Genomic DNA, 115343 nt, shown 5'->3' with positions numbered 1-115343 from the left:
ACCTGCCGGGTCATGTCGATGTCTGAGCGTGACGGGCTGGGGTCGCCCGAGGGGTGATTGTGGACGAGGATGATCGCGCTGGCGTTCAGTTCAAGCGCGCGTTTTGCAACCTCGCGCGGATAGACCGGGACATGATCGACCGTGCCTTTCGCCTGTTCCTCATCCGCGATGAGGATGTTCTTTCGGTCTAGGTAGAGCACGCGAAACTGCTCCATCTCCAGATGGGCCATGGTGGTGTGGCAATAGTCCAGCAGAGCGTCCCAAGAGGACACGATATGCCGCTGTAGCACCTTCGCCCGGGCCAGCCGCTGGGCCGCAGCCTCAACGATCTTGAGCTCGACAATCACCGCTTCGCCAACACCTTTGATATCGCGCAGGCGGGTGGCTGGGGCTGTGATGACGCGGTTAAAGTCACCGAACCGGTCCAGAAGTTCACGCGCCAGCGGTTTGACATCACGGCGGGGGATGGCGCGGAAAAGGACAAGCTCCAGCATCTCATAATCCGGGATGGCGGCGGCGCCCCCATGGACAAAACGGCTGCGGAGGCGCTGGCGGTGGTCTGCAATATAAGAGGGTTGTTTGCCCGTATTGGACGGCGGTCTGCGCGCTTCATCCATCAGGAAGGGAAGGGGCTGATCAGCCAAGGTTCTCGGGGCACGGGTCATGACCAGAGTCTTGCGCGAAGGTGGTTAGGATTCGGTTAACAGGGTTTTGACGTCCTATTTACCTTGTGCACCTAGGGGTGCGGGTGAGGCGCGCGATACGCCTCACCCGGCCAAATTTAACCCTTCATCGAATCCCAGAAGGATTTGACGGAAGAGAAGAAATTGCTGCTTTCCGGGTTGTTGTTCTGGGCTTCGCCCTCAAACTCCCGCAGCAGTTCTTTCTGTCTGTTGGTCAGGTTCACCGGGGTTTCCACCGCCAGTTCGATGATCATGTCACCGACGCCACCGCCTCGCAGCGGGGGCATGCCCTTGCCACGCAGACGCATCTGGCGACCCGATTGGCTGCCTGCAGGGATCTGCACGCGGCCACGACCCCCGTCGATGGTGGGCACTTCGATATTGCCACCCAAGGCGGCCGTGCTCATCGACACGGGAACGCGGCAGAAAAGGTTCGGCCCGTCACGCTCAAAGAGCTCATGTTCGGCCACCTCGATAAAGATATAGAGATCACCCGACGGCCCCCCGCGCATGCCCGCTTCGCCCTCACCGGCCAACCGGATACGGGTGCCAGTTTCAACACCAGCGGGGATGTTGACCGAGAGCGTGCGCTCTTTCTCAACACGGCCCGCGCCGCGGCATTTCTTGCAAGGATTCTTGACGATCTGACCCATGCCAGAACAGGTGGGGCAGGTACGCTCAACAGTGAAGAAACCCTGCTGTGCACGCACCTTGCCCATGCCCGAACAGGTGGGACAGGTCGAAGGCTCTGCGCCGCCCTCGGCACCGCTGCCATCACAAGAGTCGCACTGGACAGAGGCCGGAACGGTGATCGACTTTTGCATGCCCGAGAAGGCATCTTCGAGCGAGATGCGCAGGTTGTAGCGCAAGTCGGCCCCGCGCGCGGCGCGACGGCCACCGCCGCCACCCCCACGCTGACCCATAAAGTCACCGAAGAGATCGTCGAATACATCGGAAAAAGCCGAAGAGAAATCGCCCTGACCGCCGCCCATGCCGCCGCCGGGACGACCGCCACCCATGCCACCTTCAAAGGCGGCGTGGCCGTAGCGATCATAGGCCGCTTTCTTGTCGTCGCTTTTCAGCACGTCATAAGCTTCGCCCACTTCTTTAAACTGGGCTTCGGCGTTTGGGTTGTCTTTGTTGCGGTCGGGGTGAAGGTCTTTGACCTTGCTGCGGTAGGCCTTCTTGATCTCGTCGGCAGAGGCCCCTTTGGCAACGCCAAGCACCTCGTAGTAGTCACGTTTTGCCATGGGTTATCATGCTCCTGCGCTGGAACGTGATGGGCCGGCCCGTCTGACGGACCGGCCCTTTCACAGGTTCCGTTTCACGCTTACGCGCGCTTGTCGTCGTCCAGATCTTCGAACTCGGCGTCGAGGATGTCATCGTCGCCACCCTGCGATTGCTGAGCATCCGAAGGCTGCGCCGTATCGTCGTTGCCTTCTTCCTGAGCGTTCTTATAGATAGCTTCGCCCAGTTTCATGGCCGATTCAGTGACGTTCTGGATGCCGGATTTGATCTTGTCGGCGTTGTCGGTTTCCAGTTCGTCTTTCAACGCGGCAATGGCCAGTTCGATCGCTTCGACGGTGGTCGGGTCAACCTTGTCGGAATGCTCTTCCAGCGACTTTTCGGTCGAGTGGATCAGCGATTCCGCTTGGTTTTTCGCTTCGATCAGCTCGCGGCGGGATTTGTCCGCCTCGGCATTTTCTTCGGCGTCTTTCACCATCTTGTCGATATCCGCATCCGACAGACCACCCGAGGCTTGGATCGTGATCTTCTGCTCTTTGCCGGTGCCTTTGTCGAGCGCGCCAACCGACACGATGCCGTTGGCGTCGATGTCAAAGGTCACTTCGATCTGCGGCATGCCGCGTGGGGCAGGCGGGATGTTCTCAAGGTTGAAGGCACCGAGCATCTTGTTGTCGGCAGCCATCTCACGCTCACCTTGGAAAACCCGAATGGTCACAGCGTTCTGGTTGTCTTCGGCGGTCGAGAAGACCTGAGACTTTTTCGTCGGGATCGTGGTGTTGCGGTCGATCAGACGGGTGAAGACACCACCCAGCGTTTCGATACCCAGCGACAGCGGTGTCACGTCGAGCAGAACCACGTCTTTCACGTCGCCTTGCAGAACACCGGCCTGAATGGCGGCACCAAGGGCCACAACCTCGTCAGGGTTCACACCCTTGTGCGGCTCTTTACCGAAGAACTTGGTCACTTCTTCTGCGACTTTCGGCATCCGGGTCATACCACCGACCAGCACGACTTCGTCGATGTCGGAAGCCGAGAGACCGGCATCCTTCAGCGCGGCGGCGCAGGGCTTCATCGACGCTTTGATCAGGTCACCCACAAGGCTTTCCAGCTTGGCGCGGGTCAGCTTCATCACCATGTGCAGCGGCGAGCCGTCTTTGCCCATCGAGATGAAGGGCTGGTTGATCTCGGTCTGGCTGGAGGAAGACAGTTCGATCTTCGCTTTCTCGGCAGCTTCTTTCAGACGCTGCAGGGCCATCTTGTCTTGCGTCAGGTCAACGCCGTTGGCCTTTTTGAACTCATCCGCAAGGTAGTTGACGATGCGCATGTCAAAGTCTTCACCGCCGAGGAACGTGTCGCCGTTGGTGGATTTCACTTCGAACAGGCCGTCGTCGATCTCAAGGATGGTCACATCGAATGTACCGCCGCCAAGGTCATAGACCGCGATGGTTTGCGTGTTCTCTTTGTCGAGACCGTAGGCCAGCGCGGCAGCTGTCGGCTCGTTGATGATCCGCAGCACTTCGAGACCGGCGATCTTGCCGGCGTCTTTGGTGGCCTGACGCTGGGCGTCGTTGAAGTATGCGGGCACGGTGATAACGGCCTGCGTGACTTCCTCACCCAGATAGCTCTCTGCGGTTTCTTTCATCTTACCAAGGATGAAGGCTGAGATTTGGCTTGGGGAGTATTTCTCACCACGGGCTTCGACCCATGCGTCGCCGTTGCCGCCATCAATGACGTTGAACGGCATGTTCTTTTTGTCTTTGGCCAGATCCGCATCGTCGTTGCGGCGGCCGATCAGGCGCTTAACGCCAAAGACAGTGTTTTCTGGGTTGGTGACCGCCTGGCGTTTCGCCGGCTGGCCGACAAGGCGCTCATCGTCGGTGAAGGCGACGATCGACGGCGTTGTGCGCGCGCCTTCGGCGTTTTCGATTACGCGCGGCTGGCTGCCATCCATGATGGCGATACAGCTGTTGGTGGTGCCAAGGTCAATACCGATTACTTTGGACATGTTTCGATCCCTCTTTGAATCTAAGGCGATGACACGAGGCGCGGACCCGTTTCGGCATCCTGCCCCGATCTGTTGACATCGAAGACCACGTGCCTTCGACGGTTCGGAGCGTATATAGGGAGGGTATTTGCACCCTGCAACCATTGGCTGGTCAGGATGGTCGCGATTCCGTGATGTTTTTGCCAAACGAGTGAGGAAGAAAGAAAAATGACTGCTTTGCGCCTGCGGGGCTTCGATATCCACAAAGAATTTCTGGGAAGAGCGGCCCAGCAGGAGGTGCTGGACGCGGTGCGCGGTGTGGTGCGCGAGGCGCCATTCTTTCGCCCCGAAGTGCCGCGCGGCGGGCGCATGTCGGTCCGGATGAGCGCCGCGGGGCGCTATGGTTGGTTCTCGGACCGGCGCGGCTATCGTTACGTCACCGAACATCCCGATGGCCAGCCATGGCCCGAGATCCCCGCACCGATTCTGGCGATCTGGGACAAGTTGACGGGGTTGGAGCGTCGTCCCGAATGCTGCTTGATCAATTACTACGATGCCGATGCGCGCATGGGGCTGCATCAGGACCGGGATGAGGCGGACTTTCAGTGGCCCGTGGTCTCGGTCTCCTTGGGGGATGACGGGTTGTTTCGGATCGGCAACCTGACCCGAGGCGGCAAGACGGAATCGATCTGGCTGCAGTCAGGCGATGTGGTGGTGATGGGCGGAGAGGCACGGTTGACCTACCACGGGGTGGACCGGATCAAGCCCGGCACCTCGACCCTGCTGCCCAAGGGGGGGCGGATCAATTTGACGCTTCGGGTGGTGGAGTAACGTTTTCTTTTGAAGAAAACGGCGACGGACTTTTTTGAAAAGTCCGTCGTTTCAGCGGCTGAGGGAACAACACCCTGTCTGATGTTGCCAGCCATCATTTCCATGCAAAAGAAGGTCGACCGCAAGCCCATAGGCGCGGTCAGACATGCCATCGCTACAGGCACGCGCCGTAAGCGCGGCAATGGCCGCGCCCTGCGGCCCCTCGGCGATCATGTGAAAACTGTCGCGCCGCCCCTGCGCCGGGCCAGACTGCGTGATGCGGTAATCGCGTGCGCCGCCCGCCATGGCATCATAGCTCAGCGTCTCGCCGGTCACCTCAAAAGACCAAAACGGCTCCGTCCCGCCGCAATGGGCCACGGGTGGCATCGCACCGGCCCATTGGCCCGGTTGCCGGGTGAGGAAACGCAGAGAGACCCAGCCGCCCCCTTCGCCCGTATTGATCAAGCCCCAGCCGTGATGGTCGTCGGGGCGGATCACTTCGATGTTCTGCGCATCAGGCTCAAAACTGCCGATGATCGGGGCGCTGGCGCTCGGGGCTTGGCGAATGTTCAACACGTCATGCGCCGCGACACCGCTGACGTCATGCAGGGCGGGCCATGCCTCCTGCGTCGCCCAAACAGGCAGCGTCCAGAGGCAGAGAAGGATCGCCAGCAGTCTCACCGCCGGGCATTCCAACTGATCGACGCATGGCGGCGGGTATAGAATTCGCCCATCAGCCCGATCATCAAAAGCACCAGACCAACCCAGAGTGGGTATTCCCAACTGCTGTAGCGCGGGTTGTAATTGATGAAGGCAAAGCCGCGCGCCTGATCGATGCTGTGAAACAGTGGGTTCCAATCAAACATCGCCAGCATATAGCCGGGCAGAGAGTTGGCGAGGAACATCTTGCCCGAGGCGATCATATTGGCACGTTGATAGACGGTCGAAAAAATCGTCACGAAGGACGGAAACCACGGCTTGATCGCCAGCATCACCAGCCCAAGCGCACAGCCGGTAAACCACGCGGTGAGCATCATCCCGAAAGCGGCAAAGGGCTGATCGATGGAGATCGGGGTCACCGCCACATGGTAAATAAACAAGATCACAAAGAGCGACAGCACCTGAATATAGAGCGACCCGACCGCCGCCGAAGCGATGGCGATGATCGTATTCATCGGGGCGTGCTGCATCATCGGGCTTGCCGGCCCCTCTGACCCGGCGACCGCGCCCAATGCCTTCACATGGGTGAGGTAGAGAAAGATGCCAGACATCAGATAGACAAGAAAATCACCGCGTACGGCTGACCCGCGCATCCCGAGGATTGAGAACATCACATAGAAGGCCAGCACGAACATCACCGTTTGCAGCATGTTCATCGCGATGGCGATGAAGGCGTTGTTGTGCTGTTTGCGCACGTTGCGCACCACGGAATGGTAAACCAACTCTGCAATGGAGAGAGCCGAGCCGAAGCCGGATTTCGGCTTTCTGGAGGATTGGAACATGCGCGTGTCCTTGACGAAGCCCTAACGTGGCACGGAATTCTTGCTGTTCCGTTAGCTGCACAGCATAAGGGAAACGGTTAATTGAAGCAACGACAGCCCGCAGGGCCGGAGGCAAAATGGATTACGAGAAATTGGTCGCAGAAATGCGGCGGCTGGCATTGGAAGCCGGGGATAAGATCATGGCGATCTATGGTCAGGATGATTTCGAGGTGAAATCGAAATCCGACGACAGCCCCGTCACCGCCGCCGACGAAGCCGCCGATGCGATCATTTCCGAAGGGCTTCGCGCTGCCTTTCCCGATGTCATGCTGGTCACTGAAGAACAGGCCGCAACCCATACCGCCAAGGGCGATACATTTCTCATCGTTGACCCGCTTGATGGCACCAAGGAATTCGTCCACCGCCGCGGGGATTTCACGGTGAACATCGCGCTGGTCGAAGGCGGCGTGCCGACGCGCGGCGTGGTCTATGCCCCTGCCAAATCCCGGATGTTCTTTACCCAAGCCGACGGTCAATCGGTCGAGGAGACGGGCGCATTTGCCAAAGGGCAGCTTGGCGAAACCAAGGCGATTTCAGTCTCTAATCCAGACAACACGGCCCTGATGGTCGTCGCCTCCAAATCACACCGCGATCAGGCGACTGACGATTACATCGGCAAATACGGCGTGCGGGACATGACCTCAGCAGGGTCGTCGCTAAAGTTCTGTCTGGTCGCGACCGGAGAGGCCGATCTCTACCCGCGTTTGGGCCGCACGATGGAATGGGACACCGCCGCAGGCCATGCGGTGCTAAACGGGGCAGGCGGCGCAGTGGTGCGTTTCGATGACCTCACTCCGCTGGCCTACGGCAAGGAAGATTTCGCCAACCCCTTCTTCATCGCCCATGCACCGGGTGTTGAGCTGAAGGCGGGCTGATGTCTGTTCTGATCGTCATCCCCGCCCGCTATGCCTCCACCCGCTATCCCGGCAAACCGCTTGTGGCCCTCACCGGAGCTACGGGGCAAAAACAGTCCCTGATTGAACGCAGTTGGCGGGCCGCCAGCGCGGTTTCGGGCGTCGATCGTGTGGTGGTGGCTACCGACGACGACCGCATTCGGGAGGCCGCAGAAGGTTTCGGCGCCGAGGTCGTGATGACTTCGGAAGCCTGTGCCAACGGCACCGAACGCTGCGCCGAAGCTCATGCCGCGCTGGGCGGGGGCTATGACATCGTGGTCAACCTGCAAGGCGACGCACCGCTAACGCCGCATTGGTTCGTCGAAGGGCTGGTGCAGGGGTTGAAAGACAATCCCGATGCCGAGATCGCTACCCCGGTGCTGCGTTGCGACGGTGCCACGCTGAACAGTCTTTTGGGCGACCGCAAAGCAGGCCGGGTCGGCGGCACGACGGCGGTTTTCCGGGCCGATAATCAGGCGCTCTATTTCTCGAAAGAGGTCGTTCCCTATACCGGAAAGCCCTACGCAGAGACTGATATGACCCCGGTTTTCCATCATGTCGGTGTCTATGCCTACCGGCCCGACGCGCTGGCGCGCTACCCCAGCTGGCCTGTCGGCCCCTTGGAGCAGTTGGAGGGGCTGGAACAGCTTCGTTTCCTTGAGAATGGGCGCCCGGTGCTCTGCGCCGAGGTTGAGGCCAAGGGGCGCGAGTTCTGGGAATTGAACAACCCCGAGGACGTGCCGAAGCTCGAAGCCATGATGGCGAAAATGGGTCTGGAATGACCACCACCCCCGTCAGTGCCACGCTGGAAAGCGGCGTGCCTGTCAGCATCGTGATCGTCAGCCGGAACCGGCCCGAGGCATTGCGGCGCTGTCTGACGGGGATGGGGCAGCTTCAATACGCCCCTTTCGAAGTCATCGTCGTGGCCGATCCCGCAGGGATCACCGTGGCCCGCGACATGGTCTTTGCCGAGGCCCTAAAGCTGGTCACTTATGACAGGCCGAACATCTCTGCCGCGCGCAACCTTGGGATCGCCGAGGCCGCGGGGGAGGTCGTGGCCTTTATCGATGATGATGCCGTGCCAGAGCCGCTGTGGCTGCGCCACCTGCTGGAACCTGCGCAACGGCCCGGCGTCGCGGCGATGACCGGTTTCGTCCGGGGGCGAAACGGCATCTCGTTCCAATACCGCGCGCGCCAACTGAACGCTTTGGGAGAGCCGGAAAACCTTGATGTAGACCCCGAAACGCCCAGCATTCTGCACCCTCCGCCCGGGGGGGCAATCAAAACCGAAGGCACCAATATGGCCTTTCGGCGCGATGTCTTGGTGGAGGTGGGCGGTTTTGACCCGGCCTTTCATTACTATCTCGATGAAACCGACCTGAACATGCGGCTGGCGCGGGCGGGCCATGCCACCGCAATCGTGCCGCTGGCAGAGGTCCATCACGGTTTCGCCGCCAATGCGATGCGCAGCGCCAACCGCGTGCCGCGTGATCTTTTCGATATCGGGGCAAGCTGGGCCGTGTTCCATCGCAAACATCTGGCCCCGCAGGACCGTGCCGCGCAATGGGCGTACCTTCGCGCGGCAGAGCGCCGCCGGTTGCTGCGCCATCTGATAAGCGGCGGGTTAGAGCCAAGCGATGTTCCCCGTCTGCTGCGCAGACTGGATGAAGGCCACGCCGAGGGGCTAAAGCGCCCCATCGTCAGCACCACCGTACCGCGCACAACCAACAGCCCCTTTTGCCCCTTTCCCGCCCGCCCGCGGCGCAGCGTGGCGATCTTCACCCGGCCTATAAAACTGGCACGAGACCGGGCAAAAGCTGCAAAACAGGCGCAAGCCGGAGAGATCGTTACCCTGATCAGCCTTTCGCCAACGGCGCTCTACCATCGCGTTGCCTTTGATCCGACCCACGCTATTTGGCTGCAAACAGGTGGAATATTCGGAAAATCCGCCCGGGATGACGCGGTTTTTCGCTTAAGGCGGCGGTGTGATCGGCTGAAAAGAGAAGTTAAGCGAGTTGCCAGACAGCGCGGTTTCAGCGATGATCGTAGCCGTTAAAAAGACGCAGGTGGATTTACCGTGGCGTTCTGTATTTTTCGAATAAGTTGTAAGGATTAACATGCGCAAGAAGGTAACAAAGGCGGTTTTCCCTGTCGCAGGTATGGGGACACGCTTTCTGCCCGCCACCAAATCGGTGCCCAAAGAGATTATGACCCTCGTTGACCGCCCCTTGGTTCAATACGCAATCGATGAGGCGCGGGCGGCCGGGATCAAAGAGTTCATCTTCGTGACCTCGCGCGGCAAAGGCGCGTTGGAGGATTATTTCGACCACGCCCCGCAGCTTGAGCAGGAGTTGCGTAAAAAGGGCAAGACAGAGCTTCTTGAGACGCTTCAAAGCACCAATATGGACAGCGGTGCGATTGCTTACATCCGCCAGCATAAGGCGCTTGGGCTTGGCCATGCGGTCTGGTGCGCCCGCCGTTTGATCGGCAATGAACCTTTTGCTGTCATGCTGCCTGATGACGTGATCGCGGCGGAAAAGCCCTGCCTCAAGCAGATGGTCGAAGCCTATGAGGAAACCGGCGGCAGCATGGTCGCCGCGATGGAGGTCGAGCCATCCCGTGCGTCTTCCTACGGCATTCTCGATACCAGCGAAGAGCGCGGCGATATGGTGAAGGTCAAAGCGATGGTAGAGAAACCCGCCGTCGACGAAGCGCCGTCGAACCTTGCGGTGATCGGGCGTTATATCCTCTCGCCGAACGTTTTGAAGAACCTCAACAAACTGAAATCCGGCTCGGGTGGTGAGATTCAGCTGACCGATGCGATCGCCCAAGAGATCGAGCAAGGCCGTGATGTCTATGGTTTCCGGTTCCGCGGGCAGCGTTTCGATTGCGGCTCCAAAGCGGGCTTTCTTCAAGCGACCGTGGCCTTTGGTCTCGCCCGTGAGGAATTGCGCGACGATCTTTCGGCCTATCTGCAAAGTATTTCCCAAATCGACCGGGCCGCGCAGTAAGGTCGGGAAAACGCAAAATGGAAAAGGTATTGGTAACGGGCGGAGCGGGCTATATCGGCTCGCACGCTTGTAAGGCATTGAAAGCGGCGGGCTTTATCCCCGTCACATTCGATAATCTGGTGACAGGCTGGCGCGATGCCGTGAAATTCGGCCCCTTTGAGCAAGGCGATCTGCTAGACCGCGCGCGGCTGGATGAGGTCTTTGCGAAACATCAGCCCATTGCGGTGATGCATTTCGCCGCCCTCAGCCAAGTGGGGGAGAGCATGGCGGAGCCGGGGCTTTACTGGCGCAACAACGTCAACGGGTCTCTCACGCTGATCGAGGCGGCAGTCGCCGCAGGCTGCAAAGGCTTCGTCTTTTCGTCGACCTGTGCGACCTATGGCGATCAGGATAACGTCGTGCTGGATGAGAACAGTGCGCAATATCCGATCAACGCCTACGGCGCATCGAAACGCGCGATCGAAGACATCCTGCGCGACTTTGAGGCGGCCTATGGGCTGCAGCATGTGATCTTTCGCTATTTCAACGTGGCCGGGGCGGACCCCGAAGGCGAAGTGGGCGAGTTCCATCAGCCAGAGACGCATCTGATCCCCCTGATGCTGGATGCGATTGCCGGAAAACGCGCGGCGCTGACTGTTTTCGGGGATGACTATGACACCCCCGACGGCACCTGTATTCGGGACTATGTGCATGTCTGCGATCTGGTCGATGCCCATGTTTTGGGTCTGAAATGGCTTCAGGACGGGAAGGGCAGCCGCGTGTTCAACCTTGGCACCGGCAGTGGCTTTTCGGTGCGTGAAGTGCTCGACCATAGCCGCGCTGTGACCAATCAAACGGTGCCCCATGAGATCGGCGCGCGCCGTCCGGGGGATTGTACCAAACTTGTGTCAGGCTCTTCCCGCGCGGAAGAGGAGTTGGGTTGGGCGCCCAAGCGCTCGACCTTGGACAAGATGATTGCAGACGCTTGGAAGTGGCACCAGACCGGCCACTACGATGGCTGAACCCGCCGCGCAACTCTTGGACCTGACGCGCAGTTTGCGTCGGGTCGGGCGGGGCGCGACGGGGGTTGATCGGGTCGAACTGGCCTATCTCTCACATCTTCTGACAGGTGACGCACCGCTCTTTGGAGTGGCGCGCACGGCTTTGGGCTATGTCTTGCTGGACCGCGACGGGATGCGGGGCTTTCATGATCGGCTTGAAGGTCGCGTCCCTTGGGGGCGGGCAGACCTTCTGTCGCGCTTGCCACGGGGACGTAGTGTGGCTCTAACACAGGCGGAAAGTGACCTGAGGCGCTTGGCGAGGGGGCGGTGTCTGCCTGCCGGGTTGCCGTCACTGCTCGCGCGGCATCTGCCACCGGGCTTTGCCTATCTCAATGTCGGCCACAGCAACTTGACGGACCGGGTTCTGGGCGGCGTGAAAAAGGCGCAGGGCCGGATTGCGGTTCTTATCCATGACGTGATTCCGCTAGACCATCCCGCCTACCAGCGTCTCGGCACGGTCGCGCCGTTTCGGGCCAAGATTGACCGGGTGTCTGCGCAGGCCGATCTGGTGATCTACAACTCGCAAGACACGCGCCAGCGCAGCGAGGCGCAGATGCGGGGGCGGATTCCCCCTGCCGTTGTCGCGCATCTGGGTCTCGACCTGCCCGGCCCCGATGGCGGTGAACTGCCTGCGGGCCTGCCGCCAGAGCTTCCCTATTTCGTCGTTGTAGGCACCATCGAGCCGCGCAAGAACCATGGTTTCTTGCTGGACCTATGGCAGCAGATGGGCCCTAACGCGCCGCTGCTACTGATCTGCGGCGCTCGGGGGTGGAACAACAGCGCGGTCTTTGACCGTCTTGATCGGCTGCCTCCGGGCGGCTCTGTGCGCGAGTTCTCAAGCCTCAGCGACGCCGGATTGGCCGCATTGGTGCAGGGCGCGGCGGGGATGCTCTTTCCCAGCCACGCAGAGGGGTTCGGCCTGCCGCCCGCCGAGGCGCTGAGCCTTGGATCGCGTGTTTTATGCAACGATTTACCAGTCTTGCACGAGGTCTTGGGCGACAAAGCCGTTTACGCGGCCCTGAGCGAGCCCTATTCATGGATCAGAACAATCGAAGAATGGGCCGCATCTGTGCCAGACCCGCGCCCCGCGACGACTTTTATCGCGCCAACATGGGCCGAACACTTCAAGACCGTGTTAAAGTCGACGTGATAGCGCGGTAGAGAAGCGGTCAGATCCGATAGGTAAGGGGCGGTTTGGGCTTAATTCAGTCATATCGATTGCGGCTGCAACGCAAGCGCTGGCGCATCCGCGCCTTCCGCAAACGGCGCGAGTTGACCCGCGTGGCGAACCGCACCGCCCAGATCAAACGCGACGATATCCTTGTGTTCTGCACGCAGCGCAACGAACGCATCCGGCTGCCCTATTTCCTGAAATACTACCGCGAGATGGGCGTCGGGCATTTCTTTTTTGTCGATAACGACAGCACCGATGGCTCGCTCGACTATCTTGCCGAGCAACCTGATGTGTCGGTCTGGAGCGCCAAGGCCAGCTACAAGCGCGCGCGCTTCGGCGTCGACTGGCTGAACTGGCTGCAGATGAAATACGCTCATGGCCATTGGGCGCTGACGGTCGATCCCGATGAATTTCTGGTCTATCCCTTTTGCGACACGCGGCCCCTGCGGGCGCTGACCGATTGGCTTGATGCGTCGTCGATCAAAAGCTTTTCCGCGATGCTGCTGGATATGTATCCCAAAGGGCGGCTTGACGAAGAACCATACCAAGCGGGCCAAAATCCGATTGAGATTGCGTCGTGGTTCGACAGCGGCAACTACACCATTTCGCGCAATCGGCGGTTTGGAAACCTCTGGATTCAGGGCGGGCCACGGGCGCGGGTGTTCTTCCCCGACGCACCCGCAAAGGCGCCGGCGTTGAACAAGGTGCCGCTGGTCAAATGGGACCGGCGCTATGCCTATGTCAGCTCAACCCATATGCTGCTGCCGCGCGGGCTTAATCAGGTCTATGACGAATGGGGCGGAGAGAAAGCCTCGGGCGTGCTGCTTCATGCCAAGTTCCTCGACACCTTCGGCGCCAAGGCGGCGGAGGAGTTGCAGCGCAGCGAGCATTACGCGGCTTCGGTGGAATACAAAGCCTATGCCGCGCAGCTAAAGGACGACCCGCAGCTATGGTGCAAATGGTCGGAGCGTTACATCAATTGGCGGCAGCTTGAGATTCTCGGCCTGATGTCCAAGGGGAACTGGGCATGAGCGTCGGGATCGTCATGCTGGTGCACAACGCCTTTGACCGGGCCGAGCAGGTCGCGCGCCATTGGGCCGCTGCGGGCTGCCCGGTGGTGATCCACATCGACAAGGCCGTGCCCCGGCGGGCGCACGATGCTTTCATGGCGGCACTCTCTGACCTGAAGGATGTGCATTTCAGCCCCCGCAAACGCTGCGAATGGGGCACTTGGGGGATCGTTGCGGCCTCTCAGGGGGCGGCGGAATTGATGCTGTCGCGCTTTCCCAAGGTGCGCCATGTCTATCTGGCCTCGGGTTCCTGCCTGCCGCTGCGCCCGGTGCAGGAATTGATCGACTATCTTGAGGACCGCCCGCAGACGGATTTCATCGAAAGCGCCACCACGGCGGATGTGCCCTGGACGGTGGGCGGGCTGGACGAAGAGCGGTTTACCCTGCGTTTCCCCTTCTCTTGGCGGCGCAACCGCTATCTGTTTGACCGCGCGGTCGAGATGCAGCGCCTGCTGGGGTTAAAGCGTCGGATGCCGCGCGGGATCGTGCCGCATATGGGCTCGCAATGGTGGTGCCTGACCCGGCGCACGCTCTCGGCGATCCTGCAAGACCCGGACCGGCCCAGCTATGACAAGTTCTTTCGCCATGTCTGGATCCCGGACGAAAGCTATTTCCAGACCCTAACGCGGCTCTATTCCAGCAAGATCGAGAGCCGGTCGCTGACCCTGTCGAAGTTCGATTTTCAGGGCAAGCCGCATATTTTTTACGACGACCACCTGCAGCTATTGCGCCGTTCGGATTGCTTTGTCGCACGCAAGATTTGGCCCCATGCAGACAGGCTCTATCAAGCGTTTTTGACGGATTCGGCCGGTGCGCTGAAAAAGACCGAACCGAACCCCGGCAAGATCGACCGCATCTTTGCCAAGGCCGTGGAGCGACGGACCCGCGGGCGCGCGGGGCTCTATATGCAAAGCCGCTTTCCCAATGAGGATTGGGAGAATGGCGTCACCGCTGCGCCCTATTCTGTGTTTCAGGGCTTTGCCGAGATTTTTGAGGATTTCGAACATTGGCTGAGCCGTGCCAGCGGGGGGCGCGTGCATGGGCATCTCTTTGCGCCCGACCGGGTTCATTTCGCCGACGGGCAGGCCACGCTGAACGGTGCCTTGTCGGACAATCCGGTGCTGCGCGATCACAATGCCAGTGCGTTTTTGACCAACCTGATCTGGAACACCCGTGGCGAACGTCAGTGTTTTCAGTTCGGCCCGATGGACAACCAAGACATCAATTGGCGCGTCGCCAAAGACCCTAACGCGCATATTTCGGTCATCACCGGCGCTTGGGCGGTGCCGCTGTTCCGCTCGAACCTCGATTTCGCCGATATACGCCGTCTGGCGGCCAAGCTGCAAAAGACGGAAAGCACGCATATGGACATGCTGCACTCGCCCTATACCAAGGCGCGCGTGCGGGTCTGGACGATGGCGGATTTCATCGAAGCGCCGATGGAGCCGCTGCAAGAGATCCTTGATGAAATCGGCCGCCCCCGCCTGCGCCGCCTGTCAGAGGCGCCGCGCATGGTTGATCTGGACGGTTTCGGCCAGTTCCTGCAGAACCTCAAGAACCAAGGCATGCACCCCTATCTTGTCGGCGATTTCCCTGTCGCCCGCGGTGGCAGTGCCGATGCCAAACCCTCTCCCAAACCCTATCTGGTGAAATAACCCATGCGCGACAAATTCGACAGTTTCGTGGTCTTCGCCGAGATGCGGACCGGGTCAAATTTTCTGGAGGCGAACCTAAACGCTTTCGCGGGGATCGCCTGTCATGGAGAGGCCTTTAACCCTTTCTTCATGGGCTATCCCAAAAGCGAGCCGATCCTAGGTATCGATCAGGCCACGCGGGACGAAAACCCTAAAAAGTTGCTTTCCGCCATCCGGGGTCAACAGGATGCCTTGGGCGGCTTTCGCTATTTCCACGATCATGATCCGCGCGTATTCGAGACCATCCTCAAGGATCACCGCTGCGCGAAAATCGTGCTGACCCGCAATCCGGTCGACAGCTACGTCAGTTGGAAGATCGCGCAGGCGACCGGGCAGTGGAAACTGACGGATATGAAGGCGCAGAAGGTGGCGCAGGCGGTCTTTGACGCCGATGAGTTCAGCACCCATTTGGACGCCTTGCAGCGCTTTCAGATCACGCTGCTGAACCGCTTGCAGACTTCGGCCCAAACGGCGTTTTACGTGGCATACGAAGACCTGCAAAGCGTTGAGGTGATGAACGGTCTTGCGCGCTATCTTGGCGTGGATGAGCAGTTGGAGGCGCTGGACAAGAACCTCAAGAAGCAGAACCCCAGCCCGATCTCGGCCAAGGTCAGTAACTATGACGAGATGCTAGAGGCGCTGGCGCGGTTGGACCGTTTCGATCTGACCCGCACCCCCAATTTCGAGCCGCGGCGCGGGCCGAATGTGCCCTCCTACGTGGCGGCGGCGACCAGCGGGTTGATCTATCTGCCGATCAAATCCGGGCCGCAGGATCAGGTGTTGGATTGGCTGGCCGCCCTTGATGGTGTCCCGCGCGAGGCGCTGCGCGATAAGATGTCGCAAAAAGAACTGCGTCAGTGGAAGCGCAAAACGCCGGGGCATCGTGGCTTCACCGTGCTGCGCCATCCCGCCCGACGGGCGCATGATGCTTTTTGCCGCCACATCCTGACCACGGGCGAGGGCAGCTATCGTCAATTGCGCAACACGCTGATGCGCCGCTACAAGATGCCGCTGCCGAAAGATGGCCCCGATGTTGGCTTTGACCGGGATGCGCATCGCACCGCCTTTGTCGCCTTTCTGAAATTTCTCAAAGGCAATTTGGCCGGTCAGACGTCGATCCGGGTGGATGCGGCATGGTGCTCTCAGGCCCAAGCCATCGCGGGGTTCGGAGAGTTCTGCCTGCCGGATCGCATCATCCGCGAAGAGGATCTGGCCAGTGAACTGCCCGCTTTGGCCGCGGGCCAAGGCCATGTGACCACCCCCGCCGTGCCTGCGTCGGCGGAACCCGGTCCTTTCACGCTTGCCGATATCTATGACGATGAGATCGAGACGCTGACGGCGGATGCCTATCAAAAAGATTACATGACTTTCGGCTTCACCCGCTGGCGCTGAGTTGGCGCTGGATTGACCTTGCCGGGTTTGGCGTAAACTGGAACAAGGATGCATCCTGAATGCATCGCCAAAGGTCGCGCCGCCCGTGAGTTTCCTGTCAGTCACCTCTGTCCCGACATTGCGCTGGAGTTCGCCCAAGGCGTTCACCCTCAAGCCGCCTTTTGCCTCGATGGTGTTTCTGATCCTCGGGCTGGTCATGTTCGGCTTGGGCGAGGCGCTTTTGGTCAATGCAGGCGTCGGTGTCAGCCCTTGGACCGTCTTTGCCGAAGGGGTGACCAACATCACGGGTTGGAGTCTTGGGCTTGCCACGTTCCTTATCAGCGCCACGGTGCTGCTGCTTTGGATCCCGCTGCGCCAGACGCCGGGCATCGGCACCATTCTGAACGCGGTGATCGTAGCACTGGTGTTGGAATATGCGTTGCCGATCCTGCCGCGGTTTGACAGCTATCTGGCCAATGTAATGCTGGCGCTGACCGGCGTCTTCGTGACCGGCTTTGGCGGCGCGATCTATCTTGTGGCCAACCTCGGCCCCGGCCCGCGCGATGGGCTGATGACGGGGCTGCAGCGGGTGACGGGCAAACCCATCGCCCTTGTCCGCATGAGCATCGAATTATCGGTCGTGGCGATTGGCTGGGCCTTGGGCGGGACGCTGGGCCTTGGCACGCTGCTTTTCGCGGTCGGCATCGGTCCGGCCATGGCCATCGGGATGCAGATTCTGCAAACGCGCAGCGTGACCCGCTGAGACTCAGGCGCGGGATCCGGGGGGATGCGCTCCATCGAAGCATGCCGAAAGGCTGAAATCCGCTAGTTCCGCATATTTTCCCGAAACGACCCTACCGCATACTGCGGTATACCGTCGACCTTCGCCGCCTCTTCCGCTATCAGGGCACCAAATGCAGCAATTTGGAGCAATCATGTCCGATATCATCTACACCAAAGTTGACGAAGCGCCGGAGCTGGCCTCTGCGTCGCTGTTGCCGATCATCAAGAAATTCGCCGAAGCCGCTGGTGTGAGCGTCGGCACGAAAGACATCAGCCTTGCGGGCCGCATCCTCGCGACCTTCCCCGAGCATCTGACCGAGGAACAGCGTCAGTCCGACGATCTGGCGGAATTGGGCCGTCTGGTGAAGACGCCCGAGGCCAATGTCATCAAGCTGCCGAACATCTCTGCCTCCGTGCCGCAGTTGGTCGCGGCGATCAAAGAGCTTCAGGCCCAAGGCTATGCGCTGCCCGACTACCCAGAAGAACCCAGCACGAACGAAGAAAAGGCCGTGCGCGCCAAATATGATGGCATCAAAGGGTCGGCTGTGAACCCGGTCCTGCGCGAAGGCAACTCTGACCGCCGCGCGGCCAAGGCCGTCAAAAGCTTTGCCCAGTCCAACCCGCACCGCATGGGCGACTGGCAGTCGGACAGCAAGACGCATGTATCGTCGATGTCCGGCAATGATTTCTTCTCCAACGAAGTTTCCGCCACGCTCGATGCCGCGAGCGGCGCAAAGATCGTGCTGGAAACCGCGGATGGTGAGACGGTTCTGAAAGACGGGCTTGAGTATCCTGCGGGCACCGTGGTCGATGCGACCTTCATGAGCGCCGCGGCACTCAAGGACTTCCTCAACACCCAGATCGAGAAAACCAAAGAAGACGGCATTCTCTTCTCGCTGCACCTCAAGGCCACGATGATGAAGGTCTCTGACCCGATCCTGTTCGGCCACGCGGTCAAAGCCTACCTTGCACCGGTGTTTGAAAAGCATGGGCAAAAGCTCAAGGAACTGGGTGTGAACCCCAACTCCGGCCTTGGCGACCTGCTGGAGCGCGTGAAAGGCGAGACGGAGATCATGGCCGACATCGACGCCTGCATGGACGACCGTCCGCCGATGTATATGGTCGATTCCGACAAGGGCATCACCAACCTGCATGTGTCGTCGGATGTGATTATCGACGCCTCGATGCCCGCGCTGATCCGCGCTGGCGGCAAAGGCTGGGGCCCGGACGGCAAGGAACACGACGCCAACTGCGTGATCCCCGACAACTCCTATGCGCCGGTTTACGACGAGGCGATCAACTTCTTCAAAGAGAACGGCAAGCTTGATCCGGCAACCGCAGGCACGGTGCAGAACATCGGCCTGATGGCGCAAAAGGCCGAGGAATACGGCTCTCACCCCACCACGTTTGAACTGGCCGAGGCAGGCACCGTCAAGATGATCCTCGACGATGGCACTGTGCTGCACCAGCACAAGGTCGACGCTGGTGATATTTGGCGCTCTTCCTCCGCGCGCAAGGCACCGATTGAGGATTGGGTGAACCTCGCCATCTCGCGTCAAAAGGCCGAAGGCTGCCGGGCGATCTTCTGGCTGGACGAAAGCCGCGCCCATGACGCCGAACTGATCTCCTACGTGAAGCCCATCCTTGAGGCCCAAGGCGTGGCCGATAAGTTCGAGATCATGGCCCCCCGCGAAGCCACCCGCGCCTCGCTTGAGACGATCACCAAAGGCGAGAACACGATTGCCATCACCGGCAACGTGCTGCGCGATTACCTGACCGATCTCTTCCCAATCTTGGAATTGGCGACCTCTGCCAAGATGCTGTCGATCGTGAAGCTGATGAACGGCGGCGGTTTGTTTGAAACCGGCGCGGGCGGTTCGGCCCCCAAACACGTGCAGCAGTTGGTTGAGGAAAATCACCTGCGGTGGGATAGCCTTGGCGAGTTCTGCGCGCTTGGTGAAAGCCTGATGTTCCTCGCCGACGCACGCGGCAACGAGAAGGCGCGCGTGTTGGGCAAAGCGGTCGAGACCGCGACGCAGGGCATCCTCGACCACGGTCGTTCTCCTTCGCGCAAGGTGGGTGAGCCCGACAACCGCGACAGCCACTATTGGTTCGCGCGCTATTGGGCCGAAGCGGTGGCCGCGCAGGGTGATGACGCAGGGCTCGCCGCAGAGTTCGCCCCCATCGCCAAAGAGCTTGCCGCTAAGGAAGCCGAAATCCTCTCTGAGCTTGCGGCGGCCCAAGGTGCTGCTGTCGATCTTGGTGGTTACTATCACACCGACGCGAACAAAACTGCCCGCGTGATGCGCCCCTCCGAGACGCTGAATGGCATCATCGGGTAATTAGCCTGATATAAACAAATCCGCCGCGTAGCTGTCTGAGCTACGCGGCGGATATCCGTTTCAAGAATTTGAGCAGAGCGAAAGCGCGTCTTTGCGCCTGCCTACTTCCCCCCTTTAAAAATCCAGGTTCTCCACGCTCAGTGCGTTCTGCTGAATGAACTCGCGCCGTGGCTCGACCACATCCCCCATCAGCTTGGTAAAGAGATCATCCGCCTCGGCCATGTCCTCTACGCGGACCTGCAGCAGCGTGCGTGCATCGGGGTCTAGGGTGGTTTCCCACAGCTGATCCGGGTTCATCTCGCCCAGACCCTTGTAGCGCTGCAACGACAGGCCCTTTTCGCCTTCGGCGAGGATCGCTCCGAGCAGGTCCATGGGGCCATAGATCATCTGGCTGCGGTCCTTGCGGATCAGCTTGGCGGGCTGGTCATAGACATCTTGTAGGTGCTGGGTGAAGCTGCCGGATTTCTTCGCCTCGCCCGACCGCATCATGCGGCCATCAAGCGTGCGTACCTCCTCTACGCCGCGCAGGATGCGGGCGAGGCGGATGCCGTGATCTTGGGTGATGCGGCCCTGCCAGCCACGCTCGTATTCCAGCGCGATCAGGTTCAGACGGTCGGCGACCTTGTCGGCCACGCCTTGCAGGTCGCTGTCCACCGCGCCATCGACAAAGGCCCCGGCGATGGCGGCCTGTTCAAGGATATGGCGCGGGTAATGGGTTGGGAAGGCTTCCAGCACGCGCTTGAGTTGGCGCGCCATGTCGACCACGCGGGTGAGGTCTTGGCCGGTGATCTCTTCGCCGTTGCCTTGGCGCAGCATGGCACCGTCGACGCCCTGCTGGATCAGATATTCCTCCATTGCGGCCTCATCCTTGAGATAGACCTCGGACTTGCCGCGCGACACTTTGTAGAGCGGCGGCTGCGCGATGTAGAGGTGTCCGTTCTCGATGAGTTCGGGCATCTGGCGGTAGAAGAAGGTCAGCAGGAGCGTGCGGATATGCGCCCCGTCGACGTCGGCGTCGGTCATGATGACAATCTTGTGGTAGCGCAGTTTGGAGAGGTTGAACTCATCCCGCCCGATGCCAGTGCCGAGCGCCATGACAAGGTTGCCGATCTCTTGGCTGCCCAGCATCCGGTCAAACCGGGCGCGTTCAACGTTGAGGATTTTACCTTTGAGCGGCAGGATCGCTTGAGTCTGACGGTCGCGTCCGGTCTGGGCAGAGCCGCCGGCGCTGTCCCCCTCGACGAGGAAAACTTCGGTCTTGGAGGGGTCTTTCTCCGAGCAGTCCTTGAGCTTGCCCGCGAGGAAGTTTACATCCATCGCCGTCTTGCGACGTGTCAACTCGCGCGCCTTGCGGGCGGCTTCACGGGCCTGCGCGGCCTCGACGATTTTGCCGACGATCTGCTTTGCCTCGTTGGGGTTCTCTTCGAACCACTCGGCGAGCTTTTCGTTCATCAGCCCTTCGACCGCGGGGCGCACTTCGGACGACACCAGCTTGTCTTTGGTCTGGGAGGAGAACTTAGGATCCGGCACTTTGACCGAGAGCACGCAGGTCAGACCCTCACGCGCGTCGTCGCCGGTGAAGTTGATCTTTTCCTTTTTGGCGATGCCGCTGGTTTGAGCGTAGCCGTTGATCGTGCGTGTCAGCGCGCCGCGAAAGCCCGCCATATGGGTGCCGCCATCGCGCTGCGGGATGTTGTTGGTAAAGGGCAGCACATTCTCGTGGTAGCTGTCGTTCCACCACATCGCCACTTCGATGCCGATGTCGTCCCGCTCCCCGGTGATGAAGATCGGCTCGGGCATGACGGAGGTCTTGTGCCGGTCAAGGTATTTGACGAATTCCTTCACGCCGCCTTCGTAGAACAGTTCTGTGCGCAGCGGCTCGACGGGGCGTTCGTCGTTCAGGATGATCCGCACGCCGGAGTTCAGGAAGGCCAGTTCGCGCAGGCGTTTTTCCAGCGTTTCGAAGCTGTATTCGAGGTTCGAGAAAGTCTCGGTCGAGGCCATGAAGCGGACCTCGGTGCCGGTGCGGTCCGTCTCGCCCACGACTTCGAGGTGCTTGGTGGTGAAACCACCCTCAAACCGTGCGACATGTTCCTTGCCCTCGCGCCAAATGCGCAGTTCCAGCCAGTCCGACAGGGCGTTTACAACCGAAACGCCAACCCCGTGCAGACCGCCCGAAACCTTGTAGGAGTTGCTGTCGAATTTCCCGCCCGCGTGCAGCTGGGTCATGATGACCTCGGCGGCGGAAACGCCTTCTTCTTCGTGGATGCCCACCGGAATCCCGCGCCCGTTGTCGCTGACCGAGACGCTGGAATCCTCGTGGATTGTGACTGTTACCGCGTCGGCATGACCGGCCAGCGCCTCATCGATGCCGTTGTCCACGACCTCATAGACCATGTGGTGCAGGCCCGAGCCGTCATCGGTGTCCCCGATATACATGCCGGGGCGTTTGCGAACAGCCTCCAACCCTTTGAGAACCTTAATGGAATCGGCGCCGTATTCCTGTGGTGTCTGCGCGGTATCGGACATGCGGAAATAACCCTTCTCGTTTGCCCGATTTATAGTGTTTTCGCCCGGCATTGTCACGCGAATGACACAAGATTTTGTGTCAGGCGAAGGGGATGATCAGCCCCACGAAAATGAGCATCCCGCCCGAGATCAGATTGATCCGCCGCAGGGTGCGCGGGGCGGTCAGAAAACCGCGCAGGCGGCCCACCAGCAGCGCGATCACAAGGTTGCCGATAAGCGGCACGATGACCGAGGCGGCGAGGATTAGCCCGATGTCGGGGCCGGTGACTTGGCGCAGATCAAAGAAGCCGGGCAGCACGCCCATGTAGAACAGGACCGCCTTGGGATTGCCGAGGATCGCCACCAGCCCCGCAACGAAACCCGACCACATCCCGGGGCGGGTGAGGCGGCTGTCGGTACTGATCTGCGTACCCGCCTGACGGATCAGGCCAATCCCCATGGCGATGAACACCAGCGCCGCAGTCCAGCGCAGCACCTCCATCACCGTGTCAAAGGCCGAGACGATCCATGTGATCCCCAGCACCGCCACCAGCGGCCAAAGCATGTCACCAATCGCCACGCCGAGCGCCAGCGGCCATGCCGCCTGAAACCCGCCCGAAAGGGCACGGGCCATCATTGCCAGCCAAACCGGGCCGGGGGTGAGGAACAGGATCAAGAGCGCGCCGCAGTAAAGCAGCAGATCGGCGGGGGTGAGGGTCACGGTTGCCGCTCCACCTGCGAAAGGCCGTCCTCTTCGGTGACCTCAACATATTGCGCCCGCGCGCCAAGGCTTTCGAACAGTTCAGGCCCGGTGCCGGTCATCCACGCCTGCGCGCCAAGCGCGGTGATCTCGTCGTAAAGCGCCGCGCGGCGGCTCGCGTCGAGATGGGCGGCGACCTCGTCCAGCAGCAGCAGCGGCGGCGCGCCGAAGTCGGCGGCGATGGCGCGGGCATTGGCAAGGATGAGCGAGACCAGCAGCGCCTTCTGCTCTCCGGTGGAGCAGTCCCGCGCGGCGATGCCCTTGGCGGCATAGGTGCCCTCCAGATCGGCGCGGTGCGGGCCGATGAGCGTGCGCCCGGCGGCAAGGTCGCGCATGCGGTTGTCCGAGAGCGCAGCGCGCAGGGCATCGGCGCTCTCGGGCATGTCGTTCAGCAGCGACAGCGTCGCGATGGGGAAAGCAGTCTGGGCCTCTGCCTGCGCCGCCTCAAGGGCTGCCAGCGCCTGTAGGCGGTTGGCGTGAATCTGCGCCCCGGTTTCAGCCATGCGGGTCTCAAGCGCTGTGTACCACGCAGGCTCGCGCACCATGTCCTTGAGCAGCCGGTTGCGCTCGCGCATGGCTTTCTCGTAGCTCAGTGACAGGTCCGCATGATCGGGCAGCATCGAAAGCGTCACCCGGTCTAGAAAGCGCCGCCGTCCCTCGGCGCCTTCGATCCAAAGCCGGTCCATGGCGGGGATCAGCCAGAGCACGCGGGCAATGCGACCAAGCGCCGTTTGTGCGGACGCCTTGCCGTCGATCTTGGTCTGCCGTGCAGCGCCCGCTTCGGACCAGATGTCGATCTCATGCAGCACCGTGGGGCCGTGCAGCAGCCCGGTCACCTTCCAGCCCAAAGCCTCGGGCCGCCGTGCCATATCTTGCGCGCTGGTGCGGCGCAGCCCGCGACCCGGCGACAGCAGCGAGATCGCTTCGATGACATTGGTCTTGCCCGCGCCATTGGGGCCATAGAGCGCGACGGGGCGCGCATCCACGTCGATCACCGCCCGGCGGTGCGAGCGGAAATGCGAGAGGCCGAGGTTGGAAAGATACAGTTGCGCCATTCAGACCCCGTTTTCTTTGAAAGAAAACGGCGCGGGAATTTCAAAAATTCCCGCCCAACTCACACGCGCATCGGCATGACGACGTAAACCGCCGAAGTGTCATTGCCTTCGCGCATCAGGGTCGGGTCGCCAGAGGAGTTGAACAGGAAGACGGCGTTCTCGCGGTCCACTTGGCTTGCGATCTCAAGCAGGTATTTGGCGTTGAAACCAATCTCCAGCCGCTCGTCGGCATAGGCCACGGCCAGCTCTTCTTCGGCGGCGCCGCTGTCAGGCGCGTTGACGGACAGCACCAGACGGTCTTCGTCCAGTTGCAGTTTTACGGCGCGCGAACGCTCGGAACTCACGGTCGCCACACGGTCCACCGCACGGGCGAAATCCGCGGCGTCGACTTCCATCTTGCGGGTGTTTCCCTGTGGGATCACGCGGGTGTAATCGGGGAAGGTGCCGTCGATGACCTTGGAGGTCAGGGTGATGGCGGGGGTGGCGAAACGGATCTTGGTCTCCGACACGGACACCGCGATTTCCATCTCGTCATCATCCAGCAGCTTGCGCAATTCGCCCACGGTTTTGCGCGGCACGATGACGCCGGGCATCTCAGCCGCACCCTCGGGCATCTCGGCGTCGATCCGGGCGAGGCGGTGACCATCGGTCGCCACGCAGCGCAGGGCCTTGCCGCCTTCGGCATCCGCGATATGCAGGTAAACACCGTTCAGGTAATAGCGCGTCTCTTCGGTGGAGATGGCAAATTTCGACTTGTCGAACAGGCGGCGCAGCACCGGGGCAGGGGCCGCGAAGTTCGAGGCATATTCCGAGGACGCCATCACGGGGAAGTCCTCACGCGGCAGGGTCGCCAGCGAGAAATTCGAGCGGCCCGCTTCGACAGTCAGGCGGCCAGCGGCGGTATCGGCGGTCAGGCTGATCAACGCGCCATCGGGCAGTTTGCGCACGATTTCATGCAGCAGCGTGGCCGAAACGGTGGTGGCGCCAGCGCGCTCAACCTGCGCGGCGACCTTGTCGACCACTTCGATATCCAGATCGGTGGCGCGGAAGGAAACATCGCTGCCCTCGGCCTCGATCAGCACGTTGGCGAGGATCGGAATGGTGTTGCGGCGCTCGACCACGGATTGGGCTTGCGAAACGGCCTTGAGCAGTGCCGCGCGTTCGATGCTGAATTTCATATGCCTTCTCCCATACCGATTGCCGGGAGAGGCAAACTACCCGGTTCCCACGCTTACACAAGAACTTTTGTGGCTTTGTTTAAGTGAATGCAAGAGGGGCGCAAGCTGCGCCCCCGATCGCTGTTTAACCGTGTCCTGAGGACAACCCCTCAGGCCGCTCAGCTTAGGATTCGAGCGCCCGGCGCAGCAGTTCCAGATCCTCGGCGATCTGCCCGTCCGAGACCTTGAGCTCTTCGATGCGGCGCACCCCGTGCATGACGGTGGTGTGGTCGCGCCCGCCAAAGCGGCGGCCGATTTCGGGCAGGGAGCGGCTGGTCATCTGCTTGCACAGATACATCGCCACCTGACGCGGGCGGGCATAGCTGCGCAGACGCTTGGGGCCGATCATGTCGCTCAGGCGGATGTTGTAGTGATCCGAGACCTTGCGCTGGATTTCCTCGACCGAGATCTTGCGCTCGGAGGCGCGCAGCACATCGGCCAGACAGTCCTGCGTCAGACCCATGTCGATCTCACGGCCCACGAGCGAGGCGAAGGCAAAGAGCCGGGTCAGCGCGCCTTCGAGAACACGCACGTTCGAGGTGATGCGATGCGCGAGGAATTCCAGCACGCCATCGGCCACTTCGAGGTCCGGATAGGTCTTGCGCTGCACTTCGACCTTGCTTTGCAGGATGCCGAGGCGGAGTTCATAGTCCGTCGGGTGCAGGTCAACGATCAGGCCGCATTGCAGACGCGATTTGACGCGGTCTTCGAGGTCTTTGATCTCCCCCGGTGCGCGGTCGGCAGAGATGATGATCTGTTTGTGCTGGTCCACAAGCGCGTTGAACGTGTGAAAGAACTCTTCTTGGGTGGAATCTTTGCCCGCGATGAACTGCACGTCATCGACCATCAGCACGTCGACCGAACGGAAGATCTCTTTGAAGTCCATCATCTTGCGGTCGCGCAGCGCCTGAACGAAACGGTACATGAACTGCTCAGCCGAGAGGTAGAGTACATTCATCTCAGGCTTACGCGCGTGCAATTCGCGCGCGATGGCGTGCATAAGGTGCGTTTTACCCAAACCAACGCCGCCATAAAGGAACAGCGGATTGAAGGTGACTGGGCCGCCTTCGGCGACGCGGCGGGCGGCGGCGTGGGCCAGTTCGTTGGGCTTGCCGACGACGAAATTGTCAAAGCTGAAGCGCGGGTCAAGCGGGGCGGTGCTCAGCTGGGTGTTGGCGGCGGGTTTCACGGCAGCCGTGGTCTGACGCGCAGCCGGGGCAGGCTTTTCGGCGGCAGGGCTGGGTTGCTGATTCAAGGCAAAGTTCAAACGGGTGGCATCGGTGCCCGCCGTGTTGATCTCATGCAGGATCAGATCCGAGAAGTTCTGGCTGACGTAGTTCCCAAAGAAATTTGTCGGCACTTTGAGTGTCACGATTCCGTCTTCAACAGCGCCGGGCACAAGCGGTTCAATCCAGGTGGTGTAGTTGTTCTGCCCCACCGTCTTTAGAAGCCGCTCTTTAATCTCGCCCCAGTGATCTAATGTCATCGTGCCTTACGTCCCGCTTTGCTTTTCGCACAGAGGCCGAGTGGATCCCGGCCCTCAATATTGTTTCACCCGGCAACAGGTCATCCACCCGGTCCCACGCGGATGACCGACCTGTGTCCTTCGGACTTTAAAAGAATGGCAAGCCCATAAGCCTGATGCGCCGTAAACCGGCGCAAGAGGCGCTGAACGAACCGTTCGTGTTCTCATCGACAGGGTAAACGTGCTGGCAGCAGCATTCACGACAGTGCGCGGGGCCGTTTTTACACGGTCACTTGCACCCCCCTGAACTTGGCATTCTGCCAGTCGGCTGACACCTTGTTCAGGGCCTGTCCCCCCAAGCGAAATGAATCGCTGGACCTTTGGTAGCAAGTGTTTCCGGTCCGCTTCAACATATCTTCCATCTTGACTCAGAGATTGCCTGAAAAGAATCTCTGGCGTGTTTTTTTCGCTGCACCCGCACGAAAAAAGGCGCCGCAATGCGGCGCCTCTTGTCTTTCAAAGGGTTGGCTGTGGAGCCGTATTAACCCAGTGCTTTGACCCGTGCGGACAGACGCGACATTTTGCGCGAAGCGGTGTTTTTGTGGAAAACGCCTTTGGTGACGCCGCGCATCAGCTCGGGCTGGGCGACTTTCAAAGCGGCGGTTGCGGCTTCTTTATCACCGGAGGTGATCGCCTCTTCGACTTTGCGCAGGTAGGTGCGGATGCGCGAACGACGGGCTTTATTGATCGCAAAACGTTTCTCGTTTTGACGTGCGCGCTTTGCGGATTGTGTTGTGTTTGCCATGAGTATCAGCCTTCGGGTTCATTTTGTTGCGTAGCAATGCGTGACGCCAACCCTACCGGAAATCCGGGCCCCAAAAGGGCAGGTGATTCTAGCCAGAGCGGGCTGCACGCGCATGTATTGGGGCTGCCTATAAGACAGCAGGCGCGGCAATGCAAGCCGCGCCCATAGAATCGCTTATTTGTCGCGGAACTGCGCTTCGCGCTTTTCAAGAAAGGCCGACATGCCTTCTTTCTGGTCTTCGGTGTTGAACAGCGAATGGAACATGCGGCGCTCGAACAAAAGGCCTTCGCTCAGCGGCACCTCATAGGCGCGGTTCACGCATTCCTTGACCACGGTGGCCGAGATCATGGATTTTTCGGCAATCTTGCCAGCGGCGGCCATGGCCTCTTCCATCAGCTTTTTGACTGGCACAACGCGGGACACGAGGCCCGAGCGTTCAGCTTCTTCGGCATCCATGAAACGGCCCGTCAGGTTCATGTCCATCGCTTTGGACTTGCCCACAAGGCGCGTCAGACGCTGGGTGCCGCCGATGCCTGCCACGACACCAAGGTTGATCTCAGGCTGGCCGAACTTGGCGCTTTCCGAACAGATGATGAAATCGCACATCATCGCCAATTCGCAGCCACCGCCCAAGGCATAGCCCGACACGGCTGCGATGATCGGCTTGCGCACGCGCAGGATTTGATCGGTCTCGGGCGTGAAGAGATCACCCATGAAGACGTCAACAAAGCTTTGATCGCGCATCATCGCGATGTCGGCCCCGGCAGCGAATGCCTTTTCCGACCCGGTGATGACGATGCAACGCACCTTGTCGTTTTCCTGTGCGCCTTTCAGCGCTTTGGCCAATTCACCCAGCAACGCGTCGTTGAGCGCGTTCAGCGCATCCGGGCGGTTGAGGGTGATCAGGGCCACATGGTTGTCCACGTCCACGGTGATCGTTTCGTAAGCCATCAAGAATGCTCTTTGTTGTTGCGCTCAGGGGAATGTGCATACCACGGCACCCCCATGTTTCAAGTTATCTTTGGCAGCGCGGACAATAGAAGGAAGACCGCCCGCTTTGTACGATGCGCCCGATGGTGCCGTCGCAGCCCGGTCGGCGGCAGGGTTGCCCCTCTCGCCCGTAGACATCGAAGCTGTGCTGGAAATAGCCCAGTTCGCCGTCCGCCTGCCGGAAGTCCTTGAGCGAGGATCCCCCCGCCGTGATGGCATCGGCCAGCACCTCGCGGATGATCGGCACCAGCCCGGCGATCCGCGTGGCCGAGATGCGCCCGGCCTTGCGGGCGGGGTGAATCCCTGCGCGGTAAAGTGCTTCGCAGACGTAGATATTTCCCAAACCCGCCACGATCCGCTGATCCAGCAGGGCGGATTTGATCGGTGTGTTGCGCCCTTTCAGCGCGGCCACCAGATGCGCTTCGTGAAAGTCATTGCCTAAGGGTTCCGGCCCGAGCGAGGCCAGCAGTTTATGCGTTTCGGCCCCCGCCGTGGGCATCAGATCCATCGCGCCAAAACGGCGCGGGTCGTTAAAGGTGATCCGCGCACCGTTACCCATATGCAACACGACGTGGTCATGTTTCTCTGGGGCGGGGTGGTTGTGCTGAAACTGTCCCAGCGGGTCACCCGAGACGAGCATCCGCCCGGACATGCCCAAATGCACCAACAGCGATTCCCCACCCTCCAGATCGGCGAGGATGTATTTCGACCGTCGTCGCAGCAGCCCGACTCGCTGCCCAGTCAGCCGCTCTGCCATCCGTTCGGGGAAGGGCCAGCGCAGATCGGGGCGGTTGACCTCGGCCCGGGCGATCACTTGCCCCTCCATCGCGGGGGCCAGCCCCCGGCGGACGGTTTCGACCTCTGGCAGTTCCGGCATCTCGGTTTCCCCTCTGGCTTGCCTGTGACAAAAGGCACGCATTGTCCCCAGCCTACGGCACCCTATAACAAGGGACTGAACCAGAGGATCGCAAGAGCAGATGACCCAGGACGCCGACAAAACCACCCATTTCGGGTTCGAGACCGTACCCGAGCATGAAAAAGCAGGTCGCGTGCAGGGTGTGTTCAACTCCGTCGCCAGTAAATACGACATCATGAACGATGTGATGAGCATGGGCATCCACCGCGTTTGGAAAGAAGCGATGATGGATTGGCTCGCCCCGCGCCCCGGTCAGAAGTTGCTGGATGTGGCGGGTGGCACGGGCGATGTGTCGTTCAAGTTTCTGGGCCGCGCGGGCCACGGACATGCGACGGTGCTCGACCTCACCGAGCCGATGTTGGTCGAAGGCCGCAAACGCGCCGAGGCCGACAGCCTGACCGGCAGCCTTGATTGGGTGGTGGGCGATGCCATGGCGCTGCCGTTTCCCGACAACACCTTTGATGTCTACACGATCAGCTTTGGCATCCGGAACGTGACCCGCCCCCAAGAGGCGCTGAACGAAGCGTACCGCGTGCTGCGCCCCGGTGGCCGCCTGATGGTGTTGGAGTTCAGCCAGTTGCCCAACCCGGCGATGCAAAAAGCCTATGACCTCTACAGTTTCAACGTGATCCCGCGCATGGGGCAAGCCATCGCGGGCGACCGCGACAGCTATCAGTATCTGGTCGAATCGATCCGCAATTTCCCCGATCAGGAAACGTTTCTGTCGATGGTACGCACGGCCGGTTTCGGGCAGGCCAAATACCGCAACCTGAGCATGGGCATCGCGGCGCTGCATTCGGGCTGGAAACTCTGATGCGCGGACCTCACAACATTTGGCGGCTGATCCGCACCGGCGCGACGTTGGAACGCGCGGGCGCGATGAATGTGGTGCTGGATGCTTTCGATGCTTCCCCGGCGCTGCGTTTCGTGGCCCGCGCGCTTGGCCTGCCGTTCAAATGGCTGGGCTACAAAGGCGACCCGACGATGCCGCCGGCCACCCGCGCGCTCACGGCGCTTGGCCCCGCCTACATCAAATTCGGTCAGGTACTCTCGACCCGGCCCGACGTGGTTGGGGATGATCTGGCTGTGCAACTGCGTGTCTTGCAAGACAAGCTGCCGCCTTTTGACACGGCGCTGGCCCGCAGGGCGGTCGAGCAGGAGTTGGGTGAGCCGGTCAGCGCGATTTTCTCTGAGTTCAGCGAACCCGTCGCTGCGGCCTCTATCGCGCAGGTCCACCATGCACGACTGGCCGAGACCGGCGAAGAGGTCGCCGTCAAAGTCCTGCGCCCCGGCATCGAAAAAGCCTTCCGCAAGGACATCGACGCTTTCTATCTTGCCGCCCGCATGGCCGAAATCTTCTCTCCCGGATCGCGCCGATTGCGCCCGATGGAGGTGATCGAGCATTTCGACGGCGTCGTGCGGGGGGAGTTGGACCTGCGGCTGGAAAGCTCTGCCGCGTCGGAGTTTGCCGCCAACACCAAAGATGACACCGGATTTCAACTGCCTGAGATCAAGTGGAATTATTCGGGCCGCCGCGTGATGACGCTGGGCTGGGCCGATGGTCTGCCGCTGGGCGACAACGCCGCGCTGGATGCGGCGGGTCACGACCGGGTAGCGCTGTCGGAACGGGTGCTGCAACTCTTTTTGCAACACGCCCTGCGCGACGGTTATTTCCACGCCGACATGCACCAAGGCAACCTCAAGGTCGCGGCCAATGGCGATATCATCGCCTATGACTTCGGCATCATGGGTCATATCGACAGCTATACCCGCCGCGTCTATGCCGAGATCCTCTATGGCTTTATCCGCCGCGATTACCTGCGCGTGGCCAAGGTGCATTTTGAGGCGGGTTACGTGCCTGCCGACAAGGATGTCGATGAATTCGCCCGCGCCCTGCGCGCGGTGGGCGAGCCGATTTTCGGCATGGATGCCACCCGCATCTCCATGGCGCGGCTGCTGACCTACCTCTTTGAAGTGACCGAGCGTTTCGGCATGGAAACCCGGACCGAGCTGATCTTGCTGCAACGCACGATGGTCGTGGTCGAGGGCGTGGCCCGCTCGCTCAACCCGCATATCAACATCTGGGAAGTCGCGAGCCCGATTGTGACCGATTACATCACCAAGTCGCTAGGGCCGCGCGCGATCGTTTCTGATCTGCGCGACACGGCGATGGTCATGGCCCGCTTTGGTCCGCGTTTGCCGGGGCTGGTCGAACAGGCGCTGAACCGTCAGGCCGAGGAGCAGCCAGAGCGCCGCCCGCGGTTCTGGCGCTACATCGCGGCGACTGCGGTGATGTCCGGCATTGCCGGCGCCACCACAATCGCCCTGATCGGCGCGCTGCTTTAGGGCAGGGGGCCGCGGAGGCCCCCCCGCATTCAGGCGATACGTTCGATGGCCATGGCGATGCCTTGCCCCCCGCCGATGCACATGGTGATCAACGCGCGCTTGCCGCCAATCCGCTCCAACTCATAAAGCGCCTTCACGGTGATGATCGCCCCGGTCGCGCCGACCGGGTGACCAAGGGCGATGGCCCCGCCGTTGGGGTTCACTTTTGCCGGGTCGAATCCCAACTCCTTGCTCACCGCCAGCGCTTGGCTGGCGAAGGCCTCGTTGCTTTCGATCACATCGAAATCATCGGCCTTCAGGCCGGTGCGCTCCAGCAGGCGGCGGACGGCGGGAACCGGGCCGATGCCCATGACTTCGGGGCGCACACCGGCATGGGCGTAGCCAAGGATGCGCGCACGGGGCGTGAGCCCGGCGGCCTCGGCTGCCCCGGCGCGGGCCAGCACCAGCGCCGCGGCACCGTCGTTGATACCGCTGGCATTGCCCGCTGTGACGCGCCCGTCCTTCTGGAATACGGGGCGCAGCCCGGCCAGCGCCTCGGCCGTGGTGGCCTTGGGGTGTTCATCGGTGTCAAAGGGCACCATGTCGCGCTTGACCTTTACGTCGACCGGCACGATCTGATCCTTGAAATGCCCCGCCGCGATGGCCGCCGCTGCGCGTTCTTGGCTTTGCAGGGCAAAGGCGTCCATCTCCTCGCGGGTGATGGTATGTTCATCCGCGACATTCTCGGCCGTGACCCCCATGTGGCCGGTGCCGAAGGGGCAGTTCAGCGTGCCCAAAAGCATGTCGAGGCTGCGAACATCGCCCATTTTCTGGCCCCAGCGGGCATCGGGCAGAATGTAAGGTGCGCGCGACATGCTCTCGGCTCCGCCAGCAAGGGCGAAATCCGCATCGCCCAGCATCAGGCTTTGGGTCGCCGAGACCAGCGCCTGCACGCCCGAACCGCACAGGCGGTTCACGTTCATCGCGGGCACTTCATCCGGCACGCCCGCATCGCGCGCGGCGACGCGGCTGAGGTACATGTCGCGCGGCTCGGTGTTGATGACGGTGCCAAAAACCACATGGCCGATCTGGTCAGGGCTGACGCCCGCACGCTCCATCGCCGCTGCCGCGACGGTGCTGCCAAGCTTGGTGGGTGGGGTGCCGGCAAGGCTGCCGCCGAAAGTGCCGATGGCGCTGCGCGCACCGCTCAGGATGACGATATCGTCTGACATGAAACTCTCCTTTGGTCGTTGCCAGCACTATGGGCCGGGGGCGGGGCAAAGTCAGTGGAAACGTCCCGTCAAAGCGCGGCTTGACAGGGGCGGGGCGCCGCGCGACATATCCGTCATGACGGACAACACAGACAAGATCCTGACACAGCTGCCCGCCCGCTTGAAAGCGGCGCGACAGGGGCAGGGGCTTTCGCTTGATGCGGTGGCCAAGCTTTCGGGCGTGTCGCGCTCCATGGTGAGCCAGATTGAGCGCGGCGAATCGAGCCCTACGATCGCCACGCTGTGGAACCTTACGCGCGCCTTGCAGGTGGATTTCGCCGGGCTTTTGGATGGTGCGCCGACAGAGGCTCAGATCGAAGTGCTGCGCAGCGCCGCCGTGCCGACGATCAGCAACCTTGGGTCAGGCTGCCGGATCCGCATCTTGTCCCCGCCCGAAGAGGCCGGGCATCACGAGGTTTACGAACTGCTCATCGCCGAAGGTGGCATGCTCGACAGTGCGCCGCATACCCGCGGCGCGCGCGAGCATCTGAGCGTTTTCGAGGGGGCAGTCGAAGTGACCAGCGGTGTGGGGACAGAGCAGTTGCAGGCCGGAGACACGGCCCGCTATGCCGCCGACGTGCCCCATGCGATCCGCGCGACCGCTGGGCCGGTGCGTGCCTTTTTGGTGGTGCAAGACGCCTGATCTCCGGTATATCGGAATAAATCCGCCATTTCGGAAATCCTCTATTTCGGAACGGCCTCCGTTATGGTAGATGCTCCCTGAAAAGGATAGCCTCATGACCCAAGCATTTCTATCCCATGTCACCGACACCCTAGCCGAGATCGACGCCGAGGGCATGATGAAGCGCGAGCGGCTCATCACCACCCCGCAGGGCGGTGAGATCGCGGTGGGTGACCGCGAGGTCATCAACCTCTGCGCCAACAACTATCTCGGCCTCGCCGATCATCCCGAGTTGATCGCCACCGCCAAAGAGGCGATGGACGAGAAAGGATTCGGCATGGCCTCGGTCCGCTTTATCTGCGGCACGCAGGACATCCACCGCGAGTTGGAGCAGAAGCTGGCGGGCTTTCTCGGGCATGACGATTCGATCCTCTTCGCCGCCTGTTTCGACGCCAACGGCGGGCTGTTCGAGCCGCTGCTGGGGCCGGAGGACGCGGTGATTTCAGACGCGCTGAACCATGCCTCGATCATCGACGGCATTCGTCTGTGCAAGGCGAAACGCTACCGCTATGCCAACAGCGACATGGCGGATCTTGAGGCCAAGCTGAAGCAGGCCCGCGAGGATGGCGCGCGGTTCATCATGATCGCGACCGACGGGGTCTTCTCCATGGACGGCTATCTGGCGAACCTGCCCGAGATCACCGCACTGGCCGAGAAATATGAGGCGCTGGTGATGGTCGATGACTGCCATTCCACCGGCTTCATGGGGCCGAAGGGTGCAGGCACGCCCGCGCATCACGGGGTCAAGGTCGACATCGTGACCGGCACGCTGGGCAAGGCGCTTGGTGGGGCCATCGGCGGCTATATCGCAGGGCCGCAGCCGGTGATCGACCTACTGCGCCAGCGCGCGCGGCCCTATCTGTTTTCCAACTCCCTGCCGTCGTCGATCGTGCGCGCCGGCATCCGGGCGCTGGAACTGGTCGAAGACGGCGATGATCTGCGTGCACGCCTTTTCGAGAATACGAAATACTGGCGCGCGGGGCTGGAGAAGTTGGGCTTTGACCTGCTGCCCGGTGAGCACCCCATCGTGCCCGTCATGCTGGGCGAGGCGCAGTTGGCGCAGGACATGGCCGCACGGCTTTTCGAGGAGGGGGTCTATGTCTCGGGCTTCTTCTTCCCGGTGGTGCCGCGCGGTCAGGCGCGCATCCGCACGCAGATGAACGCGGCACTGACCCGCGAGCAACTTGACCGCGCGTTGACGGCATTCGAAGTCGCGGGCAAAGCCTGTGGGGTGATCGAATGACCACGAATGAAATGAAAGCGCTGGCCAAGCTGCACCCCCGCGAGGGGCTGTGGATGACCCATGCGCCAGTGCCCGAGATCGGCCCCGAGGACGTGCTGATCAAGATCAACAAGACCGGCATCTGTGGCACCGATATCCACATCTGGAACTGGGACGATTGGGCTGCCGGGACGGTGCCGGTGGGGCTGATCACGGGCCATGAGTTCGCGGGCGAGATCGTCGAGTTGGGCCGCAACGTCGAAGGGCTTGAGATCGGGCAGCGCTGTTCGGGCGAGGGGCATCTGATCGGCAAACAGTCACGCCAAAGCCGTGCGGGGAAGTTCCACCTTGATCCCGCGACGCGGGGCATCGGGGTAAACGAACAGGGGGCCTTTGCGCAATATCTGCGGCTGCCCGCCTTTAACGTGGTGCCGCTGCCGGATGAGATTTCAGACGACATCGGCGCGATCCTCGATCCTTTGGGCAATGCGGTGCACACCGCGCTGAGTTTCGATCTGGTGGGTGAGGATGTGTTGATCACTGGCGCGGGGCCCATCGGCATCATGGCGGCGGCGGTGGCGCGGCATGTCGGCGCGCGGCATGTGGTGGTCACGGATGTGAACCCCGACAGGCTGGCGCTGGCGGAAAAGGTCGCCGATGTGGTGACAGTGAACGTGGCCGAAGAGGATTTGGCCGACGTGATCCCCCGGCTGAAGATGAAACAGGGCTTTGACGTGGGCCTTGAAATGTCGGGCAACCAGCAGGCGCTGGATCAGATGGTTGAGGCCATGACCATGGGCGGGCGCATCGCCATGCTGGGCATCCCGCCGGGGAAATCGCCGGTGGATTGGAGCCGTATCGTTTTCAAGGCGATCACCATCAAAGGCGTCTATGGCCGCGAGATTTTCGAGACCTGGTACAAGATGATCGCCATGTTGGAGAACGGGCTCGATGTCTCTGCGATCATCACCCATCGCTTCGAGGTCGATGATTTCGAGCAGGGCTTTGCCGCGATGAAATCGGGCCAGTCGGGCAAGGTGGTGCTCGATTGGAGCTAAGCCACTTAGGGGCGCAGACGGTTGCGCCCCTGCTGGGTCAGCACCCAAACCTCATCCCCCTCGAACACCGCCGCACAAAGCGGTTTGCCGTAGCCCGCGCCGGTGTCGAGGTTCACCCGGTTGCCGTAATGCATGGCGCTGTCCACCGGCGTGTGGCCGTGGACGACCAGCTTGGGATGGGGCGCGGTGTATTCGTGAAACTCCTTGCGGATCCACAGCAGATCATCCTCGCGCTGCGCGTCCAGCGGCACTTCGGGGCGGATGCCCGCATGGGCAAAGAACAGGTCGGGTGTCTGATGCGACAGGGCGAGGGTTTTCAGGAAGTCCACATGCGCCTGCGGCACCGCTTCGCGGGCTTTCTCGTGTACCTCTGACATCCGGTCGCGCCCGCTGACCGAAACCCCGTAGGATCCGAGCGTCGTATCCCCGCCCAAACGCGGGTTCAGCCAGTTAAGTTCAACGAGCAAGAGTGGATCATGGCGGGGGAAATCCTCCATGAACCAGCGGAACATGCGGTCATGATTGCCCATGAGGAAGGTCCAGCTGCGCCCCTCGGCCTTGCCCTGCGCCAGCCGTTCGATCACCGCTTTGCTGTCGGGGCCACGGTCGGTGTAATCGCCAAGGAAGACGATGCGCGCGTCCGGCCCGCCGTCTTCTTCGATCAAGGTTAACACGCGCTCAAGCTCGGCGGCGTAACCGTGGATGTCTCCGATGGCGTAGATGGGGTTGGGCATATTCGTTCCTATCCTTCTGCACCCCCTCGTGATGCCGCAAAGCCACCGCGAAGGAAAGGCTCAGTCAAAGGATGCGCCCGAAAGCAAAAGCGCCCCGCGAGGGGGCGCTTTAAGTTTGTGCAGGGGGAGGTCTCAGGCCACGTCGAATTGCAGCGGCTTGATCTGCCGGAACATGCCGGTGTCGCGCAGCTTGCCGATCACGGTTTCTGGCACCTGATCGTCGACATAGAGCAGGGCAATCGCCTCGCCCTTGGCGGTGTGGCGGCCCAAGGTGAAGTTGGCGATGTTCACGCCGTTTTCGCCCATGGTCTGGCCCAAGGTGCCGATAATGCCCGGCACGTCTTCGTTGGTTGTGTAGAGCATGTGCTCCCCGATCTCGGCGTCGATGGTGATGCCTTTGATCTGAATAAAGCGCGGCTTGCCGTCCGAGAACACGGTGCCCGCGATGGAGCGCTCGCGCTTTTCGGTCACCACGGTCACTTTGACATAGCCGTCGAAGACGCCGGATTTGTCTTGGTTGGTGGTGCTGATCTGAATGCCCTTTTCGCGGGCGACCACGGGGGCGGAAACCATGTTCACATCCGGGTTGGCGCGTTTCATGATGCCCGCCACGACGCCGCAGTTCAGTGCCTTGAGGTTCATCTGTGCGACGGAGCCGTCATAAAGGATGTTGATCGCCTTGATCGGCTCGTCGGTCATCTGGCCGATGAACGCGCCGAGGTGACCGGCCAGTTTGACCCATGGGCCCATGACCTTGGCTTCTTCGGCGGTGACCGATGGCATGTTCAGCGCGTTGGTCACGGCGCCGGTCAGCAGGTAGTCCGACATCTGCTCGGCCACTTGCAGGGCCACGTTTTCCTGCGCTTCGGTGGTCGCGGCACCAAGGTGCGGCGTGCAGACCACGTTGGGCAGGTTGAACAGCGGGTTCTCCTTGGCTGGTTCCTCGGCGAAGACATCGAAACCCGCGCCCGCCACATGGCCGGATTTCAGCAGGTCGGCGAGTGCTTCTTCGTCAACCAGACCGCCGCGGGCACAGTTGATGATACGCACGCCGGGCTTGGTCTTTCCAAGGTTCTCGCGGCTGAGGATATTCGCCGTCTGCTCGGTGAAGGGAACATGGAGGGTGATGAAATCGGCGCGAGTCAGCAGCTCGTCCAACTCGACCTTTTCGACACCCATCTTCTCGGCCTTTTCCTCGCCCAAGAAGGGGTCATAGGCCACGACTTTCATCTTGAGGCCCCGCGCGCGGTCGCAAACGATGCCGCCGATGTTGCCCGCGCCGATGACACCCAGCGTCTTGCCGGTGAGCTCGACGCCCATGAACTTAGACTTTTCCCATTTGCCCGCGTGGGTAGAGGCCGACGCTTCGGGGATTTGACGTGCCACGGCGAACATCATCGCGATGGCATGTTCAGCAGTGGTGATCATGTTGCCGAAGGGCGTGTTCATCACGATCACACCCTGTTTCGACGCGGCTTCTTTGTCGATGTTGTCGGTGCCGATGCCCGCGCGGCCGACCACTTTGAGGTTCGGCGCATTGGCGAGGATCTTTTCCGTCACCTTGGTGGCGGAGCGGATCGCGAGGCCGTCATAGTTGCCGATAACTTCGGCCAGTTTGTCTTTGTCCTTGCCCAGATCGGGCTGGAAATCAACGTCGATGCCACGGTCGCGAAAGATTTGAACGGCGGCTTCCGACAGGCTGTCGGAGATGAGTACTTTGGGAGCCATTTTTGTGGTCCTTTTCAAAAATATGGGGGCAGGGGCGGCGCGTGGGATCACGCGCCCGCCGGAATGCTTTAGGCGTTGATTTCGGCTTCAAAGGCCCATTCGAGCCACGGCAGCATCGCTTCGATATCAGCCGTTTCAACCGTGCCGCCGCACCAGATACGCAGGCCCGGAGGGGCATCGCGGTAGGCGCCAATGTCGAGCGCTGCGCCTTCGGCTTCCAACCGCTTGGCCACGGCCTTGGCAAAGGCTGCACCGTCCTGAATGCGGTCATCGGTGAACTTGAGGCAGACCGAGGTGTTGGACCGTGTCGCCGGATCGGTGGCGAGGAAGTCGATCCAGTCATGCGCCTCCACGAATTCGGCGATGGCCACCGTATTGGCATCGGCCCGTGCGATCAGCCCCTTGAGGCCGCCCACGGATTTCGCCCAATCAAGCGCCAGCAGGTAATCTTCGACGCAGAGCATCGACGGCGTGTTGATCGTCTCACCCTTAAAGATGCCCTCGTTCAGCTTGCCGCCTTTGGTCAGGCGGAAGATTTTCGGCAGGGGCCATGCGGGGGTGTAGCTTTCCAGCCGCTCAACTGCGCGAGGGCTGAGGATCAGCATGCCATGCGCCGCTTCGCCGCCCAGCACCTTCTGCCAAGAGAAGGTCGTCACATCCAGCTTGTCCCAGGGCAGGTCCATCGCGAAGGCCGCCGAGGTGGCATCGCAGAGCGTCAGACCCGCGCGGTCCGCAGGGATCGCGTCGCCGTTCGCCATGCGCACGCCGGAGGTGGTGCCGTTCCATGTGAAGCAGACGTCGTTGTCATAGTTCAGCGCGGCCATGTCGACGATCTCGCCGTATTCGGCGGTGTGAACCTGCGCTTCGATTTTCAGCTGCTTGACGACATCGGTAACCCAGCCTGCGCCGAAGGACTCCCATGCCACCATCTCAGCCGGGCGTTCGCCCAAGAGCGACCACATGGCCATCTCGAATGCGCCGGTGTCAGACGCGGGCACGATGCCGATGCGGTAATCCGCAGGCACGCCGAGCACTTCGCGGGTGGTTTCGATCGCCTCTAGCAGCTTAGCCTTGCCGGGAGCGGCACGGTGGCTGCGGCCCAGCGGTGCGTCCGCGAGCTTGGTCAGGTCGAATGTGGGGATTTTGGCGCAGGGGCCGGAAGAGAAACGCGGATTTGCCGGTACGGCAACAGGTTTCGTGTCCGGGCGCGATGCCGGTTGTGTAATAGCCATTTATGCTACCCTCTCAGATAATCGCCCTTCGTTGGGGAAGGGTGTCCCACTTGTCGGCATACGCGGGGAGGCCGGGCTGGCGCAAGTCGCAAAATGGCGCTAGGACGCCGGTCATGTCGCTTTGCGCGGCGCGAATGATGCGGATCGGAAACTTATGTTCACGGCAATCTTGTTGACCTCCCCCTCCAACCCCTCCCTCGATGCGGCGCTGGTCGAAAGCCTGCGCAACGCTTGGGGCGGGGGCGACGCGCTTTGGCTGGCCCCGGATGAGGCGGCGGAGTTCTCGCTGGCCCAGACGCCGGAAAACCGTTGGGATGTTTGGGAAAGCTGCCAGTCCATGGGCGTCGATCTGGTGATCGTGCCCAGCGAAGGCCGCCGCAAGAAGATGCTGCTGGCCGATATGGACAGCACGATGATCCAGCAGGAATGCATCGACGAATTGGCCGAAGAAGCAGGCGTTGGCGCGCATGTGAAAGAGATCACCGCCCGCGCCATGAACGGTGAGTTGGACTTCGACGGCGCGCTGCGCGAACGTGTCGGTCTGTTGAAAGGGCTGGAGGCCGCTGTCATCGACAAGGTTTTGGCCGAGCGGATCACCCTGATGCCCGGCGGCGGTGCCTTGGTGGGCACGATGAAGGCCAACGGCGGCTATGCCGCATTGGTTTCGGGCGGGTTCACTGCCTTCACTGCCAAAGTGGCCGAGATGCTGGGCTTTGATGAGAACCGCGCCAATACGCTGCTGGTCGATGGGGCCGCGCTGACCGGCGATGTGGGCCTGCCGATCTTGGGGCGCGAGGCCAAAGTCGCCGCGCTGGAAGAGATCACCGCGAAGCTGGGGATTACTGAGGATCAGGTCATCGCCGTGGGCGACGGGGCCAATGATCTGGGCATGTTGGGGCGGGCTGGCATGGGCGTAGCGCTGCACGCAAAGCCATCTGTCGCTGCGGAATGTGACATCCGCATCAATTTTGGCGATTTGACCGCGCTGCTGTTCGTACAGGGCTATGCGCGCACCGAATTCGCAGGCTGAGACTGCCCGCATGGCACTGCCGCTTCGTCAGAGCAAAGTGGCAGTGCGATAGTCTTACAGCAGTTCCGCCGCTGGTTTCAGCATCCCGGTTTCTAGCCCACGCCAGTTGGTGATCGGCGTGTTCATCCGCTTGATCGCCGCCGGGTGACTGGCGTCCAGCGCCCCCAATTTGACCAACAGCGCGGTGATCGCGCATTCGGCGGCGCGGGTGGTGCCGCAGGCGGCTTTGAGCGCGATGCCCAACTTGCGCTCGGGCCAGATCGCGATGAAGAAGCCTTCGGCCCCAGTTTTCAGTGCTACCTTGCCGTCCATCGCCCGCATCAGTTCCGTGCAGGCACGGCCTTCGCCGGCGACCAGTTCGGGGTGCAGGCGCATGGCTTGGTGCAGGCGCGCCTCGGCAGAGCCTTCGGGAGCGGCGGCGAAATGGGCCATCGCGCGGGCCATGCCGTGCAGGGTGCAGGCCGGGTTGGGGGCCGAACAGCCGTCGATGCCATAGCCGGGCGAGGTTTCTTGGGTGACCGTTTCAAACGCTTCAAGGCAGGCTTTTTGCACCGCGTGATCGGGCTTTTCGTAATCCGCCCCCCCGCCGAGGTGCTTGTTCAGCGTGAGGAATCCCGCGTGTTTGCCTGAGCAGTTGTTGTGGATCTGGCAGGGTTTCTCATGCGCGCGGATCAGCCCCTCCATCGCGTCGCGGTCATTGGGTTCTTGCGCGCCGCAGCGGAAGTCGTCGTCACTCAGCCCCAGCGTGTCGAGCCATACGCCCACCCGGTCGGTGTGGATGGCGGCACCTTGGTGCGAGGCACAGGCGAGGGCCAGCTGTTCGGTGCTCAGTCCCGCTTTGTCGGCCGCGCCGGAATTGATCAGCGGCAGCGCTTGGATCATCTTGGAAGACGAACGCGGCAGGATCACCTTTTCCGGATCGCCCCATGCTTCGACGATCTGGCCGCTCGCATCGCAGATCACGGCATGACCGGAATGAACGCTTTCCAGAAAGGGTCCGCGCCAGATTTCCGCAAATGGGGCTGCTTTGGTCATGAGGTTCATCCTGTTTCTGGGCGAAATCCTGCCAATCAGGGTTTCGTCGGTCGCGCGTTTGCCGTTATTGTGGTTGGTGTCGAACAGATAGCAGACACCCGCAAGAGAGCAACCCGCCCAAGGTTGCCCGGACGGGGTCTGTGGACGTGTTGAGGTCAAGGACGGCTGGAGGCTGGACAGATGGGAATGATGAAGACATGTGGTCTTGCACTTGGGGCGCTCGCCCTTGTGGCAAGCGGCGCTGTGGCGCAGGAGCAGAGCACCAACCGGGTGGCTGCCAAGACCGACTGGAGCGTCTTTGTAGAAGATAACCCGACAGAATGCTGGGGCGTTTCAACGCCCAAGGAAGTCGTCAACACGCGCGATGGGCGTGTGGTGGCGGTGAACCGGGGTCAGACATTGCTGATGGTATTCTACCGCCCCTCGGCTGAGGCCAAGGGTCAGGTCGCCTTCACCGGCGGGTATCCTTTTGCCTCGGGATCGACGGTCAATATGAACATTTCCGGCAATGAGTTCGAGCTGTTCACCGAAGGCGAGTGGGCCTGGCCGGCAACCACGGCGGATGATGCTAAGATCATCGCGGCAATGAAGCGCGGCGCGGATGCGACGCTGACAGCGCGGTCCTCGCGCGGGACGCAGACCAAGGACACATTCTCGCTGCTGGGCTTTACCGCGGCGGTCGAAGATGCGGCGAAGCGCTGCGGCGGTTGATAACCGCCAGAATGTTTTTAAGAACGGCCTCGCAATTGCGGGGCCGTTTTCGTTTGCGGGTCTAGGTTGCCACCCGGGCCTGGGATAGCCGCTGGCGCCGGGCCATCGCCTGCCCGCCCGTCACGCCAAAGGCGTGCCAGAATTTGATGGGCGCACCTCTGGTGCGACCGGGTAGCGATTTAGTGAGGCTGGGTGTGACTTCGCGGGCGCACATCATGGTTGAGCTACAAAGTGGTATCGAAAGTATGTTGGATCGCCGACCCGCAGGCAGGCGATGGCCCTCACATGAAAAAGCCGCGGCCTCCTTTCGGAAGCCGCGGCTCATAGTGCATCAGCTATGTCAGCGTCAGGCCGCCCGCGAAAGCGGTGTCGCAGCCTCTTCTTCGATGAACGCGCCGTGCAGCGCTTTGATCACCGGCTGCAGGCTCTCGCGCTCGACGATGAACTGCACGTCGACGTTGCGCGGCCCTTGGCTCGCACCGATTGCCGTCTGACCGGCCTCGGCAATGGCCACCAGACCGCGTTGCAACACCGACAGCCCGTTCAGGTCACGCCCGATGACCGAGGCCATCGACAGCGTTTTCGTCGTGATCTCGGCAGCGGGATAGATCTGTGCCAGATCCTTCTCCACCCGGCGCATCGTCTTGAGCGACGCATCAAGGTAGTGCGTGATCGTATTGGCGTTCGACACCTTCGAGACGATTCGTACATTGTGCCGTGTCAGCACGTCGAGAATCGCGGTGTCGTAGCCTTTCACGCCGACCATGTCCTGTTCGAACAGCTCAAACGCGACAATGTCCAAACCCGTGACGATCTCCACCGCAGGCGTCTCTGCCTTACGGTCGTCGATCAGCGTGCCGGGGTCTTCGGGCTCGAAGGCGTTGGTCACGCGCAGCGGCACATCGGCCTGACGCAAAGTCTTGGCCGCTTTGGGGTGGATTGCTTCCATCCCCATGTTCGACAGCTGATCCGCCACGTCATAGTTCGTGCGCCCGATCTTCTTGACGGCATGTTCGCCGACCAGTTTCGGATCGCAAGACGACAGGTGGAATTCCTTGTGAATGATCGCCTCGCGCGCACCTGTTAGGGCCGCCAGCTTGGAGAAGGTCACTTCGGAATAACCGCGGTCAAACTCACGCATCAGCCCTTCGGCGCATTGCGCATAGCCAGTGACGATGGGCATTTCCGTATGCGGGTCGATGCCGTCCATCGCCTGCTCAATGCGCTCGTCCAGCGTGACATTGCCCTCATCGCGCCAACCCGACAGGTCAACGAAACGGGCATTCACACCAGCGCGTTGCAGCATGATCGTGGTGACGAAAGCGGAATGCGCCTCGCCCAGACCGGACAGCAGCTCGCGGATCTGCAACATGTGTTCCGACAGGCGGAAGTGGCCGTAGGCGCACAGACGCTGCAGGTCGATCAGGCAGTTGCGGGCACCATGGGTGCGCTCGGACACAAAGGCGTCGGCCTGCTCGATGTCACCGGGATGCTCCAGCACTTCGCGGTGCACGCGCTGCATCTCGGCAGACACACGGGTCAGCGCCTCGTGCCAGCCGTGATCGTTGCTGGCGTTGGCAAGATGGGCGTAAACGCCCGGCTCGCCGGATTTTTTATGCTCCAGCAGCAGGTTGGTGATCCCGCCAAAGGCGGAGACCACGAAGACGCGCCCGTAGATGTCCGCGCCCTCACGGGCACCGACAAAGAGCGTATCCTTGAGCTGGTTCACGCGGGACATGGACGTCCCGCCGATTTTTTCGACAGTGTGGGACGGTTGGGTCATATGAATTACGCTACCTCCTCGGCAGGCGCATAGGAGCCGTCTTCACGGTGTACTTCCTTGCCCGTGACAGGCGGGTTGAAGCAGCACGCCATGTGCAGTTCTTCCTCTGCGCGCAGGATGTGTTTGTCGTTCAGGTTCAGCGCATACATCACGCCGGGGGTGATCTCATGAGTCTCGCCAGTAGCGAGGTCGGTGATCGAGCCCTTACCCTTCATGCAATAGACGCTTTCGAAGTGATGCTTGTAATGGAACGTATGCTCAGAGCCCGCTTCCAGCACGGTGATGTGGAAGGAAAAGCCCATCCCATCATCGGCCAGCAGCAGCCGGGTCGAGGTCCATTTTGCATCACCAACGTGGCGGTCGGTGTTCTGAAGTTTATTAAAATCGCGTACAATCATGTCAGTTACTCCGCTGCCATTTTCAGGTTTCCAGCCACGTCACGGGTGGCCTGCAAAAGGATATCAAATCCTTCGCGCATAACCTCCTGCGACGTGGTGAGCGGGGCAAGATATTTAACGATTTCGTCGTTCGCGCCCGATGTTTCGATCACGAGGCCCAATTCATAGGCACGCGCACAAATTGCACCGGCCAGTTCACCAGAACCAACGTCGACACCCTGCATCAGGCCGCGGCCTTTCAGCGTGGCACCTTCGACCAGATCAGCGACATCCTTGAGCGCGGTGGTCAGAACCACGGCTTTCTCGGCCAACGACTTTTCGAACTTGTCGTCGGACCAGAATTTCTCAATCGCGACGCGGGCGGTGACAAAGGCGTGGGTGTTGCCACGGAAGGTGCCGTTGTGCTCGGCTGGCTTCCAGATGTCATGCTCAGGCGCGATCAGCAGGGCTGCGAAGGGCAAACCGAAACCGGAAAGCGATTTCGCTTGGGTCACCATGTCGGGCTTGATGCCGGACGCCTCAAACGAGAAGAAGCTGCCCGAACGGCCACAACCGGCTTGAATGTCATCAACGATCAGCAGAGCACCATGTTTGCGGGCGATCTTTTCCACGCCCTGCATCCATGCGTCAGACGCGGCGTTCAGGCCACCTTCGCCCTGGATCGGTTCAAAGATAAAGGCCGCGGGCGCGTCGATGCCCGAGGACGGGTTCGACAGCATCGCGTCGATCATCTCAAGCGAATCCACGTTGTCGCCAAGCGCACCTTCGAACGGCATATGCGTCACGTCGGCCAGTGAGCCACCGCCTGCACCGCCGCGTTTGCCTTTGTTGCCGGTCAGCGCCAGCGCGCCCATGGTCATGCCGTGGAAACCGTTGGTGAAGGAGATCACGTTCGTGCGGCCTGTCACTTTGCGCGCGAGCTTGATCGCGGCCTCAACAGCATTAGTGCCTGTCGGGCCGGTCATCATGATTTTATAATCCATGCCGCGCGGCTTGAGGATGTTCTCCTCATAGGCGGTCAGGAAGGCGGCTTTGGTGTCGCTGTGGAAGTCGAGACCATGAGCGATGCCGTCCGCCGTGATGTGATCCACCAGCGCGGCTTTCATATCGGGATCGTTGTGGCCGTAGTTCAGCGAGGAACAACCCGCCAGAAAGTCGATATAGCGGTTGCCGTCTACGTCGAACATCTCCGACCCGCTGGCGCGGGTGAAAACGGCGTTCATGCCACGGCAATAGGAGCGTGCTTCGCTCTCGCGGCGGGTAAAGATCGTTGTGTTCTGTGCCATGTCTTTGGGCATAGGAATATCCTTTCTCTTCAAGAGAATCTGTCGTGTGAATTGTCAGCTGCGGTTTACGCGGCGCGTTTAAGCGGCGCAGTCTCGGGCAGCGTGATCGTCACCATATGTTCGGTGTCGTGCGCGCCATCGAAATGGGCGTCTTTGGTAAAGTGGGGCGCATCCGAAAGGTCGCCGCCGACGTGGTTCGCAAAGCTGCGGAACAGCCCCCAGGAGGCGTCATTGTCCCGGGTGATCGTAGTCTTGAGGGTCTTGGCGTCCTCAGTTTCATCGCGGTTCACGAGTTCCATCAGCATGGTCTTACCCAGACCAAGGCCACGGGCCTTGGGGCTAACGGCAACCTGCCAGACAAAGAAGGCGTCTTGTGCAGGGATCATATGGCCGGAGATCCATCCAACGATGTCACCGTCCATCTCAGCCACAACACAAGTGTCGCGGAAGTGGTCGGCCTGGATCAGGTTCGCGTAAAGCGAGTTCTCGTCGAGCGGCTTGCAGTCGCGAATCAACTGCCAAATGGCAGCTCCGTCCTCGGCATTGGGCTTGCGCAGTTTGGGTGTGCGGGCTTTTTTCATGTCGAGTTCATTCTGCATCCGTTCGGGGCTCCCTTATTGTTTCGATAAGCTAAGTAGGGCATGTGCGGTCATACTTCAACATTCAAAGCAAAATACCTCAAAATACGCTTATAGCGTTGTTTCAGGGCCATGCTCATGTGCATATTTGTTTCGTAAGGCTAACGAAATTGAGGCGTTTCGCTTAGCTATACTAAGCGTTCAGGGCAGTTGAGAGCGATTGCTGAAATCGTCCCCATTGTGCAATGATGCACCATGACGCAAAAACATCCCGACCGGGTCGACGAGAGTCTGATCGCTTTACGCCGCATTTTGCGCGCTACCGAACTCTATGCCCGCGATTTGGCGCAGGCCGCAGGGGTAACCCCGGCGCAACTGCGGGTTTTGCAGATCGTCGGAGAGAAGAAAGACCCCACAGCCAAGACCCTCGCCAATCAGATGGGCGTGAGCCAAGCGACCGTAACCGCGTTGGTCGATAAGTTGGTGGCGCGCAGTTTGGTCTCGCGGCAGCCCTCGGCGCAGGACCGTCGGCAAACCAACATCACCCTGACCACCCAAGGTGAGGATGTGTTGGAGGAAGCCCCCGATGCGTTGCAACAGCGCTACGTCCGCGCCTTTGCCGATCTCGCCGATTGGGAGCAGGCGCAGTTGGTGTCTTCGTTGGAGCGTGTGGCGGCGATGCTGAATGTAGACAGTCTGGATGCCGCGCCGGTTCTGGCGACCGGTGAATTGCGGATGAGCAAGAAGACCTATTAAGGTTGACCTTAAAAGCGCGGGCAGCCAAACCCTTTTGCAAATCGCGTCATTCCCTATATAGAGACCCATCCCTAGCCTGTGAGTCTTTGCAATGTCCGCTTCCGCGCCCATCACCCAAGACGTGATGACCCTTCCCCGCAAGTTGCCCGAGGGGCCGATTAACCTTGTCGGTCTGACCCGTGACGCCATGCGTGACGTGTTGATCGCAAACGGCACGCCTGAGAAACAGGCAAAGATGCGTGTGGGGCAAATCTGGCAGTGGATTTATCAGTGGGGTGTGCGTGATTTCGACTCCATGACCAACCTCTCCAAAGGCTACCGCGCTGAACTGGCAGAGAAATTTGTGATCGAAGTGCCTGAGGTTGTGACCCGGCAGGAAAGCGAAGACGGCACGCGAAAGTATCTGGTGCGGATCGCAGGCGGTCATGAAGTTGAGGTGGTCTATATCCCTGAAGAGGGCCGCGGCACGCTTTGTGTGTCCAGCCAAGTGGGCTGCACGCTGACCTGTTCCTTCTGCCACACGGGCACGCAGAAACTGGTGCGTAATCTTACCGCCGCTGAGATTATCGGTCAGGTCATGGTGGCGCGCGATGATCTGGATGAATGGCCCGAGACTGGCACTCGGACCGAAGAGGCCCGTCTTTTAAGCAATATCGTGCTGATGGGTATGGGCGAGCCGCTGTACAATTTTGAGAACGTGCGCGACGCGATGAAGATCGCGATGGACCCTGAGGGCATTCAGCTTTCGCGCCGCCGCATTACGCTCTCGACCTCCGGCGTTGTGCCCGAGATCCACCGCACCGCCGCCGAAATCGGCTGCCAATTGGCCGTGTCCTTTCACGCCACCACCGACGAGGTGCGCAACAAGCTGGTGCCGATCAACAAGCGTTGGAACATCGAAGCGCTGCTGGAAGCGCTCAAGGCCTATCCCAAGGTCAGCAATTCCGAGCGGATCACCTTTGAATATGTGATGCTGAAGGGCGTGAACGACAGCGACGAAGACGCGCATCGCTTGGTCGAGTTGATTAAGGGCATCCCGGCCAAAATCAACCTCATTCCCTTCAACGAATGGCCCGGTTCGCCCTATGAGCGGTCGTCCAACAATCGCATCCGCGCCTTTGCCGATATCGTCTATAACGCGGGCTATGCCTCGCCCGTGCGCAAGCCCCGTGGCGAAGACATTATGGCGGCCTGTGGTCAGTTGAAATCGGCCACCGAACGCGCACGCAAGTCGCGCAAGCAGATCGAAGCTGACGCCGGGATGGGCGGCTAAGCCAGCCCCGGACGCCTGCGTGCAAGCGCCTTTGCAGTGACACCCTCGGCGGCAATGTCGCCGGGGATGTCTTCTCCCCGCAGCAAAGCGGCGGCAAGGCGCGCCAGCGCCGGCGCGGTCTGGATGCCATAGCCACCTTGGCCCGCTAGCCAGAAGAACCCCTCTCCCTCGGGATCAAATCCGGCCACCGGATCACCGTCGGGCAGGAAACTGCGCAGCCCGGCCCAGCGGCTTTCAATGCGGGGGCGGTGAAGGTCGAATGCGGTTTCGATCCGGTCGATACAGATCGCGATATCCAATTCCTCGGGCTGGGCGTCACAAGGGGGCGAGGGCGTGGCGTCCGCAGGTGAAATCAGCAGCTTGCCCGCATCGGCCTTGAGGTAGAACTGCTCATCGATATCCACCACCATCGGCCAACGGTCCGGTTCCATGCCATCGGGCGGTGCCACCGTCAGCGCGGTGCGGCGTTTCGGGGTGAGACCCGCAGGCGCAAGCCCTGCCAGCGTGGCGATCTCATCGGCCCAAGCCCCTGCGGCATTGACGATGACCGGCGCGTGGAAGGTGCCTTGGTTCGTGTCGACCTGCCAGCCCCCTTCTTTGCGAAGCGCCCGCACCTCGGCCTTGGTTTGCAAGACACCGCCCGCGGCGCGGAAGGTCTTGAGGTAATGCTGATGCAGCCCGTTCACGTCGATATCGGCCGCCGAAGCATCGCGCAGCCCGGCGCTGGCATAGCCCTTGCGCAGCAGCGGCACGAGTGTCTCGATTTCGGCCCCGGTCAGCGGGGTGACATGGGGCCCCAGTTCCTCGGCGGTGCGCGCCAGCGCCGCCTTCTGATCCTGCCGCGCGACGAACACCGCGCCGCGTGGTTCCAGCAGCGGATGCTCCAGATGGGGGCTGGCGGGGGTGTGAAAGAAAGCGGCAGAAGCGCGGGAAAGGGCGCGGATCACCTCCGGCCCATAGGTCACGGTAAACAGGGCGGCAGAGCGGCCCGTGGTGTGATAGCCCGGCTGGCTTTCTCGTTCCAACAGCAGCACCCGGCGGTCGCTGGACAGTTCAGCAGCGACAGAAGCGCCCGCGATGCCCGCGCCAATGACAATGCAATCGAAACCTGCCGTAGAAATATCCATAATCTGCCCTCTCTGCGCGGAGGCTAGCACCGACGACTGCCGCACAAAAGGGCCGATCCCCCGGTCCCTTTCCGCTGTCGAGGCCACTCGGTAAAATCCGCCATATTATTGCAATTGCATGAAGTTTTCTTGTTTTGCGCCAAAGCCGTTGACCGAACGCCCCCGCCCGGCGCAATCTGTCGCAAAGGGGCGCACGGCAGGGCCGAACACGCCCCTCCCCACAGGAGTGCTGTCCCATGTCTCATTTGCCCCTTACCAAAACCCTTCCCGCGCTGACGCTGGCCTTTGGCCTGATGGCCTCAGCCTCTGCCGCCGCCGAGCTTGTCATCGGCATGCAGCAGGAGCCCACGTCGCTTGACCCGACGGCGGATGCGACCGCCTCCATCGACAGCATGATGACGCAAAACGTCTTTGAATCGCTGACCACCGTGGCGGAAAACGGCGAGGTGCAGCCCAACCTCGCGGCCTCTTGGGAGGTGTCTGAAGACGGGCTGACCTATACGTTCACCTTGGCCGAAGGCGTGACCTTCCACGATGGCAGCACGCTCGACGCCGAGGATGTGGTCTATTCCTTCGAGCGGGCCATGGGGGAAGACAGCGTGAATCCCTCCAAGGACATCTTCGAGCCGATCGAGAGCGTCAAAGCGGTCAACTCGCAGACGGTCGAGATCACGCTTTCGGGCAAAGACGCCTTTTTCCTCTTCAACATGGGGCAGGGCGACAGCGCCATCGTGGCCGCCGAAAGCGCCGAGGGCAACAACGCCAACCCGGTCGGCTCCGGCCCCTTCAAGTTCGACAGTTGGACTCGCGGCGACCGCCTGACGCTAATCAAGAACCCCGATCACCGCGATGCGGCGGATGTGGCGCTGGACAAGGTGGTGTTCCGTTTCATCTCCGACCCCGCCGCGGCGACAGCGGCGATGATGGCCGAAGAGCTTGACGCCTTCCCCGGATTCCCCGCGCCGGAACTGCTGCCGCAGTTCGAAGCCGATCCGCGCTTCCGCGTCAACGTCGGCTCGACCGAGGGCGAAGTGATCCTCGCCATGAACAACGCGAAACCACCCTTCGACAATGTCGAGGTGCGCCGCGCCGTGGCCACCGCCATCGACCGCGCCGAGATCATTGAGGGCGCGATGTATGGCCAAGCCGTGCCTATTGGCAGTTTCTACCCGCCCCACGGCACCGCCTATGTCGATCTGACGGACGCCTATCCGCATGACAGCGCCAAGGCCGAGGAAATGTTTGAGGCGGCAGGCGTGGCCGGCGCCACCATGACCCTGCGCGTGCCGCCCTTCCCCTACGCGACCCGCTCGGCCGAGATCATCCAGAACCAACTTTCCGAGGCTGGGATCGATGCCAAAGTTGAGAATGTCGAATGGGGCTTCTGGATCGATGAGGTCTACAAGAAAAAGAACTATGACATGACGATCATCGCCCACACCAGCCCCAATGACATGGGCAATTTCGCCCGCGGGCCTGACTATTTCTACGGCTACGACAATGCCGAGATGACCGCCCTGTGGGAAAAGATCACGACTGAGGTCGATGCCGAGGCCCGCGACGAATTGCTCAAGCAGGGCCAGGAGATGCTGTCCGACCAATCGGTGCATGGCTTCCTGTTCCAGCTGCCGCTGCTGGGCGTCTTCCGGCAGGAGGTCGAAGGCTACTGGGCTTCCTCGCCTGTGCTCTACATGCCGCTGAAGAACGTGCGCGTCGCCAACTAACTTGAAACGGCCGCGGCGCCCCTTGTGCCGCGGCCTTTGGACCTGACTGCGTGGCCTATTTCCTCTTTCGCCGCACGCTTGGTTTCGTGCTAACCTTGCTCGCCGTCTCACTCGTGGTCTTTGCCGTGATGAACGTGCTGCCGGGCGATCCGGCGCTGACCATCCTTGGCATGGACGCCAGCGAAGACGCTTTGGCGGCGCTGCGCGCGCAGTTGGGGCTGAATGACCCCCTGACAACGCGCTATTTCAGTTGGGTCTGGAACGCGCTGCAGGGGGATTTCGGGATCAGCCATTCCTTCCGCGTGCCGGTCTCTGACCTGATCGCCGAGCGGCTGCCGATGACGATATCCCTCGCCGTGGCGGGGATGCTGGTGACGCTGGTGCTGGCGCTGGGCCTTGGCATCACGGCGGCGGCGCAGCATGGGCGGGCGGGTGACTGGGGGGTGATGTTTCTCAGCCAGCTCGGCATTGCGGTGCCCGCCTTCTGGCTGTCGATCCTGCTGGTGATGCTCTTTGCCGTGAAGCTGCGCTGGCTGCCGCCCGGGGGCTTTGCGGGCTGGGACGATCCGGGCGCGGCGCTGCGGTCGCTCATCCTGCCCACGGTGGCGCTGGCGCTGGTGCAATCGGCGGTGCTGGCGCGGGTCACGCGGTCTTCGGCGCTGGAGGTGATGCGGCTGGATTTCGTGCGCACCGCGCGGGCCAGTGGGTTGTCGCGGCGGCGGGTGCTTTGGCGGCATGTGCTGCCCAATGCGCTGGTGCCGATCGTGACCATCGTGGGCATGCAATTCGCCGCGTTGGTCACCGGCACCATCGTGATTGAGAACGTCTTTTACCTGCCGGGGCTGGGGCGGCTGATTTTTCAGTCCATCGCCAACCGTGACCTGCCCACGGTGCAGGCGCTGGTGATGCTTTTTGCCGCCATCGTGGTCACGGCGAATTTCGTGGTCGACCTACTTTACGTGGTCATCGACCCCCGGCTGAAGGCCCGAGCATGAGGCAGCTTCCGGCGAATTTTCTGCTGGGCGCGGTGCTGGTCAGCCTCGTGGTTGGGGTGGCGGCTCTGTCGCTGATCTGGACCCCGCATGACCCGCAGACGATGTCGATCTCGACCAAATTCGCGCCGCCTTCGGCAGAGCATTGGCTGGGCACCGATCAGTTGGGCCGCGACGTGGTGGCGCAACTGATGGCGGCGGCGCGTAATTCGATGACCGTGGCGCTGGTGGCGGTGCTGCTGGGCGGCAGCATCGGTGTGGTGCTTGGCCTGCTCGCCTCGGCACTCGGCGGCTGGGTCGAGGATGCGGTGATGCGGCTGGCCGATCTGGGCTTCGCCTTTCCCGCGCTGCTCTTTGCGATCATGCTGGCGGCGGTCTTTGGGCCGTCGCTGACCAATGCGGTGCTGGCGATCTCATTTATCAACATCCCCATCTTCGCCCGCGTCACCCGTGCCTCTGCCAACCAAATCTGGACGCGCGATTATGTCGCCGCAGCACGCGCGGCGGGGCGGGGGCGCTTTGCGATCAGCCGCGATCACATCCTGCCCAATATCGCGGCGGCCATCATCGTGCAGGCCACCATCGAATTTGCCGTGGCAATCCTCGCCGAAGCGGCGCTGAGCTATCTTGGCCTCGGCGCGCAGCCGCCTGCGTCGAGCTGGGGGCGGATGTTGTCGGAGGCGCAGACGTTGATGTATCTCGCACCGCAACTGGCAATCTATCCCGGCCTTTGCATCGTCGTGGCGGTGCTGGGGTTCGGCCTTCTGGGCGACGGGCTGCGTGATATCACCGACCCAAGACTGGTGCGGGCGCGATGATCGATCTTAGCAATCTCTCGGTCCATTTCGGCCATGCGGCGGCGCTGCGTGATGCCAATCTGGTGATCGAGCGCGGCGACCGCTTGGGTGTCGTGGGTGAAAGCGGTTCGGGCAAGACGCTTCTGGCCCTGTGCCTGATGGGCATGGCCCCCGACAGCGCGCGCCTGACCGGACAGCTTCGCATCGACGGGCAGGATATGGCCCGCGCGGCCGAGCGGGACTGGCAGAGGCTGCGCAGCCGCCGCGTCGCGATGGTGTTTCAGGAGCCGATGGCGGCGCTCAACCCGCTGCGGCGGGTGGGCGATACGGTGATGGAGCCGATGCTGCTGCACGACGGGCTGACGCGCCGCGCGGCCCGCGCCCGCGCGCTGAGCCTGTTCGATGAGGTGGGCATTCCCGACCCAGATCGACGCCTGAGGCAATTCCCGCATGAGATGTCGGGCGGGCAACGGCAAAGGGTGCTGATCGCGCTGGCCTTGGCCTGCAATCCGATGCTGCTGATCGCGGATGAGCCAACCACGGCGCTGGATGCCAATGTAGCGCTGCGGATCACCGACCTGCTGCAACGGCTCGCACGGGAGCGGCAAATGGCGCTGGTTTTCATCAGCCATGACCTTGCCGCCGTGGCGCGCGCCACCGAAAACATCGTGGTGATGTATGCGGGCGATATGGTTGAGCGGGGCCGCACGGCAGAGGTGCTTGGCGCGCCCGCGCATCCCTATACCAAGGGGCTGTTGGGCGCGCGGCCCGATGCTGGTGTGGCAGGGCGGGATGCCCAAGGAAAGCGCCGCAGGCTGCCGACCATTCCCGGCACCGTGCCGCCGCTGCATGCGCTGCCGTTGGGCTGCCGTTTCTCGGGGCGCTGCCCGGCTGAGCTGCCTCATTGTGCCGCGCAGCGCCCGGCCTTTGCGCAGACTGAAACGGGGCGCGGCGCCGCCTGTCATTTGCTGACGGAGCCGCGCCATGACTGACGCGCCGCTCTTGCAGGTCCGCAACCTGACCCGCCGCTACAAGCTGCCGCGTCAAAGCCTGCTGCGCGCCCCGCCGGTGCTGACCGCGCTGGAGGGGGCGGCGTTTTCGCTGCACGCGGGCGAGACCTTGGGCGTGGTCGGCGAAAGCGGTTCGGGCAAATCGACATTGGCGCGGCTCATCATGGCGTTTGAGCGTCCGGACGCGGGGGAGGTGCTGTTTCAAGGGCGCGATCTGCATGAGCTTCGGGGCGAAGAGTTGCGCCGGCTGCGGCGCGGTTTTCAGATGGTGTTTCAAGACCCTTTCGGCTCGCTTAACCCGCGCCGCCGCGTTGGCTGGTCCATCGCCGAGCCGCTGCGCGCCAATGGCGAGACGGAGAATATCAGCCACCATGTCGCCGAAGCCTTGGCGCAGGTCGGGCTGCATCCAGCCGACGCAGGCAAATATCCGCATGAATTCTCGGGCGGGCAGCGCCAGCGCATCGCCATCGCCCGCGCCATCATCACCCGCCCCGCGCTTTTGGTCGCGGATGAGGCGGTCTCGGCCCTTGATGTCTCGGTTCAGGCGCAAATCCTTAATCTTCTGATGGACCTGCAAGATGATCTGGGCCTCGGGATGGTGTTCATCAGCCATGACCTCGCGGTGGTGGGGGCGGTCTGTGACCGGGTGCTGGTGCTGCAGCACGGTAAAACGCTTGAGAGCGGTGCGGCCGCTGATGTGTTGCGCGCGCCCAAGCACCCTTATACGAAAACCCTGCTGACAGCCGCAGGAGTACGCCCATGACCCGTTTCGTCCACCTGACCGACCTGCATATCTCGCACCCCGATTTGGCCGACCCGCATCTGCAAAGCGACACGCCCGCCACCCTGCGCCGCGTGGTTGAGGTGATCAACGCGATGGACCCGCAGCCCGACTTTGTCGTGGCCAGCGGCGATCTGACCAATCAGGGCGACCGGGAAAGCTATGCGCTGGTGCACGAGATCACGGCCCCGCTGAAAGCGCCGCTGGTGATGGCCCTTGGCAACCACGACAAACGCGCCGGTTTTAACGCGGTCTTTGCGCCGGGGCTGGCTGATGCGCCCTATTTCCACGACGCGCCGCAGGGTGATCTGCATGTTATTGCGCTGGACAGCAGTGTACCGGGCAAGGTGGCCGGGGCGCTGGATGACGCGCAGTTCGAGTTTCTACAGGCGGCGCTGCAGCGTCACCCCGAACTGGCGAAACTCTTGGTCATTCACCACCCGCCGCGCATTGATCCTGAAGCGCTGGCGTGGGGCAGTTTGGATGAGGCCAGCAGCGCGCGTTTGGCTGAAATGCTGAAGGGCCAGCATGTGGCGGGGATCCTTTCGGGCCATGTGCATGTGAACCGGGTGAGCCATTGGAACGGCATCCCGGTGGTGATCTCCAACGGGCTGCATTCTACCATCGATCTGACCGAAACCCGCGATTTGCGCATCGTTGAGGGCACCGGATTCGGGATCTGCGAATGGCATCCCAGCGGGCTGAGTGTTTCTTTCGCGCCGCTTGACCCGACGGCGCGTGAATTGGCGCGGATTGATCGTGAGCAGCTAAAATCCTTTGAATAGAACGACATCCGCCGCGCACAGTCGTCGCCATGAGCCCCATGCTGCGCCGCAGTAAAAAAATTTTTGTTGACCCTCAACTTTTTTAATCTCACACAACGGGAGACGAAAAGGCTGCGCCCGGCGCAAGATCGGGCCGCTGTTCACGGGGAGGGTGAATTTGCCAACTGCTAATGGCGATAGTGTATCCACGCTTGGCGCACGTATGCGCAAGCAACGTCATCGTTTGTCCCTGACCTTGCAGCAGTTGGGCGAAGCTTCGGGCGTGTCGGTCGGTTATCTGAGCCAAGTTGAGCGGGGTCGGGCCACGCCGTCGCTGGGCACCCTGTCGCAGATTGCCGTCGCGCTTCAGGTCGAAGTCAGCTTTTTCATCCATACCCCCAAGACCCAAGACAGCCTGACCCGCGCGGATGAGCGTCCACGCTTTGCCGTGTCGGGGTCTTCCATCGAATACGAGAAAATCGGCGCGGATTTTCCCGGCCATGAGCTGTCATCCTATATCATGAACGTGCCACCGGGCTATGCCTCGGAAGAGGTCGTGCATGAGGGCGAAGAGGTGATCTATATCCTTGAGGGTGAGATCGCGCAGGTCGTCGATGGGGGGGAGCATATCATGCGGCCCGGCGACAGCCTGCATTACCTCGGCAGCAGCCCGCATTCTTGGTCCAACAAAACCGACAAGCCCGCCCGCGTCCTTTGGGTGGGCCGGATGCAATACGAACAGGCCGCTGGCGCCAATAGAATACGTCCGAATGAAGGGGCATTAGCCACCGCATTCGCGTCGTCTCGCCCGTAAGGGCGTATCACCTGCGGCGGACAAACCGCTGCCAAAAAACAAACCAATCAGGAGAGTGAATATTATGTCTTTTACAACGAAATTGGCCACCGGCGCCATGCTGGCGGCACTGGGTGCCACAGCCGCATCGGCCCAAGCGCTGGTCTATTGCTCCGAAGGCTCGCCCGAGGGTTTTGACCCCGCGCTTTACACCGCTGGCACCACCTTCGACGCCTCTAGCCACCCGATCTACAACCGTCTGGCCGAGTTCAAAGTCGGCACGACCGAAGTCATCCCCGCGCTGGCTGAAAGCTGGGAAGTCAGCGAAGACGGCATGAAGGTGACCTTCAAGCTGCGCGAAGGGGTGAAGTTCCACTCCAACGACCAGTTCACGCCAAGCCGCGATTTCAACGCCGACGACGTGGTCTTTAGCTTTGACCGTCAGGGCAACGAAGAAAATCCCTATCACACCGTTTCCGGCGGCACGTGGGAATACTACGGCGGCATGTCCATGCCCGACCTGATCGAGAGCATCGAAAAGGTCGACGATTACACCGTCGTCTTCAACCTGACCCGCCCCGAAGCGCCTTTCATCGCCAACATGGCAATGGATTTCGCCTCGATCGTGTCCAAGGAATATGCCGACGCAATGATGGAAGCTGGCACGCCCGAAATGGTGAACCAAGCGCCCATCGGCACAGGCCCGTTCCAGTTCCAAGCCTACCAGAAAGACGCGGTCATCCGTTACCTGCGTAACGACGAATACTGGGGTGACCCGGCCAAAGTCGAAAGCCTGATCTTCGCGATCACGCCTGACGCCTCGGTCCGCTACCAGAAGGTGCAGGCGGGTGAGTGCCACGTGACGGCATATCCGAACCCTGCCGATGTTCAGGCGATGAAAGACGCCGAAGACATCGTCGTGATGGAGCAAGAAGGTCTGAACGTCGGCTATCTGGCTTACAACACGCAGGTCGCGCCCTTCGACAACGCCGATGTCCGCAAGGCGCTGAACATGGCGATCGACAAGCAGGCGATCATCGACGTGGTGTTCCAGGGCTCCGGCGAAATCGCCAAGAACCCGCTGCCGCCGACCATGTGGTCCTACAACGACGCCATCGAAGACGACAACTATGACCCCGAGGCCGCCAAGGCGATGCTCGAGGAAGCAGGCGTCACCGACCTGTCCATGAAGATCTGGGCGATGCCGGTTCAGCGTCCCTACAACCCCAACGCCCGCCGTATGGCCGAGCTGATGCAAGAAGACTTCTCCAAAGTTGGCGTCGATGTCGAAATCGTCTCCTACGAATGGGGTGAGTACCTTGAGCGCTCCAAGTCGAAAGACCGTGATGGCGCGGTGCTGCTGGGTTGGACCGGTGACAACGGCGATCCAGACAACTTCCTCGCGGTGCTGCTGGGCTGTGACGGTGTCGAGAAATCCAACCGCGCCCAGTGGTGCAACGAGGAATTCGACGCGCTGATCCAGAAAGCCAAGGTTCTGCCGACCCAAGAAGAGCGTGCGCCGCTGTACGAAGAAGCGCAGCAGATCTTCAAGGATCAAGCACCTTGGGCCACCATCGCGCACTCGGTCGTCTACATGACCATGCGCCCCGAAGTTGAAAACTATGTCGTTCACCCGCTGGGTGGCCACATCTTCAACCAAGTTGGCCTGAAGCAGTAACCCTGCCGCTACGACCAAAGGGGGCGGCATTCGTGCCGTCCCCATTTTATTAACCTCTACCGCCGGGAAGCCTTACCTTGTCCAATTCACTGAATGATCGCCTGTCGGCCTATGCCGATATCGCCGCCGACCTATCGGTGGACGCCGTGGCGCTGGTGCCCGGCCCGAATTTCACCCGCGCTGTCGACCATGCCTTCATGAGCCACGAGCGCCCCTTTGTTCTGGTGATCCCGGCCCGCGGCCCCGCCGCCGCTTTGGTGCCGAACCTTGAACTGGGCAGTTGGGAATTGGTTGGCTTTGACGGTGCCGTTTTCGATTGGCGCGATCAAACAGGCTATGACGATGCCTTTGCCGCGCTGACCGAGCATCTGAACATCACCTCGCTGGCCGTTGAGGGCCAAGTGATGCGCGTCTTTGTGCATCACGCGCTAAAGAAAGCGCAGCCCGACCTGCGGATCATCGACGCCGAGCGTGAAATTTCCGCCCCGCGCATGATCAAGACCGAGGCTGAGGTCGCCGCCCTGCAAGAGGCCATCGACATTTCCGAACGCGCCCTGCGGGCCACGCTCGACTCTGTGAAGCTCGGCCAGACCGAGAAAGAGATCGAACAGAAACTTGTGCAGATGGTCTTTGCCGAGGGCGCAGATGATCTGTCCTTTGCGCCGATCGTCGCTGCGGGGGACGGCTCGGCCCGCCCCCATGCCAAAGCGCGCGAAGATTACCGCGTCAAAGCAGGCGATGCGCTGCTGATTGATTTCGGCGCGCGCAAGAACGGCTTTGCCGCTGACATCACCCGCACCGTTTTCCTCGGCCATGTCAGCGACGAGGGGCGCGATGTCTATGAGACCGTGCTGCGCGCCAATCTGGCCGGGCTCGACGCCACCCGCGCCGGTGTCACCGCGCATGAGATCGACGATGTGGTGATTTCGGTCCTCGAAGCCTCGCCCTATGCCGACCGCATCCGCACCAAGACCGGCCACGGCCTTGGCCGCGATGTGCATGAAGCGCCATACATCATGCGCGGCAACCATATGACTTTACCCGCCGGAACGGTGTACACCAATGAACCCGGCCTCTATGAGATCGGCAACTTTGGCGTGCGCATCGAAGATGACGTGCTGATCACCGAAGATGGCTACAAATCCCTGACCAACTTTCCGAAGGAACTGATGGTGCTCCCGTGCTGAAATATGTCTTGTCGCGCCTTGCGACCTTCATCCCGACCTTTATCGGCGTCACGCTGATTTCATTTGCCTTCATCCGCATGCTGCCGGGCGACCCGATCGTCGTCATGGCGGGCGAACGGGGCATTTCCGAAGAACGCTACTTGGAACTGCAGCAGCAGTTCGGCTTTGACAGGCCGATCTATGTGCAGTTCTGGGACTACTTCACCGGCGTTCTACAAGGCGATCTGGGCAACTCTTTCGTGACCAAACGGCCTGTCTGGGATGAGTTCTTCTCGCTCTTCCCGGCGACGTTGGAACTGTCGGTCTGCGCGATGATCTTTGCCGTGGCCTTGGGCCTGCCGGCGGGGGTGATTGCTGCGGTGAACCGGGGCAAGTTCTTTGACCGGGCGCTGATGTCGACCGCACTTGTGGGCTATTCGATGCCGATTTTCTGGTGGGCGCTGCTGCTGATCATCGTGTTCTCGGGCAACTTGGGCTGGACGCCAGTCTCGGGCCGGATTGATCTGCTATACTACTTCCCCAATGCCACGGGCTTCATGCTGATCGACAGTATTGCCTCGGGGCAGGACGGGGCGTTTACCTCGGCGCTGCGGCACCTGCTGCTGCCGACCATCGTGCTGGGCACCATCCCACTGGCGGTGATCGCACGGCAGACCCGTTCGGCGATGCTCGAAGTGCTGGGCGAAGACTACATCCGCACCGCGCGGGCCAAGGGCATGTCCCCGGGCCGGATCAATGGTATCCACGCCCTGCGCAACGCGCTTATTCCCGTCATCACCGTGATCGGCCTGTCGGTCGGCACGCTGCTGGCGGGCGCCATTCTGACCGAAACGATCTTTAGCTGGCCGGGCATCGGCAAGTGGATGGTCGACAGCATTTTCCGCCGCGACTACCCGGTGGTGCAGGGTGGCCTGCTGCTGATCGCCGTCATGGTCATGGTCGTGAACCTCACCGTTGACATGCTCTATGGCATCATCAACCCCAAGATCAGGAAACGCTAATGGACGACGCACTCTCTGCCGAAGCCGAAATGGTCCACGCGCGCCCCGGCCGCCTGCGCGAATTCTGGTTCTATTTCCGCGAAAACCGTGGGGCCGTGATCGGCCTGTGGATCTTTGCTGTCTTTGCCTTTCTGGCGCTGTTCGGCCCGTGGATCGCACCGCATGACGCAACGCAACAGTTCCGCGCCGCGACGTTGCAGCCGCCTGTCTGGCAAGATGGCGGCACGTGGAGCCACATCCTTGGCACCGACCCGCTCGGTCGCGATATGCTGTCGCGTCTGATTGTTGGTGCGCGCTACTCCTTCTTCGTTGGCATCGTCGTGGTGTCTATCGCCGCTTCTGGCGGGATCATCATCGGGTTGATCTCGGGCTTCGCGCCCAAGTGGCTCGACACGATCATCATGCGGATCATGGACATCATTCTGGCCTTCCCGTCGCTGCTGCTGGCGCTGGTGCTCGTGGCCATCCTTGGGCCGTCGCTGACCAATGCGATGATCGCCATCGCGATTGTGTTGCAGCCGCATTACGTGCGTCTGACACGGGCGAGCGTGCTGTCTGAGCGGCAGAAAGACTACGTGACCTCGGCCCGTGTTGTCGGTGCTGGCACGCTGCGGCTGATGGTCGTGACCGTGCTGCCGAACTGCCTTGCGCCGATCATCGTGCAGGCCGCGCTGTCGTTTTCGACCGCGATCCTTGATGCCGCCGCGCTTGGCTTTCTGGGCATGGGGGCGCAGCCGCCCACGCCCGAATGGGGCACCATGCTGGCCGAAGCGCGCGAGTTCATTCTGCGGGCGTGGTGGGTCGTGACCTTCCCCGGCCTTGCGATCCTCGTCACCGTGTTGGCGATCAACCTCATGGGTGACGGGCTGCGCGACGCCCTTGACCCGAAACTAAAGCGGAGCTGATTGATGTCTCTTCTGCGTATCCGCAACCTCTCGGTCGATTTCGCCACCGCCTCGGGCAAGTTCCGCGCCGTGGACTCGGTTGACCAAGATGTCGACACCGGCGAAATCCTCGCCATCGTCGGCGAAAGTGGCTCGGGCAAGTCGGTGTCGATGTTGGCACTGATGGGCCTGCTGCCTTGGACCGCCACCGTCACCGCCGATGAGCTGACCTTCGACGGTCATGACCTGCTGAAAATGGACAAGCGCGCCCGGCGCAAGATTGTCGGCAATGACCTTGCGATGATCTTTCAAGAGCCGATGTCCTCGCTCAACCCCTGTTTCCCGGTGGGCTGGCAGATCAAGGAATCCCTGCGCTTTCACCTTGGCCTGAACCGAGCCGAGCGGCACAAGCGGGCGATTGAGCTTTTTGAACAGGTTGGCATCCCGGACCCGGAAAAGCGTCTGTCGGTCTTTCCGCACCAGATGTCGGGCGGGATGAACCAGCGTGTGATGATCGCCATGGCGATCGCCTGCAAACCCAAGCTCTTGATCGCGGATGAACCGACGACCGCGCTCGACGTGACCATTCAGGCGCAGATCCTCGATCTGCTGACCTCGCTGCGCGAAGAGACCGGCATGGGGCTGGTGCTGATCACCCATGACATGGGCGTGGTGGCCGAAACGGCCGAGCGTGTAAGCGTGCAATATGCCGGCCAAAAGATCGAAGAGCAGCAGGTGCTGCCGCTCTTCCGTGAGCCGCACCACCCTTACACAGCGGCGCTGCTCGATGCCTTGCCGGAGCGTGCCACTGAGAAACGCCTGCCGACAATCCCCGGCGTGGTGCCGGGCCAGTTCGACCGGCCTGCGGGGTGCCTGTTCTCGCCGCGCTGCAAGTTCGCCAATGACAAATGCCGCAACCAGAATCCGCCGCCCTTGGGCGAGGATCTGGGCAAGGCGCGTTGTTTCTATCCGCTCAATACCGATGAAAGGGTCGCGTCATGACTGCCCCCGTAATGACCGCCGACGCGCTAGAGCGTCACTATCAGGTTGGTGGCGGCTTCCTGCGCAAGACCCAGACACTCAAGGCTGTCGCGGGCCTCGATTTCCAACTGCACCCCGGTAAGACGCTGGCCGTGGTGGGCGAAAGCGGCTGTGGCAAATCCACGCTGGCACGCATGGTCACGATGATCGAAGAGCCGACCGCAGGGTCGCTCACGCTCGACGGCAAACAGGTACGGCCTGAGGATTGGGCCGACCTGCGCCAGCATGTGCAGATCGTGTTCCAGAGATCCTTACGGCTCCCTAAACCCGCGCCAGCAGATCGGCACGATCCTGCAAGAGCCGCTGGTGATCAACCGCAAGGACATGTCCAAGAAGCAGCGCGAGGAAAAGGCGCGCGAGATGCTGCGCCTTGTCGGTCTGCGGCCTGAACACTACGACCGCTACCCGCATATGTTCTCGGGCGGTCAGCGCCAGCGGATTGCGGTGGCGCGGGCGTTGATGTTGGACCCGAAGGTGCTGGTGCTGGATGAGCCCGTCTCGGCGCTTGATCTGTCGATCCAGTCGGCGATCCTGAACCTGTTGGTGGACCTTCAGGAGAAGATGCAGCTGGCGTATCTGTTCATCAGCCATGACCTTTCTGTCGTGCGCCATGTGGCTGACGATGTGATCGTCATGTATCTGGGCCGCGCGGTTGAGAAGGGGCCGAAAGACGAAGTCTTTGAGAACCCGCGCCATCCCTATACGGCGGCGCTGCTCTCCGCGACCCCACGCGCCGACCCCGAAGGCGGCAAAGAGCGGATCAAGCTACAGGGCGAATTGCCCTCGCCCCTGGCGATCCCTGAGGGCTGCCCCTTTGCCCCGCGCTGCTGGAAGGTGCAGGATGTCTGCCGGAAAGAGCGCCCCGTGCTTGAGGGCGCGCCGCATCCGGCAGCCTGCTACTTCCCCGTCGACGAATGAGGCGTTGCAGGTGGGTCAGACCACCTGCGCCACCACCCCAATACAATCGCCCATCTTGACCAGCCCCGGCACATGCCGGGCGGTCAAGATACCACCAAGCTGCGCATGAGCGAGGATCGCTGGCTGACCGCTGCGGTCGCTGGGCCAGAGACGGGCGATGGGCTGGCCCTCGGTGACCTCATCCCCTAGATCAACCAGCGGCTCTAGCAGGGCGTTGGTCTCGCTAAAGGTGAAGCAGCGCCCATCGGGCATGTCGAGCATCACGGTCTCAGCCATCTCGGGCTCGCCAGTCAAAATCCCTGCATGGATCAACAGATTGCGCGCGCCTTTGCGGGCGACGGCAACGCTCTTGGCCGTCGACGTGCCCGCGCCGCCAAGCTCGGTGGTGACGAAGACCTTGCCCTGTTCCTCTACTTCGGTGTCGAACATGCCGCGATTGTCGATCTCCAGCATCTTCATCGAATAGGGCGCGTTGAACGCCTCCATCGCGGCCATGCAGGCGGCCTCCTGTTTCTTGTCGGGCAGGATATGCGCCGCGGCGAAGGGCAGGAAATCCAGCGTGCACCCGCCAGAGTGGTAATCCAGCACGATGTCGGCCAGCGGCACCAATTCGGTCGCGATGTAATGCGCGATTTTCTGGGTCACCGTGCCACCGGGGCTGCCCGGAAAGCTGCGGTTCATATTGCCGCCGTCGACGGGCGAACAGCGGCGGCCAGCGGCGAAGGCGGGTTGGTTCATCATCGGCAGGATAATGACGCGGCCTTTGATCTGCGCAGGATCCAGCGTGGCGGCCAGTTCTTGCAGCGCAATCGGTCCTTCGTATTCATCGCCGTGGTTGCCGCCTGTCAGCAGCGCCGTAGGGCCGGCGCCGCCATTAATGATGGTGATCGGCACCATGACAGATCCCCAAGCGCTGTCATCGCGGCTGTAGGGCAGGCGGAGAAACCCGTGATGCGCGCCGGGCGCGTCGAGCGGGATGGTCGGGGTGATGGGATTGCTGGTCATGCGGAAACAAACAACTTTCGCGGTGTGGTGCAGAAACATTCATGGCCGGTCTCGGTGATGCGGATCGGCTCTGTGATTTCTAGCCCGCCATCATCCAGCCAGAGCGCGGGCATGAAATGGAAGGTCATGTTCGGCTCTAGGATCGTCGTATCGCCCCGGCGGAAAGAGATCGTGCGCTCGCCCCAGTCGGGGGGATAGCTGATACCGATCGCATAGCCGCAGCGGCTGTCCTTTTCGAACCCCGCCTTGTTGAGCGTCTTGTTGAAAGCGTTGGCGATGTCCTCGGCCTTATTGCCCGGTTTGGCCTGCTCCAGCCCCGCGTCGATGGCCTCTAGCACGGCCTGTTCGGCGTCGCGGTATTTCTGGGGCACATCCCCGAAAAACAGCGTGCGCGACTGCGGGCATTGGTAGCGCCGGTGGGCACCTGCGATTTCAAAGAAGGTCGCCTCGTTGGGCTGCATGGGCCGGTCGTCCCACGTCAGATGCGGGGCGGTGGCGTCCATGCCGGAGGGGGCCATAGGCACGATGGCCGGATAGTCGCCCCAGAAGCCCTGCGCACCGCGAATGCCGGTGGCATAGATCTCGGCCACCAGATCGTTCTTGCGCATCCCCGGCACGGCGACTTCCAGAATACGGACGTGCATCTCTTCGACGATCCGCGCGGCGCGTTCCATATATTCGATCTCGCGCTCGGATTTCACCGCGCGTTCCCAGTTTACCAGTGCGGTGGCGTCCATGAATGTCGCCTTGGGCAGCTGGGTTTTCAGCGTGTCATGGGCGCGGGCGGAGTAATAGTAGTTGTCCATCTCCACGCCGATGCGCGCGTTCTCGAGGCCCATTTCGCTCAAGAGGCCCGAGAGGTCTTCCATCGGATGTTTCTCGGGGTTTTGGACATAGCTGTCGTCGTAGCCCCGGATGCGGTCGTCCTCCATAAACACGGTGCGTCGTGCGCCAAGCGCGTCCATGCCGCGGCCCCACCACATCGGCTCGCCCTCTTGGGTCAGGATCACCGCTTGGTAGACGTAGAACGACCAGCCATCATAGCCCGACAGCCACGACATGTTCGACGGGTCGCTGACCACGATCGCATCCATATTGCGCGCGGCCATGACCTTGCGCGTTCGGTCAACCCGGCGCTGGTACTCGCTGTTGGTAAAATTTGCCTCATACGTGGTCATAGGCCAGCCCCTTTCATGTCTGGTTACCCGAATATTGTGATCCGGCCAGAGGGGCCGGGATCACGGAATGATGCCTTGTGCATGGGCGCTTGGCATGTCGCAGTCGAACAGACGGCCATAGCCATCGGGACGGCCCGACAGCCCGCCCATCCGTTGCAACGCCCAGCACAGCGCTTGGTTAGAGGTCACGACCGGTTTGCCCAAGGCGGCTTCGATCCGGTCGATTACGTCGACACCGCGCAGGGACGTGCAGGAGAGGAAAAATGCCTCTACTTCCGCTCCGTCCAGTGCTTTGGCGCCGTTGATGATGCTGTCGTCGTCGATCCGCGCCATATCGCGGTCGTCTTCCAGCCCGAAGGCGCCGTTGCGCATGACCTGTAGGCCCTGTTCCTCGAAATAGGCGGCGAGGGGCGCGGCGGTGTCGGGCAGATAGGGGGTCAGCATCGCCACGCGCTTCACGTCAAGCGCTGCAAAGCCCGCGATGGCGGCAGAGGCTGGGGTGATGACCGGCACGCCGGGGAGCCCTTCGCCGATGGCTTCACGCACCGCCGGGTTGCCGATGGCGACAGAGGCCGAGGTGCAGCAAAAAGCGATGGCCGAAAGCTTGATCCTCGGCACCAGCAGCGCCGCGGTGCGGGCCATATCGGGGGTCATGGCGCGCAGGCGTTCGGGGGTGGTGGGGTTCTCAAAAGCGATCCGCGCCACATGCAATGCGGCCTGCGCGGGGTCGATCAGCCGCGCCGCGTCACGCTCAAAGGTCATGTCGGTCGACAGCAACATCGCACCAAGGCGCACGGGATCATCTTCACGCAAACGGCACTCAAACGTTTCGCTTTGCACAGGGGGTGTCACCTGAATATTCCTTTGATCTAGACGACAAGCACGGGGCATTTCGCGAGCCCCGTGACCTTGTGTGACACTGAACCCAAAAGATAGCTATCGCCTGTCGCGCCCAACCCGCGCGAGCCGATGACGATCAGATCAGCGTCATGTTTCTTGGCAAATTCGGTCACCGCCCGTGCAGGCCGGCCCGAGCGGACAAATGCGCGGACATTCTCAACGCCGGCGTCTTTCAACAGCTGTTTACCGTGGTTGATGATCTCGGTCGCATGGGCCTGCATCGCGTCGTCGATATTGCCGGGGTCGTTGACCCGCACCATCGAGAGCGACGCCTCCAGCATCGAATGGTGCCGGTAGATCGTCAGCAGCGTTACCTTCGCCCCGGTCAGATTGGCCATCTCTGCCGCCTTCATCAGCGCGCGGTCGGCATTCACCGAGCCGTCATAGGGGGCGAGGATATGGGTGAACATGACGCTGTCCTCTTATTTCGAAAAGGCCAGATCGCGCAGGAATAGGGCGATCTGTGGGAAGAAAATCAACGCGACAGACACGCTGAGCAGCATGACGATGAAGGGCGGGGTGCCGCGGATAACCTCCATATAGGGTCGTTTGAAGACCGCGATGGCGGTGAAGATGTCACAACCAAAGGGCGGCGTGGCCGAACCGATGGCGACTTGCAGCGTGATGACTGTCCCGACCAGCACGGGATCAAGGCCGACCGAGTCGACCACCGGTGCAAAGATCGGCACGAAGACGAGGATCACCACGATCGGGTCCACGAACATACAGCCGATGAAGAAGGCGATGGAGATGACGAAGAGCACGCCGATTGGCCCCATGCTGTCGATCCCGATGCCCGCCAAAACCGCCTGCGGGATTTGCGCGAAAGAGATCACCCAAGAGAAGGCCGCGCCTGCCGCAACAAGAATGAAGACCACGGCGGTGATAAGCCCGGTGGATTTCGCCGTCTCATAGATGCCCGCAAAGTCGATCTCACGAAAGACGATCATCTCAAGGAAGATGGCATAAAGCACACAGGCCGCCGCCGCCTCGGTCGGAGAGAAAACACCGCCGTAGATGCCGCCGATGATGATCGCCGGAAACCCAAGCGGCCAAAGCGCTTGTTGTACCGCGCGGGCACGCTCGCCCCATGTGGCTTTCTCTTCGGTGGGGACGTTGTGGCGGTAGGCGTAGATCACCGAATAGATCGAAAACAGCGCGAGGATCAGCAGCCCCGGCCCGATGCCCGCGATGAACAGTTCAGCAATCGACGTGTTGGAGACGACGCCGTAAATGATCATGCCGATGGAGGGCGGGATCAGGAAAGCGATGTCGGAGGAGTTCACGATCAGCGCCAGCACAAAACTATCTTTGTACCCGGCCTTGAGCATCCGGGGCCGCAGGGGGGAGCCGACGGCGACGACCGTCGCCTGAGTGGAGCCCGAGACCGCGCCGAACATGGTACAGGCCGCCGCCGTGGCAACCGCAAGACCGCCCTTCATGTGACCCACGAAGGACATCACCATATCAATCAGCCGCCCGGCGGACTGGCCGCGTGTCATGATATCGGCGGCAAAGATAAACATCGGCACGGCGATCAGCGAAGCGGGCCGGACGCCCGCCATCATCTGTTGCACCATCGTCTCTAGCTGGCCGAAGCCGCCGAAGAGCGAATAGAAACCGACAAATGCGCCGACGATCAGCGGGATCATCATGGGAAAGCCCAGCAGCAGCAGGACGACCATGATGGAGAAAATGGTAGTAGCCATCGCTTAGACCTCCCGCTCGTTGTCGTCGTAGCCTTCCAGCACGCTGGTCGACAGGTAAATGTCAGGCTCGATGATGTTTTTGATGGCGGTCAGCAGGTATTGCAGCCCCGTCATGAAGAAGCCGAAGGGCACCCAGACCAGCGTCCACCAGACCGGCACTTGCAGCGCAGGCAACAGGCGGCCACGCCCGGCTTGGGTCATGATATATTGCAGCGCGTACCACGCGAGGCCGAACATGAAGATGGCGGTGACAAAGGCAATGAAGATCATCAGCACCTTGCGGGGGCGCGGGGGCAGGGCGTCGAAAATCGCAGACATGCGGATATGCCGCCCGTGCCGCGCGGCATAGGAAATGCCTGCGAAAGTGATGAGAATGATCAGGATGCTGTTCAATTCTTCGGAAAAGAAGATCGAGCTTTGAAAGACGAAACGACCTACCACATTGGCAATCGTATTGGCGGCCATCAACAAAACACTAGCGGCGAGCATCACAGACTCAAGCCAGCTGATCGCGTTGTCGATTGTGCCCAACGGGCCGGGTAGGGTGGATTTGTAGGTGCCAACGGGGGCGTCATCAGTGCCGGTGGTGTCTGTCTGCGATTGCAGTTGCGAACTGTGGTTGTCTTCCGTCACCGGCGTCATCCCGTGAATGGTTCAAAATGGATCGCGTCAAAATAAGGTCACCCCCCGGACAGTGCCGGAGGGTGAAAGGATGCGTTTACTTAACGGCTTCGAGGTCGGCCTTGAATTGCTCAAGGATCTCTTTGCCGCTGTCGCCTGTCATCTCGATAAAGGCTTCTTCGACCGATGCAGCCTTGTCTTTGAAGGGCTGGCGCTCTTCTTCGGACAGAATGTTGATCTGCATGTCAGGCTTCGCCGCTGCGATGTTTTCCAGCGACTTTTCCTGCAGGCCGGACTGGTATTCGAGGATATAATCGAATGCCGCGTCAGAAGCGTTCTGCACAACCTCTTTGTCCTCATCGGACAGGCCGTCATAGAAATCCTTGTTGGCCATCACAGCAGTGGTGAAGTTGTTGTGGCCGATGCAGGTGATGACGTCTGTCACCTCGTACATCTTGGTGGATTCCAGATAGAAGCCGGGGTTTTCCTGACCTTGGATGATGCCGGTCTGCATCGCGCCGTAAACCTCGCCCCATGGCAGCGGTGTCGGTGTCGCGCCGAAGGCCTTGTAGCTTTCCACCAAGAGCGGGTTGGTCATCACGCGGAACTTGACCTCGTTAAGGTCTTCGGGCGTTTTGACCGGCTCTTGCGTGGTCATGCAGACCTCGCCTTCGGGGAACATCTTGAGCAGTTCCAGACCTTGCTCTGCATAGAGCGCGGGGAACATCTCGTTGATGGCCTTGGAGGTGCGGAAAAACTCGTTGAGTTGCTCACCGTCCTGCGGCAGCAGGTAGGGCACGAAGAACACCTGCGCCTCGGGGATCAGCGCGCCGGTAAAGCCGGGCGACTGGTCGACGAACTGCAGGATGCCAGCCTGTGCCTGCTCCATCGTGTCTACGGATTCACCCAAGGTGCCGTATGGGAAGAGCTGAACTTCGTGGTCGGAGTTCGCTTCGACTTCTTCTTTGAACTTCTGGGCGTATTTGCCCTGCACTTCGTCGAGTGCTTCTTCGAAGGCATAGCGCCATGTGTCTGCCGAAGCCGCGCCTGCGACACTCGTCACGGCTGCGAGGATACCCCCGGTGATTACGGTCTTAAAAATAGCCATGTTACTCCCTTTCATTTATTGTCCGCGCAGCACAAAGGCCGCAGCGAAACTAATGTCCTGACTGTTAGATCATTTAAACCGATCCCAATCATGTCAATGTGAATATTGATCCATGACAATTTGCGCCGCTCTTACAGTCCCGCGCGTCTGGCCCTGTTGCGTAAATTTGCATCGATCATGCGAATCCCGCGGGCAAATTCAGGAAAGGATTGCCCCCCGACGGCGATACGCAGGCCGGGGTGACGGTCTGGCGGGCCGATGGCGAAACTGGCTCCATTGGCCACGGCGACGCCGCTCTCGCGGATGGATTTGACCAGTTCAGCCTCTTCGTAAATGTCACGACAGGGCAACCAAAGATGCAGCCCGTTTGGACTGGTGCGCATGTCGAGCCCGCGAAAGACGTTGGCGGCGAAATCGGCGCGGTCGCGCAGGGCCAGTTGTTGACGGTTGAGCAGGGTTTGGGCGGTGCCTTCCTCGATCCAGCGCCCGGCGATTTCGGTCATCATATTGGTGGCCATCCAACTGGTCACCATATGCCGGTTGGCCGCCGAGGCCCAAAGGTGGTCCGGCACCACCAGATAACCGACCCGCAACCCCGGCATCAGGCATTTGGTGAGGCTGGTAAAATAGAGCACCCGTTCTGGCGCCATGGTCGCCATCGGCGGTGGCGGCGCGTCTTGCAGCGGCCCCCATGACTGGTTCTCGATGATCAGCAGGTCATGGCGTCTCGCCACCTCGATCACCGCGGCGCGGCGGCTTTCGGTCATGGTAAAGGCCAGCGGGTTGGCGCCATTCGGGATCAGGTAGACGGCTTTGACAGGCTCTTTCGCGCAGACCCGCTCCAGCGCCTCGGGGCAGATGCCACCTGCGTCGACGCTTACTCCTTGCAGGCGGATGCCCAAAAAGCGGGCGAGGGGGCGCAGGGTGTGATGGCCGATGTCTTCGCTGACGATGAGATCGCCGGGTTGGGCGGCTGTCATGATCGCGACGGTCATGGCGCTGGTGCTGCCGTTGGTGGGGATCACTGCCATCCCGTCCAGATCAAGGCCGCAAAGCGAGAGCCAGCGCCGCACCGCGCTGCTGCTGTCTCCGGCGCGGAGGTCTTGGCGAAACCCGCCCATCATCGCGCGGGGCAGGGAGCGGGCCATGGCGCGGAGCGTCTTTTGCATCGCCTCTTCATGGGCGTGATCCAGCACAGGTTTCAGGATCGACATGTCCAGCAACCGCCCGGCAGCCTTGCGGCTGACGAAGGGCATGGAGATATCATCGCTCGCCGCGCGGACGAAAGTGCCGCGCCCCACCTCTCCGACGATCTTGCCCGCCTCAACCAGCTTGTCATAGGCGCGGCTGACCGTTTGCACGCTGAGCGACAGATCGAACGCCAGTTGCCGCTGCGTCGGCATCCGGTCTCCGGGTTTGAGCACGCCATTTTGAATCGCCGTTTCAATCGCCTGAACGAGTGATCGGTAGGCAGGTCGGGTCAGGGATCCGGGGTCTGGGCGCCATTTTGTCATGATCGGGATGATCACCACAATCATGACAATTGACAAGTCTGACCTGCGCTCTCATGAAACTGCCATGAGCTTTGTCAAACTGGATAAACGCGATATCGCGGTGCTTTCGATCCTCTCTCGCGAGGGGCGCATCGCCAAATCTGCGCTGGCCGACAAGGTTAATCTAAGTCCCACCGCCTGCGGCGAACGGCTGGCGCGGTTGGAGTCTGCGGGCATCATCACCGGCTATCAGGCCCATGTCGCCCTGCGCCGCATCGCCCCGCATGTCACCGTCTTTGTGCAGGCCGAACTGGGCAACCACCGGGCCGAGGCGTTTCAACGCTTCGAGGCGGTGATCGCGCAGCATGATGAGATCGTGCAGTGCTGGGCTTTGGGTGGCGGTTTTGACTATCTGCTACAGGTCGTCACCCGCGACATCGACAGCTACCAACGTCTAATGGATGCGCTTTTGGATCAGCAGGCCGGGCTGAGCCGTTACTTTACCTATGTGGTAACCAAATCGGTCAAATCGGCACCGCTGCCTCTGTCGCTGCTCTTGCCCGAAGACGAAAGCTGAGCCGCCGTAGTTTTTGCGGCGGGCAGGGTGCTGCGCCGCAAAACCTCCTACCGATGGTGTGATATTCGGTCAAACCCGCGCCGCATCCTGTCTTACCTTCGGGGCAATTCATCCCAAGGAGGTGCCCGATGACCAAGATGATCCCAACGCCTGCCGATGGTCTGCCCGCGCTGACCCGGGGCGAGCTGGCCCGCCATTTCGCCTATGTCGGCGGCGCATGGGTCGCTGGCGCGCAGAGCGATGACTTCAAGGTGACTGACCCGGCAAGCGGTGCGGTCTTGGGGTCGGTTGCCAAGCTTAACGCCGACGACAGCCGCGCCGCGGTGGATGCCGCCCATGCCGCCTTTCCCCATTGGGCCGGCCTGTTGCCGCAAGAGCGTGGTGCCATCCTGCGCCGCTGGCGCGATCTGATGTTGGAAAACCGCGAGGATCTGGCCCGGATCATGACCGCCGAACAGGGCAAACCCATCTCCGAGTCGCGCGGAGAGATCGACTATGCCGCGTCTTTCTTTGAGTTCTATTCCGAAGAGGCGCGCCGCCCCAACATCGAAGGCGTCACCTCGCACTTGCCGGATGCCGAGGTGGAAATCTGGCGCGAGCCGGTGGGCGTAGCCGCACTGATCACCCCGTGGAACTTCCCCTCCGCCATGCTGACCCGCAAGGCAGGTGCCGCGCTGGCGGCGGGCTGCACCGTAGTGGCGCATCCTTCGGCAGAGACGCCGTTCTCGGCGCTGGCACTGGCCGAATTGGGCGAACAGGCGGGGCTGCCGAAAGGCGTGTTCAACGTCGTCACCGGGGAGGCCCCCGAGATCGTGAAACCTTGGATGGAAGACACCCGCGTGCGGGCCATCTCCTTCACCGGCTCCACCGAGATCGGAAAACTGCTGTATCGTCAAGCATCCGACAGCGTGAAACGCTTGGTCCTCGAACTGGGTGGCCATGCGCCTTTCATCATGTTCGATGATGCCGATATGGACCGCGCGGTCGAAGAGGCGATCAAGGCCAAGTTCGCCACCTCCGGTCAAGACTGCCTCGGTGCCAACCGCTTCTTTATTGCCCGCGACAGCTATGCGACCTTCTGCGCGCGATTCACCGCAGCGACGCAGGCGCTGACCGTGGGCGTCGGCGCGGATGATCCCGACATCGGGCCGTTGATGAACGAGAAAGCCGTCGCCAAACAAGAAGAGCACGTCAAAGATGCGCTTGACCGTGGGGCGCGGCTGCTTTGTGGTGGCAAGCGGCACGCGGCGGGGCCGCTGTTCTTTGAGCCGACGGTGCTGGCGGATGTGCCTGCCGACGCGCTGATCATGCGCGAAGAGACCTTTGGCCCCGTGGCCGCCATCGCGGCCTTCGACAGTGAGGATGAGGCGATCACACGGGCCAATGACACGGAGTACGGGTTGGTGGCCTATGTCCACAGCCAAGACCCACGCCGCATCTACCGCGCCAGCCGGGCGCTGTGTTTCGGCATGGTGGCGGTGAACCGCACCAAGGTGACCGGCGCGCCGATCCCCTTTGGCGGGACAAAACAATCGGGCATCGGACGCGAAGGGTCGCGGCTGGGGCTCGAAGCCTTTACGGAAGTGAAATACGTCTGCCGTGACTGGGCCTGAGATTTGAAGATACGGCGCAAAGGCGCGTCGGAAGAAAGGAAAGACCAATGCTGAAGAACGATATGCTCGAACAATGGGACCGTGAAAATTTCTTTCACCCCTCCACCCATCTGGCGCAGCACGCGCGCGGCGAAAGCCCGACCCGTGTGATCAAGACCGCCAAAGGCAGCCATATCACCGACCGCGACGGCAACCAGATGCTCGACGCTTTTGCCGGTCTCTATTGCGTAAACGTGGGCTACGGCCGGACCGAGATCGCCGAGGCGATTGCCGAGCAGGCGCATGAACTGGCTTATTACCATTCTTACGTCGGCCACGGCACCGAGGCGAGCATCACCCTGTCCAAAATGATCCTCGACCGCGCGCCCCAAGGCATGAGCAAGGTTTATTTCGGCCTTGGTGGCTCGGACGCGAATGAGACCAACGTCAAGCTGATCTGGTATTACAACAACATCCTTGGCCGTCCTGAGAAGAAAAAGATCATCTCGCGCTGGCGTGGCTATCACGGGTCGGGTCTGGTGACTGGCTCGCTGACCGGATTGGAGCTGTTTCACAAGAAGTTCGACCTGCCGCTGGCACAGGTGGTGCACACCGACGCGCCCTATTACTACCGCCGCCCCGACGCCAACATGAGCGAAGCAGAGTTCACCGCGCATCTGGTGGGCGAATTGGAAGCGCTGATCGAACGCGAGGGCGCCGACACCATCGCGGCCTTCATCGGTGAGCCGGTTCTGGGCACCGGGGGCATCGTGCCGCCGCCCGAAGGCTATTGGGCTGCCGTGCAGGAAGTGCTGAACAAACACGACATCCTGCTGGTCGCGGATGAGGTTGTCACCGGCTTTGGCCGTCTGGGCAGCATGTTCGGCTCGGATCACTACGGCATGAAGCCGGACCTGATCACCATCGCCAAGGGCCTGACCTCGGCCTACGCGCCGCTTTCGGGTTCGATCGTGGGTGACAAAATGTGGAAGGTGCTGGAGCAGGGCACCGATGAAAACGGCCCCATCGGCCACGGCTGGACCTATTCGGCCCACCCCATCGGCGCGGCTGCGGGGATCGCGAACCTCAAGCTGATCGACGATCTGAAACTGATCGAGAATGCCTCGGACGTGGGCGGTTATCTCAATGCGCAGATGAAGGCGGCGTTGGGGGATCACCCCAAAGTGGGCGATATTCGCGGCGAAGGGATGCTCTGCGCCGTGGAATTGGTCGAAGACCGCGATGGCCGCACGCAGTTTGATCCGGCGCGCAAAGTGGTGCCGACCATCGTCGGCGATATGCTCAAGGCCGGGGTCATTGCCCGCGCCATGCCCCAAGGCGACATCATCGGCTTTGCGCCGCCCTTCTGCCTGACCCGCGAAGAAGCGGATAAGGTCGTGGGCGCCACCGCCGAGGCGATCAAGGCAAGCTTGGGCTAAGACCCAAGGGGATGAGGATAGAGCGGCCCGGCGGAAACGTCGGGCCGTTTGCGTTGAGGGGAATCACCCTTGGACGCGAAGTGGCGAGTCGTCCGATCACAAATGAAAATGCGGTAAAGATGGCCGTTTTTCGGGTCAAATTCTCTCGATATGGAAACAGTGCCCCGGTTTGTCGCCTATTTACTAAGAATTCGTCAAAATTAGGCCACAGTTCCCAGAGAAATTAGGACAAAGCAGCGGTCCGTCCAGTTTGGGCCCCAAAGATTTTGATCTGTGGAGAGATGTAATGAAAATTCTGGCGGTGGATGACGACCCGATTATCCTCGAATTGCTCGGGCAATTTGTAGAGATTATCGGTGCGCATGAACTAACGACCGCCCCATCTGCTCTGCATGCGGTCGATATGTTGGGGGATCCCGACCTCGGTCCGATTGATTGCTTCATGCTTGATATTCAGATGCCGGGCATGGACGGGATCGAACTGGCGCAGCACATTCGCAACTCGGCGCGCCATGCCGATACGCCAATTTTGATGCTCACCGCGATGTCCGACAAACGCTATATCGACGCGGCCTTTGCCGCCGGGGCAACCGACTATGTGACCAAGCCTTTTGAGATTGCCGAGCTGAAATCACGCATCGGGCTGGTCGAAGGCATGGTGAAAGAGCGTCAGCAGCGGACCAAGAAAATCTTTGCCGCCAAGACCATCGCCGATCAGGCCACCCATATGGAATTGTTCGAGCCTGTCCCGATCTATGACGTGGACAATGTGATCGACTACACCGCGATGGAAAACTACGTCGCACAGCTGTCGCGCAGCGCGCTTTTCGGCTCCACCGCCTTTGCCTTTACCATCCGCGAGGTTGACGCCTTCCACGCGACGATGACCTCTTTCGAATTCTATAGCCTTGTGTCCGATGTGGCCGAGATCCTGTCTGATACGCTTGTCGACCATCAGGTGCTCATGTCCTACGCGGGCAATGGCACTTTCGTGTGCGTTACGGAAAGCGGATGGCGTCCGAATATGGGCGGTTTGATGGATGCGGTTAACTTGGAGTTGTCTCAAACTGAATTGTTCGACAATAATGGCGAACGTGTTCACCCGCGTGTGAGCGCGGGGGAGGCAGTGCGGCTGATCTGGAAGAGCGGCAATTCCGTCATGGATGCGCTGGCGCAGGCTCATGCAAGCGCAGAAGCCGCCAGTGAGGCACATACGAAATCGCTCAATGACTTTTGGCAGAATGATCAACAGGCATGACTAAAATGTTAGCTGAACTTCCCGGCATAGAGCGCATTCGCAAGCGCTTTGTCGAAATGCTGGACGAACGCCAGACGCTGATCGCAACCCATGGCTTGGCCGCTTGGGACGGGACGACCGTGGATGAGATCAAAGGCAATCTGGCCAGCGCGCAGGCCATTCTGCACCAGATCGCAGGCAGCGCCGGGTCGCTCGGCTTTGAAGAGCTTGGCCGTCTGGCGCGTCAGTGCGAAACCCAAATCGTCGAGCATCTCGCAGGACCTCGCGCCGAACGCACGGATTGCCCGATCGAGATCATCTCGGAACTGGATGGTTTCGTCGCGCATTGCAGGCAGCAAATCGACGCCCAAGCCTAAGGGCACGGCGGCCGTGCTTTGCGCCGGCCCCATTCCTACAGACAATTTATCTAGAAGCTGCCCAATAGGGCAGGCCAAGTGGTCGCTGGCCTAGTTGGCCTGCATCGCCGCCTTGACCTGATCCGCGAGAGCGATGGGGTCGAAGGGTTTGCTGATCACGTCAGCGGCCCCCAAATCGCGCAGCTCTTCGATCTCGTTATGCTGGGCGCGGGCGGTCATGAAGATCGCCGGAACGTCACGCAGGCTATCCATTTCGCGCATCTTCTCAAGGGTCTGGCGACCGGTCATGCCGGGCATCATCATATCGAGCAGGATCACATCGGGCGTATAGGACTGAACCTGATTCAGCGCCGCTTCCCCGGTCTCGCATTGGACGACGTCGAAATCGCCGCTTAGCTCAAGCGCCATCAGCGCGATTTCACGAATATCGGCGTCATCCTCGACGTGCAGCAGTTTGATCATTCCATACTCTCTCTAGGAGGCTTCGCGCAGCAACGCAGCCGGTTCCTCTGCCGCTACCTGAGAATTTTTCTTCGGCAGGGTAAAGTAAAATGTCGTACCAAATCCCTCGCGGCTGTCAAAACCTATTTTACCGCCAAGATTCTCGACGATGGCTTTGCAGACGCTGAGGCCCAGCCCGGTGCCGCCATTGTCGGCCCGGTTGGAGTTGGACAGATCGGCAAACCGCTGGAACACCTTGTGCTGCTCAGAGGCCGGGATACCCGGGCCGCGGTCCGCTACAGAGATGCGCAATTCGTTCTCATTCTCTTCGGCGCGAATGGTAACGCGCTCTCCGGGTTTGGAGAATTTGGACGCATTGGATAGGAAGTTCGTCAGCACCTGAATGACCCGGTTCGGATCTGTGGTCACTTTGTTCAGGTCATCCGTGCCTTCCACTTGAATGCGCACGCCGTGGCGCTGTTCAAGCGAGGCGTTCGCGGCGCTGGTCTCATGCAGAAGTTCTGCGATATCAACCTCTTCAAGGTTGAACTCCAGCCGCCCGTTCGCGATCTTTTCCAGATCGAGGATGTCATTGATGATCAGCACAAGCCGGTCGGCATTGCGGTGGGAGATTTCTAGCAACGCCCGCGCTTTGCTCGGCAATTCACCCGCCGCCCGCGACAAAAGCAGCCCCATAGAGCCCTTGATCGAGGTCAGGGGCGAGCGCAGTTCATGGCTGACCATAGAGATGAATTCCGACTTCATCCGCTCTTCGCTGATGATATCCGAAACGTCGTGCAACATGACCAGGAACCGCCCTGCCGCGCCGCCGGTGGGCAGAAGTTTGATGGTGACTTGGAAATGATTGCCAAACAGTTGCGTGTCGAACTGCGTCATCGCCTTGCCCGACTTTTTCAGATCCCGGCAGGCGTCAAGAAGGGCTGGATTGTCGCTTTTTTCTGCCAAAGTTTCGAGCGTTTGCTCGGTATAGGTGTCGGTACACCAGCCGCTTCGGCTCATGGCGACGCGGTTCATATAGCTGAAACGCTCGGTCTCGGCATCGACGATCCAAATGTCATCGCGCAGTTCATAAAGCGTTTCCGCCGTGTCGCGTTCGGCCAGAAGTTCCTTAGCGTGGGTCACATCGGTACGGGCTGAGATCGACCCGGACCATGCCCCTTTGTTGTCGAAAAGGGGCATCACGGTGCATTGCGTCTGTATCACCCGACCATCGGCGCAGCGCAGCGGGGTCTCTCCCTGCCATGTCTTGCCGGCCATCAAGGTGACCCGGATTTCTGCCAGAAGTTCGCGAAACTCATCTTGGTAAAGCATCGACACAGGCTGGCCGATCAATTGATCGCGGGTATAGCCCGTCAGTTCGATGAAACGGTCATTAACCTGTTCCAGCATTCCGCCGGTATCGACGATATTCACAATGGCGTGGCTATCAAATGCCCTAAGCCTTTGTTCCATATCGGAACTATCAGTACCCCTCTCAGGGCTTGACTGGAGCGCGTTCGCGGCGAAGGGCGTTAGCCCCGCCAGAATGATCGCGCCGACGACGGGGATAACCTCCCCCATTTGACCCGCGAAAAGCGCGGAGGTTGCGGTGTACCAACTGCCGGAAATGGCAGTGCCCAGAAAAAATGTGGCGGCGGTACGCTTGGTAAATGGCTTTGAAGACACTCGTAATTCCTCGCCCCGAAGCGGACATGCTCGAACTATAGCATGACATGTGCGTTGTAATTTAAACAAAATGCCAGAGCATATTGGCAATAATATGGCGTGTCGCACTTTAGCGTCACTTCGCCGTGGTGCGACAGGTTAAGATGCGCGTGCGGTTGTTCCCGTAATTGAGTTGACCACCGAGCTGATCCCGCTCCGTGATTTGACAAGGTTGATCCCGACGCGGGGATCGGGCTCTCGGTTGTTGTCGGCGGATAGGCTGATGATCTTGGCCTCTGGGTGCAGACGGATGATGTCCTCCAACAATGAGCGGGCATCGCCGTCAGGCAGGGACCAATCAAGGATCACCACATCAAGCTCTTCTTGGCCGATCAACTTCTGCGCTTGGGCGAGGTTGGTGACATTGGTCACCTCTGCCACGCTGTCCAAACCGGTGCGGATCACCTCGGCAAAGTCGATATCGTCTTCGATATGCAGCACGCGCAGCTTCGTGTCCCGCTCCCCGATTTCCGCGTCGGGGGCGGCGGGCGATTGCACGGTTTCGGCCTCGGCGATGGGGCAGGTGAACCAAAAGACGGTGACGCCTTTCGGGATGCTTTCGAATCCGATGGTACCGCCCTGACGTTTGATGATCTGCCGGGTGATGTTCAGCCCCAGCCCCGTGCCGCCCTTGGCGCGTGTGTCGGACCCATCGGCCTGAGAGAACGCCTGAAAGATGCGCGGGCGGAAGTTTTCCGGCACGCCGGGGCCGGTGTTCTGGATAAAGACAATCGCCCGGTCCCCCAGCCGCTCGGCGCGAATTTGCACCTCGCTCTCGGCATCGGAATATTTGCAGGCGTTTGAGATAAGATTGGCCAAGACCTGCCGCGTGCGGCTTTCATCCACCCGAACCGTCAGCGGTTTGTCGGGCAGTTGCACGCCCAAGGTGTTGTTATGAGTGATCGCGAAGGGCGACATTTCGTTGACCGAGTCGCTGATCACCTTGTTCAGATCGACATCGTGGAAATCGAACTGCACCTCGCCCGACGAAATCTTTTCGAGGTCCAGAATATCGTTCACGATATGCGACAGCCGGTCGGCATTGCTGCGCGCGATGTCGATCAGCCGGATATGCGCCGGCAGGAAGCGGCTGTTGTCCGTGGTGTCGATCAGACCCAAGGCCCCTTTGATCGAGGTCAGCGGCGTGCGCAGCTCATGGCTGACGGTCGAGACGAATTCGCTCTTGATCTGCTCAAGCTTCTTTTGATCGGTGATGTCGTTGATCTGAACGATAAAGACATAGCCGCGCGTGTTCTTGTCAAAGGTCCACGAGACGTTGAACAGGCCCCAGCGTTCATAGCCCAGCTTGTGGGTGATGCGGTATTCGGCCTGATAGTTTTGTGAACTGCGCGAATCGACGAGCCCGCGAACCTCACCATAGAGCTTTTGCAAATCGCCCTCGGGCATCAGATCGCCCAGTTTGGTATTCGACAGCAGTTCTTCTTCGCTATAGCCGCAGAGCGTGCAAAGCGCGCTGTTGACGCTGTTGAACACGCCCCCTTCGCCCAGAATCGCCATGCCCACGGGGGCCGCTGCCAGCACCTGCCGAAACCGCCGCTCGCTGGTTTCAAGCGCGTTGCGGGCATGGACGATGTCGGTCACATCGGTTTGGGTGCCGACCATCCGCAAGGCAGTGCCGTTTTCATCGCGTTCGGTCACCACCGCGTCCGAGCGCATCCAGCGCCATTCCCCGGTGCCAATCTTGAGCCGGTATTCGGTGACGGAACGTTGTTGCTGCCCCGAGATGCAGGCCTGATCGGTCTGGTTCAGCAGCGGCAGGTCTTCGGTATGGACCCGCTTGAGGAATTCCGCCTGCGGATCGGTCAACCGCTCGAAATCGGCCATCCCCAGAATGCGCCGCCATGTGTCGGACACCTCGGATTTCCCGGTGCGCAAGTCGATGTCAAAAACGCCGATCTGCGCGCCTTCGAGGGCGAGGTCATAGAGCGCTTTGTTCTTCGCCAGTTCATCCTGCACCGCAAGTTCCGAGGTCAGATCGCGCACGATTGCCGTCACGCGCCGCTCGCCGGTATGGGTGGTCCAACTGTTGCGTTGCAGATCAAGCTTCAGGTCTTGGCCAAAGCAGGTCTTGCCTGCCGCGTTGACCTGCTCGTGGTCATGGTCTTCGATCAAGTCGGTGACGAGATTGCGGAAATCCATCCCCTTGAGCGCCTCATGCCCATAGCCAAAGCAGACCAGCGCCGCTTGGTTGGCGAAAAGCACGCGGTCCTCGCCGTCGAGCAGGAATACAGGCGTCACAGCGTTATCGATGACGGCGCGGTTTTCCTCTTCATGGGCGTCGATCTGGCGTTCGCGCAGCACGGCAAGCTCGCTCAGGGCCGCGCTGCGCTGGCGCAGGCTGCGGAAGGCGACGAAGAAAAGGATCGCCAGCAATATGCCGGAAATCAACAGGATCTCCGGCACGGCACTGTGCGTGGCGCTGTCGAAACTGATCGTGCTGACATGGACCACGGTCCAAGGGCGGCCAAAGCGTTCGATCGTTTGGGTAATGCTGTGATGCCCGCTTTCGACACCTTCGGGCGTGCTGTCGAAAATCCGGTTCTCCGGGGCGGTGGTCAGCCCATCGAAGACTTTGATTTCATAGGCCTCCCCCTGAGCCGGGGTCAGCGCGTTCAGCAGGTTTGCACCGACAAAGGGCGCATAGACCCAACCGATAAAGCCTGCCGTATCCTGCGCCGGACGGTTGCCGGCGGCATAGACTGGACGCAGCAACAGAAAACCGGGCTGACGGGATTTGTCCTGCACCAGCAGAATGCGCGGTGTCAGTTGCGGCTCTCTGGTCTCGCGGGCCCGCAGGGCGGCGCGGCGGCGGTCCTCGTTAAAGCTGATATCAAGGCCCACGGCCTCTGCATTCGGCCCTTGGGGGTAGATATATTGGATCACCATCTTCTCGGCGTTGCCGGTGTTGGGGTGGATCCGGAAATCTTCTATCCCGAGGGCGGTTACCTCTTCGATGAAAGCCTCTTCGGTCCCTCGGGCGACCGGGGCGACAAAGCCGATGCCGTTGATGCCGGGCAGAAAGGTGTCGATCTCCAGCGTATTGACGTAATGCGCGAAATCGCTGGCGGTCACTTCGTCAGAGGCGTTCATGAAGGCGGCGATGCCGTTGAGGCTCTGCAAATAGGTGTGCATCCGCGCGTCGAGGCTTTGCAGGCTTTCCTCGGCGATCCGGTCAAAGGCCCGTTCGGTGGCGAGATCATTGCTGCGATTGCTGTAGAGAAACACCCCAAAGGTGATGGCGAGACATCCGAGAAACAGTATAAATTCGGGTCGCCGCACTAATTATAACCCTTGTCTCTGGCCACCAGAAGGCGGCGAAATTTTAACCCCAAGGCAAAACCTAACGCATCGGGGCAATATATCCAGTTCGGCCATATTCACCTAAGAGCCGAAAAAATCAACAAACGGATGCGCTGCGCGGGCAAAGCGCGAGGAATGTGGCTTTGCGGTAAATGCCGCGGTGGGCGGGCGACTTACGGCAGGGATTGTGACCTGTCGCCGGGCGCTCTACCAATAACGCGCCGGGGAGGCGGGCCAGAATATCGGGAGAGATCACCATGCACGACGAGACACAGCTAGAGGGTCGCTATGACTATATCATTGTCGGCGCTGGCACCGCGGGCTGTGTTTTGGCCAACCGTCTCAGCGCTGATCCAGCCAATAACGTCCTGCTGCTCGAGGCTGGGGGGGATGACAACTACCACTGGGTCAAGGTGCCGGTGGGGTATCTCTATTGCATCGGCAATCCGCGCACCGATTGGATGATGAAAACCGCGCCCGAGCCGGGGTTGAACGGGCGCTCTCTGACCTACCCGCGCGGCAAGGTGCTGGGCGGCTGTAGCTCCATCAACGGCATGATCTACATGCGCGGGCAGGCGGCGGACTATGACCATTGGCGGCAGCTTGGCAACGCCGGGTGGAGCTGGGACGACGTGCTGCCCTATTTCCTCAAGTCCGAGGATCACCACGCGGGCGGCAATGACATGCACAGCGCCGGTGGTGAATGGAAGGTCAGCAAACAGCGCCTGCGGTGGGACATTTTGGAGGCCGTGCAGGACGGCGCGCGGGAGTTCGGGATCGAACCTCGTGCCGATTTCAACGATGGTGATAACGAAGGCTCGGGCTTTTTCGAGGTGAACCAACATGGCGGTGTGCGCTGGAACACGGCGCGCGGTTTCCTGCGCCCCGCGATGCAGCGGCCCAACCTGCGGGTGATGACACATGCCCATACCAATGGGCTGATCCTAGAGGGCAAGCGCGTGACCGGCGTGCGCTTTACCCACGAAGGCCGCGCCCTGCGGGCCGTGGCCGAGGGCGAAGTGCTGTTGTCGGCGGGGGCAATCAACTCACCCAAGATCCTCGAACTCTCGGGCATCGGGCAGAGCGAGCTTTTGAGCGGCATGGGTATCACCACGCTGCATGAACTGCCCGGCGTGGGGGAGAACCTTCAGGACCATTTGCAGATCCGCACCGTCTATAAAGTGCAAAACACCAAGACGCTCAACACGATGACCCATTCGCTTTGGGGGAAGGGGCGGATGGGTCTGGAATATCTCATGCGGCGCAGCGGCCCCTTGGCGATGGCACCCAGCCAGTTCGGCATGTTCACCAAGTCCGACCCCGCGTTGGAGACGCCCGATCTGGAATACCACGTGCAGCCCCTGTCGACCGACAAGCTGGGCGATCCGTTGCACCCGTTCCCGGCGATTACCGTTTCGGTCTGCAACCTGCGGCCCGAGAGTATCGGCTCTTGCCATCTGACCAGCCGCGACAGCGCGGTGCAGCCCGACATCCGTCTGAACTATCTTTCCGCCGAGAGCGACAAGCGTGTCGCGGTCGCGGCCATGAAACAGGCGCGACACATCATGACGGCCAAGGCGCTGCACCCTTATCAGCCCGAGGAAATCTTGCCCGGCCCCGTCGTGCAGAGCGATGAAGACCTGCTCGACAAGGCGCGCGATATTGCCACGACGATCTTTCACCCCGTTGGCACCTGCAAGATGGGCAGTGATCCGATGGCGGTGGTCGATGCCGATCTGCGGGTGCATGGGTTGCAGGGACTGCGGGTGATTGATGCCTCGATCATGCCCAAGATCGTCTCGGGCAACACGGCATCGCCGACGGTGATGATTGCCGAAAAGGCCGCTGACGCCATTCTGGCGGGGCGGTAGGGGATGCTGACCACGCGTTTGACCAAACGGCTGGGGATCAGCCATCCGATCATCCAAGCGCCCATGGCTTTCGCCGCGGGCGGGCGGCTGGCGGCTACGGTCTCAAGCGCGGGGGGCTTGGGCATGATCGGCGGGGCCTACGATTCCGGCGAATGGATCGCTGAGCAGCAAGATCTGGCGGGCAACCAATCGGTCGGCTGCGGCTTTATCACTTGGAAACTGCGGGAGCATCCGCAGGCGTTGGAGCAGGTTCTCGCCCGCGACCCGGCGGCGGTCTTTCTTTCGTTCGGCGATCCGGCAGAGTTCGTCCCCGCGATCCGAGCGGCCAAAGTGCCGCTGATCTGTCAGGTGCAAACCCTGCGCGATGCCGCCCATGCGATTGATCTGGGGGCTGAAATCATCGTCGCCCAAGGGGCCGAGGCTGGCGGCCACGGTGAAAAACGCGCGACCTTTACCCTTGTGCCCGAAATTGCCGATCACATCGCCCGCCATGCGCCTGAAGTGCTGCTTTGTGCGGCGGGCGGTGTGGGTGACGGGCGCGGGTTGGCTGCGGCGCTGATGCTCGGGGCCGATGGGGTGGTCGTCGGCTCGCGCTTCTGGGCCTCGGAAGAGGCGCTGGTGCATCCCGCGATGCTAAAGGCCGCGATTGAGGCCGGTGGCGATGATACGCTGCGCAGCACCGTGACCGACATCATGCGCGGCTATGACTGGCCCAAACGCTACACGGGCCGCGTGCTGCGCAATGAGTTCACCGACCGCTGGCATGATGACCCCGACGGGCTGCGCGCCGCGCTGGCGCAGGAGTTGCCACGTTGGCAGGCGGCGGTGGCAGAGGGCGACGCCCGCACTGCCAACGCCTTTGTCGGAGAGGTCGCAGGGTTGATCGGCGCGGTCAAACCCGCCGCCGATATCCTGCGCGATATTGTCCAAGGGGCCGAAGTGGCCTTGGGCCAGACCTTTACCCGGTGACGGGGCCGGGCAAGGCCCGATCAGCCGTGATCTTCGACCTCTTCCCGGCCCGGCACATGTTCGCGGGCGGGGGCGGTCTCCCAATTCTCGATCACTTCCATCGCCTCATCCGCGCTTTCGACAAAGCGGAACAGGTCGAGGTCTTCGGCAGAGATCGTCCCAGCATCGGCCAGCGCGTCCCAGTTGATGATCTTTTCCCAGAACTCACGCCCGAACAGGAGGAAGGGCACGCGGTTCATGCGGCCGGTCTGGATCAGCGTCAGGGCCTCAAAGAGCTCGTCCATGGTGCCGAAACCACCGGGGAAGACGCAGATCGCGCGGGCGCGCATCAGGAAATGCATCTTGCGGATCGCGAAATAGTGGAAGTTAAAGCAAAGCTCCGGCGTGACATATTCGTTGGGCGCCTGCTCAAACGGCAGCACGATATTCAGGCCGATGGAATGGCCGCCCGCGTCCAGCGCGCCACGGTTGCCTGCCTCCATCACACCCGGCCCACCGCCGGTGACGATGACGTTCTCCACGCCGCCGGTCTCCATCGACTTTTCAGTCATCAGCCGGGCAAAGGTGCGCGTCTCGTCATAAAAACGCGACAGATCGGCCAGCGTCTTGGTGCGGGCGGTGTGTTTCTCGGCTGGTGCAGGAATGCGCGCGCCGCCAAAGAGCACGATGGTCGATTGGATGCCATGGGCATCGAGCAGCAGTTCGGGCTTGAGCAATTCCAGTTGCAGGCGCACCGGGCGCAACTCATCGCGGCACATGAAGTCGTCGTCGGTAAAGGCCAGACGGTAGGCGGGCGCGCGGGTTTGCGGCGTGTCGGGGGCGTCTTGGGCCTTGGCGCGGTCAACATTGGCGCGGCGCAGCGGGTGGCGGTGGTCCTCGTTCATCCTCGGGTCTTTCCTTGGTCTAGGGCTTGGCTCAGGTGGCGCGATGGGCGTTCAGGTCAACATGCCTTGTTGGTCGCAGAATGACCACGCCTCACTTTGCCCGGCAATTGCACCCTTGGCGGTGCAAGGCTATAGCCCTCAAAAGGCCTTTTCACATTCGGAGACTTGCCCCATGTCCAACGCCCAACTTGAAACCGCCATCGAAGCCGCTTGGGATACCCGCGACCAGATCACATCCGCCACCACCGGAGAGACCCGCGACGCCATCGAAGAGACGCTGAACGCGCTCGACAGCGGCAAGCTGCGCGTGGCGGAAAAGCAGGACGACGGTCAGTGGCATGTCAATCAGTGGGCCAAAAAGGCCGTGCTGCTGGGCTTCCGCATCAAGGATATGGAACATCAAGAAGGCGGCCCGCAGGGCGCTGGCTGGTGGGACAAGGTCGACAGCAAATTCAAAGGCTGGGGCGATGCCGAATGGAAAGAGGCCGGTTTCCGCGCCGTGCCCAACTGCGTCGTGCGCCGCTCGGCCTATATCGCGCCCGGCGTGGTGCTGATGCCGTCTTTCGTGAACATCGGCGCCTATGTCGACAGCGGCACCATGGTTGATACATGGGCCACCGTCGGCTCCTGCGCGCAGATCGGCAAAAACGTGCACCTCTCGGGCGGCGTCGGCATCGGCGGTGTGTTGGAACCGATGCAGGCAGGCCCGACTATCATCGAAGACAACTGCTTTATCGGGGCGCGGTCGGAAGTCGTCGAAGGCTGCATCGTGCGCGAAGGTTCGGTGCTGGGCATGGGTGTCTTCATCGGCCAGTCGACCAAGATCGTCGACCGCGAAACTGGTGAGATCATGTATGGCGAAGTGCCCGCAGGGTCGGTCGTCGTCGCAGGCACCATGCCATCGAAGAACAACGTGAACCTTTACTGCGCCGTGATCGTGAAACGGGTGGACGCCAAGACCCGCTCCAAAACCTCGATCAACGAGTTGCTGCGCGACTGAGGGAACCAAATGCCCCTTCATAGCGTTGAGACCTGAATTCAAAGGAGATTAACGACATGACGGGTATCGGTTGGTTTGCCGCAATCATCGTGGGTGGCCTTGCAGGCTGGATCGCAGAAAAAATCATGAAATCGGACATGGGTCTGATCATGAACATCATCCTCGGCATCGTTGGTGCCTTGGTAGCGAACTGGCTGTTGATGCTGATCGTTGGCAGCACGCTGGGCGGTTGGTTCGGTCAGTTGGTGGTCGGCATCATCGGTGCCTGCCTGCTGATCTGGGTCACACGGTTGGTCCGCGGCAAGACTTGATTGCCAAGACCTAAGGGCAGGGGCGCGGCCCCTTTCCAAATCTGAGCGAAAAGGTTAGGGCTGCCGAAAGCAATCGGCGGCCCTTATCATGTCTGAACCCAAGAAAACCAAGAAACCTTCGCGCCAGCAGGTCTTTACCCTTTTGGTTCAGATCGGTCGCAAGGATGGCGATGGACTGCCCGACAAGGCCACCGGGGCCGCGCTGATGTGTTTCGCCTCTGGTATCGACGAGGCCGAAGCCGTGCGAGAGACCGTGGCGATCCTCAAACAGGCCGACACCAACCCGCTGGACGTGACCGGCTATGGCACGCTGGAAGAGCGCGAGGCCGAGGGCCAAGAGATCGACGGCGAAGAGCGTGAGTTGATGCAGCGCGCACTAGAGGAAAACTCGGTCATCGTCGCCCAAATGACCCCGTTTTTCGACTGACCACGGTCCCACACGGGGAATTGCAGTGCGCCCCCTTGGCATCGGCGCGATTTGCCCACACAAGTTACCGGACAAGCGATAACCCCTGAAAAGGAGCCGAAATGTCCGGTCTCGACCCTGTTGATCTCACCGCAAAACTGGTGCGCTGCGCCTCTGTCACCCCCGCCAACGATGGTGCGTTGGAAGTGCTGGAAGAGGTGCTGGGCGCGGCTGGGTTCGACTGTACGCGCGTGGACCGGGGCGGCATTTGCAACCTTTTTGCCCGCTGGGGCAACAAGGGCAACACCAAGTCTTTCGGCTTTAACGGTCACACCGATGTGGTCCCCATCGGGGATGAGGCCGATTGGTCGATGCCCCCCTTCGGAGCCGAGATCAAAGACGGCATCATGTATGGCCGCGGCACCACCGACATGAAATCCGGCGTGGCAGCCTTTGTCGCGGCGGCGGTTGATTTCGTCAAAGACACACCGCCCGATGGTTCCATCGTGCTGGCGATCACCGGGGACGAAGAGGGCGACGCGCTCGACGGGACCACGGCGCTGTTGGACTACATGGCCGAGAACGGCGAGCGGATGGATGTCTGCCTTGTGGGGGAGCCGACTTGCCCCGAGACCATGGGCGACATGATCAAGATCGGGCGGCGCGGGTCGATGAACGCGCATTTCAAGGTGACGGGCAAACAGGGCCACGCGGCCTATCCGCACCGGGCCAACAACCCGCTGCCCGCGATGATGCGGCTGATGGACCGTTTGGCCAGCTATGAGTTGGATCAGGGCAGCGATCATTTCGATCCGTCGACACTGGCGGTTGTCACGGTCGACACTGGCAACAAAGCCACCAACGTGATCCCGGCGCAGTGCCGCGGCGCGGTGAATATCCGGTTCAACGACCACCATTCAGGCGCAAGCCTCAGCGATTGGCTGCGCGGCGAAGCGGACAAAATCGCCGAGGAATTCGGCCTACAGGTGGAGGTGGAGATCAAGATCTCCGGCGAGAGCTTTATCACCCCGCCGGGCGCTCTGTCCGATCTGGTTTCGGGCGCGGTCGAGGCGGAGACTGGGGTGAAGCCGGAACTCTCGACCACCGGCGGCACCTCGGACGCGCGTTTTGTCAAAGCGCATTGCCCGGTGGTCGAGTTCGGTTTGGTCGGCCAGTCCATGCACCAAGTCGATGAACATGTGCGGGTCGAACATATCGGACAGCTTAAATCCATCTACACCCGCGTGCTGCGGAATTATTTCACGTGAAACCAACGCTCATCGTTATGGTAAAAGAACCGCATCCCGGTCGGGTGAAAACCCGGCTGGGCCGTGACCTTGGCATGGTGGGCGCGGCATGGTGGTTTCGCCACCAGACGCGCCGCCTGCTGCGCCGCATTGAAGATCCACGTTGGCAGGTGGTGCTGGCTGTCGCGCCGGATGTCGAAGGGCTGCAAAGCCGGGTTTGGCCCGCACATTTGCCCCGCTGGCCCCAGGGCAGGGGCAATCTGGGCGACCGCATGGCACGGATGCTGCGCGCCGCACCCGGCCGGGCCTGTGTGATCGGGGCGGATATTCCCGGCATTAATCGCAAGGAACTTGCGCGGGCCTTCGATGCGCTCGGACGACATGACGCGGTCTTTGGCCCCGCGCCCGATGGGGGCTACTGGCTGGTGGGGTTGAAACACCCCCGCCGCGCACCGCCTAGCCTGTTCGACGCTGTGCGCTGGTCCGGCCCGCACGCGCTGGCCGACAGCCGCGCGACCCTGCCGGGCTACCGCATCGCCGAAGTCTCAACCCTGCGCGACGTGGACGAAATTCACGATTTGCCATGACGACAGGGGGGCTGCGTGCTACCTGCTGAGGTATGAGCAAGATACCCAGCAAATCCGAGATCCTCGACTGGATCGAACAGAACCCCACGCTGACCGCCAAGCGCGACATCGCCAAAGCCTTTGGCATCAAAGGTGCGGCGCGGATCGACCTGAAGCGCGTGTTGAAAGAACTGGAGGCCGAGGGCCATCTGGAAAAGCGCCAGCGCAGCTATCAGGATCCGGATCGCTTGCCGCCTGTCTCGGTGCTGCTGGTCACCGGGCCGGACAAGGATGGTGATCTGTTTGCCAAGCCGATGGAATGGCATGGCGAGGGGAAAGAGCCCGTCGTGCTGTTGATCCCGCGCGACAGTGATCCCGCCCTTGGCGAAGGCGACCGCATTCTGGCACGGCTGACGCTGGTGAAAGGCGAAGACCACCATTATGAGGCGCGGCTGATCCGCCGCATTGGCAGCAATCCGAAAAAGGTCTTGGGCATCTTCCGCAAGGCTGCCGAGGGCGGGCGGATCGTGCCGATCGACAAGGGCGCTGACCGTGAATGGCGCGTTGGGGCCGATCACACTCATGGCGCGAAAGACGGTGAGTTGGTTGAGGCCGAGCAGGCCGGGCCAAAGGGCCGCATGGGCTCCCCCCGTGCCCGCATCGTCGAGCGGTTGGGCGACCCATCAGAGCCGCGTGCGGTGTCACTTATCGCGATCCACCAGCACGGCATTCCCGATAATTTCCCCGATAAGGTGGTCGAACAGGCCGATGCCGCCAAACCGCAGGGTCTTAAGGGCCGCGAAGACCTGCGTGATCTGCCATTGGTCACCATCGACCCGTCCGATGCACGCGACCATGATGACGCCTGCTATGCCCATGCCGACGAAGACCCCAAGAACGAAGGCGGTCATGTCGTCTGGGTCGCCATCGCGGATGTGGCCGCCTATGTCACGCCCGGTTCAGCGCTGGATATCGAGGCGCGCAAACGGGGTAACTCGACCTATTTCCCCGACCGGGTGGTGCCGATGCTGCCGGATCGCCTGTCGGGCGATCTGTGCTCATTGCACGAAGGTGTCCCGCGCGCCTGTATCGCCGTGCGTATGGTGCTGGATGCCAAGGGCAACAAGACCGGCCATACGTTCCATCGCGGGCTGATGCGTTCGCCCGCATCCTTGCATTACGAAGAGGTGCAGGACGCCATTGACGGCAACCCGAACGACCGCACTGGCCCGCTGTTGGAGCCTGTGCTGAAACCGCTTTATGCCGCCTACGGCGCGCTGAAAACCGCGCGGGCCGAGCGGCAGCCGCTTGAGTTGGACCTACCGGAACGCCGGATTGAGTTGGGTGACGATGGCAAGGTGAAATCGGTCAATTTCCGCGAACGGCTCGACGCGCATAAGCTGATCGAAGAGTTCATGGTGCTGGCTAATGTCGCCGCCGCCGAGACGCTGATCAAGAAGAAGACACCGCTTCTGTTCCGCATTCACGAGGAACCCTCTCCGGAGAAGTTGGAATCCTTGCGCGAAACGGCGCAGGCGGCAGGCTTTACGCTGGCTAAGGGGCAGGTTTTGCAGACCGCGCATCTTAACCGGCTGTTGGATCAGGCGGCGGGGACGAATGATGCGGAACTGATCAACCTCAGCACCCTGCGGTCGATGACGCAGGCCTATTACGGGCCCGCGCATATCGGGCACTTTGGCCTCGCCCTGCGGTCCTATGCGCATTTCACCTCGCCGATCCGGCGCTATGCGGACCTGATTGTGCACCGTGCGCTAATCACGGCGCATGGCTGGGGCAAGGACGGTTTGACCCCGGAAGAGATCGAAGGGCTGGAACAGACCGGCGCGCATATCTCGGACACCGAGCGGCGCTCAATGGTGGCAGAGCGCGACACGACTGACCGCTACCTCGCCGCCTTCTTGTCAGAGCGTGTGGGCAATGAGTTCACCGGTCGGATCAGCGGCATCGCCCGGTTCGGGGCCTTCGTGAAGCTGGACGAGACGGGCGCCGATGGGCTGGTGCCGATGCGGTCTTTGGGGCGCGAGTATTTTCACCATGATCCAGAGGCGCAGACGCTGATGGGGTCCGATACCGGCATGATCATCGGCATCGGCCAACGGGTGACCGTACGGCTGGCCGAGGCGGTGCCCGTCACCGGGGGCATCGCACTGGAACTGCTTGAGATCGAAGATCAGAAGGTGAAGCAAGGCGGGGGTGGCAGTCGGCGCAGCCCGGCAGGCCGCAATCCGCGCGGCAAGGCCGTGAAGGCCAAGCGCAAGAAGGACAAGATCAAGCGCAAAGTGACCCGCACCCGCCGCTGAGGCGGCAAACAGGCGGAGCTTCGCGGATGGCCGCGCCCCTCCCTTTCCACCGGGGCGGGGCGGGCATAGGATTTGTCGCAACTCTATGAGGTGAGGCGATTATGATCCGGCACTACGCGATGATTTCAGGCATTCTTGCGACCGCAGGCATGGGGGCTCCGGCCTTTGGGTCTGGTCCTGCTAAATCTACGCGGCCCGCGCCGCGCACGTCGCAGGCCGTGGTTGTTTCCGCCACCCCGGCAGAGCAAGCCACCCCAGAGGCCACCGGCGATGAGGCCGGGTTGCGCGCTTGGGTGACGGAATTCCGGCCCCGCGCCCTGCAGCAGGGCATCGACCCGGATGTCTTTGACCGCGCGCTGGATACGGTGCTCTATGACACCGAGGTGATCCGCCGCGACCGCAACCAGTCGGAGTTTACCAAAACGATCTGGGATTACCTCGACACCGCGACCTCGGATCTGCGGGTGCAGAATGGGCAAAAGGCGTTGGCCCAGTGGGAGCGCACGCTGGAAGATATCGAAATCAAATATGGCGTTGAGAAAGAGATCGTCACCGCGATCTGGGGGCTAGAGAGCGCCTATGGCAGTTTCCGAGGCGGCGACAGCGTGCTGAATTCGCTGGCCACCCTCGCCTACGACGCGCGGCGGGCGGAATTTTTCGAGGGCGAATTGCTGGACGCTCTGCGTATTTTGCAGGCGGGCGATACCGATGCAGAGCAATTGCGTGGCTCTTGGGCGGGCGCGATGGGGCATACGCAGTTCATGCCGTCGTCCTTCCACGCCCATGCCGTCGATTGGGACGGTGACGGGCGGCGGGACATTTGGGGCGACAACCCCAGCGATGCGCTGGCCTCTACCGCTGCATATCTCAAGCATTTCGGCTGGACGACGGGCCAGCCTTGGGGTGTCGAAGTGGCCCTGCCCGAGGGGTTTGACTATCTGCTGGCCGACCGTGAGGTGACCAAGACCCCGGCGGAATGGGCCCAACTTGGCGTGACCGCGCTGAGTGGTGACGCGGTTGCGGATCACGGGCCCGCGTCGATCCTGCTGCCCGCAGGCGCGCAGGGCGCGGCCTTTATGATCTTCCCGAATTTCGCGGTGATCGAGCGCTATAACACGGCGGATGCCTATGTCATCGGCGTCGGCCATCTGGCCGACCGGATCGACGGCGCGGGGGAAATAAAGCAAGAGTGGCCCCGCGAAGACCGCGCGCTGAGCTTTGATGAGCGGATCGAATTGCAGACTCTGCTGACAAAGTCGGGTTTTGACACGCAAAAGATCGACGCCAAGATCGGCCCGCTGACCGTCAAAGCCGTGCGCAGCTATCAGCAGTCCGAGGGGATCGCGCCGGATGGCTATGCTTCGCCCCGGCTGCTGGCCCGACTGCGAAACGAATAAAGGGCCGCCCCCAAACGGGGGCAGCCCGGGTCGTTTAGGACGCAGCTTTCAGCATGTCCTTGTCTTTCAGATCGGTATAGGTCGCATCCAGCGCCTTGGTCGCCCGTGCGGCGAATATCTTGATCTCTTCGGGCGTGATGACCAGCGGCGGAGAGATGATCATCCGGTCGCCGACATGGCGCATTACCAGATTATTGGCAAAGCAATGCTCCCGGCAGGTGTAGCCAGCGACGCCCCCATCCGCGAATTGCGCACGGCTTTCCTTATCCGGCGTCAGCGGCAGAGACGCCATCAGGCCAGAGACGTTGACCCCGCCAACCAGCGGATGCTCTCCCAGCTTATCCAGCGCCTCTTTCAGCGCGGGGGCGGCGACGTCTCGCACATGGTCGACGATGTTCTCTTCTTGCATGATGCGCAGGTTTTCCAGCGCCACGGCGGCACAGACCGGGTGACCGGAATAGGTGTAGCCGTGGTTGAATTCGCAGGCGTTGATGACCTCGGCCACTTCGTCACACACAATCGACCCGCCAATCGGCGCGTAGCCCGAGCTGAGGCCCTTGGCGATGGTCATGATATGCGGCTTGATCCCCATGGTTTGCGAGCCGAACCAGTTCCCTGTCCGGCCAAAGCCACAGATCACCTCGTCGGCGATCAACAGAATGTCGTGTTTGTCGCAAATGCGCTGAATCTCGGGCCAGTAGGTGCTGGGCGGAATGACAACCCCGCCGGCGCCCTGCACGGGTTCGGCAATGAAGGCGGCAACCTTGTCGGCACCCAGTTCGACGATCTTCGCGTCCAGCTCCTGCGCCCGTTTCTGGCCGAAGTCCTCGGGCGACATATCACCGCCCTCGGCATACCAATCGGGCTGACCGATGTGATGGATGCCGGGGATCGGCAGGCCGCCTTGCTCATGCATATAGGTCATGCCGCCCAGACTGGCCGACCCGACCGAAGAGCCGTGATAAGCATTCTTGCGGCTGATGATATGGCTCTTCTCGGGCTTGCCCTTTTGCGCCCAATAGGTGCGGACCATGCGCAGGTTGGTGTCGTTCGCCTCTGATCCGGACCCGGCGAAAAAGACGTGGTTCAAATCACCGGGGGCGAGGTCGGCCAGTTCCTTGGCCAGCGCGATGGCGGGCACATGGGTCGTTTGGAAGAAGGTGTTGTAATAGGGCAGTTCGTTCATCTGCCGTGCGGCGACCTTGCCCATCTCTTCGCGGCCATAGCCAAGGTTCACACACCACAGCCCCGCCATCGCATCGAGGATTTCATTCCCCTCGCTGTCGGTCAGATAGATGCCCTTGGCCCGTGTGATGATGCGCGCGCCCTTGTCGCCCAATTCATCGTTGGTGGTGAAAGGATGCATATGATGCGCCGCATCAAGCGCCTGAAGGTCCGCGGTGGGGAGGTGATTCGTAATGGGCGGCATGTCTGTGCACCTTCTATCTGCGTGAAAAATAAGCTTCGCTGCAGAATATGATCAAATTATAGCATGTCAATCGAATCAACGCGGAATGGGCAACCCATCAAGGGCGGCGCGGATTTGGGTCATTCCTTGTGCAACATCGCCTGCCATGACCTCACCCGCCAATGCGGCATCCACGGCGGCAAAGGCCGCAAGAAGTTCTGCGTGTTTGTCGGGCAGATTGCTGGTGCCATAGCGCCCGCAAACCACGCGAAGCGAGGGGCCGAAACGCAGCCACAACCGGTCCACCGTGGCGGCCATGATGGGCGCTTCTGCAAGGTCGTAGATCATCCTGTGAAAGCTGTAGTTCTGCATCAGATAGCCACCGACATCGCCCCGATCGATGGCAAGGTTCAGCGCGTTGTCGCAATCATGCAGAGCGTTCAAACGCCCGTCTGTCATGCGGTTTGCGGCGCGTTTGGTCAGTTCCGGCTCTAGCGTTTCACGCATGAATCCCAGCTCTTCCAGCCCGGCATGGGTCAGCTCTGGCACGGTGACACGGCGGTTGCCCAAATGGGTCAGCGCCCCTTCGGAGATCAGGCGTCGGATGGCCTCGCGCACGGGCGTCATGCCTGCATCAAGCGCGGCGGTCAGACCTTGGATCGTAACCCCCTGTCCGGGGGCCAAATCGCCAAAGAGAATCATCTTGCGCAGACGTTCGTAAACATGCTGATGGATTGGTGTCTTGACCGCCGCATCGGCGGCGGGAAGCAATCTCGGATCGGTCTTTTCTGAACCCATGGGAGCGGTCTTTCCGTCTTGTTTCGCCGTGTGTTGCAGCATTTCATCCTGCATGAAAGCATAAACCATCTTGCCCGAGGAGGCAAAACTTGATCAAATTGACGAAAGGTGGGGATCAACCCGACCTGTCTAACGGGAGTATGAAATGAAACATGTGCTACTAAGCAGCGTCGCCGTCGCCACCTTGATGGCAGGTGCCGCCACTGCCGAAACGGTCCGCGTCTACAACTGGTCGGATTATATCGACGAATCCCTGCTGGATAAATTCGAAGAAGAGACCGGCATCGAACTGGTCTATGACGTGTTCGACAGCAACGAAGTGCTAGAGACCAAAATGCTGGCCGGTGGGTCGGGCTATGACGTGGTTGTCCCCTCGGGCACCTTCCTGCAGCGCCAGATCACTGCCGGTGCGTTTCAGCCGCTGGATGCCTCCAAGCTGCCCAACCTTGAAAATATGTGGGATGTGGTTTCCTCGCGGACCGAACAATATGATCCCGACAACGCGCATTCGATCAACTACATGTGGGGCACCACAGGCATCGGCGTGAACCTCGGCAAGGTCAAAGAAGCTTTGGGCGAAGACGCCCCGGTCAATTCTTGGGACCTGGTTTTCGACCCTGCCAATATGGAGAAACTGGCCGATTGCGGCGTGCATTTCCTCGATGCCCCGGCCGAGATGATCCCGGCGGCGCTGAACTACATCGGCGAAGACCCCAACAGCCATGACCCGGATGTGATCGCAAAGGCGGAGGAGGTCTTCATGCCGGTCCGCCCCTACATCCAAAAATTCCACTCCTCGGAATATATCAATGCTTTGGCCAACGGTGATGTCTGCGTCGCAGTCGGCTGGTCCGGCGATATTCTGCAGGCCCGCGACCGCGCGGCCGAAGCCGACAACGGCGTTGAGATCGCCTATAACGCCCCCTCCGAAGGGGCGCAGATGTGGTTCGACCAGATGGCCATCCCGGTCGACGCGCCAAACCCCGAAGGCGCGCATAAGTTTCTGAACTTCATCATGGACGCCGAGAATATGGCGGCAGCGTCGAACTACGTGTACTACGCGAACGGCAACAAAGCCTCGCAAGAGCATTTGGTCGAGGATGTGATCGGCGACCCGGCGATCTACCCTTCCGAAGCGGCGCTGAACAACCTGTTCACCACCACACCCTACCCGCCGAAAGTGCAGCGCGTGGTGACCCGGCTCTGGACCAAGATCAAGTCTGGTACCTGATCCGAGACAGGGGGTGCGGCCAGTCTGGTCGCGCCCCTTTTTCTTGCCCCGCGACCCGATCAAAGCCCGATCAAAGCCCGAGCAAAGGATGTCTCAACCGTGAGCCCAACCGTCTTCGCCCCCTGGAACGACCCCGACGAAAAACCGCTCATTCGCTTTAAGAATGTAACTAAGAAATTCGGCGAATTCGTCGCCATCGACGACCTGTCTTTGGACATTTATGCGCAGGAATTCTTTGCTCTGCTGGGCCCATCGGGCTGCGGCAAGACGACGATGATGCGGATGCTGGCGGGGTTTGAAAACCCAACCTCCGGGCAAATCGAACTGGCCGGGCAAGACATCGGCCCGGTGCCGCCGAACAAACGGGCGGTGAACATGATGTTCCAGTCCTATGCGCTGTTCCCGCATCTCAGCATCTGGGACAACATCGCCTTTGGTCTGCGCCGCGACAAAATGGACAAGGACGCGATTGCGGCCCGTGTGGCCGAGATGCTGAAACTGACCCGGCTAGAGAAATTCGCCCGCCGCAAACCGCATCAGATCTCCGGCGGCCAACGGCAGCGCGTTGCACTGGCGCGGTCGCTGGCAAAAGCGCCGAAGCTTTTGCTTTTGGATGAACCCTTGGGCGCGCTCGATAAAAAATTGCGCCAAGACACCCAGTTCGAGCTGATGGATATTCAAGAATCCACCGGCACCACTTTTGTCATCGTGACCCACGACCAAGAAGAGGCGATGACCGTCGCCTCCCGCGTGGCGGTGATGGACGAGGGGCGCGTCATTCAGGTGGCCACCCCGGCTGAAATCTATGAGGCACCGAATTCCGTCTACGTGGCCGACTTCATCGGCGACGTGAACATCATCGAAGCCAGCACCAAGGCCATTGGCCAAGACCAATATCATCTGAACTGGATCGACGGGCAGCCGCCGCTGACCGCGACCTCTGCCGTGCCGTTCAGCGAGGGGCAGCAGGCCCATCTGGCGATCCGACCCGAGAAAATTCGTATCTCGACCGACCGGCCCGAGGATGCCCCCAATGCGCTACAGGGCAAAGTGCTCGACATCGCGTATCTGGGAAACCTCAGCACCTATCACGTCGAACTGCCCGGGGGGCAGGTGATCAAAGCGCAGACGGCCAACACCCGCCGCATCGCGCGGCGCGATATCACTTGGGAAGATCCAGTTTGGATTTCATGGAGCGCCACCGCAGGCGTCTTGTTGGCGCAATGAATATGCGTCGCTTCGCCCTGATCGCGGTCCCCTATTTCTGGCTGCTGGCGCTGTTTTTGGTGCCTTTCCTGATTGTTTTTAAGATCTCCTTGTCTGACACGGCGCTGGCGATCCCGCCCTATACGCCGACCATCAAGGACGGCATCAGCGCGTTGATCGCCCAATTGGATTTCGAGAATTTCACCTTCCTCGCCTCTGACGATCTGTATTGGAAAGCGTACCTTAGTTCGCTGCGAATCGCTGTGGTCTCGACCATTTTTACGCTGTTGGTCGGCTATCCTATCGCCTACGGCATGGCCCGCGCCCCCGAAGAGTGGCGCGCCACATTGATGATGTTGGTGATCTTACCCTTCTGGACCTCCTTCCTGATCCGCGTCTATGCGTGGATGGGCATTCTCAGCAACGAAGGGCTGCTGAATCAATTGCTGATGGGGTTGGGTCTAACGGCAGAGCCTTTACAGATCCTTAATACCAATACGGCAGTCTATATCGGCATCGTCTATACCTACCTGCCATTCATGATCTTGCCGATTTACGCTGCGCTGGACCGTCTGGATGAATCGCTAAACGAGGCCGCCGAAGATTTGGGCTGTTCGCGGCTGCAAGCCTTCTGGCTGGTAACGATCCCGTTGTCGCGCAATGGCATCGTGGCGGGCAGCTTTCTGGTCTTCATCCCGGCCTTGGGCGAATTCGTGATCCCCTCGCTGCTGGGCGGTTCGGGCACGCTGATGATCGGCAAAGTGCTGTGGGAAGAATTCTTTAACAACCGCGATTGGCCGGTGGCGAGTGCCGTTGCCGTGATCTTGCTGCTAATCCTGATCATCCCGATCATTCTGTTCCAACGCAACCAGCAGAAACAGGCGGAGGCCGAACAATGAAGCGGATGACATGGTTCAACGTGACCTCGCTGACGCTGGGGTTTGCCTTTCTCTATCTGCCGATGATCATTCTGGTGATCTACAGCTTCAACGCCTCCAAACTGGTGACGGTCTGGGCTGGCTTTTCGACCCGCTGGTATAGCGAGTTGCTGCAAAACGAAGCCTTCTTGAACGCCGCTTGGGTCACGATCAAGGTCGCGGTGATTTCGTCGTCGATCGCCACGGTGCTGGGCACGATGGCCGCCTATGTGCTGGTGCGCGGCGGGCGATTTATGGGGCGAACGCTGTTTTCCGGCATGATCTATGCGCCACTGGTGATGCCTGAAGTGATCACCGGTCTGTCGCTGCTTTTGCTGTTCATCGGCATCGGGCTGGACCGCGGCGTGCTCACTATCGTGCTGGCGCATACGACCTTTTCGATGTGCTACGTCTCGGTCGTTGTGTCTTCGCGGCTGGTGTCTTTTGACCGCTCGTTGGAGGAGGCCGCGCTTGATCTGGGTTCGTCTCCTTGGGAGGCGTTTCGTCTGGTCACCCTGCCGATCATCGCGCCTGCGGTGATCTCGGGCTGGCTCTTGGCCTTCACGCTGAGCCTTGATGATCTGGTGATCGCCTCCTTCACCGCCGGGCCGTCGGCGACCACGCTGCCGATCAAAATCTTCAGCGCCGTGCGTTTGGGGGTCTCGCCTGAGATCAACGCGCTGTCGACGATCATGATCGCCATTGTCACCGTGGGGGTCATCACCGCGTCGTTGGTCAGCAAACGCTCCAGCCTACGCGCGCAAGAGGAGGCCCGTGCGGCGGAACGGCCCGCTTCATGAGGCGCATCTACGCGGATTTCGCCTATTCCGAGGCACCGCGCGCGGGCTGCTGGTGGGATGAAACCTGCGCCGCGCCGGATCGTGCGGCGCAGGAGGGAGAAGAGCGCGCCGATGTGGTGATCATCGGCGGCGGGTTCACCGGTCTCAACGCGGCACTGCATCTGGCGCAGGCCGGGGTGGGGGCCACGGTGCTGGAGGCCGAGCGTGTGGGCTTTGGCGCATCTGGGCGGAACGGGGGCTTTTGCTGTCTGGGCGGCGGGATGCTCGACGATGCGGCGCTCGACCGCAAATTCGGGCGGCAAGAGCGGCTTGCGTGGCGGCAGGCCGAGAAGGCAGCGATAGGGCAGGTGGAGGATTTCATCACCACCCGTGGCGTCGACGTAGACCGTCATTCCCACGGCGAAACCCAACTGGCCCACCGCCCGCGCGATTTTGATGAGATGCGCGGCAAGCTGGATTATTACGCAGAGAATTACGGCGTCACGGCACGGCTGACCGAAAAGGCCAATTTGGCCGCAGAGGGGCTGAGCGCGGGCTTCGAAGGCGCGATCACTGTGCCGATTGGATTTGGCCTGAACCCCCGCAAATATGTGACCGCCCTAGCGCAGGCCGCAGAAGACGCGGGGGCCACGGTCTATCACAACAGCCTAGCCCTCAACGTGACACGGCGCGACGGCGCATTCGACGTCACCACCCCCAAGGGGCGCATCCGCGCCGAGCGGGTGATCATCGCCACCAACGGCTATTCCTCCGAAGACCTGCCGCCGTGGCTTGCCGCGCGTTACATGCCAACGCAGTCCAGCGTGATCGTGACCCGCCCAATGACCGAGGCAGAGTTGTCTGCCCAAGGCTGGACCAGCCGACAGGCCTGCTATGACAGCCGCCACCTGCTGCATTACTTCCGCCTGATGCCCGACAATCGCATGTTGTTCGGTGTGCGCGGCGGTCTGCTGTCGAGCCCAGCGTCCGAGGCGCGCGCCCTGCGCCGCGCGCGGGCAGATTTCGAGGCGATGTTCCCCGCGTGGCGCGATGTAGAGACACCGCATGGATGGTCCGGAATGGTCTGTATCGCCCGCAACCGCATGCCCTTTGTAGGCGAGGTGCCGGATCAGCCGGGCATGGTCGCGGGGCTGTGCTACCACGGCAATGGTGTGGCGATGGCCAGCTATTCCGGTGCGCTTTTGGCTGATCTGGTACGCGGCAAGACGCCAGAGCGGCCCTACCCCGCCCCCATGCGCGCCCCGCTTGCGCGGTTCGAGTTGGGCCGCTTTCGCCGGGCGGTCATGCCCTTTGCCTATGCGGGGTTTGCGCTGTCGGACCGTTAAAGGCGCTTAGCCTTGCTCTGACGCTCCGCGTTCTTTTGCCAGCATGATCTGACGTTGGCGCTCGCGAAAACGCTCTTTGTCGGCGTCCGATGTCTCTTCCGCACACTGATGACAGGACACGCCAGCCTCATAGGCGGGGTGTGTCGTATCGTCAGGCAGGATCGGGCGGCGGCAGCCGTGGCAGAGCATATGCGGCCCCTCGCGCAGCCCGTGGCCGACGCTGACGCGGTTGTCAAAGACAAAGCAATCGCCTTCCCACGTGCTTTCCTGTTCGGGCACCTCTTCGAGGTACTTCAGGATGCCGCCTTTGAGGTGAAAGACATCCTCAACCCCCTGACCGATCAGATAATTGGTCGATTTCTCGCAACGGATGCCGCCGGTGCAGAACATCGCGATCTTCTTGTTGTGGAAACGGTCTTTGTTCGTCTCCCACCATTCGGGGAATTCGCCGAAACTTTCGGTCTGCGGGTCGACCGCCCCTTCAAAGGTGCCGATGGCCACTTCGTAATTGTTGCGCGTGTCGATCACCGCCACATCGGGCGAGCGGATCAACTCGTTCCACTCTTTGGGGTCGACGTAGTGCCCAACCTTGGCGCGCGGATCGACATCGGGCTGGCCCATGGTGACGATCTCACGCTTGATGCGGACCTTCATCTTGCCAAAAGGCGGCTTGTCGCTGGTGGCTTCTTTCCATTCCAGATCGGCGCAGCCGGGCAGGGCGCGCAGATGGGCGATTACCGCGTCGATCCCGGCGCGGGGTCCGGCGATGGTGCCGTTCACCCCTTCGGGCGCTAGAAGCAGCGTGCCCATGACCGATTGCGCCTCGCAAAGCGCCAGCAGCGCAGGCTTGAGCGCTGCGGGATCCTCAAAACGGGTGAAGTGATATAGGGCGGCAATGGTATACATGAGCGTCAAATAAGCGCTTCGGGCGCAAAGCTCAATCCGGGGCGTGCCATTGACCTAACCCACCCGCAGCCCTACCCCTTTGAACGCCCTACCCCTTTGAACGGAGGAGACTGCCCATGACCCATGCCCTGATCGTGATCGATGTCCAAAATGATTTCTGCCCCGGTGGCGCGCTGGAAGTGCCCCAAGGCGATGAGATTCTGCGCGGCATCAATGCGCTGATGTCTGAGTTCGACGCCGTGGTCTTGACGCAGGATTGGCACCCGGCGGGGCATTCGTCATTCGCCTCTTCGCATAAGAACAATACGCCCTACGAGATCGTCACCATGCCCTACGGCCCGCAGGTGCTGTGGCCCGATCATTGCATCCAAGGCAGCATCGGCGCGCAGTTCCACCCCGAGCTGCAAGCCGACCGCGCCGATCTGATCATCCGCAAGGGCTATAGCCCCGACATCGACAGCTATTCGGCGTTTTTTGAGAATGATCACCGCACCCCCACGGGGCTCGAAGGCTACCTGCGCACGCGCGGGATCGAACGGCTGACGATGGTTGGGCTGGCGCTGGATTTCTGCGTGAACTTCTCGGCTGTGGATGCGGCAAAGCTGGGGTTCAAGGTGGATGTCCGCGAAGACCTGTGCCGCGCGATCGATCTGGACGGGTCGCTGGCCAAAGCCCGCGAAGGCATGCGCGCGGCGGGAGTGACGCTGGCCTAATCCGCCGCTTTCCCCTTGCCCATCTGGCCGCGCCCTTGGCATGAAGGGGCATGCAATAAGGAACCTCCCATGGTCGACATCGCCACCCGCGTCTATAACCACAAGTGGAAGATCGACCCCATCGTGCGGTCGCTGATCGACACGGATTTCTACAAGCTGCTGATGTGCCAGTCGGTGTTTCGCAACAAGCCGGACACGCAGGTCACCTTTAGCCTGATCAACCGCTCTACCCATATCCCGCTGGCCAAGCTGATCGACGAAGGCGAACTGCGCGAGCAGTTGGATCATATCCGCTCGCTCAGTCTCAGCCGGGGCGAAAGCACTTGGCTGCGCGGCAATACCTTCTATGGCAAGCGCCAGATGTTCCGCCCGGATTTCATGGAGTGGTTCGAAGGCATGCGCCTGCCGCCCTACCATCTGGAGCGGAAGGGCGATCAATATGAACTGACCTTTGAGGGCAAGTGGCACGAGGTCATGCTGTGGGAGATCCCCGCGCTGGCGGTGCTGATGGAGTTGCGCAGCCGTGCAGCACTGGACCCGATGGGCAAGTTCGAGCTTCAGGTGCTGTACGCCCGCGCGATGACCCGTGTCTGGGAAAAGATCGAGGCGCTGCGCGAGGTGGATAACCTCTCGATCGCGGATTTTGGCACCCGGCGGCGGCATTCGTACCTTTGGCAGGATTGGTGCGTGCAGGCGATGCACGAGGGGCTGGGCAATGCTTTCACCGGCACCTCTAACTGCCGCATCGCCATGATGCGTGAGCTAGAGGCGATTGGTACGAACGCGCATGAGTTGCCGATGGTCTATGCTGCCTTGGCCGATGATGACGCCGAGCTTGCCCGCGCGCCTTACGACGTGCTGTCGGATTGGCATGACGAACACGAAGGCAATCTGCGGATCATCTTGCCCGACACTTACGGCACCAAGGGTTTCCTTGATCACGCGCCGGATTGGCTGGCAGGCTGGACCGGCATCCGCGTCGACAGCGGTGATCCGGCCACAGCGGCGCAGACGGCCATCGACTGGTGGCGGGCGCGCGGCGAAGACCCGACGACCAAGCGGGTGATCTTTAGCGATGGGCTGGATGTCGACAAGATCAAGGAATTGCACGCGCAGTTTGCGGGCAAGGCCAAGGTCTCCTTTGGCTGGGGCACGTTGTTGACCAATGACTTCCGCGGGCTGGTGCCGAACGATGCGCTGGCGCCCTTCAGCCTTGTCTGCAAAGCGGTCAGCGCCAACGGGCGGCCCACGGTCAAACTCTCGGACAACCCCAACAAGGCGATGGGCCCGGCGGATGAGATCGCGCGCTACAAACGGGTCTTCGGGGTAGGAGAGCAGGACGCGCAGCAGGTGATCGTCTAAGGGTCAGTCCTGACCAATGGCCGTCATCGGAAATTCCGCCGTGGCGATCAATCCGTCGGACTGCCAGTCATAGTGCAACGTGCCACCAACCGCGCGGGTCAGCGATTGGATGATCCGCGAGCCGCTGTCGCGGTCGGATTTCGTCACCTCCGGGCCACCGATTTCCTGCCAGACGAATCGCAGACGGGCGGGCGCTTGAAGAAGCGCGATGTCCAGCGACACCCGCCCCGTCTCGGTGCTGAGCGCGCCATGTTTCACCGCGTTTGTCGCCAGCTCATGCAGGGCCAGCGTCAGGGGCGAGACGAGGCGGTGCGAAATCAGCGGGTTCGCCCCCGAGAGTTTGATCTGCTCTTCGGTGGCCGAGGTATAGGCGCGAATGATCGGCCCTATCAGGGTTTTAAAATCCACCTCATGCTGGTCACTGCGGCCAATCGTGTCGAAATGCGCCGCGCCCAAAGCCGAAAGCCGGTCGATCACCTTTTTGGCAAAGGCTGCTGGGGTCGGCTCTTCGCGGGCGGTCAAACGGACCATGGCGGTCATGACGTTCACAATATTGCGCAGCCGGTGCAGCAACTCGTCATCGGCCAGTTTGCGGTGTTCGCTTTCTAATCGGCGGCGTTCGGAGACATCGAGTTGCGAGCCGAAGAAATAGATCAGGTTGCCGTCTTTGTCATTGATCGGGCCCAGTTGCAGGGCGTTCAGAAAGCGGCTGCCGTCTTTGCGGTAGTTCACGATCTCGACCGTATCGACCCGGCGGCCCAACAGGATGTTGCGCACCGCGTCGATACTTTCGCGCGTGGTATCCGGCCCTTGCAAAAAGCGGCAGTTCTGCCCGACAATCTCCTCCAAGCGATAGCCGGTAAGATCGGTGAAAGCCTCATTAACATAGACGATCGGATTGTCCGGCAGGGTCGGGTCGGTGATGCACAGCGGCAAGCGGGCGTAGCGCACGACCTTGCCTAAAACGTCATCGGTCAGGGTCTGCCGAGCGGCCGAGACCGTCTTGTCGTTCATGAATTGCCGCCCTTCGCTCGAAACTGGCCGACAATGTGCCCTGTGCGTGGCTTTTGGGTCAACCCGCATACTGGGGTTTGGGCCATATTTGTCTACTAGATGCTGTATGCGCGATCGCGTTTCGTCTTGCTCAATAAATGCGGCTTGTCATGAAGGGTCGAAAATGCGTAATTGAGGGCGCTTGGTGTCCCGAGAAGCGCCTGTTGGTGTGGGACCGAAAAGGGAATTCAGTAAGGGGTCGCATGACCCCGAAGCCGAAGCCGCCCCCGCGACTGTAAGCGGTGAGCCAATGCCCCTCGTGCCACTTGTCCATTCGGACGGGGAAGGCGGGCAAAGGTCACGACCCGCGAGCCAGGAGACCTGCCAGGCGAATGAAACGCTAGATGCCGTCGGGTGTGACGGTAAGGAGACTGAAGATGACGACATTGATTAAGACCGCTGGGATCAAAACCGCCGGCGCCACGCGCAGCAAATTCGTACCCGCGCTGTTCGCCGCTGTGATGGGCGTTGCCCTGATGGCGCTGACCGGCCACGTGCAGGCTGCAGCATTGCATGATGCCGCCCATGACGTGCGCCACGCGACAGGCTTTCCCTGCCACTAAGCGCCCGTGTTCGGTATCACAGGGGTCCGGGCTGCCATGTCGCAGTCCGGCTGTCTGTGATTCTGCCATTTATCAATGCCTGCCTTTTGCCGCTCAGCCGTGCCTGCCGCTTGCCGCGTCGGAAGGGCTGCGCCGCATCTTGAGGCTGGGTGATGTCCTCGGTCCGCTTTTTGCGTGGCGCCGAGCTTCATTTCGCATCTAAGGATCATTGCGATGTTTTCACGTTTCCTGACCTCTGCACTTTTTGCAGGGGCGTCTGCCGGGCTGCTGACGGGCCTGTTGCAACTCTATTTCGTGCAGCCCGTGCTGCTTCATGCCGAACTTTATGAGACCGGCGCACTGGTGCATTTCGGGGCCGATGTGGTCAGCGCGCATCCCGATCTGCCCGGTTTCGATGCCGTCCGCGACGGGCTGAGCCTGATCTTCACCATGCTGACCTATACCGCCTATGCGCTGATCCTGCTCGCCGCGATGAGCTTTGGCGAAGAGCGCGGTGCGGTGATTGATGGCCGCCGGGGCATCCTTTGGGGTGTGGCGGGCTTCGTCGCTTTCCACCTCGCGCCGGGGTTCAGCCTTGCGCCCGAGGTGCCCGGCGTGGCCGCGGCAGACATCACCGCGCGGCAGATCTGGTGGTTCGCCACGGCGGGGGCGGCGCTGGTGGCGCTCTGGCTGCTGGCCTTCGGCAAGGGTTGGGCCGCATGGATCGGCGCGGCGGTGTTGCTGTTGGCCCCGCATGTCGTCGGTGCACCCGAGCCCGACAGCTTCAGCGGCCCGGTGCCCACTGAGATCGGCGCGCTTTTTGCCGCCCGCGCACTTGGTATCGGCCTTGCCGCATGGGTTCTGCTGGGCAGCTTCGCCGGGTACTTTTGGCAACGTGAAGGCGCGCGTAGCGCCTGAGGGAGGTCAAGATGGACAGATCACTGGCACTATTCGCCATCGGATTGGTCTTTGGCGGTGGCATTGGTTTTGCCATCGCCGCAAGCAACGGTGTGACCTTCGACGGCCATGACCATGGCGACCCTGCCGCCCATGGCGGGATGGACCACGGCGGCGCAGACCACGCACGTATGCACGGCCAGCCTATCGCGCTTGCCGCCGAAGACGCCCCCAGCCTCGCGATCCGCGTGACACCTGACCCAATGTCAGGCCATAACCTTTACGTAGAGACCGAAGGCTTTGCCTTTGCCCCGCAAAACGCCAGCGGGGACAACCAACCGGGCGAGGGCCACGCCCATGTCTATATCAACGGCACCAAGATCGGGCGGCTTTATGGCCCGTGGCTGCATCTGCCTGATCTGCCCAAGGGCGAGGTCACCGTTGAGGTCACGCTCAATGCCAATGACCACCGCCCCTTGGTGGTAAACGGTGCGCCGATTACCGCGCGCGAGGTGCTGACAGTTGAATAATCGCCCCGCTTCCCCTTTTCATAACGGGCCGGAGCGCATACCCGGCACGCATAACCCGATGGGACCAGATCAATGAGCACGACCCTACATGTCTGCATGACCTGCCGCGCAGGCGAGGTGCTGGAGGAAGACGCCCCGCGCCCCGGCGCGCAGCTTCACGCCGCCCTTGACGCCACAGGTGCGCCCGAGGGCGTAACAATCGTGCCGGTGCAATGTCTTTCCGCCTGTTCGCAGGGCGCCGCCGTGGCGCTCTCTGCGCCGGGCAAATGGTCCTATGTTTATGGTCGTCTGACCAAGGAAGACGCCGCCGACATCCTTGCCGGTGCCGCCGCCTATGCCGCCACCGAAGACGGGTTGGTGCCATGGCGCGAACGCCCGGTCATCTTTCGCAAGCAAAGCCTTGCGCGTATCCCCCCTTTGACCCTGCCGCAGGAGCCTTCCGCATGAGCGATCTCGCCAAAATTCCCGTTACCGTCATCACCGGCTTTCTCGGCGCTGGTAAAACCACACTGATCCGCCACCTGATGACCAATGCAGGCGGGCGTCGCCTTGCCGTGTTGGTCAATGAGTTTGGCACCGTGGGTGTGGATGGCGACATCCTGAAATCCTGCGCCATCGACGATTGCCCGGCTGAGAATATCGTCGAGCTGGCCAATGGCTGTATCTGCTGCACCGTGGCGGATGACTTTATCCCGACCATCGAGGCGCTGATGGCCCTGCCGACCCGCCCCGATCACATCCTGATCGAAACCTCCGGGCTGGCCTTGCCGAAACCACTGCTGAAAGCCTTTGACTGGCCCGCGATCCGCTCGAAGATCACCGTCGATGGAGTCATCGCGCTGGCCGATGCCGAGGCCGTGGCCGCGGGCACTTTCGCCGCTGATGTCGCCGCCGTAGATGCGCAGCGTCTGGCCGATGACAGCCTTGACCACGAAACCCCGCTCTCTGAGGTTTTCGAAGATCAAATCTCCTGCGCCGATATCATCTTGATGTCCAAGGCCGATCTGGCCGGTCCAGAAGGGCTCGCCAAGGCACGCAAGGTGATCGAAGACGAAAGCCCGCGCGAGATTCCGATCCTTGAGATGACCGAGGGCGTGATTGATCCCAAGGTCGTGCTGGGCCTCAACGCCGCTGCCGAAGACGACCTCGCCGCGCGCCCCTCGCATCATGATGGCCACGACGATCACGAGCATGACGATTTTGAAACCGTGGTGATCCCGATGCCGGAAGTGGCGGATGTCGATGCACTGGTGGCTTCAATCGAACGGCTTGCGCGCGAACAGAACATCCTGCGCGTCAAAGGCTATGTCGCTGTCGAGGGCAAACCGATGCGCCTGTTGGTGCAGGCCGTGGGCGCGCGGGTGCGTCAGCAGTTCGACCGCCCATGGGGCAGCGACCCGCGCGCGGGGCATTTGGTGGTCATCGCGGAACATGACGACATCAACCTCGCCGCGATCCGCGACGTATTGGGAGCCTAACCGCGCATGCATGTCGTCTTTCGCGAAAGCCACGGGTTGGAGGATACCGACACCCCCTATGATCCGGGCCAAACGCCCGCCGATCTTGTGGTGCTGTCGTTTTCCGACAGTGACCTTGGCGCTTTCGCGGCAGGCTGGCATCGCGGTGGCGGCAAGGAGGGCAAGCTGCCCTCCCTGCGGTTGTGCAACCTTGTGGCGCTGCGGCATCCTGCATCGGTCGACAACTACATCGAACAGACGTTGACCGGGGCCAAGGGCATCCTGATCCGCCTCATCGGGGGCGAGAACTATTGGCCCTACGGCATCATGCAGGTCCAAGATTTCGCCCGCCGGAATGACATCGCACTGGCCGTGCTGCCCGCCGATGGGCGCGAAGACCCGGGGCTGGACGCGCATTCAACGCTGCCTGTCTCTACCCTGCGCCGTCTTGCGCATCTATGTGACGCGGGCGGGCCAGTGGCGGCGCAGGCCGCACTTGCGCAAATGGCGCTGGCGGCGGGGTTCTATGCCGGGCCGGTGATGGGCACGAAAACGGTGCCCGACTGCGGCTACTACGACCCTGACCAAGGTGTTGTTTCCTTCGCTGATGCGGCGGGCGACACGGTTGCTATCACCTTCTACCGCAGCTACCTGCTGGCTGCCGATACCGCGCCCGTCGATGCGCTGATCCGCGCGTTGCGTGCGGCGGGGCTGAACGCCATTGGGCTGTTCGTCCCTTCGCTGAAATCCGATCCCGCGCGGGCCTTTTTGGACGATGCATTGGCGGCGATGAAGCCTGTCGCAATTATCAATGCCACCGCCTTCTCGGGGCGCGGTGATGACGGCACCTCCCCACTCGACGCACCGGGCTGCCCGGTATTTCAAGTGGCACTTTCAACCGCGCGGCGGCGTGATTGGGACGAGAGCGAGCGCGGTCTTTCGCCCGCCGATCTGGCCATGCATGTGGTCTTGCCTGAGGTGGATGGCCGTATTTTCACCGGCGTCGTCAGTTTCAAAAGCCCCGAAAAACGCGACCCCGATCTGCAATATTCCCGCTTTGCCCACCGGGCCGAGGATGCCCGCATCGCCGCCGTGGTGGCGCGTGTGCTGGGCTGGCATCGTCTGGCGCAGACCCCTGCGGACGCGCGCAAACTGGCACTGGTGCTCTCGACCTATCCGGGGCGGGACGATCAACTGGCCCACGCGGTCGGGCTCGATGCGCTGGCCAGTGTCGAAGACATGCTGATGCGTCTGGCGGGCGAGGGCTATAGCGTCACGCCGCAGATCGGTTTTGGCCGCAGCCTCACCGAACAGCGCATCTCTTGGCCGCTTGCCGACTACCACGCCGCCTTGGCCAGCCTGCCACAGACGCTGCGCGATGACCTTCGCGACGCATGGGGCGCGGTTGAGGATGATCCGCTGGTTCAAGATGGCGCGTTCCACTTCGCCGCGCAAACCTGCGGCAACGCGCTGGTCGCGCTGCAACCGGAACGCGGCGATCTGCAAGACCGCGAAGACAGCTATCACGACCTCGCTCGCACCCCGCGTCATTCCTATGTGGCCTTCTACCTCTGGCTGCGCGCGCAGGGGCACCACGCGTTGGTGCATATCGGCGCGCATGGCACGCTGGAGTGGCTGCCGGGCAAGGCAGTGGCCCTGTCAAACGATTGTTGGCCCGAGGCGCTGACCGGTGATATGCCGGTGATCTATCCGTTTATCGTCAACGATCCCGGCGAAGCGGCACAGGCCAAGCGGCGCATCGGCGCGGTGACCTTAGGCCATCTTCCACCCCCGTTGAAAGACAGCGAAACGCCCGAAGGGCTGTTGCGTCTGGAACGGCTGCTGGATGAATATTCCACCGCCGATGGGCTCGACCCCGCGCGCCGCGACCGGCTGGTCGACACGATCCGCGCCGAGGCGCAGGCGGCGGGGGTCGAAGATGACCTTGGCCTCGATGCTGCCAGTTCCTCGGCCGAGGCGCTGACCCGCATTGACCGTTTCGTCTGCGACATCAAGGAGAGCCAATACGGCGATGGCCTCCACATCTTTGGCGCGGGAGAGGGCGAATGGGATGGGCTGTTGACCGCGCTTGCGGGGCGGCGCGTCACCTCTGGCCCATCGGGTTCGCCCTATCGCGGGCGGTCGGATGTGCTGCCCACGGGGCGCAACCTCTATGCCGTCGATCCGCGCGGCGTGCCCAGCCGGGCCGCCCATGCGCAGGGGGTGAAACTGGCTGAGGAACTGCTCAGGCGGCATTTGCAGGACAACGGCGACTGGCCGCGCGGGCTGGTGATTGACCTTTGGGGGTCCGCCACCATGCGCACCGCGGGCGAAGAAGTCGCTATGGCCATGCATCTCGCGGGTCTTGCGCCGAAATGGGACGACGGCAGCGAGCGCGTCTCGGGCTTTGAGGTGTTGCCGCTGACCTTGCTGGACCGTCCGCGCATCGACGTGACGCTGCGCATTTCAGGTCTGTTCCGCGATGTGTTTCCGGGGCTGGGACAGATCTTTGAAGCCGGATCCGCAGCACTGGCGGAGCGTGAAGAAGCGCCCGATATGAACCCCTACCTCACCCGCACCCCGCGCGTCTTCGGCCCCAAGCCCGGCCTTTACGGCGTGAACATGGAAGCAGCCTTGCAAGACTATTCCGACGCGGGCCGCGCGGCGGCTGGGGAGGCGTGGCTGAGCGGATCAGAGTGGGCGATCAACGCCCAAGGCGAAGCGCATCAGGACCGCGCCGCGCTGGAGGCGCAGTTGCACCGCGCCGATGGCTTTGCCCATGTGCAGGACTTGGCCGAAAGCGATATCCTGCTCGCGTCGGACTATGCCAGCCACGAAGGCGGTTTTGCCGCCGCGATGGCGCATCTGGGTGCGCAGAAGCCCGCGATGTACCACCTTGACCACACCCGCGCAGGCAGCCCCCGCGCGCGGTCGATGCCCGAAGAAATCGCCCGCGTCGTGCGCGCCCGTGCCGCCAACCCCGGCTGGGCCAGCGGCATGATGCGCCACGGTTTTCGCGGCGCGGCAGAGGTGGCGGCGACGCTCGACAACCTCGCCGCCTTTGCGCATCTGACGCGCGAAGTGCCTGCGCATCTCTTCGACCTTTATTTCGACGCCACGCTGGGCCGCGACGATCTGGTGGCCTTTCTGGAGGCCGAGAACCCCGCCGCTTTGCAGGCCATGCGCGACCGTTTCGCAGCCCTTCGAGACGCAGGGCTTTGGGTGACGCGCCGCAATTCGATTTCGGCCAACTTGGACGGGGTGGAGTGAGCGTTGCACCCGTCATCAAGGGCTGGTGCCCCGGCGCGCTGCGGCCAATGCTGTCGGGTGATGGGCTGGTGGTCCGCCTCCGGGTGCCGCAGGGGCGGTTGACCCCGGCTCAAGCGCGCGGCGTGGCAGAACTGGCGCTGCGTTATGGCAACGGGATGCTCGACCTGTCGAACCGGGGCAATCTGCAACTGCGCGGGATTGATCCCGAGCGGCGTGAGGGGCTGATCGAAGCGCTTCGTGCGCTAGCATTGATTGATGTGAATGAGGGGGCTGAACGGCGGCGCAACCTCATGGTGATGCCCTTCTGGCAAGCGGGCGATGATACGGATCATCTGACCCAGCAGTTGACCGCCGCTGCGCAGAGCCACGCGCTGCCCGCTGTCTCCAGCAAATTCGGCTATGCGGTCGATGCCGGGGCGCAGCCGGTGTTGCAGGCAGACCCCGCCGACATTCGATTTGAGCGGGCGGCGGACGGGCGGCTTTTGCTCTGCGCTGAGGGGGCGGAGATGGGAAAGCCCATCTCCCGCGATACCGCCGTGACCGAGGCCATCGCTTTGGCCGCATGGGTTCGCGCGCAGGGTGCCACCCGTGCCGCCCGCGCATTAGAGGCGGGGGCGACCTTACCTCCCGGTTTCGACCATCCCCGCCAAAGCGCCCTCAGCACTCCGACGCTCGGCCTTTATCCGGCGGGGGCGCTGGTCGCCTGCGCTTTTGGTCAGATGGACGCGGAAACGCTCACCGCCCTTGCCGACCTCGGCCCTTTGCGCCTGACCCCGTGGCGGATGGTGCTGATCGAAGGTGCCACCGAACTCCCCGACTTGCCTAGCCTTATCACCGATGCCGCCGACCCGCTCTTGCGCGTTGTCGCCTGTATCGGCGCGCCCGGTTGCGCACAGGGCCGGGGAGAGACGCGCGGGCTGGCGCGGCGCCTTGCTGCCGTGGTGCCAAAGGGGCAACGCCTGCATGTCTCGGGCTGCGCCAAGGGCTGCGCCGCGCCGCGTGCCACAGACATCACCCTGACCGCCACCGCGCCAGCGCGCTATGACCTCATCCAAGAGGGTCGCGCCGATGCCCCACCTGACCTGCGCGGGCTGTCCCCCGCCGCCATCGCCTCTTACCTTAGAAAGTCCGCCGATGCCCCATAGCTATATCACCGACGGTGCCGAGATTTACCGCCAGTCCTTTGCCACCATCCGCGCCGAGGCGGCGCTAGAGCGCTTCACCCCCGAAGAAGAGATCGTCGCCGTGCGCATGATCCACGCCGCGGGTATGGTCGGGCTGGAGGAGCACATCCGCTTTTCCGAAGGCATGGCCGTGGCCGCGCGGGCGGCGCTGGAAGAGGGCGCGCCGATCCTCTGCGATGCCTATATGGTCAGCGAAGGCATCACCCGCAAACGGCTTCCGCGCGAGAATGAAGTGATCTGCACCCTGCGTGACCCGTCGGTACCGGATTTGGCGGCGAAAATGGGCAACACCCGCTCCGCCGCTGCGTTGGAACTGTGGCGGCCCCATTTGCAAGGCGCGGTGGTGGCCATCGGCAACGCGCCGACGGCGCTGTTTCACCTGCTCAACATGCTCGAAGACCCCAAGTGCCCGCGCCCGGCGGCAATCATCGGCTGCCCGGTGGGGTTCATCGGCGCGGCGGAATCGAAAGAGGCCTTGATGCAGGATCTGCCAGTGCCGTCGATGATCGTGCAGGGACGTTTGGGCGGCTCGGCGATCACCGTGGCGGCGGTAAACGCGCTGGCAAGCAGGGTGGAATGAAGATGGGCAAGGTTATCTGCGCGGGCCTCGGCCCCGGCGACCCGGAACTGATGAGCGTTAAATCTGACCGTGCCATTCGCGGCGCGCGGCATCTGGCGTATTTCCGCAAGAAAGGTCGCGCGGGCCAAGCGCGCCGCATCGTTGAGGGGATGCTGCGCGACGATGTCGTGGAATATGCGATGGAGTATCCCGTCACCACCGAGTTGCGCTTCGATTCGCCCGAGTATCGCGCCCAAATGGTCGCCTTTTATGCCGAATGGGCAGATCGGCTGGCGGAATTGTCCAAAGATCACGAGGTGGTCGTGCTGTGTGAGGGCGATCCCTTCTTCTACGGCTCTTTCATGCATCTGCACACCCGGCTTCAGGGCCGCGCCGAGGTTGAGGTGCTGCCCGCGATCCCCGGAATGGTGGGCTGCTGGAACGCGCTGGATACGCCCTTCACTTGGGGTGATGACGTGATGACTGTGCTGATGGGCACTTTGCCTGAAGTCGAATTGACCGATCACATGAAACGTGCCGATGCGCTAGTGGTGATGAAGACGGGCCGCAACCTGCCAACCGTGCGCCGCGCACTGGCGGCGGCGGGCAAGCTGGACGATGCATGGCTGGTGGAGCGTGGCACCATGCCCGATCAGCGGGTGGCGAAACTCACTGAAGTGGCGGACGACGACTGCCCCTATTTCGCGATCGTCTTGGTCCATGGCCAAGGCCGCAGGCCAGAGGCGGAGGCATGAGCGGCATTCTCTATATTGCGGGCCTCGGCCCCGGTGACGACACATTGGTAACGCCCGAGGTGACCGAGGCGCTGGCGCAAGCCACTGACGTTATCGGCTATATCCCCTACGTCGCCCGCGTCGCCCCGCGCGACGGGCTGACGCTGCATCCCACGGACAACCGGGTGGAGCTGGACCGCGCGACCCATGCGCTGCAATTGGCACAGGCTGGTGCGCGGGTGGTGGTGGTGTCTTCGGGTGATCCGGGCGTCTTTGCCATGGCCTCGGCGGTGTTCGAGGCGGTGGAGCGGGATCCGGCGTTCGAGAGCGTCGACATTCGCGTGCTGCCCGGTATCACGGCGATGCTGGCGGCGGCAGCGCGGCTCGGTGCGCCCTTGGGTCATGATTTCTGTGCGATCAACCTCAGTGATAATCTTAAGCCTTGGACGATGGTCGAGCACCGTCTGCGGATGGCCGCGCGGGCGGATTTCGCCATGGCCTTCTACAACCCGCGCAGCAAGTCGCGGCCGCATCAATTCGCCGAAGCGCTGGAGATTCTGCGCGCCGAATGCGGGCCGGATCGGCTGATCACCTTTGCTCGCGCCGTTACCACACCCGACGAGGCGTTCAATACCGTCACATTGGGCGAGGCCACACCGGAAATGGCGGATATGCGCACCGTGGTTATCGTCGGCAATTCCGCGACGCGCCGGGTCGGACGCTATGTCTATACGCCGCGCAGCGCGGTATGATGTAGCCAATGCATCACCTCGGTCACATCATTGGCGGCCACCTCGCCCGGCAGGTCGGGCCGGTCGGCCAAGATCACCGGCAGGCCAAGCGCGCGGGCGGCATCCAGCTTGGCCCGCGCGCCGGAGCCACCGGCGTTCTTGGCGACCACATGGGTGATCGCATGGGTCTGCATCAATGCGGTATCCCCCGCCACGTCGAACGGCCCGCGGGCCAGCACGACCGTCGCCCGTGGCAGCGGCAGCGGATCTTGCGGCGGATCGACGAGGCGCAGCAGGTAGCGGTGCTGCGGTTTCGCGGCAAAAAGCGCCAGTTGCTGCTTGCCGATGGCCAGAAACACCCGCGCCGGGCTGTCGGGCAGGGCGGCGGGCAGATCGGTGATATCGGGTACAAAGGTCCAATCGTCGCCCTCCTGCGGCTCCCACGGGGGACGCTCAAACCGCACCAGCGGCAGGTCTTGTCGGGCGCAGGCGACAAAGGCATTGTTGCTCATGCCTGCAGCAAAGGGATGGGTGGCGTCGACAACATGGGTGATCGCCTCGGCATTAAGGTACGCCACCAGCCCGGCCACGCCGCCAAACCCGCCGACGCGGGTGGGCAGGGGCTGGGCCACCGGACTGTCGGTGCGTCCGGCATAGGAAAACACTGCGTCGATCTCGGCTTTGACCAAGGCGCGCGCCAGGGCGCTGGCTTCGGTGGTGCCACCCAAAAGAAGGACGCGCATAATGGGTGATCCTTGGCTCAGCATCATCGGAATGCCCGACGATAGCGCGGATGCCTTGCCCCCGGCAAGCCGCGCGGCGCTGGCTGACGCTGAGGTAATCTTTGGTGGGCCGCGTCATCTGGAGCG

Annotated in this window: 105 protein-coding genes, 1 pseudogene and 1 riboswitch (2 of these 107 running past the window's edge); of the genes and pseudogenes, 66 read left to right on the top strand and 40 right to left on the bottom strand. The window is 61.6% G+C overall.

Going from position 1 to position 115343, the window contains the following annotated elements:
• From radC to dnaK, 3 genes are all read right to left on the bottom strand, one after another.
• Positions 1-617: the 5' portion of a RadC family protein gene (radC, locus tag R1T45_RS05430; RefSeq protein WP_240791566.1), read on the bottom strand. It extends 97 nt beyond the left edge of the window; the window shows 617 of its 714 coding nt (coding positions 1-617); it begins with the start codon at positions 615-617; its stop codon lies beyond the left edge, outside the window.
• Between the two features lie 164 nt (positions 618-781).
• Positions 782-1933 carry a molecular chaperone DnaJ gene (gene dnaJ / locus R1T45_RS05425; RefSeq protein WP_317390334.1) on the bottom strand — a complete coding sequence of 384 codons (1152 nt, stop codon included), beginning with the start codon at positions 1931-1933 and terminating at the stop codon, positions 782-784.
• A gap of 80 nt (positions 1934-2013) precedes the next feature.
• A complete protein-coding gene (gene dnaK, locus R1T45_RS05420; RefSeq protein ID WP_067939593.1) occupies positions 2014-3933 on the bottom strand; it encodes a molecular chaperone DnaK in 1920 nt (639 codons plus the stop codon).
• A gap of 207 nt (positions 3934-4140) precedes the next feature.
• On the opposite strand from dnaK, the gene R1T45_RS05415 reads away from it, so the two are divergent.
• Positions 4141-4743: an alpha-ketoglutarate-dependent dioxygenase AlkB family protein gene (locus R1T45_RS05415; RefSeq protein ID WP_120349762.1), complete on the top strand. Its 603-nt coding sequence runs from the start codon at positions 4141-4143 to the stop codon at positions 4741-4743.
• A 51-nt stretch (positions 4744-4794) separates the two neighbouring features.
• Here R1T45_RS05415 and R1T45_RS05410 read toward each other — a convergent pair whose 3' ends face one another.
• Both R1T45_RS05410 and R1T45_RS05405 read right to left on the bottom strand, forming a co-directional pair.
• On the bottom strand, positions 4795-5403 hold the full coding sequence (locus tag R1T45_RS05410; protein WP_132443932.1) for an SH3 domain-containing protein: 609 nt from the start codon (positions 5401-5403) through the stop codon (positions 4795-4797).
• The gene (locus R1T45_RS05405) at positions 5400-6224 is read right to left on the bottom strand and encodes an ABC transporter permease (RefSeq protein WP_120349760.1); all 825 of its coding nucleotides are present in this window, start codon (positions 6222-6224) and stop codon (positions 5400-5402) included. Before R1T45_RS05405 ends, R1T45_RS05410 begins: the two co-directional genes overlap by 4 nt.
• Positions 6225-6340: 116 nt before the next feature.
• Here R1T45_RS05405 and cysQ point away from each other — a divergent pair, with 116 nt between their 5' ends.
• The 11 genes from cysQ (at position 6341) to R1T45_RS05350 (ending at position 19641) form a co-directional block, all read left to right on the top strand.
• Positions 6341-7138: a 3'(2'),5'-bisphosphate nucleotidase CysQ gene (cysQ, locus tag R1T45_RS05400; RefSeq protein WP_317390333.1), complete on the top strand. Its 798-nt coding sequence runs from the start codon at positions 6341-6343 to the stop codon at positions 7136-7138.
• The gene (locus R1T45_RS05395; RefSeq protein WP_132443930.1) at positions 7138-7938 is read left to right on the top strand and encodes a 3-deoxy-manno-octulosonate cytidylyltransferase; all 801 of its coding nucleotides are present in this window, start codon (positions 7138-7140) and stop codon (positions 7936-7938) included. Before cysQ ends, R1T45_RS05395 begins: the two co-directional genes overlap by 1 nt.
• On the top strand, positions 7935-9212 hold the full coding sequence (locus R1T45_RS05390) for a glycosyltransferase family 2 protein (protein ID WP_317390332.1): 1278 nt from the start codon (positions 7935-7937) through the stop codon (positions 9210-9212). Before R1T45_RS05395 ends, R1T45_RS05390 begins: the two co-directional genes overlap by 4 nt.
• Positions 9213-9273: 61 nt before the next feature.
• Complete coding sequence (gene galU, locus R1T45_RS05385) at positions 9274-10167, top strand: UTP--glucose-1-phosphate uridylyltransferase GalU (protein WP_067916371.1); 894 nt, start codon at positions 9274-9276, stop codon at positions 10165-10167.
• 17 nt (positions 10168-10184) lie between these two features.
• Entirely contained in the window at positions 10185-11168 is a 984-nt protein-coding gene (galE, locus tag R1T45_RS05380) for a UDP-glucose 4-epimerase GalE (RefSeq protein ID WP_259946694.1), read from the top strand.
• Positions 11161-12357: a glycosyltransferase family 1 protein gene (locus R1T45_RS05375; protein WP_317390331.1), complete on the top strand. Its 1197-nt coding sequence runs from the start codon at positions 11161-11163 to the stop codon at positions 12355-12357. The genes galE and R1T45_RS05375 overlap by 8 nt, the downstream gene beginning before the upstream one ends.
• Positions 12358-12425: 68 nt before the next feature.
• Complete coding sequence (locus tag R1T45_RS05370) at positions 12426-13412, top strand: glycosyltransferase family 2 protein (RefSeq protein WP_317390330.1); 987 nt, start codon at positions 12426-12428, stop codon at positions 13410-13412.
• Positions 13409-15106 (top strand): beta-1,6-N-acetylglucosaminyltransferase, encoded by a 1698-nt coding sequence (locus R1T45_RS05365; protein WP_317390329.1) that lies wholly within the window; start codon positions 13409-13411, stop codon positions 15104-15106. Before R1T45_RS05370 ends, R1T45_RS05365 begins: the two co-directional genes overlap by 4 nt.
• 3 nt (positions 15107-15109) lie before the next feature.
• Positions 15110-16537, top strand: coding sequence for a nodulation protein NodH (locus tag R1T45_RS05360; protein WP_317390328.1), 1428 nt, complete (start codon positions 15110-15112; stop codon positions 16535-16537).
• A gap of 85 nt (positions 16538-16622) precedes the next feature.
• Positions 16623-17279 carry a YczE/YyaS/YitT family protein gene (locus R1T45_RS05355; RefSeq protein WP_120349751.1) on the top strand — a complete coding sequence of 219 codons (657 nt, stop codon included), beginning with the start codon at positions 16623-16625 and terminating at the stop codon, positions 17277-17279.
• A 172-nt stretch (positions 17280-17451) separates the two neighbouring features.
• The gene (locus R1T45_RS05350) at positions 17452-19641 is read left to right on the top strand and encodes an NADP-dependent isocitrate dehydrogenase (protein ID WP_317390327.1); all 2190 of its coding nucleotides are present in this window, start codon (positions 17452-17454) and stop codon (positions 19639-19641) included.
• A gap of 114 nt (positions 19642-19755) precedes the next feature.
• Here the strand turns inward: R1T45_RS05350 and gyrB are convergent, their stop codons facing one another.
• The 8 genes from gyrB to mutM all read right to left on the bottom strand — a co-directional run bounded on the left by gyrB (position 19756) and on the right by mutM (position 29318).
• Entirely contained in the window at positions 19756-22170 is a 2415-nt protein-coding gene (gene gyrB, locus R1T45_RS05345; protein ID WP_120349727.1) for a DNA topoisomerase (ATP-hydrolyzing) subunit B, read from the bottom strand.
• Between the two features lie 79 nt (positions 22171-22249).
• Positions 22250-22870, bottom strand: coding sequence for a LysE family translocator (locus tag R1T45_RS05340; RefSeq protein WP_317390326.1), 621 nt, complete (start codon positions 22868-22870; stop codon positions 22250-22252).
• Positions 22867-23964, bottom strand: coding sequence for a DNA replication/repair protein RecF (recF, locus tag R1T45_RS05335; RefSeq protein WP_317390325.1), 1098 nt, complete (start codon positions 23962-23964; stop codon positions 22867-22869). The genes R1T45_RS05340 and recF overlap by 4 nt, the downstream gene beginning before the upstream one ends.
• Before the next feature lie 59 nt (positions 23965-24023).
• On the bottom strand, positions 24024-25142 hold the full coding sequence (gene dnaN, locus R1T45_RS05330) for a DNA polymerase III subunit beta (RefSeq protein ID WP_067622958.1): 1119 nt from the start codon (positions 25140-25142) through the stop codon (positions 24024-24026).
• Positions 25143-25305: 163 nt separating this feature from the next.
• Positions 25306-26667 (bottom strand): chromosomal replication initiator protein DnaA, encoded by a 1362-nt coding sequence (dnaA, locus tag R1T45_RS05325; protein ID WP_067622961.1) that lies wholly within the window; start codon positions 26665-26667, stop codon positions 25306-25308.
• Positions 26668-27187: 520 nt separating this feature from the next.
• Positions 27188-27451, bottom strand: coding sequence for a 30S ribosomal protein S20 (gene rpsT, locus R1T45_RS05320; RefSeq protein ID WP_120352099.1), 264 nt, complete (start codon positions 27449-27451; stop codon positions 27188-27190).
• Positions 27452-27625: 174 nt separating this feature from the next.
• Positions 27626-28402 (bottom strand): enoyl-CoA hydratase, encoded by a 777-nt coding sequence (locus tag R1T45_RS05315; RefSeq protein WP_067622966.1) that lies wholly within the window; start codon positions 28400-28402, stop codon positions 27626-27628.
• 64 nt (positions 28403-28466) lie between these two features.
• Entirely contained in the window at positions 28467-29318 is an 852-nt protein-coding gene (mutM, locus tag R1T45_RS05310) for a bifunctional DNA-formamidopyrimidine glycosylase/DNA-(apurinic or apyrimidinic site) lyase (RefSeq protein WP_120352098.1), read from the bottom strand.
• Between the two features lie 100 nt (positions 29319-29418).
• Between mutM and ubiE the strand changes: the two genes are divergently transcribed.
• Together ubiE and ubiB are read left to right on the top strand one after the other, a co-directional pair.
• Positions 29419-30171, top strand: coding sequence for a bifunctional demethylmenaquinone methyltransferase/2-methoxy-6-polyprenyl-1,4-benzoquinol methylase UbiE (gene ubiE / locus R1T45_RS05305; protein ID WP_067622970.1), 753 nt, complete (start codon positions 29419-29421; stop codon positions 30169-30171).
• Positions 30171-31703, top strand: a complete 1533-nt coding sequence (gene ubiB / locus R1T45_RS05300; protein ID WP_120352096.1) for a 2-polyprenylphenol 6-hydroxylase — start codon at positions 30171-30173, stop codon at positions 31701-31703. Before ubiE ends, ubiB begins: the two co-directional genes overlap by 1 nt.
• Before the next feature lie 29 nt (positions 31704-31732).
• On the opposite strand, the gene R1T45_RS05295 is transcribed toward ubiB, so the two are convergent.
• On the bottom strand, positions 31733-32914 hold the full coding sequence (locus R1T45_RS05295) for an acetyl-CoA C-acyltransferase family protein (protein WP_120352095.1): 1182 nt from the start codon (positions 32912-32914) through the stop codon (positions 31733-31735).
• Between the two features lie 115 nt (positions 32915-33029).
• Here R1T45_RS05295 and R1T45_RS05290 point away from each other — a divergent pair, with 115 nt between their 5' ends.
• From R1T45_RS05290 to tdh, 3 genes are all read left to right on the top strand, one after another.
• Positions 33030-33596 carry a helix-turn-helix domain-containing protein gene (locus R1T45_RS05290; RefSeq protein WP_132443918.1) on the top strand — a complete coding sequence of 189 codons (567 nt, stop codon included), beginning with the start codon at positions 33030-33032 and terminating at the stop codon, positions 33594-33596.
• A 94-nt stretch (positions 33597-33690) separates the two neighbouring features.
• Positions 33691-34878, top strand: a complete 1188-nt coding sequence (locus tag R1T45_RS05285; RefSeq protein WP_132443917.1) for a glycine C-acetyltransferase — start codon at positions 33691-33693, stop codon at positions 34876-34878.
• The gene (gene tdh, locus R1T45_RS05280; RefSeq protein WP_317390324.1) at positions 34875-35915 is read left to right on the top strand and encodes an L-threonine 3-dehydrogenase; all 1041 of its coding nucleotides are present in this window, start codon (positions 34875-34877) and stop codon (positions 35913-35915) included. The genes R1T45_RS05285 and tdh overlap by 4 nt, the downstream gene beginning before the upstream one ends.
• A gap of 5 nt (positions 35916-35920) precedes the next feature.
• On the opposite strand, the gene R1T45_RS05275 is transcribed toward tdh, so the two are convergent.
• The 3 genes from R1T45_RS05275 to R1T45_RS05265 form a co-directional block, all read right to left on the bottom strand.
• Positions 35921-36649, bottom strand: coding sequence for a metallophosphoesterase family protein (locus tag R1T45_RS05275; protein ID WP_317390323.1), 729 nt, complete (start codon positions 36647-36649; stop codon positions 35921-35923).
• 132 nt (positions 36650-36781) lie between these two features.
• On the bottom strand, positions 36782-38377 hold the full coding sequence (gene serA / locus R1T45_RS05270) for a phosphoglycerate dehydrogenase (RefSeq protein WP_317390322.1): 1596 nt from the start codon (positions 38375-38377) through the stop codon (positions 36782-36784).
• A 68-nt stretch (positions 38378-38445) separates the two neighbouring features.
• Complete coding sequence (locus R1T45_RS05265) at positions 38446-39609, bottom strand: phosphoserine transaminase (protein ID WP_317390321.1); 1164 nt, start codon at positions 39607-39609, stop codon at positions 38446-38448.
• Between the two features lie 154 nt (positions 39610-39763).
• On the opposite strand from R1T45_RS05265, the gene serB reads away from it, so the two are divergent.
• Complete coding sequence (serB, locus tag R1T45_RS05260) at positions 39764-40639, top strand: phosphoserine phosphatase SerB (RefSeq protein ID WP_260010736.1); 876 nt, start codon at positions 39764-39766, stop codon at positions 40637-40639.
• Between the two features lie 54 nt (positions 40640-40693).
• Here the strand turns inward: serB and R1T45_RS05255 are convergent, their stop codons facing one another.
• A complete protein-coding gene (locus R1T45_RS05255; RefSeq protein ID WP_317390320.1) occupies positions 40694-41674 on the bottom strand; it encodes an asparaginase in 981 nt (326 codons plus the stop codon).
• Between the two features lie 186 nt (positions 41675-41860).
• Here R1T45_RS05255 and R1T45_RS05250 point away from each other — a divergent pair, with 186 nt between their 5' ends.
• Positions 41861-42385 (top strand): invasion associated locus B family protein, encoded by a 525-nt coding sequence (locus R1T45_RS05250; RefSeq protein WP_082849572.1) that lies wholly within the window; start codon positions 41861-41863, stop codon positions 42383-42385.
• A gap of 346 nt (positions 42386-42731) precedes the next feature.
• On the opposite strand, the gene R1T45_RS05245 is transcribed toward R1T45_RS05250, so the two are convergent.
• The 4 genes from R1T45_RS05245 to ectA are packed head-to-tail and all read right to left on the bottom strand — an operon-like array spanning position 42732 to position 46451.
• Positions 42732-44168, bottom strand: coding sequence for an aspartate kinase (locus tag R1T45_RS05245; protein WP_317390319.1), 1437 nt, complete (start codon positions 44166-44168; stop codon positions 42732-42734).
• A 5-nt stretch (positions 44169-44173) separates the two neighbouring features.
• A complete protein-coding gene (locus tag R1T45_RS05240) occupies positions 44174-44566 on the bottom strand; it encodes an ectoine synthase (protein WP_007118313.1) in 393 nt (130 codons plus the stop codon).
• Between the two features lie 5 nt (positions 44567-44571).
• Entirely contained in the window at positions 44572-45864 is a 1293-nt protein-coding gene (gene ectB, locus R1T45_RS05235) for a diaminobutyrate--2-oxoglutarate transaminase (RefSeq protein WP_317390318.1), read from the bottom strand.
• Between the two features lie 53 nt (positions 45865-45917).
• The gene (gene ectA / locus R1T45_RS05230) at positions 45918-46451 is read right to left on the bottom strand and encodes a diaminobutyrate acetyltransferase (RefSeq protein ID WP_120352083.1); all 534 of its coding nucleotides are present in this window, start codon (positions 46449-46451) and stop codon (positions 45918-45920) included.
• 234 nt (positions 46452-46685) lie between these two features.
• Between ectA and R1T45_RS05225 the strand changes: the two genes are divergently transcribed.
• The gene (locus tag R1T45_RS05225) at positions 46686-47186 is read left to right on the top strand and encodes a MarR family winged helix-turn-helix transcriptional regulator (RefSeq protein WP_120352082.1); all 501 of its coding nucleotides are present in this window, start codon (positions 46686-46688) and stop codon (positions 47184-47186) included.
• Between the two features lie 91 nt (positions 47187-47277).
• Positions 47278-48459 (top strand): 23S rRNA (adenine(2503)-C(2))-methyltransferase RlmN, encoded by a 1182-nt coding sequence (gene rlmN / locus R1T45_RS05220; protein ID WP_317390317.1) that lies wholly within the window; start codon positions 47278-47280, stop codon positions 48457-48459.
• Here the strand turns inward: rlmN and R1T45_RS05215 are convergent.
• Positions 48456-49586: an FAD-dependent oxidoreductase gene (locus tag R1T45_RS05215; protein WP_317390316.1), complete on the bottom strand. Its 1131-nt coding sequence runs from the start codon at positions 49584-49586 to the stop codon at positions 48456-48458. The genes rlmN and R1T45_RS05215 overlap by 4 nt on opposite strands.
• A 236-nt stretch (positions 49587-49822) precedes the next feature.
• Here R1T45_RS05215 and R1T45_RS05210 point away from each other — a divergent pair, with 236 nt between their 5' ends.
• The 13 genes and pseudogenes from R1T45_RS05210 to R1T45_RS05150 all read left to right on the top strand — a co-directional run bounded on the left by R1T45_RS05210 (position 49823) and on the right by R1T45_RS05150 (position 63156).
• Positions 49823-51310: an ABC transporter substrate-binding protein gene (locus R1T45_RS05210; protein ID WP_317390315.1), complete on the top strand. Its 1488-nt coding sequence runs from the start codon at positions 49823-49825 to the stop codon at positions 51308-51310.
• A gap of 50 nt (positions 51311-51360) precedes the next feature.
• Positions 51361-52305: an ABC transporter permease gene (locus R1T45_RS05205; RefSeq protein ID WP_317390314.1), complete on the top strand. Its 945-nt coding sequence runs from the start codon at positions 51361-51363 to the stop codon at positions 52303-52305.
• On the top strand, positions 52302-53120 hold the full coding sequence (locus R1T45_RS05200; protein ID WP_317390313.1) for an ABC transporter permease: 819 nt from the start codon (positions 52302-52304) through the stop codon (positions 53118-53120). The genes R1T45_RS05205 and R1T45_RS05200 overlap by 4 nt, the downstream gene beginning before the upstream one ends.
• A complete protein-coding gene (locus R1T45_RS05195) occupies positions 53117-54091 on the top strand; it encodes an ABC transporter ATP-binding protein (RefSeq protein WP_317390312.1) in 975 nt (324 codons plus the stop codon). The genes R1T45_RS05200 and R1T45_RS05195 overlap by 4 nt, the downstream gene beginning before the upstream one ends.
• Complete coding sequence (locus R1T45_RS05190; protein WP_317390311.1) at positions 54084-54872, top strand: ATP-binding cassette domain-containing protein; 789 nt, start codon at positions 54084-54086, stop codon at positions 54870-54872. Before R1T45_RS05195 ends, R1T45_RS05190 begins: the two co-directional genes overlap by 8 nt.
• Positions 54869-55675 (top strand): metallophosphoesterase family protein, encoded by an 807-nt coding sequence (locus R1T45_RS05185; RefSeq protein ID WP_317390310.1) that lies wholly within the window; start codon positions 54869-54871, stop codon positions 55673-55675. The genes R1T45_RS05190 and R1T45_RS05185 overlap by 4 nt, the downstream gene beginning before the upstream one ends.
• Before the next feature lie 202 nt (positions 55676-55877).
• Complete coding sequence (locus R1T45_RS05180) at positions 55878-56468, top strand: helix-turn-helix domain-containing protein (protein ID WP_067626358.1); 591 nt, start codon at positions 55878-55880, stop codon at positions 56466-56468.
• Positions 56469-56532: 64 nt separating this feature from the next.
• Positions 56533-58125 (top strand): ABC transporter substrate-binding protein, encoded by a 1593-nt coding sequence (locus R1T45_RS05175; protein ID WP_120352074.1) that lies wholly within the window; start codon positions 56533-56535, stop codon positions 58123-58125.
• A 77-nt stretch (positions 58126-58202) separates the two neighbouring features.
• Complete coding sequence (locus tag R1T45_RS05170) at positions 58203-59312, top strand: Xaa-Pro peptidase family protein (protein WP_317390309.1); 1110 nt, start codon at positions 58203-58205, stop codon at positions 59310-59312.
• Positions 59306-60313 (top strand): ABC transporter permease subunit, encoded by a 1008-nt coding sequence (locus tag R1T45_RS05165; RefSeq protein WP_067626363.1) that lies wholly within the window; start codon positions 59306-59308, stop codon positions 60311-60313. Before R1T45_RS05170 ends, R1T45_RS05165 begins: the two co-directional genes overlap by 7 nt.
• Complete coding sequence (locus tag R1T45_RS05160) at positions 60313-61218, top strand: ABC transporter permease subunit (RefSeq protein WP_067938852.1); 906 nt, start codon at positions 60313-60315, stop codon at positions 61216-61218. The genes R1T45_RS05165 and R1T45_RS05160 overlap by 1 nt, the downstream gene beginning before the upstream one ends.
• Before the next feature lie 3 nt (positions 61219-61221).
• On the top strand, positions 61222-62199 hold the full coding sequence (locus R1T45_RS05155) for an ABC transporter ATP-binding protein (RefSeq protein ID WP_120352071.1): 978 nt from the start codon (positions 61222-61224) through the stop codon (positions 62197-62199).
• Positions 62196-63156, top strand: a pseudogene (locus R1T45_RS05150) (ABC transporter ATP-binding protein). Before R1T45_RS05155 ends, R1T45_RS05150 begins: the two are co-directional and overlap by 4 nt.
• Positions 63157-63171: 15 nt before the next feature.
• On the opposite strand, the gene doeB reads toward R1T45_RS05150, so the two are convergent.
• The 8 genes from doeB to R1T45_RS05110 form a co-directional block, all read right to left on the bottom strand.
• Entirely contained in the window at positions 63172-64161 is a 990-nt protein-coding gene (gene doeB / locus R1T45_RS05145) for a N(2)-acetyl-L-2,4-diaminobutanoate deacetylase DoeB (protein WP_317390308.1), read from the bottom strand.
• Entirely contained in the window at positions 64158-65339 is a 1182-nt protein-coding gene (gene doeA / locus R1T45_RS05140) for an ectoine hydrolase DoeA (RefSeq protein WP_317390307.1), read from the bottom strand. Before doeA ends, doeB begins: the two co-directional genes overlap by 4 nt.
• Positions 65340-65399: 60 nt before the next feature.
• Positions 65400-66191, bottom strand: a complete 792-nt coding sequence (locus R1T45_RS05135) for an aspartate/glutamate racemase family protein (RefSeq protein ID WP_317390306.1) — start codon at positions 66189-66191, stop codon at positions 65400-65402.
• A 17-nt stretch (positions 66192-66208) separates the two neighbouring features.
• Positions 66209-66649, bottom strand: a complete 441-nt coding sequence (locus tag R1T45_RS05130; protein ID WP_120352066.1) for a universal stress protein — start codon at positions 66647-66649, stop codon at positions 66209-66211.
• 12 nt (positions 66650-66661) lie between these two features.
• A complete protein-coding gene (locus R1T45_RS05125) occupies positions 66662-67948 on the bottom strand; it encodes a TRAP transporter large permease (RefSeq protein WP_317390305.1) in 1287 nt (428 codons plus the stop codon).
• Between the two features lie 3 nt (positions 67949-67951).
• The gene (locus R1T45_RS05120; RefSeq protein WP_317390304.1) at positions 67952-68590 is read right to left on the bottom strand and encodes a TRAP transporter small permease; all 639 of its coding nucleotides are present in this window, start codon (positions 68588-68590) and stop codon (positions 67952-67954) included.
• Between the two features lie 76 nt (positions 68591-68666).
• Positions 68667-69677: a TRAP transporter substrate-binding protein DctP gene (dctP, locus tag R1T45_RS05115; protein ID WP_132443897.1), complete on the bottom strand. Its 1011-nt coding sequence runs from the start codon at positions 69675-69677 to the stop codon at positions 68667-68669.
• A gap of 131 nt (positions 69678-69808) precedes the next feature.
• Complete coding sequence (locus R1T45_RS05110; RefSeq protein WP_317390303.1) at positions 69809-71191, bottom strand: PLP-dependent aminotransferase family protein; 1383 nt, start codon at positions 71189-71191, stop codon at positions 69809-69811.
• Between the two features lie 64 nt (positions 71192-71255).
• Here R1T45_RS05110 and R1T45_RS05105 point away from each other — a divergent pair, with 64 nt between their 5' ends.
• The 5 genes from R1T45_RS05105 to R1T45_RS05085 all read left to right on the top strand — a co-directional run bounded on the left by R1T45_RS05105 (position 71256) and on the right by R1T45_RS05085 (position 76392).
• Positions 71256-71747, top strand: coding sequence for an Lrp/AsnC family transcriptional regulator (locus R1T45_RS05105; RefSeq protein WP_120352307.1), 492 nt, complete (start codon positions 71256-71258; stop codon positions 71745-71747).
• A 128-nt stretch (positions 71748-71875) separates the two neighbouring features.
• Positions 71876-73360, top strand: a complete 1485-nt coding sequence (locus R1T45_RS05100) for an NAD-dependent succinate-semialdehyde dehydrogenase (protein ID WP_205570881.1) — start codon at positions 71876-71878, stop codon at positions 73358-73360.
• Positions 73361-73407: 47 nt separating this feature from the next.
• Positions 73408-74778 (top strand): aspartate aminotransferase family protein, encoded by a 1371-nt coding sequence (locus tag R1T45_RS05095; protein WP_260010714.1) that lies wholly within the window; start codon positions 73408-73410, stop codon positions 74776-74778.
• A gap of 286 nt (positions 74779-75064) precedes the next feature.
• Positions 75065-76036: a PleD family two-component system response regulator gene (locus tag R1T45_RS05090; RefSeq protein ID WP_067940937.1), complete on the top strand. Its 972-nt coding sequence runs from the start codon at positions 75065-75067 to the stop codon at positions 76034-76036.
• Positions 76033-76392 (top strand): Hpt domain-containing protein, encoded by a 360-nt coding sequence (locus tag R1T45_RS05085; RefSeq protein ID WP_317390302.1) that lies wholly within the window; start codon positions 76033-76035, stop codon positions 76390-76392. The genes R1T45_RS05090 and R1T45_RS05085 overlap by 4 nt, the downstream gene beginning before the upstream one ends.
• 90 nt (positions 76393-76482) lie before the next feature.
• Here R1T45_RS05085 and R1T45_RS05080 read toward each other — a convergent pair whose 3' ends face one another.
• The 3 genes from R1T45_RS05080 to R1T45_RS05070 all read right to left on the bottom strand — a co-directional run bounded on the left by R1T45_RS05080 (position 76483) and on the right by R1T45_RS05070 (position 81858).
• Complete coding sequence (locus R1T45_RS05080) at positions 76483-76854, bottom strand: response regulator (protein ID WP_067622348.1); 372 nt, start codon at positions 76852-76854, stop codon at positions 76483-76485.
• Positions 76855-76866: 12 nt separating this feature from the next.
• Positions 76867-78519, bottom strand: coding sequence for a PAS domain-containing sensor histidine kinase (locus R1T45_RS05075; protein ID WP_317390301.1), 1653 nt, complete (start codon positions 78517-78519; stop codon positions 76867-76869).
• Positions 78520-78657: 138 nt separating this feature from the next.
• Positions 78658-81858, bottom strand: a complete 3201-nt coding sequence (locus tag R1T45_RS05070; protein WP_317390300.1) for a CHASE domain-containing protein — start codon at positions 81856-81858, stop codon at positions 78658-78660.
• Positions 81859-82136: 278 nt separating this feature from the next.
• Between R1T45_RS05070 and R1T45_RS05065 the strand changes: the two genes are divergently transcribed.
• Together R1T45_RS05065 and R1T45_RS05060 are read left to right on the top strand one after the other, a co-directional pair.
• Positions 82137-83750, top strand: a complete 1614-nt coding sequence (locus R1T45_RS05065; RefSeq protein WP_260010710.1) for a GMC family oxidoreductase — start codon at positions 82137-82139, stop codon at positions 83748-83750.
• 3 nt (positions 83751-83753) lie between these two features.
• On the top strand, positions 83754-84719 hold the full coding sequence (locus R1T45_RS05060; protein ID WP_317390299.1) for a nitronate monooxygenase: 966 nt from the start codon (positions 83754-83756) through the stop codon (positions 84717-84719).
• Positions 84720-84739: 20 nt separating this feature from the next.
• On the opposite strand, the gene R1T45_RS05055 is transcribed toward R1T45_RS05060, so the two are convergent.
• Positions 84740-85603: an LOG family protein gene (locus R1T45_RS05055; RefSeq protein ID WP_317390298.1), complete on the bottom strand. Its 864-nt coding sequence runs from the start codon at positions 85601-85603 to the stop codon at positions 84740-84742.
• A 172-nt stretch (positions 85604-85775) separates the two neighbouring features.
• On the opposite strand from R1T45_RS05055, the gene dapD reads away from it, so the two are divergent.
• The 7 genes from dapD (at position 85776) to R1T45_RS05020 (ending at position 92851) form a co-directional block, all read left to right on the top strand.
• Entirely contained in the window at positions 85776-86603 is an 828-nt protein-coding gene (gene dapD, locus R1T45_RS05050; RefSeq protein WP_067940927.1) for a 2,3,4,5-tetrahydropyridine-2,6-dicarboxylate N-succinyltransferase, read from the top strand.
• A 56-nt stretch (positions 86604-86659) separates the two neighbouring features.
• The gene (locus R1T45_RS05045) at positions 86660-86914 is read left to right on the top strand and encodes a GlsB/YeaQ/YmgE family stress response membrane protein (protein ID WP_067622328.1); all 255 of its coding nucleotides are present in this window, start codon (positions 86660-86662) and stop codon (positions 86912-86914) included.
• Positions 86915-87002: 88 nt separating this feature from the next.
• Positions 87003-87341, top strand: a complete 339-nt coding sequence (locus tag R1T45_RS05040) for a hypothetical protein (protein WP_067622327.1) — start codon at positions 87003-87005, stop codon at positions 87339-87341.
• A gap of 101 nt (positions 87342-87442) precedes the next feature.
• Positions 87443-88588, top strand: a complete 1146-nt coding sequence (gene dapE / locus R1T45_RS05035; RefSeq protein ID WP_317390297.1) for a succinyl-diaminopimelate desuccinylase — start codon at positions 87443-87445, stop codon at positions 88586-88588.
• A complete protein-coding gene (locus R1T45_RS05030) occupies positions 88585-89154 on the top strand; it encodes a TIGR04282 family arsenosugar biosynthesis glycosyltransferase (protein ID WP_317390296.1) in 570 nt (189 codons plus the stop codon). Before dapE ends, R1T45_RS05030 begins: the two co-directional genes overlap by 4 nt.
• Positions 89155-89186: 32 nt before the next feature.
• Positions 89187-91454 (top strand): ribonuclease R, encoded by a 2268-nt coding sequence (gene rnr / locus R1T45_RS05025; RefSeq protein WP_317390295.1) that lies wholly within the window; start codon positions 89187-89189, stop codon positions 91452-91454.
• Positions 91455-91555: 101 nt separating this feature from the next.
• Entirely contained in the window at positions 91556-92851 is a 1296-nt protein-coding gene (locus R1T45_RS05020) for a lytic murein transglycosylase (protein WP_317390294.1), read from the top strand.
• 34 nt (positions 92852-92885) lie between these two features.
• Here R1T45_RS05020 and R1T45_RS05015 read toward each other — a convergent pair whose 3' ends face one another.
• Together R1T45_RS05015 and R1T45_RS05010 are read right to left on the bottom strand one after the other, a co-directional pair.
• Complete coding sequence (locus R1T45_RS05015; RefSeq protein ID WP_317390293.1) at positions 92886-94280, bottom strand: aspartate aminotransferase family protein; 1395 nt, start codon at positions 94278-94280, stop codon at positions 92886-92888.
• A gap of 75 nt (positions 94281-94355) precedes the next feature.
• Entirely contained in the window at positions 94356-95057 is a 702-nt protein-coding gene (locus tag R1T45_RS05010; protein WP_317390292.1) for a GntR family transcriptional regulator, read from the bottom strand.
• Between the two features lie 145 nt (positions 95058-95202).
• Between R1T45_RS05010 and R1T45_RS05005 the strand changes: the two genes are divergently transcribed.
• The 5 genes from R1T45_RS05005 (at position 95203) to R1T45_RS04985 (ending at position 100536) form a co-directional block, all read left to right on the top strand.
• Positions 95203-96288: a polyamine ABC transporter substrate-binding protein gene (locus tag R1T45_RS05005; RefSeq protein WP_317390291.1), complete on the top strand. Its 1086-nt coding sequence runs from the start codon at positions 95203-95205 to the stop codon at positions 96286-96288.
• Between the two features lie 99 nt (positions 96289-96387).
• The gene (locus R1T45_RS05000) at positions 96388-97515 is read left to right on the top strand and encodes an ABC transporter ATP-binding protein (RefSeq protein WP_120352054.1); all 1128 of its coding nucleotides are present in this window, start codon (positions 96388-96390) and stop codon (positions 97513-97515) included.
• A gap of 2 nt (positions 97516-97517) precedes the next feature.
• The gene (locus R1T45_RS04995) at positions 97518-98393 is read left to right on the top strand and encodes an ABC transporter permease subunit (RefSeq protein ID WP_317390290.1); all 876 of its coding nucleotides are present in this window, start codon (positions 97518-97520) and stop codon (positions 98391-98393) included.
• The gene (locus tag R1T45_RS04990; protein ID WP_120352052.1) at positions 98390-99211 is read left to right on the top strand and encodes an ABC transporter permease; all 822 of its coding nucleotides are present in this window, start codon (positions 98390-98392) and stop codon (positions 99209-99211) included. The genes R1T45_RS04995 and R1T45_RS04990 overlap by 4 nt, the downstream gene beginning before the upstream one ends.
• A complete protein-coding gene (locus R1T45_RS04985; protein ID WP_317390289.1) occupies positions 99208-100536 on the top strand; it encodes an FAD-binding oxidoreductase in 1329 nt (442 codons plus the stop codon). Before R1T45_RS04990 ends, R1T45_RS04985 begins: the two co-directional genes overlap by 4 nt.
• 6 nt (positions 100537-100542) lie before the next feature.
• Here the strand turns inward: R1T45_RS04985 and R1T45_RS04980 are convergent, their stop codons facing one another.
• Entirely contained in the window at positions 100543-101442 is a 900-nt protein-coding gene (locus R1T45_RS04980) for a rhodanese-related sulfurtransferase (protein ID WP_317390288.1), read from the bottom strand.
• Positions 101443-101558: 116 nt separating this feature from the next.
• Between R1T45_RS04980 and pncA the strand changes: the two genes are divergently transcribed.
• A complete protein-coding gene (gene pncA / locus R1T45_RS04975) occupies positions 101559-102155 on the top strand; it encodes a bifunctional nicotinamidase/pyrazinamidase (RefSeq protein ID WP_317390287.1) in 597 nt (198 codons plus the stop codon).
• A gap of 69 nt (positions 102156-102224) precedes the next feature.
• Positions 102225-103517: a nicotinate phosphoribosyltransferase gene (gene pncB, locus R1T45_RS04970; RefSeq protein ID WP_132443883.1), complete on the top strand. Its 1293-nt coding sequence runs from the start codon at positions 102225-102227 to the stop codon at positions 103515-103517.
• Between the two features lie 3 nt (positions 103518-103520).
• On the opposite strand, the gene R1T45_RS04965 is transcribed toward pncB, so the two are convergent.
• Entirely contained in the window at positions 103521-104531 is a 1011-nt protein-coding gene (locus tag R1T45_RS04965) for a PAS domain-containing protein (RefSeq protein ID WP_317390286.1), read from the bottom strand.
• Between the two features lie 165 nt (positions 104532-104696).
• Positions 104697-104914: riboswitch (cobalamin riboswitch) on the top strand.
• A 33-nt stretch (positions 104915-104947) separates the two neighbouring features.
• Here R1T45_RS04965 and R1T45_RS04960 point away from each other — a divergent pair.
• The 10 genes from R1T45_RS04960 to cobJ all read left to right on the top strand — a co-directional run bounded on the left by R1T45_RS04960 (position 104948) and on the right by cobJ (position 114495).
• Entirely contained in the window at positions 104948-105133 is a 186-nt protein-coding gene (locus R1T45_RS04960; RefSeq protein ID WP_317390285.1) for a CbtB domain-containing protein, read from the top strand.
• Positions 105134-105346: 213 nt separating this feature from the next.
• Entirely contained in the window at positions 105347-106030 is a 684-nt protein-coding gene (locus R1T45_RS04955) for a CbtA family protein (protein WP_317390284.1), read from the top strand.
• A gap of 11 nt (positions 106031-106041) precedes the next feature.
• Positions 106042-106539, top strand: coding sequence for a hypothetical protein (locus R1T45_RS04950; protein ID WP_317390283.1), 498 nt, complete (start codon positions 106042-106044; stop codon positions 106537-106539).
• A gap of 72 nt (positions 106540-106611) precedes the next feature.
• Positions 106612-106986, top strand: a complete 375-nt coding sequence (locus tag R1T45_RS04945) for a DUF1636 family protein (protein WP_120352043.1) — start codon at positions 106612-106614, stop codon at positions 106984-106986.
• Positions 106983-108017, top strand: a complete 1035-nt coding sequence (gene cobW / locus R1T45_RS04940) for a cobalamin biosynthesis protein CobW (protein ID WP_317390282.1) — start codon at positions 106983-106985, stop codon at positions 108015-108017. The genes R1T45_RS04945 and cobW overlap by 4 nt, the downstream gene beginning before the upstream one ends.
• Before the next feature lie 6 nt (positions 108018-108023).
• Positions 108024-111266, top strand: a complete 3243-nt coding sequence (gene cobN, locus R1T45_RS04935; RefSeq protein ID WP_317390281.1) for a cobaltochelatase subunit CobN — start codon at positions 108024-108026, stop codon at positions 111264-111266.
• Entirely contained in the window at positions 111263-112411 is a 1149-nt protein-coding gene (gene cobG / locus R1T45_RS04930; RefSeq protein ID WP_317390280.1) for a precorrin-3B synthase, read from the top strand. Before cobN ends, cobG begins: the two co-directional genes overlap by 4 nt.
• Positions 112401-113030, top strand: a complete 630-nt coding sequence (locus R1T45_RS04925; RefSeq protein WP_317390279.1) for a precorrin-8X methylmutase — start codon at positions 112401-112403, stop codon at positions 113028-113030. The genes cobG and R1T45_RS04925 overlap by 11 nt, the downstream gene beginning before the upstream one ends.
• A gap of 2 nt (positions 113031-113032) precedes the next feature.
• Entirely contained in the window at positions 113033-113764 is a 732-nt protein-coding gene (gene cobI / locus R1T45_RS04920; protein WP_317391037.1) for a precorrin-2 C(20)-methyltransferase, read from the top strand.
• Positions 113761-114495 carry a precorrin-3B C(17)-methyltransferase gene (gene cobJ / locus R1T45_RS04915; RefSeq protein ID WP_317390278.1) on the top strand — a complete coding sequence of 245 codons (735 nt, stop codon included), beginning with the start codon at positions 113761-113763 and terminating at the stop codon, positions 114493-114495. The genes cobI and cobJ overlap by 4 nt, the downstream gene beginning before the upstream one ends.
• Here cobJ and R1T45_RS04910 read toward each other — a convergent pair.
• On the bottom strand, positions 114471-115220 hold the full coding sequence (locus R1T45_RS04910; RefSeq protein WP_120352302.1) for a cobalt-precorrin-6A reductase: 750 nt from the start codon (positions 115218-115220) through the stop codon (positions 114471-114473). The two genes, cobJ and R1T45_RS04910, sit on opposite strands and share 25 nt — an antisense overlap.
• Here R1T45_RS04910 and R1T45_RS04905 point away from each other — a divergent pair.
• Positions 115219-115343, top strand: partial view of a bifunctional cobalt-precorrin-7 (C(5))-methyltransferase CbiE/decarboxylating cobalt-precorrin-6B (C(15))-methyltransferase CbiT gene (locus tag R1T45_RS04905; protein WP_317390277.1) — the 5' end (the start) only. It continues 1057 nt past the right edge of the window; the window shows 125 of its 1182 coding nt (coding positions 1-125); its start codon is at positions 115219-115221; its stop codon lies off the right edge, out of view. The genes R1T45_RS04910 and R1T45_RS04905 overlap by 2 nt on opposite strands.

The sequence above is a fragment of the Sulfitobacter sp. LC.270.F.C4 genome, assembly GCF_032922545.1.
In the GTDB taxonomy this organism is placed as follows: Bacteria; Pseudomonadota; Alphaproteobacteria; order Rhodobacterales; family Rhodobacteraceae; genus Sulfitobacter; species Sulfitobacter profundi.
This window is presented reverse-complemented; position numbering and strand designations above follow the sequence as displayed.

What these genes read in the sequence shown, in the direction of transcription:
- R1T45_RS05155 (WP_120352071.1), top strand. Translation starts at nt 61,222, where the DNA reads ATGTCTCTTCTGCGTATCCGCAACCTCTCGGTCGATTTCGCCACCGCC.
- R1T45_RS05005 (WP_317390291.1), top strand. Translation starts at nt 95,203, where the DNA reads ATGAAACATGTGCTACTAAGCAGCGTCGCCGTCGCCACCTTGATGGCA.
- R1T45_RS05095 (WP_260010714.1), top strand. Translation starts at nt 73,408, where the DNA reads ATGCTGAAGAACGATATGCTCGAACAATGGGACCGTGAAAATTTCTTT.
- R1T45_RS05175 (WP_120352074.1), top strand. Translation starts at nt 56,533, where the DNA reads ATGTCTTTTACAACGAAATTGGCCACCGGCGCCATGCTGGCGGCACTG.
- R1T45_RS04965 (WP_317390286.1), bottom strand. Translation starts at nt 104,531, where the DNA reads ATGAACGACAAGACGGTCTCGGCCGCTCGGCAGACCCTGACCGATGAC.
- R1T45_RS05200 (WP_317390313.1), top strand. Translation starts at nt 52,302, where the DNA reads ATGAGGCAGCTTCCGGCGAATTTTCTGCTGGGCGCGGTGCTGGTCAGC.
- R1T45_RS05295 (WP_120352095.1), bottom strand. Translation starts at nt 32,914, where the DNA reads ATGTCAGACGATATCGTCATCCTGAGCGGTGCGCGCAGCGCCATCGGC.
- R1T45_RS05090 (WP_067940937.1), top strand. Translation starts at nt 75,065, where the DNA reads ATGAAAATTCTGGCGGTGGATGACGACCCGATTATCCTCGAATTGCTC.
- R1T45_RS05210 (WP_317390315.1), top strand. Translation starts at nt 49,823, where the DNA reads ATGTCTCATTTGCCCCTTACCAAAACCCTTCCCGCGCTGACGCTGGCC.
- R1T45_RS05045 (WP_067622328.1), top strand. Translation starts at nt 86,660, where the DNA reads ATGACGGGTATCGGTTGGTTTGCCGCAATCATCGTGGGTGGCCTTGCA.
- R1T45_RS05255 (WP_317390320.1), bottom strand. Translation starts at nt 41,674, where the DNA reads ATGACCAAAGCAGCCCCATTTGCGGAAATCTGGCGCGGACCCTTTCTG.
- ubiB (WP_120352096.1), top strand. Translation starts at nt 30,171, where the DNA reads ATGCGCGGACCTCACAACATTTGGCGGCTGATCCGCACCGGCGCGACG.
- R1T45_RS05245 (WP_317390319.1), bottom strand. Translation starts at nt 44,168, where the DNA reads ATGACCCAACCGTCCCACACTGTCGAAAAAATCGGCGGGACGTCCATG.
- dnaK (WP_067939593.1), bottom strand. Translation starts at nt 3,933, where the DNA reads ATGTCCAAAGTAATCGGTATTGACCTTGGCACCACCAACAGCTGTATC.
- doeA (WP_317390307.1), bottom strand. Translation starts at nt 65,339, where the DNA reads ATGACCACGTATGAGGCAAATTTTACCAACAGCGAGTACCAGCGCCGG.
- R1T45_RS05215 (WP_317390316.1), bottom strand. Translation starts at nt 49,586, where the DNA reads ATGGATATTTCTACGGCAGGTTTCGATTGCATTGTCATTGGCGCGGGC.
- galE (WP_259946694.1), top strand. Translation starts at nt 10,185, where the DNA reads ATGGAAAAGGTATTGGTAACGGGCGGAGCGGGCTATATCGGCTCGCAC.
- R1T45_RS04960 (WP_317390285.1), top strand. Translation starts at nt 104,948, where the DNA reads ATGACGACATTGATTAAGACCGCTGGGATCAAAACCGCCGGCGCCACG.
- gyrB (WP_120349727.1), bottom strand. Translation starts at nt 22,170, where the DNA reads ATGTCCGATACCGCGCAGACACCACAGGAATACGGCGCCGATTCCATT.
- dnaJ (WP_317390334.1), bottom strand. Translation starts at nt 1,933, where the DNA reads ATGGCAAAACGTGACTACTACGAGGTGCTTGGCGTTGCCAAAGGGGCC.
- rnr (WP_317390295.1), top strand. Translation starts at nt 89,187, where the DNA reads ATGAGCAAGATACCCAGCAAATCCGAGATCCTCGACTGGATCGAACAG.
- cobW (WP_317390282.1), top strand. Translation starts at nt 106,983, where the DNA reads ATGAGCGATCTCGCCAAAATTCCCGTTACCGTCATCACCGGCTTTCTC.
- cobN (WP_317390281.1), top strand. Translation starts at nt 108,024, where the DNA reads ATGCATGTCGTCTTTCGCGAAAGCCACGGGTTGGAGGATACCGACACC.
- R1T45_RS05250 (WP_082849572.1), top strand. Translation starts at nt 41,861, where the DNA reads ATGATGAAGACATGTGGTCTTGCACTTGGGGCGCTCGCCCTTGTGGCA.
- R1T45_RS05360 (WP_317390328.1), top strand. Translation starts at nt 15,110, where the DNA reads ATGCGCGACAAATTCGACAGTTTCGTGGTCTTCGCCGAGATGCGGACC.
- R1T45_RS05015 (WP_317390293.1), bottom strand. Translation starts at nt 94,280, where the DNA reads ATGCCGCCCATTACGAATCACCTCCCCACCGCGGACCTTCAGGCGCTT.
- R1T45_RS05225 (WP_120352082.1), top strand. Translation starts at nt 46,686, where the DNA reads ATGACGCAAAAACATCCCGACCGGGTCGACGAGAGTCTGATCGCTTTA.
- R1T45_RS05240 (WP_007118313.1), bottom strand. Translation starts at nt 44,566, where the DNA reads ATGATTGTACGCGATTTTAATAAACTTCAGAACACCGACCGCCACGTT.
- recF (WP_317390325.1), bottom strand. Translation starts at nt 23,964, where the DNA reads ATGGCGCAACTGTATCTTTCCAACCTCGGCCTCTCGCATTTCCGCTCG.
- R1T45_RS05365 (WP_317390329.1), top strand. Translation starts at nt 13,409, where the DNA reads ATGAGCGTCGGGATCGTCATGCTGGTGCACAACGCCTTTGACCGGGCC.
- R1T45_RS05060 (WP_317390299.1), top strand. Translation starts at nt 83,754, where the DNA reads ATGCTGACCACGCGTTTGACCAAACGGCTGGGGATCAGCCATCCGATC.
- R1T45_RS05105 (WP_120352307.1), top strand. Translation starts at nt 71,256, where the DNA reads ATGAGCTTTGTCAAACTGGATAAACGCGATATCGCGGTGCTTTCGATC.
- R1T45_RS05395 (WP_132443930.1), top strand. Translation starts at nt 7,138, where the DNA reads ATGTCTGTTCTGATCGTCATCCCCGCCCGCTATGCCTCCACCCGCTAT.
- pncB (WP_132443883.1), top strand. Translation starts at nt 102,225, where the DNA reads ATGGTCGACATCGCCACCCGCGTCTATAACCACAAGTGGAAGATCGAC.
- mutM (WP_120352098.1), bottom strand. Translation starts at nt 29,318, where the DNA reads ATGCCGGAACTGCCAGAGGTCGAAACCGTCCGCCGGGGGCTGGCCCCC.
- R1T45_RS05040 (WP_067622327.1), top strand. Translation starts at nt 87,003, where the DNA reads ATGTCTGAACCCAAGAAAACCAAGAAACCTTCGCGCCAGCAGGTCTTT.
- R1T45_RS05020 (WP_317390294.1), top strand. Translation starts at nt 91,556, where the DNA reads ATGATCCGGCACTACGCGATGATTTCAGGCATTCTTGCGACCGCAGGC.
- R1T45_RS05085 (WP_317390302.1), top strand. Translation starts at nt 76,033, where the DNA reads ATGACTAAAATGTTAGCTGAACTTCCCGGCATAGAGCGCATTCGCAAG.
- R1T45_RS05195 (WP_317390312.1), top strand. Translation starts at nt 53,117, where the DNA reads ATGATCGATCTTAGCAATCTCTCGGTCCATTTCGGCCATGCGGCGGCG.
- R1T45_RS05290 (WP_132443918.1), top strand. Translation starts at nt 33,030, where the DNA reads ATGACGGACAACACAGACAAGATCCTGACACAGCTGCCCGCCCGCTTG.
- R1T45_RS05125 (WP_317390305.1), bottom strand. Translation starts at nt 67,948, where the DNA reads ATGGCTACTACCATTTTCTCCATCATGGTCGTCCTGCTGCTGCTGGGC.
- dapE (WP_317390297.1), top strand. Translation starts at nt 87,443, where the DNA reads ATGTCCGGTCTCGACCCTGTTGATCTCACCGCAAAACTGGTGCGCTGC.
- R1T45_RS05120 (WP_317390304.1), bottom strand. Translation starts at nt 68,590, where the DNA reads ATGACGCCGGTGACGGAAGACAACCACAGTTCGCAACTGCAATCGCAG.
- R1T45_RS05415 (WP_120349762.1), top strand. Translation starts at nt 4,141, where the DNA reads ATGACTGCTTTGCGCCTGCGGGGCTTCGATATCCACAAAGAATTTCTG.
- R1T45_RS05185 (WP_317390310.1), top strand. Translation starts at nt 54,869, where the DNA reads ATGACCCGTTTCGTCCACCTGACCGACCTGCATATCTCGCACCCCGAT.
- dnaA (WP_067622961.1), bottom strand. Translation starts at nt 26,667, where the DNA reads ATGACATTAGATCACTGGGGCGAGATTAAAGAGCGGCTTCTAAAGACG.
- R1T45_RS04990 (WP_120352052.1), top strand. Translation starts at nt 98,390, where the DNA reads ATGAAGCGGATGACATGGTTCAACGTGACCTCGCTGACGCTGGGGTTT.
- cobJ (WP_317390278.1), top strand. Translation starts at nt 113,761, where the DNA reads ATGAGCGGCATTCTCTATATTGCGGGCCTCGGCCCCGGTGACGACACA.
- R1T45_RS04985 (WP_317390289.1), top strand. Translation starts at nt 99,208, where the DNA reads ATGAGGCGCATCTACGCGGATTTCGCCTATTCCGAGGCACCGCGCGCG.
- pncA (WP_317390287.1), top strand. Translation starts at nt 101,559, where the DNA reads ATGACCCATGCCCTGATCGTGATCGATGTCCAAAATGATTTCTGCCCC.
- cobI (WP_317391037.1), top strand. Translation starts at nt 113,033, where the DNA reads ATGGGCAAGGTTATCTGCGCGGGCCTCGGCCCCGGCGACCCGGAACTG.
- doeB (WP_317390308.1), bottom strand. Translation starts at nt 64,161, where the DNA reads ATGACCAGCAATCCCATCACCCCGACCATCCCGCTCGACGCGCCCGGC.
- R1T45_RS05110 (WP_317390303.1), bottom strand. Translation starts at nt 71,191, where the DNA reads ATGACAAAATGGCGCCCAGACCCCGGATCCCTGACCCGACCTGCCTAC.
- serB (WP_260010736.1), top strand. Translation starts at nt 39,764, where the DNA reads ATGTTCACGGCAATCTTGTTGACCTCCCCCTCCAACCCCTCCCTCGAT.
- ectA (WP_120352083.1), bottom strand. Translation starts at nt 46,451, where the DNA reads ATGCAGAATGAACTCGACATGAAAAAAGCCCGCACACCCAAACTGCGC.
- R1T45_RS04945 (WP_120352043.1), top strand. Translation starts at nt 106,612, where the DNA reads ATGAGCACGACCCTACATGTCTGCATGACCTGCCGCGCAGGCGAGGTG.
- serA (WP_317390322.1), bottom strand. Translation starts at nt 38,377, where the DNA reads ATGGCTCCCAAAGTACTCATCTCCGACAGCCTGTCGGAAGCCGCCGTT.
- R1T45_RS05390 (WP_317390332.1), top strand. Translation starts at nt 7,935, where the DNA reads ATGACCACCACCCCCGTCAGTGCCACGCTGGAAAGCGGCGTGCCTGTC.
- R1T45_RS05275 (WP_317390323.1), bottom strand. Translation starts at nt 36,649, where the DNA reads ATGCCCAACCCCATCTACGCCATCGGAGACATCCACGGTTACGCCGCC.
- tdh (WP_317390324.1), top strand. Translation starts at nt 34,875, where the DNA reads ATGACCACGAATGAAATGAAAGCGCTGGCCAAGCTGCACCCCCGCGAG.
- R1T45_RS05160 (WP_067938852.1), top strand. Translation starts at nt 60,313, where the DNA reads ATGGACGACGCACTCTCTGCCGAAGCCGAAATGGTCCACGCGCGCCCC.
- R1T45_RS05065 (WP_260010710.1), top strand. Translation starts at nt 82,137, where the DNA reads ATGCACGACGAGACACAGCTAGAGGGTCGCTATGACTATATCATTGTC.
- R1T45_RS04950 (WP_317390283.1), top strand. Translation starts at nt 106,042, where the DNA reads ATGGACAGATCACTGGCACTATTCGCCATCGGATTGGTCTTTGGCGGT.
- galU (WP_067916371.1), top strand. Translation starts at nt 9,274, where the DNA reads ATGCGCAAGAAGGTAACAAAGGCGGTTTTCCCTGTCGCAGGTATGGGG.
- dctP (WP_132443897.1), bottom strand. Translation starts at nt 69,677, where the DNA reads ATGGCTATTTTTAAGACCGTAATCACCGGGGGTATCCTCGCAGCCGTG.
- R1T45_RS04995 (WP_317390290.1), top strand. Translation starts at nt 97,518, where the DNA reads ATGCGTCGCTTCGCCCTGATCGCGGTCCCCTATTTCTGGCTGCTGGCG.
- R1T45_RS05405 (WP_120349760.1), bottom strand. Translation starts at nt 6,224, where the DNA reads ATGTTCCAATCCTCCAGAAAGCCGAAATCCGGCTTCGGCTCGGCTCTC.
- R1T45_RS04980 (WP_317390288.1), bottom strand. Translation starts at nt 101,442, where the DNA reads ATGTATACCATTGCCGCCCTATATCACTTCACCCGTTTTGAGGATCCC.
- R1T45_RS05190 (WP_317390311.1), top strand. Translation starts at nt 54,084, where the DNA reads ATGACTGACGCGCCGCTCTTGCAGGTCCGCAACCTGACCCGCCGCTAC.
- ectB (WP_317390318.1), bottom strand. Translation starts at nt 45,864, where the DNA reads ATGCCCAAAGACATGGCACAGAACACAACGATCTTTACCCGCCGCGAG.
- R1T45_RS05080 (WP_067622348.1), bottom strand. Translation starts at nt 76,854, where the DNA reads ATGATCAAACTGCTGCACGTCGAGGATGACGCCGATATTCGTGAAATC.
- R1T45_RS05100 (WP_205570881.1), top strand. Translation starts at nt 71,876, where the DNA reads ATGACCAAGATGATCCCAACGCCTGCCGATGGTCTGCCCGCGCTGACC.
- R1T45_RS05265 (WP_317390321.1), bottom strand. Translation starts at nt 39,609, where the DNA reads ATGGCTATTACACAACCGGCATCGCGCCCGGACACGAAACCTGTTGCC.
- R1T45_RS05315 (WP_067622966.1), bottom strand. Translation starts at nt 28,402, where the DNA reads ATGGCTTACGAAACGATCACCGTGGACGTGGACAACCATGTGGCCCTG.
- R1T45_RS05180 (WP_067626358.1), top strand. Translation starts at nt 55,878, where the DNA reads ATGCGCAAGCAACGTCATCGTTTGTCCCTGACCTTGCAGCAGTTGGGC.
- R1T45_RS05130 (WP_120352066.1), bottom strand. Translation starts at nt 66,649, where the DNA reads ATGTTCACCCATATCCTCGCCCCCTATGACGGCTCGGTGAATGCCGAC.
- rlmN (WP_317390317.1), top strand. Translation starts at nt 47,278, where the DNA reads ATGTCCGCTTCCGCGCCCATCACCCAAGACGTGATGACCCTTCCCCGC.
- ubiE (WP_067622970.1), top strand. Translation starts at nt 29,419, where the DNA reads ATGACCCAGGACGCCGACAAAACCACCCATTTCGGGTTCGAGACCGTA.
- dapD (WP_067940927.1), top strand. Translation starts at nt 85,776, where the DNA reads ATGTCCAACGCCCAACTTGAAACCGCCATCGAAGCCGCTTGGGATACC.
- dnaN (WP_067622958.1), bottom strand. Translation starts at nt 25,142, where the DNA reads ATGAAATTCAGCATCGAACGCGCGGCACTGCTCAAGGCCGTTTCGCAA.
- rpsT (WP_120352099.1), bottom strand. Translation starts at nt 27,451, where the DNA reads ATGGCAAACACAACACAATCCGCAAAGCGCGCACGTCAAAACGAGAAA.
- R1T45_RS05285 (WP_132443917.1), top strand. Translation starts at nt 33,691, where the DNA reads ATGACCCAAGCATTTCTATCCCATGTCACCGACACCCTAGCCGAGATC.
- R1T45_RS05055 (WP_317390298.1), bottom strand. Translation starts at nt 85,603, where the DNA reads ATGAACGAGGACCACCGCCACCCGCTGCGCCGCGCCAATGTTGACCGC.
- cysQ (WP_317390333.1), top strand. Translation starts at nt 6,341, where the DNA reads ATGGATTACGAGAAATTGGTCGCAGAAATGCGGCGGCTGGCATTGGAA.
- R1T45_RS05350 (WP_317390327.1), top strand. Translation starts at nt 17,452, where the DNA reads ATGTCCGATATCATCTACACCAAAGTTGACGAAGCGCCGGAGCTGGCC.
- R1T45_RS05375 (WP_317390331.1), top strand. Translation starts at nt 11,161, where the DNA reads ATGGCTGAACCCGCCGCGCAACTCTTGGACCTGACGCGCAGTTTGCGT.
- R1T45_RS04925 (WP_317390279.1), top strand. Translation starts at nt 112,401, where the DNA reads ATGCCCCATAGCTATATCACCGACGGTGCCGAGATTTACCGCCAGTCC.
- R1T45_RS04955 (WP_317390284.1), top strand. Translation starts at nt 105,347, where the DNA reads ATGTTTTCACGTTTCCTGACCTCTGCACTTTTTGCAGGGGCGTCTGCC.
- R1T45_RS05010 (WP_317390292.1), bottom strand. Translation starts at nt 95,057, where the DNA reads ATGGGTTCAGAAAAGACCGATCCGAGATTGCTTCCCGCCGCCGATGCG.